At 41.4% G+C, this 115,343-nt stretch carries 104 protein-coding genes and 6 tRNA genes (2 of these 110 running past the window's edge); 43 read left to right on the forward strand and 67 right to left on the reverse strand.

Annotated elements, in window-relative coordinates:
* Positions 1-7, forward strand: the 3' portion of a protein-coding gene (locus LY624_RS12840; protein WP_341803140.1) for a TonB-dependent receptor domain-containing protein. Its footprint begins 2,960 nt before the window's first position; only the last 7 of its 2,967 coding nucleotides appear in the window; the start codon falls outside the window, past its left edge; it ends in the stop codon at positions 5-7.
* Positions 8-39: 32 nt separating this feature from the next.
* Here LY624_RS12840 and LY624_RS12845 read toward each other — a convergent pair whose 3' ends face one another.
* Positions 40-966, reverse strand: a complete 927-nt coding sequence (locus LY624_RS12845) for a hypothetical protein (protein WP_341803141.1) — start codon at positions 964-966, stop codon at positions 40-42.
* A gap of 123 nt (positions 967-1,089) precedes the next feature.
* Here LY624_RS12845 and LY624_RS12850 point away from each other — a divergent pair, with 123 nt between their 5' ends.
* The gene (locus LY624_RS12850) at positions 1,090-1,557 is read left to right on the forward strand and encodes a YcxB family protein (protein WP_341803142.1); all 468 of its coding nucleotides are present in this window, start codon (positions 1,090-1,092) and stop codon (positions 1,555-1,557) included.
* Between the two features lie 25 nt (positions 1,558-1,582).
* On the opposite strand, the gene csrA is transcribed toward LY624_RS12850, so the two are convergent.
* The 6 genes from csrA to LY624_RS12880 form a co-directional block, all read right to left on the reverse strand.
* Positions 1,583-1,774 (reverse strand): carbon storage regulator CsrA, encoded by a 192-nt coding sequence (gene csrA, locus LY624_RS12855; RefSeq protein ID WP_036970495.1) that lies wholly within the window; start codon positions 1,772-1,774, stop codon positions 1,583-1,585.
* Between the two features lie 93 nt (positions 1,775-1,867).
* Positions 1,868-3,085 (reverse strand): aspartate kinase, encoded by a 1,218-nt coding sequence (locus LY624_RS12860; protein ID WP_130150377.1) that lies wholly within the window; start codon positions 3,083-3,085, stop codon positions 1,868-1,870.
* A 6-nt stretch (positions 3,086-3,091) separates the two neighbouring features.
* Positions 3,092-5,692 carry an alanine--tRNA ligase gene (gene alaS, locus LY624_RS12865; RefSeq protein WP_130150376.1) on the reverse strand — a complete coding sequence of 867 codons (2,601 nt, stop codon included), beginning with the start codon at positions 5,690-5,692 and terminating at the stop codon, positions 3,092-3,094.
* 17 nt (positions 5,693-5,709) lie between these two features.
* The gene (locus LY624_RS12870) at positions 5,710-6,162 is read right to left on the reverse strand and encodes a regulatory protein RecX (RefSeq protein WP_062569605.1); all 453 of its coding nucleotides are present in this window, start codon (positions 6,160-6,162) and stop codon (positions 5,710-5,712) included.
* Positions 6,162-6,956: a BPSS1780 family membrane protein gene (locus LY624_RS12875; RefSeq protein ID WP_237118066.1), complete on the reverse strand. Its 795-nt coding sequence runs from the start codon at positions 6,954-6,956 to the stop codon at positions 6,162-6,164. The genes LY624_RS12870 and LY624_RS12875 overlap by 1 nt, the downstream gene beginning before the upstream one ends.
* 78 nt (positions 6,957-7,034) lie before the next feature.
* Positions 7,035-7,661 (reverse strand): GTP cyclohydrolase II, encoded by a 627-nt coding sequence (locus LY624_RS12880; protein ID WP_062569603.1) that lies wholly within the window; start codon positions 7,659-7,661, stop codon positions 7,035-7,037.
* Between the two features lie 338 nt (positions 7,662-7,999).
* Between LY624_RS12880 and LY624_RS12885 the strand changes: the two genes are divergently transcribed.
* Positions 8,000-9,073: an energy transducer TonB gene (locus LY624_RS12885; RefSeq protein ID WP_130150373.1), complete on the forward strand. Its 1,074-nt coding sequence runs from the start codon at positions 8,000-8,002 to the stop codon at positions 9,071-9,073.
* 25 nt (positions 9,074-9,098) lie between these two features.
* Here the strand turns inward: LY624_RS12885 and LY624_RS12890 are convergent, their stop codons facing one another.
* Together LY624_RS12890 and LY624_RS12895 are read right to left on the reverse strand one after the other, a co-directional pair.
* Positions 9,099-9,548, reverse strand: a complete 450-nt coding sequence (locus tag LY624_RS12890) for a low molecular weight protein-tyrosine-phosphatase (RefSeq protein WP_341803143.1) — start codon at positions 9,546-9,548, stop codon at positions 9,099-9,101.
* A 9-nt stretch (positions 9,549-9,557) separates the two neighbouring features.
* Positions 9,558-10,064 carry a DUF3087 domain-containing protein gene (locus LY624_RS12895; protein ID WP_341803144.1) on the reverse strand — a complete coding sequence of 169 codons (507 nt, stop codon included), beginning with the start codon at positions 10,062-10,064 and terminating at the stop codon, positions 9,558-9,560.
* 118 nt (positions 10,065-10,182) lie between these two features.
* Between LY624_RS12895 and LY624_RS12900 the strand changes: the two genes are divergently transcribed.
* From LY624_RS12900 to LY624_RS12915, 4 genes are all read left to right on the forward strand, one after another.
* Positions 10,183-10,830, forward strand: coding sequence for an energy transducer TonB (locus LY624_RS12900; protein ID WP_341803145.1), 648 nt, complete (start codon positions 10,183-10,185; stop codon positions 10,828-10,830).
* 6 nt (positions 10,831-10,836) lie between these two features.
* Positions 10,837-11,388, forward strand: coding sequence for an RNA polymerase sigma factor (locus LY624_RS12905; RefSeq protein ID WP_341803146.1), 552 nt, complete (start codon positions 10,837-10,839; stop codon positions 11,386-11,388).
* A complete protein-coding gene (locus tag LY624_RS12910; RefSeq protein WP_341803147.1) occupies positions 11,378-11,977 on the forward strand; it encodes a hypothetical protein in 600 nt (199 codons plus the stop codon). The genes LY624_RS12905 and LY624_RS12910 overlap by 11 nt, the downstream gene beginning before the upstream one ends.
* A 367-nt stretch (positions 11,978-12,344) precedes the next feature.
* Positions 12,345-13,481: a PQQ-dependent sugar dehydrogenase gene (locus LY624_RS12915; RefSeq protein WP_341803148.1), complete on the forward strand. Its 1,137-nt coding sequence runs from the start codon at positions 12,345-12,347 to the stop codon at positions 13,479-13,481.
* Between the two features lie 151 nt (positions 13,482-13,632).
* Here LY624_RS12915 and LY624_RS12920 read toward each other — a convergent pair whose 3' ends face one another.
* Together LY624_RS12920 and pbp4b are read right to left on the reverse strand one after the other, a co-directional pair.
* Positions 13,633-15,009, reverse strand: coding sequence for a Na+/H+ antiporter NhaC family protein (locus LY624_RS12920; protein WP_341803149.1), 1,377 nt, complete (start codon positions 15,007-15,009; stop codon positions 13,633-13,635).
* A gap of 94 nt (positions 15,010-15,103) precedes the next feature.
* Positions 15,104-17,551: a penicillin binding protein PBP4B gene (pbp4b, locus tag LY624_RS12925; protein ID WP_341803150.1), complete on the reverse strand. Its 2,448-nt coding sequence runs from the start codon at positions 17,549-17,551 to the stop codon at positions 15,104-15,106.
* A 327-nt stretch (positions 17,552-17,878) separates the two neighbouring features.
* On the opposite strand from pbp4b, the gene LY624_RS12930 reads away from it, so the two are divergent.
* A complete protein-coding gene (locus LY624_RS12930) occupies positions 17,879-18,724 on the forward strand; it encodes a MurR/RpiR family transcriptional regulator (protein ID WP_062569591.1) in 846 nt (281 codons plus the stop codon).
* A gap of 349 nt (positions 18,725-19,073) precedes the next feature.
* The gene (locus LY624_RS12935) at positions 19,074-22,127 is read left to right on the forward strand and encodes a TonB-dependent receptor (RefSeq protein WP_341803151.1); all 3,054 of its coding nucleotides are present in this window, start codon (positions 19,074-19,076) and stop codon (positions 22,125-22,127) included.
* Positions 22,128-22,436: 309 nt separating this feature from the next.
* Here LY624_RS12935 and LY624_RS12940 read toward each other — a convergent pair whose 3' ends face one another.
* The 7 genes from LY624_RS12940 to LY624_RS12970 form a co-directional block, all read right to left on the reverse strand.
* Positions 22,437-23,615, reverse strand: coding sequence for an exo-beta-N-acetylmuramidase NamZ family protein (locus LY624_RS12940; protein WP_341803152.1), 1,179 nt, complete (start codon positions 23,613-23,615; stop codon positions 22,437-22,439).
* Positions 23,615-24,550, reverse strand: a complete 936-nt coding sequence (gene murQ / locus LY624_RS12945; protein ID WP_237118055.1) for an N-acetylmuramic acid 6-phosphate etherase — start codon at positions 24,548-24,550, stop codon at positions 23,615-23,617. Before murQ ends, LY624_RS12940 begins: the two co-directional genes overlap by 1 nt.
* Positions 24,540-25,451, reverse strand: a complete 912-nt coding sequence (locus LY624_RS12950) for a BadF/BadG/BcrA/BcrD ATPase family protein (protein ID WP_341803153.1) — start codon at positions 25,449-25,451, stop codon at positions 24,540-24,542. Before LY624_RS12950 ends, murQ begins: the two co-directional genes overlap by 11 nt.
* Positions 25,452-27,020 carry a sodium:solute symporter gene (locus tag LY624_RS12955; RefSeq protein WP_341803154.1) on the reverse strand — a complete coding sequence of 523 codons (1,569 nt, stop codon included), beginning with the start codon at positions 27,018-27,020 and terminating at the stop codon, positions 25,452-25,454.
* Positions 27,021-27,100: 80 nt separating this feature from the next.
* Positions 27,101-27,850 (reverse strand): L,D-transpeptidase family protein, encoded by a 750-nt coding sequence (locus tag LY624_RS12960; RefSeq protein WP_341803155.1) that lies wholly within the window; start codon positions 27,848-27,850, stop codon positions 27,101-27,103.
* Positions 27,847-28,959 (reverse strand): mandelate racemase/muconate lactonizing enzyme family protein, encoded by a 1,113-nt coding sequence (locus LY624_RS12965; protein WP_341803156.1) that lies wholly within the window; start codon positions 28,957-28,959, stop codon positions 27,847-27,849. Before LY624_RS12965 ends, LY624_RS12960 begins: the two co-directional genes overlap by 4 nt.
* A gap of 8 nt (positions 28,960-28,967) precedes the next feature.
* A complete protein-coding gene (locus tag LY624_RS12970; protein ID WP_341803157.1) occupies positions 28,968-30,344 on the reverse strand; it encodes an SH3 domain-containing protein in 1,377 nt (458 codons plus the stop codon).
* Positions 30,345-30,609: 265 nt separating this feature from the next.
* On the opposite strand from LY624_RS12970, the gene LY624_RS12975 reads away from it, so the two are divergent.
* Positions 30,610-32,625, forward strand: a complete 2,016-nt coding sequence (locus tag LY624_RS12975; protein WP_341803158.1) for a TonB-dependent receptor — start codon at positions 30,610-30,612, stop codon at positions 32,623-32,625.
* Between the two features lie 385 nt (positions 32,626-33,010).
* Here the strand turns inward: LY624_RS12975 and LY624_RS12980 are convergent.
* The 11 genes from LY624_RS12980 to xerD all read right to left on the reverse strand — a co-directional run bounded on the left by LY624_RS12980 (position 33,011) and on the right by xerD (position 40,504).
* A tRNA-Arg gene (locus LY624_RS12980) sits at positions 33,011-33,087 on the reverse strand.
* Between the two features lie 98 nt (positions 33,088-33,185).
* A tRNA-Arg gene (locus LY624_RS12985) sits at positions 33,186-33,262 on the reverse strand.
* Positions 33,263-33,324: 62 nt separating this feature from the next.
* Positions 33,325-33,401, reverse strand: a tRNA-Arg gene (locus LY624_RS12990).
* Between the two features lie 56 nt (positions 33,402-33,457).
* Positions 33,458-33,534, reverse strand: a tRNA-Arg gene (locus tag LY624_RS12995).
* A gap of 38 nt (positions 33,535-33,572) precedes the next feature.
* A tRNA-Ser gene (locus tag LY624_RS13000) sits at positions 33,573-33,665 on the reverse strand.
* Positions 33,666-33,778: 113 nt separating this feature from the next.
* A complete protein-coding gene (locus tag LY624_RS13005; protein WP_130149627.1) occupies positions 33,779-33,976 on the reverse strand; it encodes a hypothetical protein in 198 nt (65 codons plus the stop codon).
* 250 nt (positions 33,977-34,226) lie between these two features.
* Positions 34,227-35,762 carry a lysine--tRNA ligase gene (gene lysS / locus LY624_RS13010; RefSeq protein WP_130149626.1) on the reverse strand — a complete coding sequence of 512 codons (1,536 nt, stop codon included), beginning with the start codon at positions 35,760-35,762 and terminating at the stop codon, positions 34,227-34,229.
* 26 nt (positions 35,763-35,788) lie between these two features.
* A protein-coding gene (gene prfB, locus LY624_RS13015; protein ID WP_130149625.1) for a peptide chain release factor 2 occupies positions 35,789-36,887 on the reverse strand; the annotation gives its coding sequence in 2 pieces (ribosomal slippage) (positions 35,789-36,811 and positions 36,813-36,887; 1,098 coding nt in all).
* 143 nt (positions 36,888-37,030) lie between these two features.
* Positions 37,031-38,752, reverse strand: coding sequence for a single-stranded-DNA-specific exonuclease RecJ (gene recJ, locus LY624_RS13020; RefSeq protein ID WP_341803159.1), 1,722 nt, complete (start codon positions 38,750-38,752; stop codon positions 37,031-37,033).
* 70 nt (positions 38,753-38,822) lie between these two features.
* Entirely contained in the window at positions 38,823-39,557 is a 735-nt protein-coding gene (gene dsbC / locus LY624_RS13025; RefSeq protein WP_341803160.1) for a bifunctional protein-disulfide isomerase/oxidoreductase DsbC, read from the reverse strand.
* Between the two features lie 59 nt (positions 39,558-39,616).
* Positions 39,617-40,504, reverse strand: coding sequence for a site-specific tyrosine recombinase XerD (gene xerD / locus LY624_RS13030; protein ID WP_405128730.1), 888 nt, complete (start codon positions 40,502-40,504; stop codon positions 39,617-39,619).
* Between the two features lie 128 nt (positions 40,505-40,632).
* Between xerD and fldB the strand changes: the two genes are divergently transcribed.
* The gene (gene fldB, locus LY624_RS13035) at positions 40,633-41,154 is read left to right on the forward strand and encodes a flavodoxin FldB (RefSeq protein WP_130149648.1); all 522 of its coding nucleotides are present in this window, start codon (positions 40,633-40,635) and stop codon (positions 41,152-41,154) included.
* Between the two features lie 44 nt (positions 41,155-41,198).
* On the opposite strand, the gene LY624_RS13040 is transcribed toward fldB, so the two are convergent.
* Both LY624_RS13040 and LY624_RS13045 read right to left on the reverse strand, forming a co-directional pair.
* Positions 41,199-41,627 (reverse strand): DUF2147 domain-containing protein, encoded by a 429-nt coding sequence (locus LY624_RS13040; RefSeq protein WP_130149621.1) that lies wholly within the window; start codon positions 41,625-41,627, stop codon positions 41,199-41,201.
* A gap of 70 nt (positions 41,628-41,697) precedes the next feature.
* Positions 41,698-42,396 carry a tRNA1(Val) (adenine(37)-N6)-methyltransferase gene (locus LY624_RS13045; RefSeq protein WP_130149620.1) on the reverse strand — a complete coding sequence of 233 codons (699 nt, stop codon included), beginning with the start codon at positions 42,394-42,396 and terminating at the stop codon, positions 41,698-41,700.
* 76 nt (positions 42,397-42,472) lie between these two features.
* Between LY624_RS13045 and srmB the strand changes: the two genes are divergently transcribed.
* Both srmB and LY624_RS13055 read left to right on the forward strand, forming a co-directional pair.
* On the forward strand, positions 42,473-43,705 hold the full coding sequence (srmB, locus tag LY624_RS13050; RefSeq protein ID WP_130149619.1) for an ATP-dependent RNA helicase SrmB: 1,233 nt from the start codon (positions 42,473-42,475) through the stop codon (positions 43,703-43,705).
* 220 nt (positions 43,706-43,925) lie between these two features.
* Positions 43,926-44,264, forward strand: a complete 339-nt coding sequence (locus tag LY624_RS13055) for a BON domain-containing protein (RefSeq protein ID WP_130149618.1) — start codon at positions 43,926-43,928, stop codon at positions 44,262-44,264.
* A 40-nt stretch (positions 44,265-44,304) separates the two neighbouring features.
* Here the strand turns inward: LY624_RS13055 and LY624_RS13060 are convergent, their stop codons facing one another.
* Positions 44,305-45,237 carry a hypothetical protein gene (locus LY624_RS13060; RefSeq protein ID WP_341803161.1) on the reverse strand — a complete coding sequence of 311 codons (933 nt, stop codon included), beginning with the start codon at positions 45,235-45,237 and terminating at the stop codon, positions 44,305-44,307.
* Between the two features lie 82 nt (positions 45,238-45,319).
* Positions 45,320-46,705: a DNA repair protein RadA gene (gene radA / locus LY624_RS13065; protein WP_130149616.1), complete on the reverse strand. Its 1,386-nt coding sequence runs from the start codon at positions 46,703-46,705 to the stop codon at positions 45,320-45,322.
* Positions 46,706-47,042: 337 nt separating this feature from the next.
* Here radA and LY624_RS13070 point away from each other — a divergent pair, with 337 nt between their 5' ends.
* Positions 47,043-49,520: a PilZ domain-containing protein gene (locus tag LY624_RS13070; protein ID WP_237118043.1), complete on the forward strand. Its 2,478-nt coding sequence runs from the start codon at positions 47,043-47,045 to the stop codon at positions 49,518-49,520.
* Here LY624_RS13070 and serB read toward each other — a convergent pair.
* Positions 49,503-50,522 carry a phosphoserine phosphatase SerB gene (gene serB, locus LY624_RS13075; RefSeq protein WP_341803162.1) on the reverse strand — a complete coding sequence of 340 codons (1,020 nt, stop codon included), beginning with the start codon at positions 50,520-50,522 and terminating at the stop codon, positions 49,503-49,505. The genes LY624_RS13070 and serB overlap by 18 nt on opposite strands.
* Positions 50,523-50,655: 133 nt before the next feature.
* Between serB and LY624_RS13080 the strand changes: the two genes are divergently transcribed.
* Positions 50,656-51,276 carry an AhpA/YtjB family protein gene (locus LY624_RS13080; protein WP_130149613.1) on the forward strand — a complete coding sequence of 207 codons (621 nt, stop codon included), beginning with the start codon at positions 50,656-50,658 and terminating at the stop codon, positions 51,274-51,276.
* Here LY624_RS13080 and LY624_RS13085 read toward each other — a convergent pair.
* From LY624_RS13085 to prfC, 4 genes are all read right to left on the reverse strand, one after another.
* Positions 51,243-52,016 (reverse strand): TatD family hydrolase, encoded by a 774-nt coding sequence (locus LY624_RS13085; protein WP_341803163.1) that lies wholly within the window; start codon positions 52,014-52,016, stop codon positions 51,243-51,245. The genes LY624_RS13080 and LY624_RS13085 overlap by 34 nt on opposite strands.
* A complete protein-coding gene (gene pdxH / locus LY624_RS13090; protein ID WP_062569566.1) occupies positions 52,017-52,655 on the reverse strand; it encodes a pyridoxamine 5'-phosphate oxidase in 639 nt (212 codons plus the stop codon).
* 388 nt (positions 52,656-53,043) lie between these two features.
* Positions 53,044-54,786: an arginine--tRNA ligase gene (argS, locus tag LY624_RS13095; protein ID WP_341803164.1), complete on the reverse strand. Its 1,743-nt coding sequence runs from the start codon at positions 54,784-54,786 to the stop codon at positions 53,044-53,046.
* A 61-nt stretch (positions 54,787-54,847) separates the two neighbouring features.
* Entirely contained in the window at positions 54,848-56,431 is a 1,584-nt protein-coding gene (prfC, locus tag LY624_RS13100; protein WP_341803165.1) for a peptide chain release factor 3, read from the reverse strand.
* A 247-nt stretch (positions 56,432-56,678) separates the two neighbouring features.
* Here prfC and LY624_RS13105 point away from each other — a divergent pair, with 247 nt between their 5' ends.
* Positions 56,679-59,333, forward strand: a complete 2,655-nt coding sequence (locus LY624_RS13105) for an ATP-binding protein (RefSeq protein ID WP_341803166.1) — start codon at positions 56,679-56,681, stop codon at positions 59,331-59,333.
* A 5-nt stretch (positions 59,334-59,338) separates the two neighbouring features.
* Here LY624_RS13105 and rimI read toward each other — a convergent pair whose 3' ends face one another.
* The 4 genes from rimI to LY624_RS13125 form a co-directional block, all read right to left on the reverse strand.
* Positions 59,339-59,785, reverse strand: coding sequence for a ribosomal protein S18-alanine N-acetyltransferase (rimI, locus tag LY624_RS13110; RefSeq protein ID WP_341803167.1), 447 nt, complete (start codon positions 59,783-59,785; stop codon positions 59,339-59,341).
* The gene (locus tag LY624_RS13115; RefSeq protein WP_130149607.1) at positions 59,772-60,074 is read right to left on the reverse strand and encodes a hypothetical protein; all 303 of its coding nucleotides are present in this window, start codon (positions 60,072-60,074) and stop codon (positions 59,772-59,774) included. The genes rimI and LY624_RS13115 overlap by 14 nt, the downstream gene beginning before the upstream one ends.
* 68 nt (positions 60,075-60,142) lie before the next feature.
* A tRNA-Trp gene (locus LY624_RS13120) sits at positions 60,143-60,219 on the reverse strand.
* Between the two features lie 184 nt (positions 60,220-60,403).
* Complete coding sequence (locus LY624_RS13125) at positions 60,404-61,306, reverse strand: LysR family transcriptional regulator (RefSeq protein ID WP_341803168.1); 903 nt, start codon at positions 61,304-61,306, stop codon at positions 60,404-60,406.
* Positions 61,307-61,408: 102 nt separating this feature from the next.
* Here LY624_RS13125 and LY624_RS13130 point away from each other — a divergent pair, with 102 nt between their 5' ends.
* Complete coding sequence (locus LY624_RS13130; protein WP_341803169.1) at positions 61,409-62,533, forward strand: FAD-dependent oxidoreductase; 1,125 nt, start codon at positions 61,409-61,411, stop codon at positions 62,531-62,533.
* Between the two features lie 88 nt (positions 62,534-62,621).
* Here LY624_RS13130 and guaA read toward each other — a convergent pair whose 3' ends face one another.
* Both guaA and guaB read right to left on the reverse strand, forming a co-directional pair.
* Positions 62,622-64,199, reverse strand: a complete 1,578-nt coding sequence (gene guaA, locus LY624_RS13135; protein ID WP_130149600.1) for a glutamine-hydrolyzing GMP synthase — start codon at positions 64,197-64,199, stop codon at positions 62,622-62,624.
* A gap of 101 nt (positions 64,200-64,300) precedes the next feature.
* Positions 64,301-65,770, reverse strand: a complete 1,470-nt coding sequence (gene guaB / locus LY624_RS13140) for an IMP dehydrogenase (RefSeq protein ID WP_237118035.1) — start codon at positions 65,768-65,770, stop codon at positions 64,301-64,303.
* A gap of 117 nt (positions 65,771-65,887) precedes the next feature.
* Here guaB and xseA point away from each other — a divergent pair, with 117 nt between their 5' ends.
* Complete coding sequence (xseA, locus tag LY624_RS13145) at positions 65,888-67,240, forward strand: exodeoxyribonuclease VII large subunit (protein ID WP_341803170.1); 1,353 nt, start codon at positions 65,888-65,890, stop codon at positions 67,238-67,240.
* Here the strand turns inward: xseA and LY624_RS13150 are convergent, their stop codons facing one another.
* The 3 genes from LY624_RS13150 to LY624_RS13160 all read right to left on the reverse strand — a co-directional run bounded on the left by LY624_RS13150 (position 67,241) and on the right by LY624_RS13160 (position 71,797).
* Positions 67,241-67,888 (reverse strand): hypothetical protein, encoded by a 648-nt coding sequence (locus LY624_RS13150; RefSeq protein WP_341803171.1) that lies wholly within the window; start codon positions 67,886-67,888, stop codon positions 67,241-67,243. It abuts the gene before it with no gap.
* A gap of 27 nt (positions 67,889-67,915) precedes the next feature.
* Complete coding sequence (gene cysE / locus LY624_RS13155; RefSeq protein ID WP_062569554.1) at positions 67,916-68,740, reverse strand: serine O-acetyltransferase; 825 nt, start codon at positions 68,738-68,740, stop codon at positions 67,916-67,918.
* Positions 68,741-68,911: 171 nt separating this feature from the next.
* Positions 68,912-71,797: a M16 family metallopeptidase gene (locus tag LY624_RS13160; protein ID WP_341803172.1), complete on the reverse strand. Its 2,886-nt coding sequence runs from the start codon at positions 71,795-71,797 to the stop codon at positions 68,912-68,914.
* Positions 71,798-72,042: 245 nt separating this feature from the next.
* On the opposite strand from LY624_RS13160, the gene LY624_RS13165 reads away from it, so the two are divergent.
* Positions 72,043-72,999, forward strand: a complete 957-nt coding sequence (locus LY624_RS13165) for a methylenetetrahydrofolate reductase (protein WP_341803173.1) — start codon at positions 72,043-72,045, stop codon at positions 72,997-72,999.
* On the opposite strand, the gene LY624_RS13170 is transcribed toward LY624_RS13165, so the two are convergent.
* The 3 genes from LY624_RS13170 to LY624_RS13180 form a co-directional block, all read right to left on the reverse strand.
* Positions 72,996-73,961 carry a sensor domain-containing diguanylate cyclase gene (locus tag LY624_RS13170; protein WP_341803174.1) on the reverse strand — a complete coding sequence of 322 codons (966 nt, stop codon included), beginning with the start codon at positions 73,959-73,961 and terminating at the stop codon, positions 72,996-72,998. The two genes, LY624_RS13165 and LY624_RS13170, sit on opposite strands and share 4 nt — an antisense overlap.
* Positions 73,962-74,008: 47 nt before the next feature.
* A complete protein-coding gene (locus tag LY624_RS13175; protein WP_341803175.1) occupies positions 74,009-75,244 on the reverse strand; it encodes a DEAD/DEAH box helicase in 1,236 nt (411 codons plus the stop codon).
* 93 nt (positions 75,245-75,337) lie between these two features.
* On the reverse strand, positions 75,338-76,039 hold the full coding sequence (locus LY624_RS13180; RefSeq protein WP_062569549.1) for a DUF3581 domain-containing protein: 702 nt from the start codon (positions 76,037-76,039) through the stop codon (positions 75,338-75,340).
* A gap of 519 nt (positions 76,040-76,558) precedes the next feature.
* On the opposite strand from LY624_RS13180, the gene LY624_RS13185 reads away from it, so the two are divergent.
* From LY624_RS13185 to LY624_RS13195, 3 genes are read left to right on the forward strand one after another with little or no spacing between them, the layout of a single operon-like run.
* Positions 76,559-76,960, forward strand: coding sequence for a DUF3019 domain-containing protein (locus LY624_RS13185; RefSeq protein ID WP_237118029.1), 402 nt, complete (start codon positions 76,559-76,561; stop codon positions 76,958-76,960).
* Complete coding sequence (locus LY624_RS13190; RefSeq protein ID WP_130149592.1) at positions 76,957-77,643, forward strand: response regulator transcription factor; 687 nt, start codon at positions 76,957-76,959, stop codon at positions 77,641-77,643. Before LY624_RS13185 ends, LY624_RS13190 begins: the two co-directional genes overlap by 4 nt.
* A 2-nt stretch (positions 77,644-77,645) precedes the next feature.
* Positions 77,646-78,836 carry an ATP-binding protein gene (locus LY624_RS13195; protein WP_341803176.1) on the forward strand — a complete coding sequence of 397 codons (1,191 nt, stop codon included), beginning with the start codon at positions 77,646-77,648 and terminating at the stop codon, positions 78,834-78,836.
* Here the strand turns inward: LY624_RS13195 and LY624_RS13200 are convergent.
* The 6 genes from LY624_RS13200 to proB form a co-directional block, all read right to left on the reverse strand.
* Positions 78,820-79,668 carry a MipA/OmpV family protein gene (locus tag LY624_RS13200; protein WP_341803177.1) on the reverse strand — a complete coding sequence of 283 codons (849 nt, stop codon included), beginning with the start codon at positions 79,666-79,668 and terminating at the stop codon, positions 78,820-78,822. The two genes, LY624_RS13195 and LY624_RS13200, sit on opposite strands and share 17 nt — an antisense overlap.
* Before the next feature lie 286 nt (positions 79,669-79,954).
* Positions 79,955-81,481: an arylsulfatase gene (locus LY624_RS13205; protein ID WP_341803178.1), complete on the reverse strand. Its 1,527-nt coding sequence runs from the start codon at positions 81,479-81,481 to the stop codon at positions 79,955-79,957.
* A gap of 223 nt (positions 81,482-81,704) precedes the next feature.
* Complete coding sequence (gene gltX, locus LY624_RS13210; protein ID WP_130149589.1) at positions 81,705-83,189, reverse strand: glutamate--tRNA ligase; 1,485 nt, start codon at positions 83,187-83,189, stop codon at positions 81,705-81,707.
* 80 nt (positions 83,190-83,269) lie between these two features.
* The gene (locus tag LY624_RS13215) at positions 83,270-83,629 is read right to left on the reverse strand and encodes a glutaredoxin family protein (protein WP_341803179.1); all 360 of its coding nucleotides are present in this window, start codon (positions 83,627-83,629) and stop codon (positions 83,270-83,272) included.
* A 68-nt stretch (positions 83,630-83,697) separates the two neighbouring features.
* Entirely contained in the window at positions 83,698-84,666 is a 969-nt protein-coding gene (locus tag LY624_RS13220; protein WP_130149587.1) for a GGDEF domain-containing protein, read from the reverse strand.
* Positions 84,667-84,730: 64 nt separating this feature from the next.
* Positions 84,731-85,834 carry a glutamate 5-kinase gene (gene proB, locus LY624_RS13225; protein ID WP_341803180.1) on the reverse strand — a complete coding sequence of 368 codons (1,104 nt, stop codon included), beginning with the start codon at positions 85,832-85,834 and terminating at the stop codon, positions 84,731-84,733.
* 122 nt (positions 85,835-85,956) lie between these two features.
* Here proB and LY624_RS13230 point away from each other — a divergent pair, with 122 nt between their 5' ends.
* Positions 85,957-86,904 (forward strand): DMT family transporter, encoded by a 948-nt coding sequence (locus tag LY624_RS13230; RefSeq protein WP_341803181.1) that lies wholly within the window; start codon positions 85,957-85,959, stop codon positions 86,902-86,904.
* Here the strand turns inward: LY624_RS13230 and LY624_RS13235 are convergent.
* Genes LY624_RS13235 through pdsO form a run of 3 tightly spaced genes read right to left on the reverse strand, consistent with a single transcriptional unit; the run spans position 86,811 to position 90,150 of the window.
* Positions 86,811-87,398, reverse strand: a complete 588-nt coding sequence (locus tag LY624_RS13235) for a class GN sortase (RefSeq protein WP_341803182.1) — start codon at positions 87,396-87,398, stop codon at positions 86,811-86,813. The two genes, LY624_RS13230 and LY624_RS13235, sit on opposite strands and share 94 nt — an antisense overlap.
* Positions 87,386-89,386, reverse strand: coding sequence for a marine proteobacterial sortase target protein (locus tag LY624_RS13240; RefSeq protein ID WP_341803184.1), 2,001 nt, complete (start codon positions 89,384-89,386; stop codon positions 87,386-87,388). The genes LY624_RS13235 and LY624_RS13240 overlap by 13 nt, the downstream gene beginning before the upstream one ends.
* A 26-nt stretch (positions 89,387-89,412) precedes the next feature.
* The gene (pdsO, locus tag LY624_RS13245; protein WP_062569541.1) at positions 89,413-90,150 is read right to left on the reverse strand and encodes a sortase-associated OmpA-like protein PdsO; all 738 of its coding nucleotides are present in this window, start codon (positions 90,148-90,150) and stop codon (positions 89,413-89,415) included.
* A gap of 219 nt (positions 90,151-90,369) precedes the next feature.
* Between pdsO and pdsR the strand changes: the two genes are divergently transcribed.
* The 4 genes from pdsR to LY624_RS13265 all read left to right on the forward strand — a co-directional run bounded on the left by pdsR (position 90,370) and on the right by LY624_RS13265 (position 93,722).
* Entirely contained in the window at positions 90,370-91,059 is a 690-nt protein-coding gene (gene pdsR / locus LY624_RS13250) for a proteobacterial dedicated sortase system response regulator (RefSeq protein ID WP_341803185.1), read from the forward strand.
* Positions 91,059-93,185 (forward strand): proteobacterial dedicated sortase system histidine kinase, encoded by a 2,127-nt coding sequence (gene pdsS / locus LY624_RS13255; RefSeq protein ID WP_341803186.1) that lies wholly within the window; start codon positions 91,059-91,061, stop codon positions 93,183-93,185. Before pdsR ends, pdsS begins: the two co-directional genes overlap by 1 nt.
* 115 nt (positions 93,186-93,300) lie before the next feature.
* Positions 93,301-93,462, forward strand: a complete 162-nt coding sequence (locus LY624_RS13260; RefSeq protein ID WP_157066206.1) for a hypothetical protein — start codon at positions 93,301-93,303, stop codon at positions 93,460-93,462.
* Between the two features lie 50 nt (positions 93,463-93,512).
* Positions 93,513-93,722 carry a hypothetical protein gene (locus tag LY624_RS13265; RefSeq protein WP_062569538.1) on the forward strand — a complete coding sequence of 70 codons (210 nt, stop codon included), beginning with the start codon at positions 93,513-93,515 and terminating at the stop codon, positions 93,720-93,722.
* A gap of 1 nt (position 93,723) precedes the next feature.
* Here the strand turns inward: LY624_RS13265 and LY624_RS13270 are convergent, their stop codons facing one another.
* The 4 genes from LY624_RS13270 to LY624_RS13285 are packed head-to-tail and all read right to left on the reverse strand — an operon-like array spanning position 93,724 to position 97,586.
* Positions 93,724-94,224: a DUF1543 domain-containing protein gene (locus LY624_RS13270; protein WP_341803187.1), complete on the reverse strand. Its 501-nt coding sequence runs from the start codon at positions 94,222-94,224 to the stop codon at positions 93,724-93,726.
* Positions 94,225-94,244: 20 nt separating this feature from the next.
* Positions 94,245-95,588 (reverse strand): sigma 54-interacting transcriptional regulator, encoded by a 1,344-nt coding sequence (locus LY624_RS13275; protein WP_193987730.1) that lies wholly within the window; start codon positions 95,586-95,588, stop codon positions 94,245-94,247.
* A gap of 2 nt (positions 95,589-95,590) precedes the next feature.
* A complete protein-coding gene (locus LY624_RS13280; RefSeq protein WP_130149579.1) occupies positions 95,591-96,127 on the reverse strand; it encodes a hypothetical protein in 537 nt (178 codons plus the stop codon).
* Between the two features lies 1 nt (position 96,128).
* Entirely contained in the window at positions 96,129-97,586 is a 1,458-nt protein-coding gene (locus tag LY624_RS13285) for a sensor histidine kinase (RefSeq protein ID WP_341803188.1), read from the reverse strand.
* 311 nt (positions 97,587-97,897) lie between these two features.
* On the opposite strand from LY624_RS13285, the gene LY624_RS13290 reads away from it, so the two are divergent.
* The 5 genes from LY624_RS13290 to LY624_RS13310 all read left to right on the forward strand — a co-directional run bounded on the left by LY624_RS13290 (position 97,898) and on the right by LY624_RS13310 (position 100,682).
* Complete coding sequence (locus LY624_RS13290) at positions 97,898-98,125, forward strand: EF-hand domain-containing protein (RefSeq protein ID WP_130149577.1); 228 nt, start codon at positions 97,898-97,900, stop codon at positions 98,123-98,125.
* 9 nt (positions 98,126-98,134) lie between these two features.
* On the forward strand, positions 98,135-98,362 hold the full coding sequence (locus LY624_RS13295) for a hypothetical protein (RefSeq protein WP_130149576.1): 228 nt from the start codon (positions 98,135-98,137) through the stop codon (positions 98,360-98,362).
* 100 nt (positions 98,363-98,462) lie between these two features.
* Positions 98,463-98,696: an EF-hand domain-containing protein gene (locus LY624_RS13300; RefSeq protein ID WP_130149575.1), complete on the forward strand. Its 234-nt coding sequence runs from the start codon at positions 98,463-98,465 to the stop codon at positions 98,694-98,696.
* A gap of 6 nt (positions 98,697-98,702) precedes the next feature.
* Positions 98,703-98,936, forward strand: coding sequence for an EF-hand domain-containing protein (locus LY624_RS13305; protein WP_062569530.1), 234 nt, complete (start codon positions 98,703-98,705; stop codon positions 98,934-98,936).
* A gap of 105 nt (positions 98,937-99,041) precedes the next feature.
* Positions 99,042-100,682 (forward strand): amidohydrolase, encoded by a 1,641-nt coding sequence (locus tag LY624_RS13310; protein ID WP_341803189.1) that lies wholly within the window; start codon positions 99,042-99,044, stop codon positions 100,680-100,682.
* Between the two features lie 7 nt (positions 100,683-100,689).
* Here LY624_RS13310 and LY624_RS13315 read toward each other — a convergent pair whose 3' ends face one another.
* The gene (locus tag LY624_RS13315; RefSeq protein WP_062570023.1) at positions 100,690-100,920 is read right to left on the reverse strand and encodes a YgjV family protein; all 231 of its coding nucleotides are present in this window, start codon (positions 100,918-100,920) and stop codon (positions 100,690-100,692) included.
* Between the two features lie 266 nt (positions 100,921-101,186).
* Here LY624_RS13315 and LY624_RS13320 point away from each other — a divergent pair, with 266 nt between their 5' ends.
* Positions 101,187-101,843 (forward strand): Crp/Fnr family transcriptional regulator, encoded by a 657-nt coding sequence (locus tag LY624_RS13320; protein WP_062569528.1) that lies wholly within the window; start codon positions 101,187-101,189, stop codon positions 101,841-101,843.
* A gap of 37 nt (positions 101,844-101,880) precedes the next feature.
* On the opposite strand, the gene LY624_RS13325 is transcribed toward LY624_RS13320, so the two are convergent.
* Together LY624_RS13325 and pepB are read right to left on the reverse strand one after the other, a co-directional pair.
* Positions 101,881-102,447, reverse strand: a complete 567-nt coding sequence (locus tag LY624_RS13325) for a phosphoribosyltransferase (RefSeq protein ID WP_130149573.1) — start codon at positions 102,445-102,447, stop codon at positions 101,881-101,883.
* A 196-nt stretch (positions 102,448-102,643) separates the two neighbouring features.
* Positions 102,644-103,939 (reverse strand): aminopeptidase PepB, encoded by a 1,296-nt coding sequence (gene pepB, locus LY624_RS13330; RefSeq protein WP_193987735.1) that lies wholly within the window; start codon positions 103,937-103,939, stop codon positions 102,644-102,646.
* 161 nt (positions 103,940-104,100) lie between these two features.
* Here pepB and sfsA point away from each other — a divergent pair, with 161 nt between their 5' ends.
* The gene (gene sfsA / locus LY624_RS13335) at positions 104,101-104,820 is read left to right on the forward strand and encodes a DNA/RNA nuclease SfsA (protein ID WP_341803190.1); all 720 of its coding nucleotides are present in this window, start codon (positions 104,101-104,103) and stop codon (positions 104,818-104,820) included.
* Here sfsA and LY624_RS13340 read toward each other — a convergent pair.
* The gene (locus LY624_RS13340) at positions 104,810-107,359 is read right to left on the reverse strand and encodes a penicillin acylase family protein (protein WP_130149570.1); all 2,550 of its coding nucleotides are present in this window, start codon (positions 107,357-107,359) and stop codon (positions 104,810-104,812) included. The genes sfsA and LY624_RS13340 overlap by 11 nt on opposite strands.
* Before the next feature lie 142 nt (positions 107,360-107,501).
* Between LY624_RS13340 and LY624_RS13345 the strand changes: the two genes are divergently transcribed.
* The 9 genes from LY624_RS13345 to LY624_RS13385 all read left to right on the forward strand — a co-directional run.
* Positions 107,502-108,491, forward strand: a complete 990-nt coding sequence (locus LY624_RS13345) for an AraC family transcriptional regulator (protein WP_130149569.1) — start codon at positions 107,502-107,504, stop codon at positions 108,489-108,491.
* Positions 108,492-108,705: 214 nt separating this feature from the next.
* Positions 108,706-109,149 (forward strand): RNA polymerase-binding protein DksA, encoded by a 444-nt coding sequence (gene dksA, locus LY624_RS13350; protein WP_062569522.1) that lies wholly within the window; start codon positions 108,706-108,708, stop codon positions 109,147-109,149.
* Between the two features lie 19 nt (positions 109,150-109,168).
* Positions 109,169-110,113 carry a tRNA glutamyl-Q(34) synthetase GluQRS gene (gluQRS, locus tag LY624_RS13355; protein WP_130149568.1) on the forward strand — a complete coding sequence of 315 codons (945 nt, stop codon included), beginning with the start codon at positions 109,169-109,171 and terminating at the stop codon, positions 110,111-110,113.
* Between the two features lie 293 nt (positions 110,114-110,406).
* Positions 110,407-111,696: a polynucleotide adenylyltransferase PcnB gene (gene pcnB, locus LY624_RS13360; protein WP_130149567.1), complete on the forward strand. Its 1,290-nt coding sequence runs from the start codon at positions 110,407-110,409 to the stop codon at positions 111,694-111,696.
* On the forward strand, positions 111,696-112,184 hold the full coding sequence (folK, locus tag LY624_RS13365; protein ID WP_130149644.1) for a 2-amino-4-hydroxy-6-hydroxymethyldihydropteridine diphosphokinase: 489 nt from the start codon (positions 111,696-111,698) through the stop codon (positions 112,182-112,184). Before pcnB ends, folK begins: the two co-directional genes overlap by 1 nt.
* Positions 112,185-112,213: 29 nt before the next feature.
* Positions 112,214-113,008: a 3-methyl-2-oxobutanoate hydroxymethyltransferase gene (panB, locus tag LY624_RS13370; RefSeq protein WP_130149566.1), complete on the forward strand. Its 795-nt coding sequence runs from the start codon at positions 112,214-112,216 to the stop codon at positions 113,006-113,008.
* Positions 113,009-113,860: a pantoate--beta-alanine ligase gene (gene panC, locus LY624_RS13375; protein ID WP_130149565.1), complete on the forward strand. Its 852-nt coding sequence runs from the start codon at positions 113,009-113,011 to the stop codon at positions 113,858-113,860.
* Positions 113,861-113,916: 56 nt separating this feature from the next.
* Positions 113,917-114,156, forward strand: a complete 240-nt coding sequence (locus LY624_RS13380) for a hypothetical protein (RefSeq protein WP_130149564.1) — start codon at positions 113,917-113,919, stop codon at positions 114,154-114,156.
* A 359-nt stretch (positions 114,157-114,515) separates the two neighbouring features.
* Positions 114,516-115,343, forward strand: the 5' portion of a protein-coding gene (locus LY624_RS13385; RefSeq protein WP_130149563.1) for a glucan biosynthesis protein. It continues 837 nt past the right edge of the window; only the first 828 of its 1,665 coding nucleotides appear in the window; it begins with the start codon at positions 114,516-114,518; the stop codon falls past the right edge of the window.

The raw sequence follows: 115,343 nt of genomic DNA on the forward strand, positions 1-115,343 counted from the left end.
ATTTTAACCTTCTAAGAGCGGCCTAACGGCCGCTCTATTTTATTTACATGTCGCTGTTAACGCTTTACCCGTTGCAACACTGGTTATTTGCCAATCCCCATCTTCTAGTTTCACACTTGCTATGTCACTAACCACATAATCACCAGGCACATTTAATCGCGTTAAATTTTCTGTAAGCTGTTGATAACAAAATGGCCCTGTATCTCCATGCATAATGAGCACAGGCTTTTTTGCAAATTTAGCAAATTGGGAAAAAGCATCGCGGTAGACTTTAAAAGCATCACAGTTTGAGCGCAGTGTCGCAGTGCATGCTGATTTATTCGTTGCATTGTAAATATCAGCTTGAAAGCCAATGACATACGCTTTAACGCTTTGGTTATTTAAGCCCCGCTGCAACCACTCTAAGTTTAACCTGTCGCGTTTATCTGCTGCATCCAAAGCGTCATTTTTATTACTTTTCAGTATTTGCGCGCGCCCATTATACGTGCCCGCTATATGCAGAGTCATAAACTCAATATTATTAAATTGCCAACGCGCGTTCTCGCTCATGTCGAGCTGATGAGTAAAACCTTGTAATAAGTTTGCTTTTTTATAGTAATCATCGTCATACATTAAACCTTTTACATATTCTAATCGCTCAAGCTCATCAAACTGAGGGCTTAAGCTATCACGATCGCAATCAGTCCATTCATTATCACCCAACGTATAGATAAAAGGTTTATCGGTAATTGCAGTTAAAAGCTGCTTATTGGCCTGAAGTAATTTGTTTGTGCAAGGTAAAGACCCTGATTTCATATCACCTAAATGCATCAAAAAGCTATGAGGCGTGGATGCGACCGCACGTGCGAGCTTACCATTCGGCTGAGCGAGATTAATTTCATCCATTGGTGTGTATGGCATATCACCCATAACCAAAAAGGTATTACTAGCCATTGCAAGAGAGAATGAGGCTGAACTAATAAACATGCTATTTACACCTAAAAATACAATCATAGTAAGTTCTCATAATGACAACAAAATGAAAACCAACTGCGGCAGATTTTTTCTATCAGTGCTAAACTGCAGCCAGTAAATTAAGTAGGCCCCCGAATGACATTAAGTACAACTTACACACTAGATAAACCGTATTACTACGAATGCTTTGATGAGTCACTTCCCTACTCATCACAAGCCAAACCTAAATACCCGCTGCTGGCATTATTAATAACTCTGGGCTTATTAGCTTTTTATCAATTAGATAATCATTACTTAGGCAGCTTTATGATTATGCTTGCTGTCGTTGAGTGCCTTTCGTTTTATTACAAACGTCCGTGGTGGGTCGCAAGACAAATGATGAGCCGTGCATCAGGTAGCGAGGTGACCATTTTCTTTAACGATGAAGGGATTAAGGCTGAAAACCCATATAAGAGTTACCAATTTAGCTGGCAGCAGATAAGCGAGATTATTGAGACTGAACGAGGTTATATATTAAAAGCACAGCGCGGTATGCAATACATCTCTAAACAAGCACTTAGCGATGAAATAGTTGTTGAATTAAATAAAAGAGCCACTCAATGAGTGGCTCTTAAGAATTTTTCGCTGATTAAACATTGCCCGGATTTGGGTTAGATTTCTCTGCTTGGATTCGCATATAGATTTCTTCACGATGTACTGATACATCTTTTGGTGCATTTACACCAATGCGAACTTGATTTCCTTTAACACCAAGAACAGTAACAGTTACTTCGTCACCGATCATCAGGGTCTCACCTACTCTTCGAGTTAGTATTAGCATTCTCTTGCTCCCATGTTCCAAAAAATTAAAAGATTCCGCGTCAAAAACATTTTAATGAAAACTTGACTTAAAAGTAAGTAAAAACTCTAAATCTTATTCATTTTCAGTTAAAAAAACTTTATGAAGTGCACGTACAGCCAGCTCTAAATATTTTTCGTCAATTAAAACTGAAATCTTTATTTCTGATGTCGACACAAGCACTACTTTGATGTTTTCCTCTGCAAGGGCATTAAAAAATAAACTTGCTACACCTGAGTGCGATTTCATCCCTACACCTACAGCTGACACCTTGGCAACATTGCTTACTCCTTTAACAGACTCCGCTTTTATATTACTTTGGTTTAAAGTTAGGATTTCAAGTGCTTGTTCAAAATCATTTGTGTGCACAGTAAAAGCATAGTCTATTTTTTCAAAGTTATGATTAACTTGATTAATCATATCTATTTCGATACCGAATTCTGCAAAAAGTTGCAAAATTTTTGCAAGGTTTTCTACCCCTTGCTGCACACCATTGACATAAATCAGGCTTTCATCTCGATTAAAAGCAATACCCGACACAATATTGGTTTGCACATCAGGCTCCTCAAAACTGATCAAGGTCCCTTGATCCGGGTTAAAACTCGATAATACCCTAAGCGGTATATTGTATTTTCCTGCGGCTTCAACACTGCGTATATGTAAAACTTTTGCGCCCAAGCTTGCCATTTCAAGCATTTCTTCAAACGTAACATGACTCATACGTCGCGCATTTGGTTCAATACGCGGGTCGGTGGTGTATACCCCATCAACATCAGTGTAAATTTGGCATTCGTCGGCATTGATAGCACCTGCAATCTCAACCGCAGAGGTATCTGTACCACCACGACCAAGGGTTGTGACATTACCTTCAATATCACGGCCCTGAAAGCCCGCAATAATGGCAATCCGGTTATGTTCAAGTTCATGCTTAAGGCGAGTCGCTGCAATCTCTTCAATACGCGCTTTGCCAAACATATTGTCGGTGCGAATGTTGACCTGATCGGCAAGTAAGCTTACCGCAGAATGGCCCCGTTTAATAATAGCCATTGCGAGTAAAGAGACTGACACTTGCTCACCGGTGGTTAGCAATACATCAAGCTCACGAGCACTGGGACGAGAATCGATTTGTTTAGCGAGTTCAATTAGACGGTTAGTTTCTCCCGACATAGCCGAGAGCACCACCACAACTTGATGGCCTTGTTGCTTGGTTTTTACAACAAGGTCGGCGACGGCCTCAATTCGCTCTATTGAGCCAACTGAGGTGCCACCGAATTTTTGGACGATAAGTGCCACTAGAAGTTAAGAACGCTCAGATAACCAACCAGTTACACTTTCTAAGGCAGTAGCAAGGTTCTCTGGCTGAGTACCACCTGCTTGCGCCATGTCAGGACGACCACCGCCCTTACCGCCTACTTGTGCAGCCATGTGATTTACCAGCTCACCAGCTTTCACTTTACCTGTTAGGTCTTTAGTTACACCTGCAATCAGGCTTACTTTGTCGCCATTGGCTACGCCAAGGGCAATAACACCTGAACCAATCTTCGTTTTCAGGTCATCAACCATGCCACGTAGTGCTTTAGACTCAGTACCTGCAACATCAGCAACCAGTAGCTTAATACCATTCACTTCAACAACAGAGTCAAGTAACGATGCACCTGCTGCACTTGCAAGCTTATCGTTAAGCTGTGCAATTTGCTTCTCAAGGCCTTTTGATTTCTCAAGTAATGCGGTTACTTTTTCAAGTACTGTGCTGCTATCACCTTTTACTAGCGCTGCAACATCATTTAGCTGTTGCTCTTGCTCACTCACATACGCAACAGCTTCAGCACCCGTTACCGCTTCAATACGGCGGATACCAGCAGCGATACCGCTTTCTGATACGATTTTAAATAAACCGATGTCACCTGCACGCTTAACGTGAGTACCACCACATAGCTCGATTGAGTAATCACCAATGGTTACTACGCGAACTTCGTCGTCGTATTTTTCACCGAATAATGCCATCGCACCTTTTGCTTTTGCATCTTCGATAGCCATTAGCTCAGTTTCAAGGGCAAAGTTACGACGGATTTCATCGTTTACTGCGCGCTCGATTTGGCGTAATTCGTCTTTTGTTACTGCTTCAAAGTGAGAAAAGTCAAAACGTAAACGTTCAGGGTCAACAAGTGAACCTTTTTGATTTACGTGCTCACCTAAAATTTGACGTAAAGTTTCATGCAGAATATGCGTTGCAGTGTGGTTTTTCTTGATGCTATCGCGACGTGCTGCATCAATTGTTGCCTCTGCTTTATCGTTTGTACCAATGCGGCCTTGTACACGACCATGGTGTGCAAATGCATTACCAAGTTTCGTGGTGTTAGTCACTACAAACTCACCACCAGCAACTTTTAACACACCCGTGTCACCAACTTGACCACCTGATTCAGCATAAAACGGTGTGCGATCTAAGATTGCGATACCTTCTTGACCATCTTCAAGTACAGAAACCGATTGACCTTCACTGAAAAGCTCGACCACAGTACCTGTGTAATGCTCTGCATCGTAACCTTTAAAGTCTGTGTGTTTTTCAGACTTAAGTTGTTGGTTGTAATCAGCACCAAACTTACCTGCTTGCTGTGCTTGCTTACGCTGAACAGCCATACACTCTTGGAAGCCGTGCTCATCAATCGTCATGAATCGCTCACGCGCCACGTCTGCCGTTAAGTCAGCTGGGAAACCGTAAGTGTCGTAAAGTTTGAACACTAAGTCACCTGGGATCACATCGCCTTCGATGTCAGCTAGGCTTTCTTCTAAAATAGCCAGACCACGCTCAAGTGTTTTACCAAACTGCTCTTCTTCAATACGCAGTACTTTTTCAATAATTTCTTGTTGCTTAGCAAGCTCTGGGTACGCTTGACCCATTTGCTCAATTAGCGCAGCAACTAGCTTGTAGAAGAATGCACCTTTGGCGCCTAGCTTGTTACCGTGACGAACTGCACGACGAATAATACGACGTAGTACATAACCACGGCCTTCGTTTGATGGCATAACGCCGTCAGACACTAAGAACGCACACGAACGAATGTGGTCAGCCACAACGCGTAACGATTTATCATCTAAATCTTGTGCGTTGGTTACTTTTGCTGCCGCTGCAATAAGCGCTTGGAATAAATCGATTTCGTAGTTTGAGTGAACGCCTTGTAAAATTGCAGAGATACGCTCAAGACCCATACCTGTATCAACAGATTGCTTAGGAAGCGGCTCCATTGTACCGTCGGCATGGCGGTTATACTGCATAAATACTAGGTTCCAGATCTCGATGAAACGGTCACCGTCTTCTTCAGGTGAACCTGGAGGACCACCCCAAATGTGCTCACCGTGATCGTAAAAGATTTCAGAACATGGACCACAAGGACCCGTATCACCCATTGACCAGAAGTTATCGCTGGTTGCAATGCGGATAATGCGATCTTCACTTAAGCCTACTTCTTTATGCCAAATATTGAAGGCTTCTTCATCATCGTGATAAATAGTAACAAGTAGTTTTTCTTGCGGTAGTTTTACTACTTCAGTTAAAAACTGCCACGCAAACTTAATTGCGTCTTGCTTGAAGTAATCGCCAAAGCTAAAGTTACCTAACATTTCGAAGAATGTATGGTGACGCGCTGTGTAACCTACGTTTTCAAGGTCGTTATGTTTACCACCTGCACGTACACAACGCTGTGAGCTGGTTGCACGCGAGTAAGGGCGGCTTTCCGCACCTAAAAATACATCTTTAAATTGCACCATACCGGCATTATTGAATAATAACGTGGCATCGTTACCCGGGATCAGCGAGCTTGAAGGAACAATTTGGTGTTGTTTAGAGGCAAAAAAGTCTAAGAACTGTTGCCTGATCTGTGCGGTAGTCATATGCTGCATGTGAAAATCTCACCCGTTTATTGCTGTGCTTGCATTGCAAAATCAATTTGTTCGTAATTAAAGCCTCGATACATCAAGTAGCGTACACGTTTCGCTCTTTCTTTCTGGTCGAGTTCTTTACCTGAATTTGAAAACTTCTTTAAATATGCGTCCTGTGCGAGTTCAAACCAATCGATTTCGAACTCCTCGAGCGTCTTATCTAATAGTGCTCGGTCTATCCCTTTCGCCATTGCTTCGCTCTGAATGCGTTTCGCACCATGATACTTTGCTAAATGGCGGCGTACAAACCCTTCGCAGTAGCGCTGTTCGTTAATAAAGTTGTGTGACTCACACCAATCTAACAAACGCTCTGTAAACTCGGGCGTCGCCTCTTTTTGCTGTAACTTTCGCGTTAGGTCTCGACGCGAGTAATCTTGTCGAGACAGTAACCAAAGTACGTAATTCTTTAATTTTTGTTCTTTATCATCCATTACGCGTCAAAGCGCCCTGATTGTGACTGCGCCTGTGGTGCTTTTGGTTGGTCATCACCTTTTGGTACAACCGGCATAAAAATAGCCTGAAAAGACACGAAGAAGCTAATGTAACAAATTGGCATTAAAACCAATAGAGGAATAAACGATAAAGGAATACAGATCACCATTAAAACGGCGCAAATTAGGCCATAGACACTCAGTGGTGCCATATTATGGTAAAACACCATGAATGAGGTTTTTAGAACCTGCAACATATTGCTTTGTTTTTGAAAATAAACCAATGGAATAGCATAAGCAAACGCAGTCATATACACACAGATTGCTAATAGAAATACCGCCACTTGCCCCATGGAAATTGTGGCCAGTAAATCAGCAATATGTGTTTGATTTTGTGGGTCGAACGTTTGGCTTGAAATAACCGCATAAGCATCGGCAAAAATGAAATTTGATAACAGGGCTAATAAAATACCCGCCGCCATCTGGTACACAGCAACACGCACTAAACCAATACGATTACCTTTATTACTAAAGGGTTTAAAAATATCAACTTGGCTAACCGTACCACCTTGCTGTTTTGTCAATACTGCTTGATAAAAACCAGCCATTAAAAATGGCGCAACAAATGCACCGACGACTTGTAACAGTGGTAGCACTAACGATAAAAAGCCAATAACACCTATTAACAGGTGCATTAAAATAAACGTAACGGGTTGCAGCTTGAAGATTTCCCACCCTGCTTTAAACCATTTTACGCCTGCATCGGCTTTAAAAACACGAACTTCGATCGACATAGTTTCTCATTCAATAACGGCAAAACGCACCGAGTATAACTGGGTGCGCCACGGGTTTATAGTCACCTGTTGTGAAATTTATTCAGGCTTTTTAATTTTCTTAATATCAAGCATGTGCGAGCCATGTTTGATTTTCGTTTCAAGGTAAGCACGGTTACCCACTACACCTGCTTTAATGTGTGCATGCGTACCAACTACTGAATCAACCTCAATGCCAGCGTCACGCAGTGCTTTAAGCTTATTCGGGTTATTTGTCATTAACTTAACATGCTTTTGATTAAGTGCTTCGAGCATTAATACGGCGTCTGAAAAGTCACGCAAATCATCAGCAAAACCCAAGTGGTTGTTCGCTTCGTACGTATTCATACCTTGCGACTGCAATACGTAAGCATCAATCTTGTTGTATAAGCCAATGCCACGGCCTTCTTGGCGTAAATACAGTAAAATACCACCTTGCTCGTGCATCATTTCAATGCATTCATTTAACTGCTCACCACAATCACAACGTGACGAATGAAATACATCGCCAGTCAAACACTCTGAATGCATACGAATTAAGGGTACGTCTTGCTCGGTGTCGGCTTGATTAAACACTAAAGCAACATGCTCTTGGCCATCATTTAAGCCACTAAAAGATACGATTTCTGCAGGAATATCACTGTTTTTGCCAACATTTAGCTGGACTCTTGCTCTTACTTGCGCCACGACAAATCCAAATTAAAAAATAAATGCGATACTGCAAATGTGATTACAACAGCTTGAAGGTTGTAAGAATGCAACATACGACGAGTGATAACTAATATTGAGGCAGTTACCAGCAATTCAAGTATTATACACTCAAAGCACTTAAAGATACGAGCTTTGCACTGTGTATTGCGGCTAAAATTGAAATACAGGCATGCAACTTTTAGTTTGAAAGTTTCTAAACAAGTGACAACGCTCACGCTGTTTGCTACCATCATCGAGGATAAGATTCATTCTCATTTACTCAACTTCAATCATCTTATTCACGCACCTACAGGAAAATAATAATAAGGATTATTATGAAAAAAATGTCTCTCGCATTATGTGCTACCTTGCTATTAAGCCAACCCTCTTTGGCAAGCCAAGATATAAACTCAGAATTTAATAACACTTATCGTGCTTACTTAGCCGCTATAGAGAAACATGAAGACGCCACTGAGCTTGCTAAAAAAGCCTATACGCTTGGTCAAAAGGTATATGGTGAAAATGCTGAAAATACAGCGAATTTAGCAATCAACTATGCCAATACCCTACCTGAAAACAAGCAACAGGAGCGCTTTGAGCTATTCAAATATGCTTACGATATTTTAGCAAAAAATCATGGGAAGCTGAGCAACGAGGTTTACGACTCATTATTTGGTTTAGCTCATTCAACCAAATCGCCAAGACTTGCTTTTGACTACCTTGAAGACGCGATTGAAATCGCCACAATAAAAAAAGATCACAAACTAGTTGCTGATAGCAAACTCAAAGCAGCGCGTATCCTCGCTTACAAACCAAGTGGTGGTCGTTACTTCACAGCAAAAGCTTACCTAGAGGAAGCCGACGAATATTATAGAAATAATATCCCTGAAAACTCTGTTGAGCGCATTGAAGCTGACTTTTTAGTTGCCGCGTTTGCAGAGCATAAAAAGAACTACGAGCAAGCGATAGAGCGTTTGACCCATGTCGTCACTGTTTTTGATGAAGCACTGAGTTTTGATCATAAAGCAGAGCTGGATGCTCACTCTAAACTTGTACATCTTTACGAAAAAGTGGGCAAACGAGAAGAAGCCACTAAGCATTGTGTTGCCATTGCCAAAATGGTGCCATGGAAAGACAGCCAAGAACAAGAACCCCTGTACCGTGTTAATCCTAAATACCCATTGATAAAAGCGCAGCGAGGCCAAAGCGGCAGTGTTGTCATGGAATTTGAAGTAACCCCATCAGGCTTTGTTGATAAAATAACGGTTATTGAATCTAAAGGCGGAGGCGCTTTTGAGACAGAAGCCAAAAGGGCTGTAGAACAATGGCGTTATGCCCCTAAATTTGAAAACGGCCAAGCCGTTGCAGCGATTTCTAAGGTGCAATTAGACTTTAAAATCAACAAATAAACAACAGGGTCGCAGTGCGACCCTATCATAACTTATTAAGCAAGTTATCTGCTGCGTCTTCAATTAAATCGAGTACCTTTTCAAAACCTTGATCGCCACCGTAATAGGGATCTGGGATCTCGCTCTCCCCTGCATCACCATGACTTAAAAACAACGACAGCTTATATTGCAGGTGCTCAGGGCACTGGGCTTGTAAATCAGCAAGGTTTTGCTTATCAGCCGCAAGAATTAAATCAAATTCATGAAAATCAGCGTGAGTGACAGGTCGTGAATATATGCCTTTAAAACTATAGCCACGCTTTTCGGCTGCTGCTTTTGAGCGTGAATCTGGAGGGTTGCCTTGGTGATAACCAATGGTGCCAGCAGAGTCAACTTTAACATTAACACCCAGTGCCTTTGCACGGCTACGAAGAACCGCCTCAGCAGTAGGTGAGCGGCAAATATTACCTAAACAAACAATCAACACCTTTTTCATTACGCACCCTTAAAATTGCTTTAAGATTGACTCATCATAACATTCTGCATCAAGCGAGAGATTGTATTTATCTGCCACACTATCAAGCTCAGCCTGCTTAATTGCTAACTCATCCATGGTAATGGTGTTGTCATCAAGCTGCCATAACAAACGCGACCCCGCATAGCTATAATGAATGGCTAACAAAGCATCGGCATTGCCCTCACGCCCTGCTGCTTTTAACTTTGGCATTTTGCGGGTGATTTTATTAAGGGCTTTTTTAAGCTCCCACACATAAACAATTTCAGTCATGTAATCATGGTTGCGGTACTTATTAAGCACAAAGCCCACCAGCACACTACACACAACAACACCTAATAAGTTCCAATGAAAATGGCTACCGCTTGGGTCAGGGAATAACGCAATTAGCGCTTGTGAAATGGCTAAACTGCCAACGGCTAAACCAATTACGCAGGCAATAATCACGTGGTTTAAATGTTTACGGTAACGGGCTTTATCTATTTGAATAAGTTTCATAACAACCTAAAAAGTCACACTAAAATTAGTGAAGAAATAAAAAGTGAAAAAAATTTCACCCCTTTTTTATTTGCCAGCCGTTTTAGCTATGAAAGCAATTATCCAAAGAGGAACGGCTATGCATACTTTACCACTAAACTCAGCAAGCTTGAATAACAGCAATGCTGCTTTAAAGACAACCGCAGCAATTATTGGCGGCGGTGTAATGACCTTTGCAGCATTTGCCTTCATGCAGTACTTAATTTCTGCTGAGCAAAGAGCCGATGTAGAGCTAGGTCCAGATATCACGGTTGAAATTTATGAAGTACCTGAAGACTCAAAAGTACAAGTAAAACAAACACTGCCGCCACCGCCAGTTGCTAAAATGCCGCCAAAAGCGCCACCACGCCCTGCGGCTGAAACCCCAGATACAATGGTCATTGCCGATGCAACACCAACAATGACCTTTGATGGCATTGGCGACACACTTAGTAAAACCATTAATCAACCAACGGGAGATGCAACGCCTATCGTGCGTATAAACCCTAAATATCCGCCGGTCGCAGCCCGCGATGGTATTGAAGGCTGGGTGCAAATTAGCTTTAGCATTTCACCAACGGGCGAAGTGATTGACCCTGTTATTATTGATGCTGAGCCAAAACGGGTATTTGACCGCGAAGCAATTCGCGCGATTAAACGTTGGAAATATCGCCCTAAAGTTGTTGAAGGTGTGGCACAATTACAAACAAACCAAAGCGTTCAACTTGATTTTAAAATAGATGGATAACTGCCTATGCTAATGAGCATCAAGACATGGTTATTTGACAAACCAAACACAGATTGTTTGGCTCAGTACGCCAAAACGGGCGACAACCGTTACCTTAACCAACTCGTTGCTCAATACGGGAACGATCTTTTTCACTACCTAGTCACACAAAGTGATAAAGATCTTGCCCTTGATATATGCCAGCAAACCTGGTTAAAAGTCATTGATAAACGTGACTTTTACACTGCTCAAAACAACCCAAAAGCATGGCTATTTCGGTTAGCACGTAATTTGTTAATTGATGAATTTCGTAAGCAGCAAAAGTTCGTTGAATTAGAAGACAATCAACTATTTGCTGAAGCGCAGGATGCAAGTTATCACTACGACTACGAAGCCTTTGATAAAGCACTCATGGCACTTAGCTTTGCACAGCGAGAAGCGCTGACCTTACAGCAAGAAGGCTTTAGTCTCGAAGATATTGTTGCTATCACACAAAGTAACCCAGAGACCATTAAAACTCGACTACGATATGCCCGTCAAAACCTGAAACAACAACTAGGAGGCCATTATGAAGCGTAACGACGAGCAACTCGATGCTGATTTAAAAGCACATTTTCAAAAACGTAAGGCAGAGCACACCTTAAGCAGCGACGAGCTTTCAGACATGCAAAAACCACAGTCAGCAACGCCAAGGCCACAGCGCTTTTTAGGCTTACAATTGACCGGTGTTTTTGCTGCTTTAGCGATTCTTGGTTTTGTCATGCTGCAATACAACAACCGCGAGTTAACCGATGTTTATGCAGTAGATTTATCAGATTACCAATGGCTTGAGGTACACGAACTCGACGCCAAAGGCAGCTATGTGAGTAATCTTAAACAGCAAAAACAAAACCTAGATGCGAACTACCAACAAGCATTAGCCAATCACCAAGCCCGTAGCAGCTTCACCGGCCGTCTCGTTAGTGTTGATAACGACTGGTATATCGCCGACTGCGAGCAAAATGTCATAGTACAAATAAAGCAGTCACTCCTTGAAGAGCTACAAAAACACGGCACCCTAGATACTCATATTCACCAAGGAGACCTACTCGCCCTAGACCAAAACAAACAAGGCCAAATCATCGCACTTAAACAGCTGACTCATGAGGCGAAAAATTGTACGATTTAGCGAGTTAAAAGAGTAAAATTGCGAGCTTATAGGTAGCAGCGGGTTTACCCCGCGTAGGCGTGAAATTTTTTTCACGCGATGGCCTCAATCCATACTCTTGTAGGTCGGGCTTTAGCCCGTTAATGAAAAGATAATTTGTCGCCATAAATGACGACCTACGTGACGTTGGGTAAAACGGAGTGAAACCCAACAAGTTAATTAAACCCCATCTCTACTTAATCGGGGTCAGATCAAACGGCTGACGGCTAATACCCCACTCTTTACCTCGCTTTTCCTACCAATAATCGCACATTGTTCTAATGTTAATAACAATTTAATGCTGAACCAGCTAGGCTAATAACATCGTGTTTTAAAATATGGAGTTACTATGAAAAGGTCTTTGTTTAACAGTTTAATCATTGCCTCGATTAGCTTATCGAGCTTGCAAGCCTGTGCTCAGCCGGAGCAAAAGATTCCTCTGGATGCCAGCGCGAATAACTACAAACTAGAATTAGTAAGCGAAGGAATTCAAATTCCTTGGGGTATGGCTTGGCTTAACGAGCGTGACTTACTTGTCACTGATAGGCGTGGCGAGCTTAGATTAATTCGTGATGGCAAACTCGTTGAGCAAGCAGTTAAAGGAACACCTAAAGTGCATGATGAAGGCCAAGGGGGCTTATTAGATATAGAGCTTGATCCGAACTTTGCCGACAATGGTTGGATTTACTTCTCGTACTCGGGTTATGAAGGCGATGGTGAAGGTTACAATACCTCGATTATGCGCGCCCGCTTTAAAGATATGGCACTTGTTGACCAGCAACTGCTGTTTGATGGCGAGCCAAATATTAAAACAACGAAACACTATGGTTCGCGTATTGAATTCGACAAAGACGGTTACCTGTACTTCTCTATTGGCGACCGCGGCAAAAGAGACGTTCCCCCACAAAGCCTAGACTATGATGCGGGTAAAATTCACCGTATCAATAGCGATGGCTCTATCCCTAAATCAAACCCGTTTTATAACCATAAAACGACTCATAAAAGCATTTATTCATATGGACACCGTAACCCTCAAGGTATGGCTATGCATCCTGAAACGGGGGTTATATGGAGCCATGAACATGGCCCTCGTGGCGGCGATGAAATTAACATAGTTAAAGCGGGTGCAAACTATGGTTGGCCTGAGATCACTTATGGGATCAACTACATTGGCACAACAATTACCGACGAAACCAGCCGCGCAGGAATGGAGCAGCCTGATTGGTATTGGGTGCCTTCAATTGCCCCTTCTGGTATGGAATTTATCACTAGCGATAAATACCCACAGTGGCAAGGTCACATTGCCGTGGGTTCGATGAAATTTGGCCACCTCGTTTTGGTAAAGCTTGATGGTGACAAAGTAACAGGCCACAGCAAGGTATTTGAAAGTGTAGGTCGTGTACGCAGCCTTGCCACCCATCCAAATGGTGATTTATATCTTGGTGTTGATGGTGTGGGTGTTTATAAGGTTGTACCTAAGATATAACTGTAAGATTTGAACGTGCGGGCTATCGAGTATTGTAGGCGTGAAATTTATTTCGCGCGATGGTTTTTTGCAATATACAAGCAATAAAAAACCACAGAGAAAGTCTGTGGTTTTTACGTATAGCTTACAGCGATTAACTTCGAGCTATTAATTATAAAACAATAATACTCGTTACTAGATAAGCGATGAAGGTTAACGCACCGCCGAATAAAGCATACGGCATTTGGGTTTTCACGTGAGTTAATAAATCACACCCTGATGCAATGGCCGATACCGCGCTGGTATCTGAAATTGGCGAGCAGTGATCGCCAAACACACCGCCACCTAAAATAGCCGCAATCACTAATGAAGGTGGTAAACCCAAAGCTTGAATGAGCGGTACACCAATTGGAATCAGAATCGCGAATGTGCCCCATGAAGTACCTGTGGTAAATGAAATTACCGCACCGGTTAAAAACAGCACTGGCACAACCAAGTAAATAGGTAAAAAATCACCTACTAGCCCAGCCACAAATACACCTGTACCTAAATCTTTCAAGCTTGCACCTAAAGTGAGCGATAGCAATACAATCGACACTAATGGCAGTAACTCACCCATGCCTTTAAAGCCAATATCAACAAGTTTATGGTGAGTAAATTCACGAGAACTAATCATTAAAAAGTACGCCACAACACAAGCGAAAATAGTGGCATACAACACTGATTTAGAACCACTACCACTGGCAATATCGCCATCGCCAGTCCAGAACATAAAGCCAACCATGCTACCAATTAAGGTAATAAGTGGAATAAGCATGTAACGGGCTTTAGAGCCTTTTACTTCTTCTGCAAGCTCAGTTTCTTGCTGCTCAAAATTCTCTTCTGCTTGCTTTAAAGGGCCATGTACTTTGTCGAAAGTAATCGTATAAAACACGATAAGTAACGCGATAATAGCGTAGAAGTTATAACCAATGCTGCCCCATAGTACAGATACCGCAGACTCTTCCATTTCGTAATTACTCAGCAGACCAAGCACATATGCGCCCCAGCCATTGAGTAAAATTAAGATACACACAGGTGCGCTGGTACTATCAATAATGTAGGCAAGACGCGCTCGACTCATTTTAAATTTATCGAATAAGCCACGAGACAAAATACCCGAGGTTAAAACACTTAAGTTCGATTCAATAAATACCGCAATCCCCGAGAACATGGTTAAGTAACCCACTTGGCGCTTACTTTTTGCCACGCCCTTATTCATTAATAAATTAACCGTTGCAGCCACACCACCCGATTCACGAATGTAGGCAAGTAAAGCACCAATTAAAATACTAAAAATAAGAATACGGCTATTACCTGGGGAACTGGCAACTTCAATAACCCGCTCAATGGTGTTAATAAAGGTGAAAAACAAGGTATTACCTTCACCATTCAGAGCAAGTAAAAACTCAGACGACGCAACCGCGACCAATAACGCCATGATCACTTCTTTGCGCCAAAACACAATTAAGATAGCAATCAAGGGTGGTAAAATTGAATACCAAGACATAAAAACCCTTTTAAATTAAGATCAATATTTTATTTTTATTATGCTAAAACCCGCTAAGCTTAATGGCTTTACCGCTAAACTCAACTTAAATCGACTAGTGATTTAATATACTCTCATAAATCAGTGAGATAATGGAGCCATACTTGCCTGTTTCGAAGCGCTTTCCGACAAATTCGTAATTTTCTGGTGAGCCTTCAATGGGTGTATGCCGTGCATTGGTTAAAAGTACAATTGCTAGGTCATATTCGGGATCAATCACAGTTACTGTGCCAGTCCAACCTGTATGACCAAAGGCGCGGGGGCTCGCATAAGGGCCAAAATGCCATTTACGCGCTTGGTGTCCTGCTCTTCGCCACCCTAAGCCATACGTTTCATCACTCGCTTGCGGCTGAGTGAACTGCGCAAGCACTTGTGGGGTAAATAATTGTTTATTATCGTAGCCACCGCCGTTTAGCAAAACTTGCATTAATACAGATAAATCTCCTGCGGTACTAAAAAGCCCCGCATGTCCTGCTACGCCACCTAAGGCATAAAACGCTTTTTCATCATGTACTTCACCTTGCAGTACATCGGTACGAATATTTTCAAATTCAATACGCCCACCGCGAGTGTTACCATTTATTTCAGTGGCGGCAATTTGCGAGGCTAAAAAGCCTTTTTGTAATGGGTTATAAACCGTGTGCGTTAAACCAAGTGGCTGATAAATTTGGCTTTCAACATAAGCATCTAGGGGCATACCGCTGATACGCTCAACCAGCACACCTAGCAACATATAATCGATATCAGAATATAAGTGCTTTACGTTACGACCCGCCACAAAGGGGACACCGGTTAATAGTAGGTTTTTGGTACGCAGGCTATTCTGTGAAAAAAAGCGTTCACCAAATTTATTGTCTTTACGGTGAAAATCAACCACAGCGGGGTAACCAGCGCTGTGGGTAAGTAAGTCTTTCACTAAACGCTGCTCGCGACCGCTGCCCCTAAATTCTGGTAGGTAATAAAACAGCGGTTTTTCTACGTCGAGTTTACCTTCGCTGGCAAGTTTCATCAGCGCAAAATTAGTGGCAAACATTTTTGAGTTCGAGGCAATATCAAACAAAGTATCGTTTTGCATGGCTTGTGGGGTTTTAAGCTCACTGCCATCAGCATGGTACTTTTTAGCTGCGCCATAATGGCTTAATTTAATCAGTTTGCCATCTTTAACAATTGCAAGCACAGCCCCTGGGAAGCCCTCTTTAATTTCTTGATTAATTAATTCATCAACGGCGTTAAAACGCTTTTGAGTAGCATTTTTATCGAGCGCAGGGTAAGGGAAACGTAATGTTAAGCTTGCTCCTTCAGGCAATACATTTTCTACTTTATAAGTGTTAATGCCATCATGAGTACGTTTATACAAGCTGTATTGGTAGGTTTGCTCTGCGGTAAGTGGCGAGGCAATATTAATTTTTTCACCATTAATATAAATGTCTGCGCTAATCGCATCGTGATTTTCAATAATTATTTCACCACGACCTTTATAAGCTGTAAATGTGCCTCGGTCGTTTACTAACGCGCGACTACTCGGATCAAGTGCAGGAATACGTGCTATCACTTGTGCATTAGCCAGTGTTTTTGGCTCTGGCTCAACCGTTTGCTGTTGCTGCTGATACTCTGTAAATAACCGCTCAAGTTTTTTAGGGAAGTACTTTTCTAATAATGCAAAAAGGACGGATGCAGTTCTAGCATCATTATTACCACTTACATGCCAAGGTAAAAAGTGCATTTGAAAGGCACTCAAAGCATCTAGGGTTTGAAAATCTAGCTGCCCTGTTGCAATCACCTCATAACCGTAGCTGCGCAGCGCTTTTTGCACAAGCTCTGTTGAAGGTTTTGATGCACTAAATAACTGCCAATATTTATCAACGGTGTCGCTGTCGTACCAGGCACCGATACCCGCTTTATAAAGTTGATACCAAGGAAAGCGCGGACCTGGGTCGTTCTTACGGCTTGGGGCAATATCAGAATGACCAATCACTTGAGTTGGGCCAATATCAGGGTTTCGAGCAAGAATATCTTTACTTAATTTGATAAGTAACTCAATTTGCTTGGCATCGTAATCAGGGTAGATACACAGTTTACTTGCATCATTTTGCATCGCTGGTTTACTTTGCTCAGGTGTGTGACAGGTAGGTACGTTAACGATTTCAATACCAATAGAGTGATCGTTTAAGTCTTCTCTGCCTTGCCAAAAACTACGCCCTGCGTGCCATGCTCGGTCTTTTTCATCAACGAGCTGAATAATTTCTAAATCGTCTTTTGGGTAACTTGAATCGCCCGACTCAGGTAATAAATAATGAGAGCTTAGACCTCCTTCATCGACTAACGCACGCATCGATTTTTCGTAATCAATGGCGGTGTAATGCATCACTAAAAACTTTACCCGATGACTGTAGTTGGCTGATTGCGTATAGGTATATTGCTTACTAGCACAGCTAACTAATAATGCCGCACTACAAAGATAACACAGCTGTTTAAGTAATGTTTTCAAAGGGATAAAACTCATAACCGATTCATACCTGATGATTTAAGCGTTGACGATTCTCAGCAATACAGTAGCAACACCCATGTAACATGTAAAATATTTTATTTCACATAACCGGAATAAAAAGCATATTTTATCTTTCTCATGGTAAATATTGAGTACACTCAATAATTAGTGTTGTATCTATTATGGAATAAAACTATATTATTCCATCTAAATTAAGAAAAATATTCCAAACTTAAGTCAGCTAAAACAAAAATAAGTCGTCATGTTAAACAGCCATTGTGCCGTATTCATATTTGAAGCATGCAATAAGCAAGACTAAGTTAAATAAACAAAGTGAGCCCTATGTCTACTTTTGTAAAAATTAAAGCCTTACGCCAATCTTTATCGAGCAGCGAAGCTAAGCTGGCTGATTTCACATTAAATTCGGCTAACGCTATTCGTAATTTGTCATCGGTTGAATTAGCTAAAGTGGTTGGTGTAAGTCAATCAAGCGTGGTGAAGTTTTCACAAAAATTAGGTTATAAAGGTTTTCCTGCTTTTAAACTTGCAGTGATTGATGCCCTTAATGATGAAAGTAGCGAACCCAAACTCCATGGCAAAATTACTTTAAATGATTCGCTTGAGCAAATCGCTGAAAAATTACTGAGCAGTAAGCTTGCTGTTTTAACTGAAACAAAAAACCTTAACGAAGCTGCTGCAATTGAAAAAGCTGTCGAGCTATTAAAATCAGCAAAACGCATTCTTATTTGTGGCGTGGGTGGTTCAGCACTGGTTGCAAAAGACTTTTCATATAAATTACAAAAGCTCGGTATGCCAGCAATCGCTGAGCCAGATGGACATGCACAACTTGCTTATGTGGCCACCTTTTCTAAGGGCGACTTAGTTATTGCTATTAGTGAGTCAGGTATGACCCGCGAAATTGCCGAAGTAGTTAAACAGGCCAAGAAAAACGCAAGCTCAGTGATCTCAGTAACTAAGTTTGGTAGCAGCCTAGTTGCCGACTCAGCAGATGTAAAACTCTACTCTGTCGCTGAAGGAGAATCTGTTCGCCTATCATCTATTTTAGCGCGAACAGCTCAGGACTTTGTAATTGATATTCTTTTTATCGCCCTTACACAATCGAGTCGCCAAGGTCGTAAATTGCTGGAACATTCTAACGAAGTTGTTGGCGAATTTAAGAATAACTAATTTAGTTTTTTACGCTTATTTGAATAACAAAGCAGCTTAGGCTGCTTTTTAATAATTTTTGTTTTAAATACTCTCCCCACCCCTTATAACTTCAAATCCCAAACTTACCTGTGAGAATGAATTACAGAATGCACAAACAGCATGGTGCCTTTGCACAGTCTACAAACTGCCTGTTTTTTACCCAAAACCACTTATATATTTTATTCTCAACAAACAACATTTAAATGAAAAAATATTCTTGACCAACACTAATAACACCTGTTTAATATGTGGGCAACATAATTTTAAAGTTCATGTCTCAACTGGGTAAGTAGTCCACCAAAGCATATAAATATAAGGACGGGAAACAATGAAACAACATGCATCCTCTCTCGCGCTAAGCTACATAGCAAAAGCGACTAACCATGCACTTCGCACAAAAAAAACAGCCTTAACAGGCGTTATTATGGCCGCAGCATTAACAAGCGCACCAGCCTTAGCTAATCTAACAGGCGGAATCAAAGGTAAAGTATCAACACCAGCGGCACAACAATCATTGGCAGGGATCACAGTTACAGCGAAAAGTAATGTTATGCCTAAAGCACGAACCGTTACTACACGTGAAGATGGCAGCTACGACTTACCACAGTTAAAACCTGGCACTTATGAACTAACCTTCACCGACAAAAACGGCGTTTCACAAACCATGACGGTTGATGTTTTGCTTGAGCAAACATCTAGCCTCAATATTACGTTAGGTGGCGCAGACGAAAATGTTGAAGTTATCACCGTAACCGGTAGTAAATTATATCGCCAAGGTAAGTCAGCACTAACAAACTCACTTGGTCAAGAAGGTATCAATAATGTACCTGTAGGCCAAGATTACCGTGATTTATTAAAACTTGTGCCAGGGGTAGAGCTTTCAGCAAATACAACATTAGGCCCCTCAGCAGGAGGCTCTGGTGTAGACAATTCGTATGGTTTTGATGGGGTAAATGTATCGCTGCCTATGTATGGTAACTTGGCGTCTGAACCTTCAACCCATGATGTTGCTTATGTAACCATGGACCGCGGTGGCGCGAAAGCGGTTGGTTTTAACCGCTCTGGTGGTTTTTCTGTTAATACCGTGTCTAAGTCTGGTACTGATGAATTCCACGGTAACATCGAATACAAAGCACAGCCAAAAAGCTTTGTTGCAACGCCAGTGGGAGAAGAAAGCTATGAGATGGATAAAAGCTGGCTAACAGCAAGTTTAGGCGGCCCACTTATCGAAGATACCCTCTATTTTTATACCTCATATTATCGCCCTGAAGAAACACGCTCTAATAAAGGCACGGTCTACGGTGATGTTAAAGACTATGAAAGTGTTCGTGATGAATACTTTGGTAAATTAACTTGGGCACCGACCGACGATATTTTAATTAATATTTCACAACGAACCTCGGATAAAACACTTAAAGGTCGCTCAATTGGTGCTTACGAAACAGATAGCGTCTCTGCAGGTGATAAAGCTGATCAAGATATCTTTACACTAGATGGTTCATGGATTTTAGGCTCAGCAACCACCCTATCATTCCAGTACAGTAAATTTGATTTAGAAACGGGTTCACAACCTGATAACCCGCTTAGTGTTGTTCCTTCATTAAATGGCCAACTTGATGTCAATAATCTAACGGAAATGGGTTATTTTTCAGTACCTAGCTTAATAGACTATGATCCCGCTGACGGGTTCACCGAAGAGCAAATTGCGATACACAACGCTGGAGCCTCAGCACTCATCAACACCTATGGTTATCTAGAAGATGGCGTGATGAAAGGCAGTGGCGGTGTAGGTGCATTTGCAACTTATGATAATCAAAACTTCTATCGTGACTCTTTTGAAATAAACCTAGAGCATGAATTTGATTGGGGCGATACATATCACACACTTCATTTTGGTGCGAAGTGGGAAGAAGGTGAAGAGCAACTTACACGCTTATCAAATGGTTGGGGACGTATTGCATACATTGGTGGCTTAGTTGATCCTGATGCCGATACTGAAGGCTTTGACCCTGCTGATGCGGTTTACCGTGCCCATGTACAGCAAATGAGCTTAGCAACCGATGGCGGCACAACAGTTTCGGGGATTAACTCAGAAACGCGAAGCCTCAACTTTGAAATTAACGATACCATTGAGCATGGGGATTGGACCTATAACTTAGGTTTACTTGTTAGCCAAGACACTTGGTATGGCCAAGGCTTGAAAAAGAAATCTGGCACAATCTCTGGCTACGAAGTTGCTCCTGGCCACAAATATGAAATGTATCAAACAGATTGGAAAGATATGCTGCAACCGCGATTAGGTGCAACATGGACCTACTCAGGTGAAGACTCAATATTTGCCAACTTTGCAATCTATAACCCAGAAGCAAGCTCACTTTCACGGGCAGCATCTTGGGACCGTAATACCCGCGCCGAAATCGAACTGCTTTTAGATGAATCGGGTAATATTCTTTCGGCATCTCCGCGCCGTGGTTCATCGGGTAAAGCATTTCAAGAAGATATGAAACCTCGTCGTATTAACGAGTTTACATTGGGTACAACCAAGTATATTGGCTCAGACTTAGTATTACGTGCTCACGTACGTCACCGTAAAGGTATGCACTTTTGGGAAGATATGCCAAATACAGCACGCTTAACAGACTACTCTGGCGTTGATGCTGACGGCGTACCACAGCATATTGCAGACAAAGGTTTATATATTGATAACCTAGATGCAATTCGCGATGAAATCGGTGGTTCTTCGTATGTAATCGCCGAGGTTGATGGCGGTGAAACCAAGTACTGGGAAGCAAGCATTGAAGCTGAGTACATGGGTGAAAATACCTATATCAATGCCTCTTATGTATGGAGCCACTACTACGGTAACTTTGACCAAGACAACACCACCACAACCAACGATGCCAACAACTTTATTGGCTCGTCGTACTATGGTGATGGTCGCGGCCGTTATTCATGGGATAACCGCTACGGTAAGCTCTCAGGCGATAAACCACATCTATTAAAAGTGTATGGTTATTACACATTGCCTTGGGAAGCCAACTTAGGTGCTTATTTCGTATTCCAATCTGGTAGTGCATGGGAGAACTGGGATGGTACTCGATATGGCTACTCGTCAACCTCAACATCTAGCCACGTGAGCCGCTATGCAGAACCTGCTGGTTCTCGCAGAACAGCAAGCCATTGGCAACTTGACTTGAACTACACGCAAGACTTTAAGTTCTCAGGTGATATGGAATTACAATTGCGTGCTGACTTATTCAATGTGTTTAATCGTCAAACGGGCTATAACAAAAACCCATATGTAATTGATGAAAACTACGGTGAATCACGCAGCTACTATAACCCTCGCAGCTTACAGTTATCAGTTAACTTTAAGTTCTAAACCAGTTAAATCCTGTTGGGGGTCGCATATGCGGCCCTTTTTTTATACTCAATAAACTGAGCAACATACCTACCTTGATTACGCCCTCGCTTCTCTATTTTTTAACGGATAGAATCTGCATATAAAAAATATTTTAGAAAGTAGAAGAACAGTCTTCCAAGAGTAGCTTTAAGCGACGAGTATCCTGATGCCTTTTATATAACTAAAGCCAAGGCGTTTCATAGCTGTTGTGTATCTATTTTAAGATTTAATTGAATTGTTAGGTTTAGCTAAAACTAAAAACGAGGCCTGTGCCTCGTTTTGTAATTATTACTGATAAAGTAAATAAGGTTGTCGCTGTCGTTTAAAGGTCGCTAAATCCTCCTGCCAGCTTTGCCTAATTTGTTGCTCAGTTTGGCCAGCTTCAATGGCTAAACGTAATTTATCCGTGCCTGCGAGCTTATCCATAAAGTCAGGACGTTCAAAAAAAGTCTGATTGGTATCTCGCAACGTTTGGTAGGCCGAAATAAATACACTTAAATCTAGACCATGAATATCAGCATCTCGTAAGTCTTGACCAAATACTTCGACCCCTTTGAATTTAGGGTGCATTGAAGCACCTTTAATCGCCCTTGGCGTAAAACTAAATTCGCCAAGTTTAACTGGCGAGTAACCAACAACTTGAAACGGAAAATCAGTACCACGGCCAATAGTTACAGGGGTTGCTTCAAAGAAGCACAATGATGGATAAAGCGCAATTGACTGGGCATTCGGTAAGTTAGGACTAGGCTTTATTGGTAGCTCATAAGCCATAGTACGGTCATAATTTGCAACAGGCACGACACTCAGCTCAAGCTTATCAGCGTCATTTATCCAACCTTCACCTTTGATCATTTGAGCAAGTTCAGCCACTGTCATACCGTGTAAAACAGGAATTTCGTGCATGCCAACAAACGAGCGAAATTGTGGATCAAGGATAGGCCCATCAACATAAGCAATATTCGGGTTTGGCCTATCGAGTACCACAACCTGTTTACCATTTTCAGCGGCAGCTTCCATCACGTAATGCATTGAGCTTATATAGGTATAAAAACGCACACCGACATCTTGAATATCAAAAATAATAACGTCTAAATCAGCGAGCATCTCAGGGCTTGGCTTTTTATTGCTGCCATAAATAGATACAACATCGATACCTGTTTTAGCATCTACCGTGCTTTTAACGTGAGCTCCAGCGTCATGATCGCCGCGAAAGCCATGCTCTGGGGCAAATATTTTGCTAACGACAACGCCTTTATCTAGTAATGCATCAACCAAGTGTTGACCATCAACCACTGATGTTTGGTTAACCACTAAGCCAACACGTTTTCCTTTTAATACAGGTACATAAGCTTGAAAATTGGCTGCGCCCACCTGCAAAGGCTGCAGCTTCTGAGCTGCTTGTACAGGCGTTTCTTGGCAACCTAAAAGCGCAAAACAACTAACGAGTAATACAGCTAAAAAGCGCATTATTTTTCAACCGCCTTACGTAAAAAGCCACCTGCTTTTGACAATAACTGTTTTGCTTCAGGGGCTGGTTTTCCGGTTAACACGATTAAAATAGCCAGTTTTGCACTTTGCTCAGCTTGCTTTAATGCATCCACGGCTTGCTGCTGAGAGCAATCTGTTGCTTGCATGACAATACGAATAGCACGAGCGTGTAACTTTTCGTTACTGGCATTCACATCAACCATCAGATTTTTATACACCTTGCCTGTGCGGATCATGCTGGCTGTACTTAGCATATTCAACACCAGCTTCTGTGCCGTGCCCGATTTCATACGTGTAGAGCCAGTTACAGCTTCTGCACCCACCACGGGGCAAATGCCGATTTGTGGTAAACGCATCACTGCTGAATCAGGATTACAGGTGACACCTACAGTGACACAACCAAGTGATTTAGCGTATTCAATTGCCGAGCAAACATAAGGAGTACGGCCACTGGCAGCAATACCAACCACCACATCTTTACTGGTTAAATTGGCATTTTTTAAATCTTCAATAGCAAGTGTTGTACTATCTTCAGCCCCTTCTACAGCTTTTTTAACCGCAGTGTCACCACCAGCAATAATGCCGAGCACTTGCTGATCGCTCACGCTATAAGTAGGCGCACATTCAACCGCATCCAAAATACCTAAACGACCACTGGTGCCAGCACCAATGTAAATTAATCTGCCACCTTGCTGAAATGCTTCAACGACATGATCGACAGCTTCACTAATTTGTGGGATCACTCGTTTCACGGCACCCGCTACTTTATGATCTTCATTATTGATTTTAGTGAGGATCTCAGTGGAGCTGAGCAGATCGATATCCAAAGTGTCTGGGTTTTGTCCTTCAGAGACAATACCGTTTAACTCTTCGAGTAACTCACGTTGTTGCTTAAAGACGTGCTCAGGGCTCATTGGGTTGTCCTTTTTCAATAATGTCATGGTAATGCTTTGCCGCTAAAATGGCGGCACCAGTTAATGAATCTCCCTTACAAGGAGATAATTCGTTTTGTAAAGCGAGTGGCAATAACGGTTGGCTGACTTTCGCCAAACCACCAATTAAAATCACCGGTAACGGCGAGTTACCTCGGCTTTTATTTATTAACCTAACCACCGATTGGGTGTGCTCTGTTAATACCGTTTTTGCCGCCTCACAGTCGTTTTGTAAGCTAAACACCAACGGGCTAAATGCTGCATAATCCGCGGGTTTTGCTTGTTTAAGCCAACTACTAATTGTTTGACGAGTGCATCCTAGCTGCTCACTCAAACGAATAGTTAATCGGCTTTTTGGTAAATCGTAAATATCTATATCGTTTAATAATTGCTGCACAGCCATCAGGCCGATACGCGCACCACCGCCAAAATCATCAACGGTAAAACCCCAACCGCTCACCAACTTAGTTTGCTTTTGCGCGTTTAATCGTGCCCCGACAGCACCGGTGCCAAGGGCAATAACCACACATGGCTCACCAAGATTAGCACCATATAATGACGTAATGGCATCGCTGGTAATTTGCAAACTGGCAAATTCTATTTCGTAAATCAGCTTGAGCATCACTGTTAATTGCTCAGCAAGGCTCTGCGATGAGCCACCAGCAACACCCATAACGGTGACAATTTCACTAGGCTCAGCGCCACTTTGCTGGCAAACATCACGGGTCACTTTAACAATGTTTTCTAACGCTAAATCAAGATCATTCGAGATTGATGCTGAACCTGCTTGGGCATAAAAAGTAGCGCCACTTGCCTGCTCTTTTAGCTCAGCTAACACTTTGGTACCGCCACCATCAATGGCTAAAACATAGCGTACGGCCATTTATGCACTCTTCTCGTGCGTCGCTTTACCTAAGCAACACACCAATGTCGCAAGCAAAGTGCCAATGCACAGCTGCCAAGTAAAGCCTAAGTAAAAACGCATTGACTCAGGTAGTAGCCAGTCAATCATGTACGGCTGCATTAGTAAGGTCACCATAAAGCCCGCTATTAGCGCTGCTAACACTGAGCCTTCACTGCCTCGTTTGGTGAACAAGGTGGTAAAATACACACCTAACAAACCGCTGTACGAGAACACCATTACACTTAGCGCAAATTTTAATAATGGCATATCACTGTATTGCTGCCAGAAATAACAAAGAATAGCCATCAGCGCTAAGGCAAGGCTAACCATTGCCATCCCTACACGACCTGCTCTCACAAAGTGATGATCGCTTACTTGCTTGTTATGCTTTTCTAAATACGGGCGATAGATATCTTGTACAATGACTGAAGACATCGAACTAAGCCCAGAGTTCAAAGTAGAAATAGCCGCAGCAATAATACCCACGCTGACTAAACCTTTAACCCCGGCTGGTACTTCGTTTAATACGTAGTACATAAAGATAGTGATTTTTTCGCCATTAAATTCTTGTACGACCGTTTGCCCAGCTTCGTTATTCATTAGTGCAGGTTGCTGATAAACAATATAAAGCAGCAAACCAATAAAGATAAAAATAGCCATAACCGGGATCACCATCACCACCGATAGTAATAACGCTTTACTGCCTTCTTTTGGACTTTTACAGGTTAATAAACGCTGCGTCATATCTTGGTCTAAACCAAATGCGGCGATGTTTAATAGCACAAACCCCGTTAACACAGAGGCCATGTTGAATACCCCTGACGGGCCAAAGTCTAAATCAAATTTAAACAGCGCAAGTTTTGAATCTGCACCAGGACTTGGCTCATTCAGCGTTGCAATAATGGTTGAAAAATCAGCCGGAATAACATTCAACAAGCACCAAATAACCGCAATAGCCGCACTGACATAAACGATACTTTGCAGTACATCAGAATAAATAACGCTACGAATACCCCCTAAAAAGGTATAAAGCAGACCCGCCAGCGCCAGCACTAAAGTCGCGATAACCACACTATCGGCATCGATATTGCCATATAGAATCATCGCCACAGCAATAGCGGCCATGTATAAACGAGCACCACTGGCAAACACACGGCCAAATAAATACATCATGCCGCTACGGCGCTTGGCCTTTGGCCCGATACGTTTTTCAAGCAGTTCATACACAGTGAACACTTTTTGCTGGTAGAACTTTGGAATTAAAAACGCCGACACCACAAATGCCGCAATAAACGCACCGATATTAGTCGCAAGGTAAGAAAAGTCACCTTGATAGCCTTGATCTGGCCCGCCAATAAACGTTGCCGCTGATTGCGAAGTCGCTAAAACAGAAATAGCCACCATCCACGTTGGCATGCTATTTCCGCCTAGAAAAAAATCTTGGCTTGAGTTAGCGCGTTTGCGATTAAACCACCAGCCACTTAGCAATAAAATTGCACCATAACTTGCGAATACTAGCCAATCGAGAAAAGCGTAATTTGCACTCATTTATTATCCTAACCCAAACCCTAATGGAATATATTATTCCACCATTATGACAAAATTAAAATAGTTTTATTTTATTATTTTTATTCAACTAAGCTAGGTAATTGCCACTGACTTTGCTTCTGTTGGTATTGCGCTTTAGTCAAGCTGACTAATAGCGGCTTTTTACGTTCATCTAACCAAGCAAGTAACGCATCCATATTGCTTTCTGTCATTGCTGTGCAACCTGCTGTAGGTTTACTTGGCGCGCGCCATAAATGCATAAAGATACAACTGCCCGCACCATTGATATTGCTTGGATTATGCTTAACAACAATGCCTTTTTTGTAAAGGTTATCTTGGCTGTAAATATCACGACGCATCCATTCTGAAGAGTCTTTTACGGCATCTTCACCTACTTGTGCTTTATCAACCAATTGGTTGTAAAACGGTGAGCCTTTCACATCAATACAATAATCATTGGCGGTCATTGCTTGATAACTGAGGTTTGTTTGCAATGAATCTAAATAACCAAAAGCAGTACCAAGCTCAAAAATACCTGCTGGCGCTTTACCATCACCTTCTTGTTTTCGTTGACCAGGCTGTGCAGGATGCAGCCCCACTCCCCACGCAAGGCCAGTACGACCTAGTACCACCGCGTGTTGCTGGCCTTGTTGTTGCCAGCTACCAGCAGTTTTTTCAAAGCGATACAGGGTGGCATCAATGGCATCACTGTCATTGGCCACCACCACGACGAGCTGTTGATGGCTGTTATCAATAACAGGTTTTGGTGATTCTTTGCTGGCACAAGCCGATAAACTCATAACTGCAATAAGACTGACTAGTTTTTTCATGCTGGCCATACTCCGTTTGTAATTAGTTCAAGCCCCGTTATTGATTCAATGCCAAGACCTGGGGCATCCGATAAGCGTATTTGTGGGCCGCTAAATTCAACGCCCCCTTGCACAGGGTCATATTGACCAAGGGCTGGGCCATCTAAATCGATTTTACTGATTTGCTGTGCTTTGGCAGAGGCTAAATGTGCAGCACCAGCTACGGCAATACTGCCCTCTAGCATACAACCTATCATACACTCTGCTTGATATTGGGCTGTGATATTAGCAATCTCAATTGCTCGGCTTAAACCGCCCGTTTTCATTAATTTAATATTGATAATATCAACTGCACCAAGTTCTAAAAGTTGGATCACTTGCTTCGGTGAAAAGGCGCTTTCATCGGCCATAATCGGGGTATTCACTCGCTCAGTAATATATTTGAGACCTTGAATATCACTGCTTTTTACTGGCTGCTCAACCAACTCTAATACCACGCCTGCTTGCTCTAGTTGCTGCAGTGCAAACACAGTTTGTTTGGCATCCCAGCCTTGGTTTACATCTAAACGTAACTGCGCCTTAGCGGCAAAGCCTGCATGAATTGCTTTTACGCGTTCAATATCTTGATTAAGGTTATTGCCGATTTTTATTTTTAATACATCAAAGCCTTGCTCAACCGCTCGCTGACAGTCACTGAGCATTTTATCTATGTTATCGACACTAATGGTGATATCGGTTTTCAGCGCTGACTTACCACCGCCAAGTAACTTATATAAAGGCGCTTGATAGAGCTTGCCCCACAAGTCGTAAACCGCCAACTCTAAGGCCGCTTTTGCACTACTGTTACCAACCACGGTTGATTGAATAATGTGGGTTAGCTGGTTAATATTTTCGATTTCTTGCCCGACTAGTTTAGGGGCAATAAACTGCTGAATGACCGCTATCATTCCTTGATGGCTATCGCCTGTAATAACCGGTGTTGAGGCCGCAGAGCCATAGCCAACTTGGCCACATTCGGTGTCGATTAAAACCACTAAGTCCTCAATAAAACTTACTTCTCTCAGTGCTGTTTTAAATGGAGTAACTAATGGCACTTTGAGCTTTGCAAAGCGAACAGCTTTAATTTTCATAATGGCCTCTAGCGAATACGCTTAATGTTATAAACACGATCTAAGTAGCTGGTTTCTTGAGATAATCTAAGTGGCAATAATGGCGTGACCGACACCCCATTCAAGGCACTACTATAAAAACTGCCATCGCCTTTGTTATAACCTAAGCCTTTAACGTCATGAATAACATAAGGCTCACCATGATGCTCCCCTAAGTACATCATTACATGACCCGGAATATAAATTAGATCGCCAATCGCCATGTTTTTAACCGTTGACAACTTATCATCTGCCGCAGTATTTTTATCAAAACGACTATTTTTCCCGTATTCACTACTGCCTTGCTGCCCTGAATTACGCGGCATTAGGAGGCCAAAACTCTTATAAATTTCACCAACAAACCCTGTGCAGTCGCGGCCATTGTAATCATGACCCCAACCATAACGCTCGCCTAAAAACTTAAAGCCTTGTTTAATCAGATTCTGCTCGTTGTAGTCTAGGTAGCCTAAATTTACATCGGCAGTTTTGCTGATCATCGCAGCTTTAATAACCAGTTTGCCTTGCTCATCGCGGGTAGGTAACTGTACAACATGGCTAGCATAGCTGTTTTGGCCGTTGAGCAAATACGGTACTTGCTCATTATCAACTAAAGGTAAGCGTACTCCCATATCGAGCTGTACTTCTGAAAGGCTTTCATCGCTTGGCACATAAGCGGTATTTACTTTTGCACCAGTTACCACCAAGAAGTTATCTTGTTCGCGATAAGCTTTTATTTTATCCGCATCTGCAAAGGCAAGATCTTCGGCAGGCGTCCACGCTAAGTAGTTGTAAGCACGTACTAACAGCCATTTTTTATCTGCGCTTTGATGCAATACAGCAACCGCTTCGCCCGGGAACATACCGCTTTCTTGAAAGCGATCTAAGTCTTGATCAAGGCCGCTATTTAAAACTCTATCCCAGGTTGGAAAAGTACGTAATGCAGTGCGCTTAACGACCACAGCAAAGCGTACCTCATTGCTATCTGCGACCTTATTAAGGTTTAAGTTAGCCTGATATTTTGCAAAATCTTTCGCGGTGAGTTGTCGGCCATCGGTAAAAAAGCGCGGGCTTTTTGGAATTGAGCTTGCCGAATGAATGGCGCTTGTTAGCTCGTCTTTAGTGAGCGATTTTTGAAATGACAGTGGATCAACAATGTATTTATTATCTTTAATTAATTTCTCGTTGAAGGCTGCAATTTGCGCCTCTGTCATGATCATTTTTGCTGATCCACCTTTCGCTAACCAGTAACTTGGTGAAAGCTGTGACTGCGTAACCCCGATAACATCTGATTGCCAACCCTCAGCATGCATAGGTGCACTAAAAGCAACACCTAAAGTAATTGATAAAGCAATAATTGAACGATGCATAGCTGTTCCTTAATTCTTTGTAAATGCGTGAATCTAATAATTTAGCAAATGCGTGCAGCCCCTTACTTGCAGTGTCGATAAGCTCCTTCGCATACACAAAACAAAATTCACAATTATTATTTTTTTTGGAATATTTTATTAAATTTACCACAAATTTATTATGAAGCAAGGTAACTTAATTTTCATACTTATTAACTTATTTGCATCCAAAGTGTTAGCAACTACGTTTATAGTGTAAACCTCCCTTGAAAAGGAATTTATAAAAATGAACAAGTTATACCTATTGCTGGGCTGTATTAGCTGCTCAGGAGACGCGTTAGCAAATATTGAAAAAATCACTGTGTATGGGCATCGCACAGGATTAATAGGTGAATCAATTAGTGCCTCAAGCGGTGTTATTGGTCAAGGTGAAATTGAAAACCGCCCCATGCTAAGAAGTACTGAAATGCTTGAACTCATTCCAGGTATGGCGGTAACGCAACATAGTGGCTCAGGTAAAGCAAACCAATATTTTATTCGTGGCTTTAACCTAGATCACGGGACTGATTTTGCGACCAATATTGATGGTATGCCGATTAATATGCGTAGCCATGGCCATGGTCAAGGTTATACGGATTTAAACTTCATCATTCCTGAAACCATTGCCACCGTTAGCTACCAAAAAGGAAGTTATGATGCTCGACAGGGTGACTTTTCTACAGCAGGCAGTGCCTATTTTCACCTTACAGATAATCCAAAACACCAGCAACTCGACTTTACTGTTGGTGAAGATAGCTACTTAAGAGCAGTAGCCTTAGGCCATATAAAAGTTGGTAACGGAAAATTAATAGCTGCAACAGAGTGGCAAGGTTATGATGGCCCTTGGCAAGACATTGATGAAGACGTAAATAAAAAGAACGCCCTACTTCGCTATGTGAACGAATCAAAAAGTGGCAACTTATCAATTACAGCTATGGCTTACGACAACAGCTGGAACTCTGCAGATCAAATCCCTCAAAGAGCCATTGATCAAGGTATTATCTCTGAACTAGGGTCGCTGGACACCACGCTAGGCGGTGAATCGAGTCGTTATAGTTTATCGACGAACTGGCAAAACGAACACTTTACAGCTAACGCTTATATTATTGATTATGAGCTAAATTTATTTTCTAACTTCTCTTATTTGCTAAATGACCCTATTAATGGTGACCAATTCAACCAACAAGATAAGCGCACAATTTCAGGCGGAGCTCTGAGCTATCAATTTTCCGATAAACTATACGCTATACCTGTAAGCCATAGTGTTGGTATAGAGCTTCGTAATGACAATATCGATAATGTGGGGCTTTATAATACGAAGGCCCGTAAGTTTTTATCTACTGTTCGTGAAGACAGTGTAGATGAAACAAGTTATGCCGCATTTTGGCAAACTCAATTAACATTAAGCGAGCAACTTGAGGCGACTATCGGTGTTCGTTATGACTATTTAGATACCAGTGTAGATAGCAACAATACGGCTAACTCAGGAGAAGCTGATGACGACTTGCTTGGTTTTAAAGCGAGTCTAACCTACTTATTCAGCGATAACTTGGCAGGTTATGCAAACTGGGGGCAATCCTTCCACTCAAATGATGCTCGTGGCGCGACAATTAGCCTAGACCCCGTCACGCTTGAAGCTGCTGACACTGTGGACTTGCTTGTTAAAAGTAATGGTGCAGAAGTGGGTATGCGCTACTTTGATGAAAAGCAATTCAACTTTTCTGCCGCGCTTTGGTGGCTAGAGCTTGATTCCGAATTACTGTTTGTTGGCGATGCTGGTAATACAGAAGCCAGTGATGCGTCAAAACGTTACGGCTTAGAGCTTAGTGCATACTATTGGCTAGCCGATACACTAAGCCTAGATGCTGAAGCATCATTCACTCACTCTCGTTTAGATATTGATAGTAACAATGACCGTATTGAAGGAGCGGTTCCTATCGTTGCAAGCGCCGGTATAAACTGGCAAATAACTGAAAAATGGCAAACCTCATTACGCTTACGTCATATTGGTAAACGTATGTTAAGTGATGATGGCGACAAGCGCTCAGAGCCGCTTACAGTCGTAAATGGTCTTGTTAGCTACCAACAAACTCATTGGAAAGTAGGCTTAGAGCTACTCAATCTTTTCGATAGTAACGACCATGATATCGATTATTACTATGCTTCACGCTTAGCGGGAGAGCCCGCAGAAGGCATAGAGGATAACCACTTTCACCCTATTGAACCTCGTACAGTGAGACTTAATCTAAGTTTATTGTTTTAATAATCTTAATACAGGCTCTATACATTTTATAACTACGTATAGAGCCCTACCGTGTGAGGTTGTCATTTATGGCGAAACTATTTTAATACGCGTGAAACAAGTTTCACGCCTACGGGGTGCATTTTTATATTTCGAGTTGGGGGGGAATTCGAGGTGTGAAAGCATGATGTTCGCCACTGAAGTCGCTCCTACCCTGTAAGTCGTTATTTATGGCGAAACTATTTTAATGCGCGCGAAACAAGTTTCACGCCTACGGGGGTACATTTTTTGTATTTTGAGTTGGGAATTTAATTTGTGGTGTGGAAAGTGTGTGGTTCGCGAATTGCGGGCACAAAAAAACCGACTTTCGTCGGTTTATTCACTTTAACTCTACTTGAGAGAAAAGTGGCGGACGCGGGAGGATTCGAACCTCCGACCGCCTGGTTCGTAGCCAGGTACTCTATCCAGCTGAGCTACGCGTCCGCAGTGTAGTGATGCATGTTTAAGTCTTGCATTGACTGTGCCTTAAAGACACAAAAAAACCGACTGCTTGTCGGCTTATGTCACTTTCTAAGAGAAAGTGGCGGACGCGGGAGGATTCGAACCTCCGACCGCCTGGTTCGTAGCCAGGTACTCTATCCAGCTGAGCTACGCGTCCGCAAGTTGCATTTTATAATCTTGCAATGATTTCATCTTTATACTCGATGTGAGTTTCAAATATGGCGGACGCGGGAGGATTCGAACCTCCGACCGCCTGGTTCGTAGCCAGGTACTCTATCCAGCTGAGCTACGCGTCCACACGCACATTTGAACATTGCTAATTTATTCTCTTAGCAAGAGTTAAAGTAAAAAGTGGCGGACGCGGGAGGATTCGAACCTCCGACCGCCTGGTTCGTAGCCAGGTACTCTATCCAGCTGAGCTACGCGTCCACACATATTACTTTCAAGACATGCCATTTTAGGAAAAATGGTGGAGAAGGAGGGATTCGAACCCTCGATAGAGCTACAAACCCTATACTCCCTTAGCAGGGGAGCGCCTTCGGCCACTCGGCCACCTCTCCATCTTGTGGGGCGTATAATAAAGATTTCAGGCAATATGTCAAACACTTTTCAAGGAAAATAGTGTAGATGGTCACAGAATGGTCATAACAACAAAAAACAGACAATTTTTTGCTCAGTCTTTCGCTGGTTTTTCCTTATTAGTCAATATATCCAAGCCTGTTAAAGGAATTAGCTCATCAGTCATTTCTGCGAGATATTGATCTTGATAACCCAATTGTTGAAATTCAGCAATACACGCACGATAAAACGCATCACGCTGGTGATCGCTTTTATTCGCTTCAGTAGGCAACTGCGAAGGCTTCTTTTTCATTATTATAAAGTCCATTTACGCATTGGATGATAATCGCGCAATTTTCTCATAACCAGGTTAAAAATAACACTATTACAATTACACTTTAGAATAAAAAGTTAAAACTAAGTTACTATGAAAAAATAGCAATTCAGTAACTCTTTTTAGATCAGCTAATTAAAAAAAGAATGTAAGGGGATAAGTGGAAAATTTCAGAATTTTCTGATAACAAAACGCCGCTTAAAAGCGGCGTTTTAAAGACATTAGCTGATTAATCAGCTTGAGGACGCATGTGTGGGAATAGGATCACGTCTTTAATTGTTGGTGAGTCAGTAAATAACATCACTAGACGATCGATACCAATGCCCTCACCCGCTGTTGGCGGTAAGCCGTACTCTAACGCACGAATGTAATCTTCGTCGTAGTGCATTGCTTCATCATCACCGGCGTCTTTCTCTTCAACTTGACGCGAGAAACGCTCAGCTTGGTCTTGTGCATCGTTAAGCTCAGAGAAACCATTGGCTAATTCACGGCCGCCAACGAAGAATTCGAAACGGTCAGTTACAAATGGGTTTTCATCGTTACGACGTGCAAGTGGTGACACTTCCCACGGGTAAGCTGTGATGAAAGTTGGTTGAATTAACTTGTGCTCAGCTGTCTCTTCGAAAATTTCACATAAGAACTTACCTGGGCCCCATACGCAGTTTTCTGGCACTTTAACGTGTACTTGCTTCGCGTACGCTTTAAGTTCTTCAAAATGGTTTTCAGGGTCATTAAATACAGCCGCATCAAAGTCGGGATTGTACTTAAGAATAGCTTCGCTCATTGTTAGGCGTGCAAAAGGCTTCCCAAAATCATACTCTACTGAGTCTACCACTTCACCGTTTTCATCTTTCGTTGTGTTTACAACAATAGGTGAGCCAAGTACGTCTGTCGCAACAGTGCGTAGCATGTCTTCTGTGATGTTCATCAGATCAATGTAATCAGCGTATGCTTGGTAGAATTCGATCATTGTGAATTCTGGGTTATGACGCGTTGATAAACCTTCGTTACGGAAGTTACGGTTAATTTCGAATACACGTTCAAAGCCACCCACAACTAAACGTTTTAAGTAAAGCTCTGGTGCAATACGTAAGTACATGTCGATATCAAGTGCATTGTGATGTGTTACGAATGGACGTGCAGACGCACCACCTGGGATCACTTGTAGCATCGGTGTTTCAACTTCCATGAAGTCACGCTCAGCTAAGAAACGACGGATACCTTCAACAACTTTTGAGCGAATACGGAATGTTTCACGCGTCGCATCGTTAGTGATTAAGTCAACATAACGTTGACGGTATTTAGTTTCTTGGTCAGATAAACCATGGAATTTCTCTGGTAATGGACGTAATGACTTAGTAAGTAACTCGTACTCTGTCATTTCTACGTATAGATCGCCTTTACCTGACTTATTAAGTGCGCCTTTAACACCGATGATGTCACCGATATCAAGTTGACCGTATTTTGCTTTTAACTCTTTTTGTACGTCTTTTGACGCGTACGCTTGAATTTGACCTTTCATGTCTTGTAACGCAAGGAAAGGACCACGTTTCGCAAGAATACGACCCGCTACTGATACAACGTGCTGCTCAGCAACTAATTCTTCTTTCGATTTATCACCAAACTCAGCTTGCAAATCAGCCGTGTAATGTTCACGACGGAATTGGTTTGGATGACCGTTGGCTGGGCAATTTTCGCGGATTGCGTCTAATTTGCCACGACGCTCAGCGATTAACTTATTTTCGTCTTGGATTTGATCAGTCATTTTTTAGCTCTTTTTTAGCTTGGTGGTTATAGGCCAGATTTAAGGCTGGCTTCAATAAATTTATCTAAGTCGCCGTCAAGAACCGCTTGAGTATTACGATTTTCAACGCCTGTACGTAAGTCTTTAATGCGCGAGTCATCAAGCACGTATGAACGAATTTGACTACCCCAGCCAATGTCTGACTTTGCATCTTCTTGGCTTTGTTTCTCTGCATTTTGCTTTTGTAGCTCAAGTTCAAACAATTTCGCTTTTAGCTGTTTCATTGCTTGGTCTTTATTCTTGTGCTGTGAACGCTCATTTTGGCACTGAACAACCGTATTGGTTGGCACGTGAGTAATACGCACCGCAGATTCAGTGGTATTTACGTGCTGACCACCGGCACCAGATGCACGATAAACGTCAATACGTAGGTCAGCCGGATTAATATCAATTTCGATATTATCGTCGATTTCTGGGTAAACGAATGCCGATGCAAACGAGGTATGACGACGACCACTTGAGTCGAACGGGCTCTTACGCACTAAACGGTGAACACCTGTTTCTGTACGTAACCAACCGTATGCATATTCGCCAACGAAGCGCACTGTTGCGCCCTTGATACCAGCCACATCACCATCAGTTGCTTCAACAAGTTCAACTTTAAAGCCTTTTGCCTCACCCCAACGTAAATACATACGCAGTAACATGTTACACCAGTCTTGTGCTTCAGTACCGCCTGAGCCTGATTGTAAATCAAGGTAAGCATCGTTTTGATCTTGCTCGCCAGAGAACATACGACGAAACTCAAGCTTTTCAAGTTGTGCATTTAAATCTTCAAGTTCAGCTTCAGCTTCTTGGAAAGTTTCTTCGTCTTCAGCTTCCACTGCAAGTTCAACTAAACCTTCAACATCGTCTGTGCCCGTAACGAGATTATCAATGGTCTCAACGATAGCTTCTAGTGATGACTTCTCACGGCCTAACGCTTGCGCACGCTCTGGCTCATTCCATACTGCTGAATCTTCAAGTTCTGCGTTAACTTCTTCTAACCGCTCTTTCTTAAGAGGGTAGTCAAAGGTACCCCCGAAGCAGTTCAGTACGTTCGCGAATTTCCTTGATTTGGTTAATCACAGGATTCACTTCAAACATGTACATTACTCCAAAATGGCTGATTTACCGCGCACAGCTTACGACAATAATTACGGTAAATTATCTACAAATATTAAAAACGCCCGATTTTAACAAAAAACCGAGCGTTTTATTAGCCTTTTATGCCGATAAAGACGATATTTTTATGTCACTTTTTGTAGCTCTCGAATAATCAGTTGTAACGAAAATTTGCCACGGAATTCATTTATATCGAGCTGATAAGCAGCTTTGACGTATCTCACTTCAGTGTCTGGCCATGCTCGTACGTCAACACCAAATGCAATACCGTCAACTAAGCGCCCTGATTGATGCTTTAAAACCAGTTTTAAGTGCTTTTCACCGACAATACGCTGCTGTATTACTTCGAAAACATGTTCAAACACAGGTTCTGGAAATTGCTGCCCCCAAGGTCCTGCATTTTTTAGCTGATTGGCGAACTCCATCGAAAAGCAGTCATTGGGCAGTTCACCGTCGGTTAGCAAAATGCTTTGTTTATGCTCATCAGTCAGTGTGTCTGTCACCATTTGCTCAAACACGGTTTTAAATTCAGTAAAACACTGCTCATTGATACTCAGTCCGGCCGCCATAGCATGACCACCAAATTTACTTATCAAATGCGGATAGAGTGTATTTACTCGCTCTAATAAGTCACGCATATGCAGCCCTTCAATAGAGCGGCAAGAGCCTTTTATTTCGCCGTTATCGCCAGCGGCAAAAATAACCGTAGGACGGTGATACTTCTCTTTTAAGCGCCCAGCCAATATGCCTATCACACCTTGGTGCCAATCGGCTTGGTATAAACAAATGGCATCAGGTACTGACTCAGTTTTAAATGCTAAACGGTCAAGCACAGCTTGTGCCTCCGTTTGCATGCCTTGCTCTATTTCACGGCGCTCATGATTGAGGCTGTCGAGCTCACCAGCAATTCGGCGTGCTTGGTTTATATCATTAGATAACAAGCAGGCTATACCTAAACTCATATCATCTAAACGCCCTGCTGCATTTAAACGTGGCGCCAATGAAAAGCCAAAGTCGCTGGCACTTAAACGGGCTGCATTGCGATTTGCCACTTCGATAAGGGCACTAATACCAGGTCGTGTTTTACCACTACGAATACGTGCTAAACCTTGATGCACTAAGGTGCGGTTATTGGCATCAAGCGCAACTACATCAGCTACAGTGCCAAGAGCAACAATATCAAGTAATTCGGCCAAATTAGGCATTGGATTATGCTGAAAATACCCTTGTTCACGTAAATGGCTGCGCAGTGCAATTAATAAATAGAACGCCACGCCAACCCCAGCAATGGATTTTGATGGGAAAGAGCAGTCATGGCGATTAGGGTTCACTATCGCATCGGCATTTGGTAATGCCTCACCTTGCAAGTGATGATCAGTGACCAGCACTTTAATACCTGCTTGCTTTACAATCGCAATGCCATCAATACAGGAGATACCATTATCGACGGTAATCACCAGCTCAGGCTGCATTGTCACGATTTGCTCAGCAAGTGCAGGGCTCAAACCATAACCAAGGCTAAACCTGTCCGGCACTAAATAGTCAAGGTTCTGTAAACCAAACATAGCCAAACCTTGCATCAAGGTTGCGGTGCTCGTTGCACCGTCGGCATCAAAGTCACCCACTATTAGCACACGGCTTTGTGATGCCAGCGCGTCTTGTAATAACAACACAGCTTTGTCTATGTCTTTAAACAGCTTAAAGTCATGTAATGTTGCTGCACTATTATCTAATTCTTTGGCATCTTGAACCTGACGAGAGGCATAAATTTGCTTGATAACAGGATGTAAGTGATGTGGAAGATATGAGTCATCAACACGAGGGCGAACTTGGATTATTTTTTCCATGTTGGACGTATTACTTTCTTAGCTTAAAGCGGATTAAAGGCCTACCTAAATAGGCCTTTTTATAAAAAGATTATGAAGATGTTTTTGGCAATGCATCAAGTGCTTGGCTGATTTGCGCAGCTGATTGATAACCGGGGATCATCGTACCATCTTCTAAAATAATAGCCGGCGTACCTGACATACCAAAGCTTTGACCTAATTGGTAATGCTCTGCTATTGGCGCACTGCACCCTTCAACAGCGGCAACATCTGCACCCGCTTTGGCTTCTGTAAGCGCTTCAGCAGGGTCTTTTGCACACCATACATTCATTAAATCTTGGTAACCTTTTCCACGTAAACCACCACGTGGGAAAGCAAGGTATTTAACTGTGATACCTGCATCTAAAAAGTCATCTAATTCACGGTGTAATTTACGACAGTAACCACAGGTGATATCAGTAAATACGGTAATTGAGTGTTTCTCATTCTTTGCTTTGTAAACAATCATTGAATCTTCATATTCAGCAATACCGGCTTTACGTACATCGCTTAATGCATGTTCTGTTAGGTTTACGCGATTTTCTAGATCGATTAATGTACCTTGCATTAAAAATTGACCATCAGGGCTTGCGTAAAGTACCCCTTTATCTGTAATCAGTTCTTTAAGACCAGCGACAGGGCTTGGATTTACTTGCTTTACGGTTACACCTAATTCGGCAAATTTAGCGATGATAGGCGCATCTGCAACGTCGGTGGTCGATACACCATTGGCAATCACATTAAGACTTGTGCCAAGCAATGCCGTGGCTAAAACTAACTTTTTCATAACTATCCTATATCCTGATCATTTCTAGTATAGACCGGTACATCTTTAAAAATCTTGCACTACGCACGTGGGTGATGTTGCTCGTGTACCGACTTCAATCTCTCATTGGCTACATGGGTATAAATTTGGGTTGTTGATAAGTCACTATGACCTAACATCATTTGTACCACCCTCAAATCAGCTCCATGATTAAGCAAATGCGTTGCAAACGCATGACGCAGCGTATGTGGTGATAATGGCGATTCAACTGATGCCAAAATAGCATAGTGTTTAATACGATGCCAAAAGGTTTGTCGTGTCATGCCGATTCCACGTTTAGATGGAAACACAAAATCAGTGGCATGCTTAATCATATGTGAACGGCCCACTTTTAAAAACTGTTCAAGCCAATACATGGCTTCTTCACCTAGGGGAACTAAACGTTCTTTATTACCTTTACCTTTTACAAACACCACAGCTTGACGCAAGTTAATCTGCTCCATTCGAAGCCCCACTAGCTCTGTAACACGAAGTCCTGTAGCATATAAAAGCTCAAGCATAGCTTTATCGCGAAGCCCCATTGGATCTTCGATATCAGGAGCACCAAGGAGTGCTTCAACCTCGGCTTCAGACAGCGTTTTAGGTAATGACTGCCCTGCTTTTGGCTGAGCAATATTGACCATCGGCGAATCAGCTATCGCTTTTTCGCGAACAAAATACTGATAAAAACGTTTAAGTGCGCTAATACTACGCGCGGTACTGCGTGATTTTAGCCCTAAATCAACGCGATATGCTAAATACGCTTCAATATCTTCATTACTCACAGCTAGAAGATCTTTATCTTTTAAAAATTGACAAAACTTTTCAAGGTCGCTGCGATAAGCCGCGAGTGTATTTTCGCTGACTCCCTGCTCAAGATACAGCGTATCTAAAAATAACTCTAAATGTTCGGCGTTATTTGCTGTTATTACACCTTTTTGGGCTTGTGAATTATTATCAGCCACGCGTACTCTCATCCTTATCAAGGTATCAATTGATTATACCTTACGGTAAACTTGCGCCTATCATATCAGGCAAATACACAGTGATAAATACGATGCAGATTGGTTTATTTTATGGTTCTACAACCTGCTACACAGAAATAGCAGCTGAAAAAATTCGCGATATTATCGGCCAAGACATAGTGAGTCTTCACAATATCAAAGATGAGCCATTAAAAAATGCTGAGCAATTCGATTTTGTTATTTTCGGCATTTCAACGTGGGACTTCGGTGAATTACAGGAAGATTGGGAATCAATCTGGGACGACATTAAAGATGTTAACCTAAATGGTAAAACCGTGGCTCTGTTTGGTATGGGCGATCAACAAGGTTACGGCCAGTGGTTTCAAGATGCGCTCGGTATGTTACACGATGAAATTTGTGACCAAGCGATCACTTTATTAGGTAAGTGGCCAAATGATGACAGTTATGAATTCGAAGCTTCAAAAGCACTCACTGAAGATGGTAAACAGTTTGTTGGCTTAGCACTTGATGAAGACAGTCAATATGAACTGAGCGATGAACGCATTGCCTCGTGGGTTGAGCAAGTCATGACTGAGTACAGCGAAAGCTTGTAAAACTCACGCATATTAAGCCAAGCATTGCTTGGCTTTTCTCTTATTTACTCTACACGCTGCCAATACTGGTTACGGTAGAAAAAAGCAATATAACCGCGAACTTCAAGTACTTGACCTTGCTCTTGTGGCGTTAGTTTTAAGGTATAGGTCTTACCGCTATTCGGGTCAAGAATCTCACCATCTTGCCAGCTTCCATCTCCCGCATCGGTTGCACCTTCAATTATTGTCATGCCAAGAATTGGTTGGTTTTTTTTATCACCATCGCATTCTTCACAAATAGCATCCTGCTTTGCTGGATTGAGAATTTTTTCTACTTTCCCTGTTAATACGCCATTTTGTTCGCTAATGCGTACCAGTGATTTTGCTTCGTTTGTCTCTTCATTTATTGTTTTCCAAAGTCCCACAGGACTCAACGCAGCAAAAGTATATTGAGAGAAAAGTAATGCACTTAAAGTTATAGATAAACGTAACATAAACAGCTCTTATAATTTTAAAACGCCACCACTATAGCAAGGCTTGAGTAAACACTCTATTTTTAGATGGTTACATTTTTAAATAGAAATCCTTACACAAAGAAACATACTCATCACTATAGCCGCCTTCTGCAGCATGAATAGTCAAAGAACTTGTCTGACAAACCTCAGGCTGTAAAGAAAATAACATTAAACTTCGGCTAGGTGATTTTTTTAATGTGGTTCGTACATTACACATACGCGCCAAGTTCCACCCTTTACACTTAGCTTGTTCAATAAAAGAAGATGCCTCTTTGCAGGGTAAAATTACATTGAGTAAGGTGTTGGCGTGACTTAACTTAGTACAACACTCAATTAACTCAGAAAAACCAAGACCATCTGTATGACGCGCCGTATTACGTGCTTCATTGTCCCCTTTTAGACTCGCATTAAAATACGGAGGGTTAGTAATAATTACATCAAAGGGCTGTGTTGATTGAAAAGACTGTATGGCACCATGATGTAAACAAATCTCAGGCCAAGGACTATTTGCAAAGTTAAACTTAGCGTCAATGCACGCCTCAGCATCTACTTCGATTGCCACCACTTTCGCCTTTGGAGCACGCTGTTTTGCCATCAAAGCAAGCAACCCCGTTCCTGTACCTATATCGAGAAGGGATTTTGCATTTGCCAATTCAGCCCAAGCACCTAATAAAATACCATCTGTCGAAACCTTCATCGCAGAACGAGTTTGCTCAACTGTAAATTGTTTAAACACAAAGCCTGACATTTTTTCACCTTTTCATTCACCACAGTGCTGATAGCTAGTATAATCAAGTCTAATTGTCCTCTATTTATGTCACTCTATGCAATTTTCTGAATTTGATATCGATAACAAGCTGTTAAATGCCATCAATAAAATGGGTTTTGATACGCCAACAAGTATTCAACAACAAGCGATCCCTGAAGCACTACAAGGTCGTGATATTTTGGCATCTGCCCCTACTGGTACGGGTAAAACAGCCGCGTTTTTGATTCCTGCAATTCAATACTTGCTTGACTTCCCACGTCGCGATCCAGGTTTTGCACGGGTGCTGATCATGACACCCACTCGTGAACTTGCTTATCAAATTCATGAACAATGTGAACTGCTAGCTGCACAAACGCACTTAAAAATTGGTGTTGTAACGGGCGGTATTAACTACGGGACACATAAAGAGATTTTTGAAAGCAATAACGACATTCTTATTGCGACACCAGGTCGCTTAATGGAATACCTCGAAACTGAGAACTTCCACGCTGAAAACGTCGAAATGCTCATTCTCGATGAAGCGGATCGCATGCTTGATATGGGCTTTCGCAAAGAAATGCTACGTATCTGTGATGAAGCACGTAATCGTCGTCAGTGCTTCTTATTCTCTGCCACATTAGAAGGCGACAGCGTTGAGTTATTTGCCGAGCGCATTTTGAATGATCCTGCACTACTCGAAGCAGAATCGTCACGCAAAGAAAAAGGCAAAATTCATCAATGGGTGCACTTAGCAGATGATTATAATCATAAATTAAAGATGCTCATTGATACGCTTAACAGTGACGATCTGCAAAAAGCCATTGTCTTTGTAAAAACACGTGAGCGCCTTGAAACTCTGATTGGCGCTCTAAATAACGAAGGGCTTCGTGTTGCTTGGCTACGTGGTGAAATGCCACAAGATAAACGCATGAAAGCAATGGAAAACTTCCATTCTGGTCGCAATAAAATTTTAGTTGCAACTGACGTAGCGGCGCGTGGTATTGATGTAGCTGATATTAGCCATGTAATTAACTTTGATATGCCCCGTACAGCAGATGTGTATGTGCACCGAATTGGCCGTACCGGTCGTGCAGGTAAAAAAGGCACAGCAATTTCATTTGTAGAAGCACATGACGTTGCTATTTTGGGCAAGGTTGAACGCTATATTGAACAAAAGTTAAAGCGTCGTGTTATTAAAGGATTAGAGCCACAACACAAAGAAGCAAAGATCCCGTCGAAAAAGAAAAAGGATCCTATAAAGATGAAGGCTAAAAAGAAAGCAAAGGTAAAAGCGAAAAAGAAAAAATAACCTTCGTAGATGCTGTAATAACTAAAAAATGCCGTGCTTGTCACGGCATTTTTGTGTGTACTTTTTGCTGCCATTTTTACTAACTAGTGTGTAATTAATTCATAGCTTTTTTACTGAAAAAACTATAAAAAATATATTACTTTTTAAAATCAATGCATTACATCTTGGAACAAAAATTGTAACTGGTTCAGCATATGCTCATCATTCACGAGGGAATCGTATGAACCGTTTCAAACTAACAGTAGTACTTACATCATTTTGTTGTATTTTTTTACTTGCATGCGCAACACAAGTTAGCGCTAATACCAGTGTATTAACTACTAGCACATCGGCTCAGCCTCGACTTCAGCAATTAGCTCTTCAAAAGCTGATGAGTAATCCTAATTTTTCTATCGAGAACCTACAAGTTATTGTTAACGGCGATACGATTGAATTATATGGCTCCACGGAAACGGGCTTTAAACGCGCATTAGCACAAAAGTTTTTAGAGCACAGTCAAGGAGTTAATCGTGTGAAAAACAACCTTAAAGTTAGCCAGTCTAATACAGCTAACCTTTAAGGCCATTTTCTAGAAGAATAAGTAACTTAACGTTAGTTACTTATTCTCCTTTAGCGTCTAAATTAATAAATTTAGCAAGTTCTTCTGGTTGACCAGCTAGGCTCATAATTTGTTGGTTAATTTCTAGCATCGTTTTGCCCTCAGGTAAACTTGCAGACAAAGATAATGAAGATAAACCATTGGCAAAATTAGTAATCGCTGTCGCTAAATCTGCGCTAACAGGGGCCTGTTGCAGCTGCATTGTGACCATTTGCTGAAATTGCTCATGTGTCATACCTTGCGCTTCTAAAAAGCTTTCTACTACCGCTTTTAATTCCCCTTCGTTTTCAATCGCAAACTCAACGCTACGCGGCTCTAACTCTGACATAGCAGCCATCATTTTTGACTGCTGCTGAAGCTGCTGCTCAAGGGTTGGTTGTGCACCGCCAGAGGCTTTTTGTTGTTGGCTAATAGCAAGGGATGCTTCCATCAAAGGGGTAGACTTGGCTAATCCTAAATTAAACGTAACATCAGCTACATCTGCTGCGGTTACTTTCAGTGCAAAGTCACTATCACCTGAGTCTTTATTGTAATCAAGCGATGAGTTTACGTTGTAGCTCGTAGAGGCTAGTTTACTATTGGCACTTTGTGGCAGTTGCGTTAAGAAAGAATCGCTAAAGCGAAAGTTAGTCATTACAAACCCAGTGTGTGGAGGAATGGCATCTTCCTCATAGCCTGTCACTTCAATGGTATCAATACTGGCAACTTGCTCATCCCCTTCAACACTTTGCACTTTGATGCCAGATAGCTGCACACTGTTATTAAATACACTTGCTGAAATATCGTCATACATCACCTCAACACCACTTTGAGCTGAAAGTGCAGCGATTTGCTGATCAACCACTTTTTTCACTTCCTGTGTTGCTGTGTAGTTCGCATAATATGCGCCACCTGCAACAGCTGCGACAGCAACTGCAATTACTAACTTCTTCATTTTATTTCCTTTAAGTTGGTGCTAATTTCTTGAGAGTGTTGAGCTTAAAGGTTCAACACTGCCCTAGCTTATCAAATTGTCACTAATTAATTAATGACAAGAGCTCATGCACCGTTTTCACTGGTGTAATTTTTGCTCCTAAACCTTCCATTGATTTATGGTAGTTTCGATATGGAATAAATATCTCTGTAAAACCATGCTGTGCAGCCTCTTTTACTCGCGGCACACCACTATCTATTGGTCTGACATCACCGTTTAAGCTCAGTTCCCCCATGATGCAAGTTGTCCTAGGCACAACAAATTCATTGAGGCTGCTTAACAGTGCCGTGACTAAGGCAAGGTCAATACAAGTCTCTGACTCATCTATCTTTAAACCGCCAACAATATTGAAAAAAGTATCATGGAAAATTTTCGTTTTTGTATGTTTGCGTAAAATACCTGTCAGCATTTTAATTCGATTCATATTCAATCCAACGCAAACACGTTGCGGAAACTCGGCTTCAGTTTCTGTTGTTAAACATTGAATTTCTAGAAGGAGGTTACGGTTCCCCTTGCGAATACAGGTGATTGCTGAACCTGGCGACTCAGTGCTTGAACCCGATAAAAATATCTCACTTGGATTATCAACACTGAGCATACCGCGCTCACACATTCTGAAAATACCCACCGTATCAATATCACCAAAACGGTTTTTGTTGGCACGTAAGGTACGTATTTGTCCGTCGTTAGTGTCTATATGCAGCAGTGCATCAACAATATGCACTAACGTTTGCGGACCCGCTATTTCATTATTTTTATTAACATGAGCAATGATAAACATAGTCACGTCATGTTGCTTACAGTATTGTGTTAACGCTTGTGCTGCGCTTTTTACTTGCGATGGTGAACCTGGGCTGCCGTTTGCTGTTTCAGTTACCACAGCTTGAATTGAGTCAATAACAGCAAACTTAATTTTATTTTTATCAAGCTCTTCGATAATCGCTTCAACACTGGTTTCAGAGAGTAAGTAAAGCTCATCTTGGTTATAATCCAAACGCAAGCGATTAACTCGATTTTTAAACTGCGATAATGATTCTTCAGCAGTACAGTACAAAGAAGGCATTAATTTTGACATACGCGCAATTAAATCGGACAACAAAGTCGTTTTACCTGCCCCTGGATCACCAGAAATAATATTCACCGAACCTGTCGTTACACCGCCACTAAGCACGCGATCAAGTTCGCCTATTTCAGTCAGACGTTTTTCAGCTTCCGCTGTTTCTACCTCATTAATTTTTTTGGAACCGCCACCAGCGCCTCCCGCATAGCCTGCCACCGCAGCGCGACTTGCAGCCTGTTTAGATTGCCCTGCTGAAGGTTTAAATTCTGCCAGCGTATTCCAAGCACCGCATTTACATTGCCCCTGCCAACGCTGATAGTTCATGCCGCACTCAGTGCAGACAAATTCGATTTTTGCTGATTTTGCCATTGAGCTTTACCTATTTTGGTCGCTGATTTGTGATGTATTTAAATGTACAATAGATAACAGAACTAACGATTTAAGATGTCGGCATCTCTAGTGACGACACACAACGGACGTACCTCAAATCAATTCCCTTAAGGCTTTATTCGCTTAACTGCGTAATAACGCTATATTTTAGGGCATAGTTTTTGCTTACAAATAAAGTTTTACAGTGCTTGCCATTTATTTGGCGAATACCTATAACAATAACTAATGAAATAAAAAGTGGTTCGCAAGGCGTTTTAACACTGTGGTTGCCTGCTAGTATACCTACTTTTTTCGATTGACGGTGATGGTTTTATAAATGGCTGAAGACATACTGCTTAAATATGAAGACCTTGTTGAAGAACTCAAGGCACATTTAGGCACTCCCCAGTTCGACAAACTATTTAAATCAAAGACAGCTAGCTTAACAAAGCCAGAGCAGTTTTTGATCAAAATGGAAATGTCACGTTTATCTCAGCCTGTGGCTCGTTTTATTGATTTACGAGGTCAAGTTACCGGTCAAGTAAGGCCTTACGAACACGAAGGCAAACAGCATTTTATGGACGACATGGCCATTGAGGTGTTCGAAGACGCAATCAAACGCCACGGTGGTTACACGCTTGCTGTATACGAAGCGGTTATGAACACCGAAAATAACCACAGAGTAATGCAAAAAAAAGCAAACGAAAATACCTCTTCAATCGAAGATAACGGCGACTTACCTGCCAAAGTAATCAAATTTGCCTCTTATGAAAGTCGTCGTGAAGAGCGCATGAACTACTCAATAAAAATTACTGTTGAGCTAGATAAGAGCGGCAAAATATCGGCTTCAACTTCAGACATCTCCCTAAGCGGCGCAAAAATCAAGCTCTCACCTAAATACAAAGTCACCAAGGGACAATTAATTGGTTTACGCTTAGTTGGGCTTGAACAAGACTTTGAGTTAGGTTTAAAAAACGGCATTCAATACGAAGTTGTTGCTGTAGAGCAAGTGTCGCGTGAGTACAATCATGTTCGCTTAAAACGCACCTTTATTGAGAATAATGAACAATTCGATAGCTTTCTAAAAAGCTTTATTCACGGCAATAAGCGCCGCTACAAGATTAACCTCGATAACACCTTGGATGCAGTTGTTTCGAAAGGCTATGAACAATACTATATCCCGCGTGTTACCTCGCTTTACACTTTTTTAAGCTTACAAGGTAATAAGTTATACCCCACTTTAGCATTAACAACCGAAAATAATGCGTTTATACATCGTTATTTTTGTGATGAACGTAAGCTGTCATGCTTATATAGCATTATAAACCAACAGCGCATAGGTCATCTGTTAAGCACTACCGATGCGGTAAAAGAGGAGTACCTGTATACCTTTACACATGTGGTCGCTGGAAAGATTTACTATTACTCAGCCACACGAACGGAACTTGATAGCCAACCTGAAATTCGCAATTTATTTTTTGGTTTTGGTAGTCAAAAAGAAAGCTGGCAATGCTTTAAGTTACAATTAATGCCAAGCCACCCTGAAGATTCATATATTCCGCTATCTTTACCGAGTAGTGCAGGTAAAGATATCGAAAAGCTAAATAAGCCACCAAGCCCTAGAGTTCAGGGGCTTATTAAAGATGTTAAGTACTTATTGATTCTAACCGCTGTTGGTTCGAAGTATGAGCAACACACTTACCAGCAACGTACATTCGACAAGCGCTTAGTGAATCAATTAAAGCAGTTTGGTCATACTAAACATAAAACACCGCCACCACTTACACCTGTCGCACTTGAGTACGTCAATTTACGCGCTCATAAACGCTATTTATATAAAACAGCGGTCTCTGTTGCTCATAATGACAAATTAATTTCAGGCTATACTCGTGATCTATCGGTCATGGGCCTACAAATTGAGTGTGATAACCCTGTTGAGTTTAAAAAAGGCGATATAATTAAGTTAGGCCTTCCCGATTTACAAAAAATAACTAAAAAACATGACTTATCAAGCCTTGCTTATGAAGTGATGGCGATAAGCAAATCACTAACAACAGTTAACTTAAAAGTACACCGTCTTACTGACTTACCCCATATGGGCATTCAATTTTTTACGGCTCTAATTGAAAACAATAAAGATAAGTTGCACGCCTGTGAAGAGTCCCCAAAAATTCCAGGGCTTTCTACAGCACTAAGAAACATGGTGACTAAAAGTGTTTGCCAGCTTCCGTTGTACTTCCATAAAGAAGCCGCTCATTTTAAGGCAGGCGCGATCGGGCTTGGCTTGTATCCGACGCCATTACATATACTTTTACAAAACTTTGCCCTGCTAAATGAGCAAACTCAGATCGATGGCTTTTTATCTACCGATCAGATCACAGAGGTGATCACACCACTGATTAAAGATCGTAGTCGCCAAGATCCGCCTTTACCATTTACTTTATTTGTACGTTTTGATCCACGTAAAGCAACAATCAACGAAGCAATAACCAGCCGCTGTATTAGTGAAGATGACTATCAGCCACAAACCTTGTTTATAAAAAAAGCACTCAAAAATGATTTAGTGTTTATCTTTCGTTTATATGTGTCTCGCACCGGCCGCCCAGATATAGACTATTTATCAAATGAGCTTAAATATGTAAGCCAGTATGCGCTACATAAAGCAAAAGACCTTGAAGAAGCACTCTGGGCTGTTGCTGGGGTTGGTGATGTAATTGACATTACGGATGAAGCGCTTACTCATTTTGATATTGATGAGGTACTCAAAACTGAAATGAATAAGCGTAAAAAAATATGGTTAAAGCGTGTAATCTAATGGGATTGCTAGTAGGTATGCAACTTGTAACAGAGAACCTTCATTGATAGCTGTATCTGCCTGTTCAACTACTTTAGGTTTACCATGAACAGCAACACCAAGCCCTGCTTTAGCCATCATTTTTAAATCATTAGCGCCATCACCCATGGCAACGGTTTGACGGTTATCAAGCCCGAGTCTTTGTTGAATTTGCTCGAGAACGCGTGCTTTTTGCTCGGCGTCAACAATCGTTCCAGTTACATTACCTGTCAGGCGGTTATCTTTAAATTCGAGTGTATTTGCGTGTACTTCATCAAGACCAATAAGTGATTGAACGTGTTCTGCAAATGGTACAAAACCGCCAGAAGCAATAGCAAGGTGCCAATTGTGCGCTTTTAGATACTGGCACAATTCGGTAATGCCAGGCATCAGAGGTAGATTTAGTTTTAGCTCATTGATTAACGCTACATCGATACCTGCAAGCTTTGCTACTCGTTGATTTAAGCTTTGTGTAAAGTCAAGTTGACCAGCCATCGCTTGCGCAGTTACAGCTGCAACATCATCGTACACATCAGCTAAACGTGCTATTTCATCAATGCACTCAATCGTAATCGCTGTAGAGTCCATATCCATTAATAAAAGCCCTGCTTCATTCACGTTAGCAGGGTTTGTAAGTTGCACTAACTGATAACCTTGCTCAGCAGAAAACGCTTGCAATAACAAAGGACTCAATGGCTTTTGTGAATCACTGTATAGGCACCATGCTGGTAACAATGTTTCTGTAGGCTGGTAGCAACAAATAGATAGATTACTAAAACCATGTTGCGACAAAAACTCTACAAGATTAAGCAACTTAGCCGCTGAGAAGTCACAACCAAATGCAACACTTGCTACGCCATGATTTGCTTTAGGTAGTAAATTGGTTTGAATAAGATGATTATTTTTAATTTCATACCAGCAATTTAGTATTATTTCTTCGGCTAAATTTGCTGAACTGGTTGCAGCTAAGCTAAGCTGTGACATAGTGGCTCCAATTAGACTTATGTCTGTGATTAAACGCGTATTTGCTACTCGTAATCAATTAACTAATAAGGTTATTATACAGACTTAGTTGTATCATCAATCATAAAAGCTGTCAGCAGCGCATTCGGTGACTATGAAAAATAACCATCTTAAGCCTCCTTTTTCCGCCAGCTATCGCCAACGACTTGTGCGATTAAGCTTAGCGGCCGCATGTTTTGTGCTTTTAAGTTGGGTTGCGGTTAATAGTAGTTTTCAGTCTCATCAACTACTTTATGACAGTTCAAATAGCACCGCTATCAGCCTAACTAAATTTATGGCTCTCAATGCTCAGACCCCTCTACAGGAGAAGAATAAGCCTGCGCTAAATATGCTGTGTAATAACATAGCTGAAGATGAGTTTGTTTTAGCAGCAACGATTTATGATCAACAAGGGATACAAATAGCCGCAAGTGATAACTGGCAAAGCCATCACACCTTTGGCCTACTGCCAGATTCAACACCTGGCATTAGCCGCTTAAAAACCCCTTTCGTAGAACCTGTGATAAGTGATGACGAGCGCCCTATTGGCTTTGTTGCTATTACTTATTTAACACAAGCTTCAATAGCGACAAGCCACAGCAGCTTTCATGATTTAGGCCGCCAAGTGCTTCTTATGCTTGTAATTACTTGTATTTTTACTTGGCAACTTGGCCGAGGATTAAAACGCTGGCAAGTTAATCGTTATATGCGAAAAAGTGCGGAGCAAGACTCATAAAGTGCTTGAGCAAACTCTTCTTGGGCATCGCCCGTTATACCTTTAAGTTCGCATAAATACCTGAATACATCACGCACTTTAAGTGGTGTATTTACCAGCCCTTGAAAACCAGCTAGCGGCATTGAGGGTGAATCGGTTTCAAGCACTAAATGCTGTGACTCAATTGCGCTTATAACTTTACGAGTTTTACCCGCTCGCGGGTAACTTATCACGCCACCGACCCCCAACTTAAACCCTTGTTTTATATAACTCTGGGCTTGTTGTTCAGAGCCTGAAAAGGCATGAATAACACCACCGTATTTGGGTTTACAGCGCTTAAATGAGCGAGCTATTAAATCATGACTTTGTCTGTGATGCACAATGAGTGGTAAAGCAAGTTGGTTGGCAAGCTCTATTTGTCCTTCAAAAAGCTGCGTTTGTTTATTAAGGTCATCAATACTACGATCTAGGCCACACTCACCGATGGCGATAAATTGCCCTAAATGGGCTTTTGCTAGCTGCTCTAATTCAGCAAGGTGATGAGTTTGGTGATCAGATAAAAAATAAGGATGTAAGCCTAAAGCAACTGAGATACTTGGCTCTGATTGAGCAAAAAAGAATAGTTTTGTAGATTGTGCCAAGCTCACACCCGGCACAATAAAATGCTCGATCCCCACTTGCTTACATGCTTTGATAAGCTCTGTGCGAGTCTCATCAAATTCGCTAAAATCAAGGTGGCAGTGGGAATCAATAAAACGCATTTAAGGATTTAAACGACCAAACTGCCAACTGCCATCGGCTTGGCGTTGATACATAAAGCGGTCGTGTAAGCGATGTGCACCGCCTTGCCAAAATTCGATTTTAGTCGGCTCAACACAATAGCCCCCCCAAAAATCGGGGAGTGGAATTTCACCCTCTGAGAACTTTTGCTTCATTTTCGCGAATGTTTCCATCAACACCTTGCGTGATGAAACAGGACGACTTTGCTCTGATGCCCATGCAGCTAACTGGCTTTCTTTTGGACGCGATAAAAAGTACTTCGCCACAGCCGTTGTTGGTAAGGGTTTAGCCTCACCGTAAACAATGACTTGTCGCTCCATATGGTGCCACGGAAAGTGCAGAGAAATTTTGTTATTACCTTTTAGCTCCTGCGCTTTGCGCGAGCCGGTATTGGTAAAAAATACAAAGCCATTTTCATCAAGATGCTTTAACAGCACGATACGCTGCGAAGGCTGACCATGCTCATCAACGGTTGCTACCACCATCGCCGTAGGATCAGGCAAATTAGTTGCAACAGCTTGCTCAAGCCATTTTTCAAACTGCTTGATTGGAGATGCATCAAGCATCTCTTCAGATAAACCATCCTGTAAATATTCACGGCGAATATCTTCAAGTTTCATACAATTCCCTCTATCGCTATCAGCTAAAGATTAATCAAGGTTATTGAGCTGTCAATTTTGTTGGGGTTCGCTTAGCTCTACCCAACCTACAAAGCTATGAGTTCTTAAACGTTCTGCAGGTGTAGGAGTGCTTTCAAAGCGAACTATACGAAGCAGAATTCACCTAAGTAGTTTAGCCTAAGACAAGGCGGAAAACCGACTTATCGTTGAGTACTTAAGCCTCCTGCAAGTGTTCTGTCAAAGCGAACTACACGAAGCAGAATTCACCTAAGTAATTTAGCCTAAGACAAGACGGAAAACCGACTTATCCCTATGAGCATACGTGGCTTGTATGTGATTAGGGTCAGTCGGTTTGACAACGCAGTATTAGGTTAAAATACGACGGTGATTACATTTGCTCCATGACTTCGATACCTAAAAGATCCAACCCTGAGTGCAGTGTCTTCGCAACCAAATTACACAGTACTAAACGGCTGTCACGAATACTTGGCTCTACGCCTTCTTTTAGAACTGGGCATGCTTCGTAGAACGTCATGTATAGGCTTGCTAGTTCATATAGGTATCCACATAATACGTGCGGTGTTGCTTCGCTGATCATTAGATCAAGTACTTCTTCTAACTGAAGAAGTTTAAGTGCCAGCGCTTTTTCTTGTGGCTCGTTGATTGCAACATCAGCTGTTAATGACGCCGCATCAATACCTGATTTACGGAAGATACTGCGAACACGCGTATATGCATATTGTAAGTAAGGCGCTGTCGCACCTTCAAAGCTCAGCATAGTGTCCCAGTTAAAGATATAGTCGCTAGTACGGTGCTTAGACAGATCCGCATATTTCACTGCGCCAATACCTACTTTACGAGCAATTTCGCTACGCTCTTCGACACTTAAATCAGACTCACGCTCAGCAAGTTTAGCCGCTGCACGGGTAATTGACTCTTCAAGTAAATCAGCAAGTTTAACTGTACCGCCCGTACGTGTTTTGAATGGCTTGCCATCTTCACCCATCATGGTACCGAATGGGCAGAATTCATAACTTGTTTCATCACGTAATAAACCCGCTTTACGTGCTGTTAGCTCAACTTGATTAAAGTGTAAGCTTTGACGCGCATCGACAAAGATTAAGATACGATCAGCACCCAGTTTATTCGAACGGTAATCACAAGCAGCTAAGTCAGTTGTTGCATATAAGAAACCACCACCTGATTTCTGTACGATAAACACTGAAGGCTCGCCGTCTTTGTTAGCCAGCTCATCTAAAAACACCACTTGTGCGCCTTCAGACTCAACGGCAATATTTTTGTCTTTTAATAGCGCGATAATGTTGGCAAGTTCGCTGTTGTAGGCACTTTCTGCCATGATGTCATCTTGCGTAAGTGTTACGTTTAGACGCTTGTAAACTTCTTCAGAGTGCTTTACAGACGTGGCAATGAATAACTTCCACAGTTTTTCACAGTGTGCATCGCCACCTTGTAATTTAACAACGTAATCACGGGCTTTATCAGCAAAGCCTTCTTCATCATCAAAGCGCTTTTTCGCATCACGGTAGAAGGTTTCTAAATCAGCTAACGCCACTGATTCTAAATCAACACCTTGCTTGATTTGATCTTCTAAGTGCGCGATTAACATACCAAACTGTGTACCCCAGTCACCCATGTGGTTTTGACGAACAACGTCATCGCCACGGAACTCAAGGGCACGAACAACTGCATCACCAATGATGGTTGAACGTAAGTGACCTACGTGCATTTCTTTGGCAAGGTTAGGAGATGAGTAATCAACCACTACTTTTTGCGCCGTTGCATGTGGTGCAACAGCCAGCTTTTCGTCTTCGTTTGCCGCTTTTAAGCTTGCTGATAAAAACTCAGGCTTTAAGTGAATATTGATAAAACCAGGGCCTGCGATTTCAGTTTTTTCTGAGATATCAGTAAGGTCTAGATTATCGATAATTTTTTGTGCAAGTTCACGCGGGTTTGATTTTAATTTTTTAGCCGCGCCCATTGCACCATTGATTTGGTAATCACCAAACTGTGGGCGTGTGCTTTGCGTTACCGCTGGGTTAGTGTCTTCAGGTAACCCTGCTGCAACCATAGCAGCAATTGCTTTGTCGATTAAAAGAGTACGAATATTCATTGTAATTTTTACCTTTATGGCCCGCTGTACGGGCACTTAAATTTGAAGCAGACTTAGCGTATTAGTTTTCGCGCGTATGGTTAAACTTGATGTCAGGATAGCGCTCCATCGACAAGTTTAGGTTTACACGGCTTGGCGCGATATAAGTAAGGTTATCGCCACCATCAAGCGCTAAGTTGCTTTCGCACTTACGCTTAAACTCTTCAAGCTTTTTAACATCGTCCGAGCTTACCCAACGTGCAGTGTTAACACTCACACCTTCGTAAATCGCATCTACGTTGTATTCTGCTTTTAAGCGCGCAACAACCACATCAAACTGTAGTACACCGACCGCACCAACGATAAGGTCGTTATTGATAAGCGGTCTGAATACTTGCACAGCACCTTCTTCAGAGAGCTGAACTAAGCCTTTCAACAATTGCTTTTGTTTTAATGGATCTTTTAAGCGAATACGACGGAATAATTCTGGTGCGAAGTTAGGAATACCGCCAAACTTCATTTTTTCGCCTTGCGTGAAAGTATCACCAATTTGAATCGTACCATGGTTATGTAAACCAATGATGTCACCTGCGTAAGCATCTTGCGCTCGTTCACGATCACCGGCCATAAAGGTTACCGCATCAGAAATACTCACTTGTTTACCAATACGCACATGGTTCATTTTCATACCTTGGCTATATTTGCCAGATACAATACGCATAAAGGCAATACGGTCACGGTGTTTAGGGTCCATGTTCGCTTGGATTTTAAATACGAAGCCAGAGAAGTTATCTTCAGTTGCTGAAACTTGGCGGTCTTCTGTTTCGCGAGGTAATGGCGCAGGTGCCCACTCAGTTAAGCCATCAAGAACATGGTCAACACCAAAGTTACCAAGTGCCGTACCAAAATACACAGGTGATAGCTCGCCTGCTAAGAACAGATCTAAATCAAACTCGTGAGATGCGCCAATAACAAGCTCGAGCTCTTCACGTAGTTGCTCAGCAAGTTCACTACCAATTGCATTATCAAGTTCAGGGTTGTCTAACCCTTTGATAACGCGCACTTCTTGAATTGTGTGGCCTTGGCCTGTGCTGTATAAAATCGTTTCTTCACGGTGAATGTGATACACACCCTTGAATTCTTTACCACAACCAATTGGCCAAGTAACAGGTGCACAAGCGATGTTTAGCTCAGTTTCGACTTCGTCTAATAACTCCATTGGGTCACGAATATCACGGTCACACTTATTCATAAAGGTTACAATAGGTGTAGTACGTAAGCGTGTTACTTCCATTAATTTACGAGTACGATCCTCAACACCTTTCGCCGCGTCGATTACCATTAAACATGAATCAACCGCAGTCAATGTACGGTAAGTATCTTCAGAGAAGTCTTCGTGTCCTGGAGTATCAAGTAAATTAACTAGACGCTCATTGTAAGGAAATTGCATAACAGACGTAGTTACCGAGATACCACGTTCTTTTTCCATTTCCATCCAGTCTGATTTTGCGTGCTGGTTTGAGCCACGGCCTTTTACGGTACCGGCTTTTTGAATCGCTTGTCCGAATAACAGAACTTTTTCTGTAATAGTGGTTTTACCCGCATCTGGGTGCGAGATGATCGCAAAGGTGCGTCGTTTATTAATTTCGGTAGTTAAATTAGACATGTAAGCCGCTTTTAGTCAGAACAAAGTGCCACTGATACTCACTCCATAAAAAGTAAGCAGTGCACACTGTAAAAATAAAATAGAATTGCGGGCATTATACCCTGTTTGTCTTAGCCAAAAAAGCAGCGATTGTAAGTAATTATTCAACCTTTTTGTTGTTTTAGTTGTTCATCTTTTTCTAAGCTTGTGTAATCAAGTTGTAACGCATACTATTGGTAAATTACACGGAGGGAAATAAAGTTAGGTCATGAAAACCAGTAAACTCAGCATTCGATTATTATGGTATATCACGCCGCTTGTGATCTTACCTTTGTTATTTTTAGGCGGGTTTACGCTGACCAATGTAACTAACTCCACAAAAAAACAAGCTGAACTTATTGTCAGCCGCTTTGTTGAGCAACAACAACAAAAAATATTTAACTATATTGACTCCTTCCACTCGATCACCCGACTTTTATCAACATCCCCTGTGCTTGCTGATTTTTTAGCTCGCGATACAGACTCAAAAACCCAATATATTGAACATTTGGGTGAGTTAATGAATGTATTTGCAAGCTATTCGGAGGCCTATCCTGATATTGTAAGTATTAACTACTTAGCGCCAGATGGGACAAGTGATGCCTTCTATTCGAGTCAATTAACACCCGCTCCAAAAGAGTATCCATTTTTTAAACAAGTACAGCAGTCAAACTTACGACAACAACAGTTTATGATCCCGAAAGAGGATGGCTCCACCAGCCTGTATTTTGTGCATCCAATTTACAACATAGACTATTATTTGAAGCGCCCGCAGCAACTAGGCTTTATTGTTGTACATGTTGAGCCCTCGATTTTAAACACTAGCATTCTAGAAGCGCCTTTTAATAACACCTTAAATTTGTTTTTAACCACTAAAGGGCAAATTCTTTTTAGCTCTGACTATGATTTACGGGGTAGTTATTTAAGTGAATATGAGCTAGAGCAAATTAAGAGTCTTGCTGACTATGGCAAACTTGCCAGTATTGAACTTTCTAGCATTGATAAAGAAGAACGTATTATTTACGCAGTACAAATGACTGATGGTGATTACTTTGTATCAACCACACCTAAAAACCTTCTCTACCAGTCTGGCAAAGCGATTAGCCTGATCACAGCTTTAATTGTCATTATTTCAGTGATCGCTTTACCCATTCTTATTTATATTGTTGTTCGCAACTTACTCCTCACCCCTGTTGAGTTACTTGGTGAAGCGAGCCACCGTGTTGGGGATGGCGATTTATCCGTGTATTTGCCAGCCCATACAAACGATGAAGTCGGCGTGCTTTTCAACGACTTTAACCACATGGTGAATCAAATTCGTCATTATCAAGACGAGCTTGAAGAATACAAACATCACTTAGAAGAAAAGGTAGAAAGCCGTACAAAAGCCCTTGAAGCAATGAACAGCAAGCTTGAGGTGGCCATTGCGCAAGCCGAACAAGCAAACCAATTAAAAAGCCGCTTTTTAGCTAATATGAGTCATGAAATTCGTACACCACTCACCGCAATTATGGGTTTTACAGAGCAACTCTTACATAATAAAAATGCAGTCAATGATGAGCAGCACTTAAGCACCATTTTACGTAATTCAAAACACCTACTTGAACTGATTAATAATATTCTCGACTTGTCTAAAATTGAAGCCGAAAAACTGGCCGTAGAGTGTAGTCCTTGTCACGTTGTGCAGCTTGTACATGACATAGACTCAATTATTCGCCCTCTAGCGAATGAAAAACAACTGCAATTTGATATCGATTACAGTTTACCTATCCCCAAAATCATCAACAGCGACACCACTCGTTTAAAACAAATTTTGATCAATATTGCTAGTAATGCAGTGAAATTTACCGAACACGGCTCTATCTCTATTAGTATTTGCTATAACAGCAGCAAACAATTCTTAGAGTTTGCAATTAAAGATACCGGTATTGGCATGTCTGAGCGTGAAGTTGAAAGGGTATTTAAGCCATTCGAACAAGCCGATGCCACCACAACTCGTCGCTTTGGTGGTACAGGACTTGGGTTATGTATTTCAAAGAATTTAGCGCAATTATTAGGAGGTGATGTCCATCTTGTTAGTGAACCTGGCAATGGAAGTTGCTTCACAATTCAAGTAGCTTGCCACCTAAACGCTAAGCAATTACAGGATGACGCCTTTATTTATGATAATAAACAGCTGTCGCCCGGAAAAGATTTACTCTTATCATTTGCTGAAAATAACTTTGATGCCAGTATTTTGGTTGCTGAAGATAATCCCGATAACCAGTTACTGATCAAGCTATTATTACAGACATGGGGGCTTGAGCCTGATATAGCCAAAAATGGCGCAGAAGCTGTAGAAATGGCATTAGTTAATGACTACCAACTAATTATAATGGATATGCAAATGCCTGTGATGGGTGGCTTAGAAGCGACCCAAATGCTTCGACACGCAGCCTATGATGGCCCTATCATCGCGTTAACAGCCAATGTAATGAAAACCGATGTTGACAGGTATATCAAAGCTGGCTGCAACGAAGCTTTGGCAAAACCCATTGACAAAAGTGCCCTAGAACAAGTTTTAGTAAGTTATTTAAATATAGAAAAGGACAGCCAGAATAAGTGGGAAAACTTACTAAAAAGTGAGAAATTCCAACAGATTAACGAAAACTATCGTTCAAAATTACCAGACTATTTGAGTCAAGTCATTCAGCTTTATCGTGCTAAGGAATGGGAAGAACTGCGCTCATTAGCACACAGCTTAAAAGGCAGTGCGGGATGTTTTGGCTTTGAAGCTATTCATAAAACCGCAGGGCAACTTGAAAGCGCGCTACGTAGTAATGATACTGAGCAGGTTGATGCAAGCTATGAATCACTTATTAGTGCACTTGAAAACGCCGCTTAATGGGCTTAAAAACTCAGCGTTAACCCCATTAAAATAGCGTCTTCATTGCCTGTTGCTGTTGGGTAGTAATTTTTTCGCACTGACATATGTGAGAAGCCCGCACGTTCATATAAAGCAATTGCACGATTGTTAGATTCGCGTACTTCCAAAAATAGGTTCTCAGCGTCATGCTGTTCACCATATTCAATAAACGCCGTTAGTAATTGCCTTGCTATCCCCTGCCCTTGGTATTTAGGCGCAACACAAATATCCATCAAGGTATAATCAGGGCCTGCCTTCTCACCAATATAGAAACCCAGCATGTCATCGCCTTGAAAAGCAGCAAGATTAAAATAACGACCCGCTAAACACGATAACATGGTTTTTTCTGTCCACGGATGACTATGACAGGCATTTTCAATGACCATTAGCTGTGCAATATCGTTTGCATCAACAGATTTAAAGTTTATCAAGTTGTTCACCAATTAAAGACCAAAGTTGCTTTTTCTGCTCACTAGTCAGCTTATCGCTTGGCAAGCTTAAACAGCCCTCTTGCCAACTTATACTGGTGGCCTTAACAATTTGCGTTATTACTAAAGGAGACAGCGCTTTTTCAAGATCTTGATGAAGCTGTAACGGCAGCGTTATAGGCGTTTGTTGAGGCGTAGGTATGTGTTCAAGCGAAGCGTCAGACACAGTTTGAAAGTGTTGATTTAATTCTAAAGGTTGTACAGAAAATATCGCAGCGTAACTTGGGTTCATAACAACTCAATCATGATTAAGAGCAAGTAATATAAGAAGATTTGCGATTAAAGTAAAGTAGGAAGAAATGGCAGGGGCGGAGAGATTCGAACTCCCAACCGTCGGTTTTGGAGACCGCTGTTCTACCAATTGGAACTACGCCCCTGCAATGACGATGAATTATATAGAGCTTTTTATAAAGGTAAAGTAAAAAAACACGGTTTGCAGTTCAATTGCTTTCAAAATAAACAAAACGGCGAATTAGCAAGCTAACAAAGCTTTTTTAAACATACCCAAGCTATCTGCAAAAACTAAAAGAACCAAACACAGTTATAATCATTTAAAGCGCTTCATTCGCTTGAAAGATAATGTTGCTGAATAACAAGTTGAAGGTACTCAAGAAATGCTTTTACTTTTTTGAACGGATATCTACGCCCAGAATAAAAAGCATACAAAACCAAATCTTCAGGCTCATCTGCTAAGGAATCTATTTTAGTTAACAGCCCTTCTTCTAACTCTTGTCTGCACGCATCATAAGGAAGTATCGCAAAACCTAACCCTTTAAGTGCAGCAGACTTTGCCATATGCCCACTATTTACTTTGTAACGGGATGCAACATTAACTGTGCCTGCTTGTTTGAATTTCCATGGCATTCCTTGTAAGACTGATAAGCTTGTAATACAAGGAAGCTTACCAAGTTCAATCGTTGAATTTGGTTTAGGGTGTTTATCTAGTAAATGAGGAGAAGCTACGACACAACTTGGCCAACGCACTAGCTCTTTTGCAACCCATCCAGAGTCCTCCACAGGGCCTCGTCCAAAACGTATCACTATATCAAACCCTTCTAATAGCCCCTCTTCGGGATTAAGCTGAGTATCACAACTTAACTGAATGTTAGGGTGTTTATAACAAAACTCAGCCATAGCCTCTGCCAAAAACGGTAAATCAGGTGTAATGACTTTTAAATGCCCTGAAACTAAATCACTATTTTGATAGGTTTCTTGTAAAACATCCCCCATAGCAACAAGCAGCGGAGTTAAGTTTTGGTAAAGAAGTTCTCCCGCTTCTGTCGCAACCATTTTTCGTGTTGTACGTTCCAATAACCGTACATTCAACGCTTGTTCTAAAAGTGCAACATGACGGCTCACATTCGATTTGGGAATTTGGCACAGCTCTGCGGCCCGCTTAAAACTTAATTGTTCAAATACTTTCTGGAAGCTAAGAAGCCACTGTAATTCAATATTGTTTAGCAAAACTATCTCAAAAAATGGGATTTACAAACCAAAATTACCATATTTATCCTATCTATTGGACCAGTGATAATCATTTTTTTCTTAAAAACTGGGAAGATTTAAATGAGTTCAATTAAACACATAGCCATTATAGGTGCAGGTATTGCTGGCCTTGCGTTAGCGATATTTGCAAGAAAACAAGGTATCAAGGTTACCTTATTCGAAAAAAACAACAGCTTTTCGACAATCGGTGCAGGTGTTACGTTATGGCCTAATGCGACCTTTGTGCTTGAGCAGCTAGGTTTAATAGATGATTTCAGCCAGCATGGTGGTCAACCAGTTGCTATGCGACATTACGACAAACAAGCTATTCAGCAAAGTGAGTTTAATATTCAAACACTAAACTCTCTGTGTGGCTTTTCAACTATTAGCATATTACGTCGTGACTTAATAAAGATACTTGCTGAGCGACTAAAGAAACTGGGTGCCACTATTCACTTCAACCAAGCCGTCAATACTCAAGACATTGCGCAATTAAAAGATAAGTTTGATCTTGTGGTAGGATGTGATGGACGAATGCAATCGAAAGCTCGAGAGTATCTATATAAAGTGCCTATGCCAACTAAATACCAAGGCTTCATTAATGTAATAGGCACCAGTGAAATTGAGCTGACTCCTTTTGAGCAGACAATTCATGACTTTAGAGATAATAATGAACGCTTTGGTATAGTACCTGTAGCAAACCAACATTGTTACTGGGCTGCTGCATGGCCTAGTAACCTTGATAAAACGAAACCAATGGAGCAGTGGTTTGAAGAAATGCATGAGCGTTTTCAAGATTGGCCTAAAAAAGTTCAACAGGTACTTAATAGTTATAATCCACGCAGCTTAAAGCGCATATTTGTACATGATATTGACCCACTACCCTATTGGCACAAGGAGAATCTCATTATTATCGGCGATGCTGCACATGCTTCCTTACCCACATCGGGGCAAGGTGCTAGCCAAGCACTTGAAGATGCTTGGCACCTAGCTCAATTATTTAAGACCGAATTTAGCCTCAATATTATTTTGAAGAAGTTTTATGAAACTCGTATTCATAAAACCTCCAGCGCCCAAAACATGGGTAGACTAATAGCTCAGCATATCTTTCAACAATCATCTAATTCGGCCACAGATGCACCAAGTATATCCGCAGAAGAGCTCAGTCAACTCTATATGCAAGGACTAGAGTGTTATACCAAATGATAACGACTAAATAACAAAAAACCCGCTTATATAAGCGGGCTTTTGTGTCTTTATAAATATTCAGTACAAGTGACTAGCTTAAAGTGAATTATTCCCACTCGATTGTTGCCGGTGGCTTACCTGAAATATCGTAAACAACACGTGAAATACCATCGATTTCGTTGATGATACGGTTAGAAACCACACCTAAGAACTCATAAGGTAGATGTGACCAACGTGCCGTCATAAAGTCGATTGTTTCTACACAACGTAGTGATACAACCCAGTCGTATTTACGCGCATCACCCATTACACCTACCGATTTAACTGGTAAGAATACAGTGAAGGCTTGACTTACTTTGTGGTAAAGCTCTGCTTTGTGTAGCTCTTCAATGAAGATAGCATCTGCGCGACGTAGTAAGTCACAGTACTCTTTCTTGATTTCACCAAGTACACGAACACCTAAACCAGGTCCTGGGAATGGGTGGCGGTAAAGCATGTCGTAAGGTAGGCCAAGCTCAAGACCAATTTTACGCACTTCATCTTTGAATAGCTCACGTAACGGCTCTACAAGACCCATTTCCATGTCGTCTGGTAAACCACCTACGTTGTGGTGAGACTTGATTACGTGTGCTTTACCTGTTGCTGATGCAGCAGATTCGATTACGTCTGGGTAGATAGTACCTTGACCTAACCATTTAGCGCTTTTCAGCTTTTTAGCTTGCTCGTCAAATACTTTAATGAAGGTATGACCAATCGCTTTACGCTTATCTTCTGGGTCTGACTTACCTGCTAAGTCTGCTAAGAATTGATCTTCAGCATCTACTTTAACAATGTTTAGGCCAAACTTGTTACCGAACATGTCCATAACTTGCTGACCTTCGTTTAAACGAAGAAGACCGTTATCAACGAATACACACGTCAGCTTGTCGCCAATTGCACGGTGAATAAGCATGGCTACAACAGATGAATCAACACCACCTGATAAACCTAAGATAACTTCATCATCACCTACAGTTTCCTTAATACGCTCAATCGCATCGTCGATGATTTTAGCTGGTGTCCATAGCTTTTCACAGCCACAGATATCAATTGCAAAACGCTCAAGTAAACGTTGACCTTGATGCGTATGAGTTACTTCAGGGTGGAACTGTACGCCGTAGAAACGCTTTTCTTCCCAAGACATTGCAGCATGTGGGCATGTTGACGTTTTAGCCGTTGTTTTGAAAGTCTCTGGTACTTCCATCACTTTATCGCCGTGGCTCATCCAAACGTCAAGTACGCCTGCACCGCCGTCAGTAATGTGGTCTTCGATAGCGTCAAATAACGCACAATCACCTACTTTTTCAACCTGCGCATAACCAAACTCTTTCTTATCAGAGCTGTGTACACTACCACCCAGTTGCGTTGCCATTGTTTGCATGCCGTAACAAATACCAAGTACTGGAACGCCTGCGTTAAATACATACTCAGGAGCACGTGGGCTGTTTTCAAGTGTTGTAGACTCAGGGCCACCCGACAAAATAATACCTTGTGGATTAAATTCGCGGATTTGCTCTTCAGTTACATCCCATGCCCATAGCTCACAGTAAACACCAATCTCACGTATACGACGTGCGATTAACTGTGTGTATTGCGAACCAAAATCTAAAATGAGAATTCGTGAATCGTGAATGTCTTTGCTCATGGAGTATCTCGTTAGTCAGGAACTGCTCTCCCAAAGGGAGATGATAAATAAATTAGGGCTAGCAAAAGCTAGCCCATTGTAATTTCAATACCTTAAGGTTATTAACCTAAGCGGTAGTTTGGCGCTTCTTTAGTGATTTGCACATCGTGAACATGTGATTCACCCATACCAGCTGAAGTAACACGAACAAATTGAGGTTTAGTATTTAACTCTTCAATTGTTGCACAGCCAGTTAAGCCCATTGCACTGCGAAGACCGCCCACTTGTTGATGGATGATTGTCGCGATAGGGCCTTTATAAGCAACACGGCCTTCGATACCTTCAGGAACAAGCTTGTCTGCTTCGTTCGATTTTTGGAAGTAACGGTCTGATGAACCTTCTTTTTGGTTCATAGCGCCAAGGCTACCCATACCACGGTAAGACTTGTAGTAACGACCTTGGTATAGCTCAACTTCACCTGGTGCTTCTTCAGTACCCGCTAACATTGAACCCACCATTACACATGATGCACCGGCAACAAGTGCTTTTACGATGTCACCTGAGAAACGAATACCACCGTCAGCGATAACAGGAATATCGCGGCCTTTTAAGCCTTCAACTGCGTCAGAAATCGCTGTAATTTGTGGTACACCACAACCTGTTACGATACGAGTAGTACAGATAGAACCTGGGCCAATACCTACTTTAACAGCGTCAACACCCGCATCAGCAAGGGCAATCGCACCTTCAGCTGTTGCAACGTTACCTGCTACGATTTGTAGATCTGGGTATGCTTGACGTGTTTGAGCAACACGGTCGATTACACCTTGTGAGTGACCATGTGATGTATCGATAAGTAATACGTCAACACCTGCTTCAACAAGAGCTGCGATACGCTCGTCAGTACCTGCGCCAACACCAACAGCGGCACCTACACGAAGACGACCTTGCTCATCTTTACATGCGTGTGGCTTGTCTTGTGCTTTTTGATAATCTTTTACAGTGATCATGCCTTTTAGTTTAAATGCATCATCAACAACAAGAATTTTTTCGATACGGTGCTCGTGCATTAAACCTAAGATCTCATCACGGTCTGCACCTTCTTTAACAGTTACTAACGAATCTTTTTTCGTCATCACTGTAGAAACAGGCTGCTCAAGTTTCGTTTCAAAACGCATATCACGGCTTGTAACAATACCTACAAGGTTATTGTCAGCGTCGGTTACAGGGAAACCTGAAAAACCTTTATCTTCTGCTAATGCCATGGCATCAGCAATTGTTAGATCCGCAGTCACAGTAACAGGGAAAGAAACAATGCCTGCTTCGTACGTTTTAACTTTACGTACGTTTTTAGCTTGCTCTTCAATTGTCATGTTTTTGTGGATGAAACCTAAACCGCCCTCTTGCGCTAGCGCAATCGCTAAACGAGCTTCTGTTACAGTATCCATAGATGCTGAAACTAGTGGCAAGTTAAGATTGATACCACGCGTTAAGCGAGTTGAAATATTTGCCGTGTGTGGCAAAACAGTAGAATGACCTGGTACTAGTAGTACGTCGTCAAAGGTAAGAGCTTCTTTAGCAATTCTAAGCATATTGGCAACTTCTCACATGTGGATCTGAGTATAAGGAATTGCGGCCAAATTTTATCAGCGTTCTAAACCCGAGTAAATAAAATTGTGCAATTATTTATGATAAAGTAGCCTTAGTTTATGGCAAAGAGATTAAATTTAGCTGCAATGGGTAATTCACAAGACATTTATACCGTATCACGCCTTAATAAAGAGATCCGAAGTGTGCTAGAACGCGGCTTTTCTTCTTTAGTGTTAAGTGGTGAAATTTCAAACTTTATTGCGCCTGCTTCAGGGCATTGGTATTTCACATTAAAAGACGATCGCGCACAAGTAAAAGCAGCTATGTGGCGCGGTAATAATCGTGGCCAAACATTTCGCCCAGTAAATGGCGCACAAGTCACTGTGCGTGCCCGTGTATCTTTGTATGAACCACGTGGTGATTATCAACTGATTGTTGAGCATATGGCACCTGCTGGTGAAGGCTTATTAAAACAAGAGTTCGATGCGCTTAAAATGCGCCTTGCCGCCGAAGGCCTGTTTAGCTCGGCTTATAAAAAGCCATTGCCAACAAATATCAATCGCGTTGGCGTGATTACCTCAGCCACAGGTGCGGCCATCCGCGATATTTTAACCGTTTTGAAACGCCGTGCTCCCCAACTTGAAGTGGTGATTTATCCGGCCATGGTGCAAGGCGCTGATGCTCACAGCCAACTAATAGAAAAAATAAACATCGCTAATCAACGTAATGAAGTAGATGTACTGATATTGGGTCGTGGTGGAGGTTCATTAGAAGATTTATGGTGTTTTAACCATGAGTTACTGGCACGCGCCATTTATGCCAGCAACCTGCCTATTGTCAGTGCTGTGGGTCATGAAGTAGATACCACTATCAGTGACTATGTTGCAGATATACGCGCTGCCACACCTTCTGCAGCAGCCGAGTTGGTCAGTCCAAATAGTGAAGAGTTACATAGCAGAGTAAATCAGCTTGTTAGGCATTTAAATCATGCCTTTAAACATGCTTTGGCAGTTAAACGTACTACAGCGACGCAATTTGAGCATCGCTTACAACTTTGTCACCCTCGAAATCAACTCAATCAGCAGGCACAAAAGCTGGATGAATTAAGCCTTGCTTTACATCGTGCTATGCAAAGTAAAATTCAGCGCCATGAACGAGTACTTGGCAACCTTACTCCTCGTTTAATGCAAAGCTCACCAGAAAAACAACTTACTCGCTATGAGCACTTGCTTACACAGCTTCAAGGTCGTTTAACACAAGCTATAAAGCACCAACTTACAACATCCCGTAATCATCTATCACTGCAGGCGAGCCGCTTAGATTCAGTCAGTCCACTAAGTGTATTAGCACGTGGTTATAGCATTACTAAAAACAAACAAGGTCAGGTGGTGAAATCAGTGTCACAGGTTAATAGCGGAGAATTGCTCACCACTGAATTGGCAGATGGCCAGTTGCAATCAAAAGTGGTTTGATTAGTCTGTACTTACAACGATGACTAGCTCATCGTCACTCGATGTGGTGGAAGTATATTTAAACTGTTTCCACCAGCTTTGCAGCATTAAATCATCTGTTATATTTCGCCAATAATGCTCAGGAAGTACTGCAACGTCATCTGGGCGTTGTAACTTAAACTGACAAACAGAACTTTTACACTTAGAGATGCTAACATTTGGCTGTATAGGTAAGTCAGCCATAATTAAAAAGTCACTCATAGCTGTTTCAACTTGATAGGCCCATGCTTCATTGCGTTCTTGCTGTGCTAAAAGCGTGTAAAGCTTATCAAGGTGGGAGTCTATTTCATCGGATGTAAGTGCGTTAGTGCGATAACTTGCAATCACAGCCTGCTGGCTCTCGACTTGTAATTCAAGTTCGACAATTTGCTGCTTAAGCGCTTCTTGAGTTAATTCTTCAGGTGAAGTTTGATGCCCAACCTTAGAAACTCCACTCACACTAATAGGTGCAACTGGTGCTGCTTGCTCAGAAATAGCCGGCTCTATAACACTTATTTGCGTCCGCTCTGAAGTTGGTAAAACGGTGTTATCAGTTTGAAGCATAAACATGATGATAGCGCCACAAATAAATGACGCTACAATCGACAAACCAAACGCTAATTTAGACAAGGTTCTTTTGCTCTTTATTGTAAAGAACTACAGCATTGCACTGGTATGAGATGCATTGCTTGCGCTTGTGGTGCTGTCATCAAGAAAGTTTTGATTCATACTTTCCGCTGGACAAGGGCAGCTCGGTTTACCCACCACTTTAGCAGGTACCCCAACAACGGTTGTATGTGCTGGAACAGGACTTAATACCACAGAGTTTGCACCTATGCGTGCGCCCTCTCCTACTTCAATGTTACCCAACACTTTCGCACCGGCACCAATCAACACACCCGCGCGAATTTTAGGATGGCGATCACCTTGTTCGTTGCCCGTACCACCTAAAGTAACTGATTGAAGAATCGATACATTATCTTCAATAACCGCTGTTTCACCGATTACAATCCCTGTTGCATGGTCAAACATAATACCATGACCCACTTTACAAGCAGGGTGAATATCAACACCAAACACTTCAGAAGTTCTACTTTGAATAAAGCGAGCAAGTTCTTTTCGGTTCTGTAACCAAAGACAGTTTGCAAGTCGGTGTGCTTGTATTGCATGAAAGCCTTTTAAGTTAAGTATCACCGTTAAGTAGCTATCTGCGGCAGGGTCACGATCTTTTACTGCTTTTATATCATGAGCGACATGGGTCAACATCAAATCACACTTAACAAAGGCCTGGTCAAACAATTCACGAATTGTGAATGCTGAAACCACTGCATCCGCCAACTTATTAGCAACAATAAAACTTAGCGCCGAGCCCAAACACTCATGATTTAACACACACGAATAAACGTGACTTGCTAAAAGAGGTTCACGAGTAACGACTTCGTTTGCTTCTTCGCGAAGCTTTTGCCAAATTTCATGACGCATAATTTTGCCTTTCTGGTTGTACCTAACTGCTATTACTTAAGTTTAACGGATTTGTAGCAAGATGTACTAACCCGTTGTTTATTTGTTCTGGTTATATCTAATAACCAGAGTGTCATCGTTATTTGCTATTAAACATAAAAAATGCCCCTAGACAGGGGCATTGATTAGTTATTATTGAAATACTTTTTCGACATCAAGTACTTTAATATTTTTCGCCGGTATCGCAAGTTTATAGTCTGCAATCACTTTATCTTCAGCTACAAGCTCTGCTGGTTTTTCAGCGTTGTACACCATAGGCGATGTTTGCTCTGATGCTAAGCGTTTTTGCATGTCTTTGCCGTCACCAGTAATAAACACATAGTGGATATTCTCTGTTTGCAAGTTATCGCGAATAACACGGTTAACATCATCAAGGGTTAGCTTTTCAAGCTTGCCGCGCACATAGTCAACAAAGCTCTCTGTGTTATAGAACTCACTATCAAGCGCATAGCCTAATTGGCGATCTTGGCTTGCAACCATTTGTGGCACAAAGTTAATTAAGAAGTTACGCGTCGCTTCAAAGTCTTCTTTACTAATACCCTCTTTAATTAGCTTATCAAGCTCAAACAGCGCCGTACGTGTTGCAAAGTGCGCGTCGTTATTTGAACGAAGCGGACGTAACCACACTTGGAAAATTTGTTCTGAACGACCTAAGTTAGCATCAGGTTTAGTTTGGAACATACCACGCGGGAAGTACTCAATATATGCATAGTCACCATAGTTCATACCACGGGTTTGACGAATACGCTGATACAAGAAGCTGTTTGAGCTGCGATGTTCACCAAAGTAAGAGCGTACTAACCAAAGTGCGGTCCAATCATCACTGCTACGAATAGTATCGATTGGGAAACCAAATGACACAGCGGTAGATTGCGCTGATTTTTCAACAATCGTTGCATGATGCCCTTTTAGCACTGGCGCATCAGGGATCGTTAAGCGGCTTTCTTTACCATGTGGAAGCGATGTTAAGTCTTTCAGCATAGTTGATTTAACATCACTCGGAATCGCACCAATTAAACCCACAGTTAACTTAGATTGGGTAAACTGATTAGCATAAAACGCTTTTACATCGTCAAGCGTCAACGCTTCAAGATCTGATAAATCACCATAGTTATAGCTTTCGTATGGATGGCCTTTATAAAGCTGATGATAAAGCACTTCTTTACCTAACTCTTCGTCATTTGACGCTTTCAGACCCGCTTTAATGCTATCAATAAGCTCTTTTTTCAGACGCTTGAAATCATCTTCTCTAAAGCCAGGATTTAACAATTGATCGCTAACAAGTGCATACCACTTGGCAGCATTGTCTTTATGCACACGACCACGTAGTGAAATCATCTCTTTATCGATTTGATAGCCAAAGCTTCCCGCCAGTGGGTATAACGCTTTTTGAATATCTTTGTAGCTCATAGTTTCAGAGCCACCTTGCGCTAGCATTGCAGCAGTGAGTACCGCTAAGCCTTTTTTGCCTTGTGGATCAGCCGCTGCACCGGTATTGAATAACCAGTTAACATCAACCAGTGGCGAGCTATTTGTTTTATCAAGTACTTTAAAATGACGCTCTGTTGGGGCTTGCTCAATATTCGCCACTGCCTCGTTTAAGTCAACCTCGTGATCAAAGCCTGCCACTTTATCAAGCGCCGACATTGTCACTGTGGTGCGGCTTGAATCAACAAAATATTTGTTTGCTACCGCTTTGATATCTTCTGGAGTGATGCTATCAGCAGTTGCATACAGTTGGTTTATCACTTCAGGGTCGCGCTCAAAGTGCATGTAGCTTGCAAGCGTTGAGGCAATTGACTGCGATGAATCAAGACCATTAATAAAACTGTATTTTAAGTTAGATTTTAAATCAGCTAACTTTTGCGCATCAACAAGCTCCGTGCGCGCTTGTGCATAAGTACGGTTAATCGCATCACGCGCTTTTGCAAGGTCCGCTTCGTTTTCGACTTTTACAAAAACATGTAATAACCCAGGATCTTTAGTATCAGGGTTATAGGTAAACATTTGGCTGGCAATTTGTTTATCAACAACAAGCTCTTGATAAAGTGCCGAGTTGTTTGAGAAATAAAGCTGTGAGATCAAACCAAGGGCTGCGCGGTCTTTTTGAGTTGGATCCCATGCTGTGCCTTTGTAAGACACAAGCAACCAGTGACCTGGTAAACCATCATTTTTTTCATGCACATATTTTGCTGCTTGTTGTTTTGGTTCAACAGGAATATCAGCTTGGTAATCACCTTTTTCCCAGTTGCCCCAGTGCTTTTTCACCATTGCCATGGTTTCTTGTGGATCAACATCACCAACAATAACTAAAGATACATATTCAGGTTTATAAAACTTAGCGAAGAACTCTTTACCATACGCCATTTGATCAGGCATAGCTTCAATGTCTTCAAAAAAGCCCATAGTGGTATGCTTATACGTATGCTTTTCGAATGCTTCATTACGAACAGCAGAAAGTAATTTACGAATTGGGCTGGCATTATTCTTTAGATATTCCCCTTTTACAGTCAGCGCTTCAGTGCGGAACTGCTCTTCGCTGTACGTCAGATTTTGAAAAATATCCGCTTCGATTTCGAGTACTTTATCTAAGTGTTCTTTTGAGAAGTTTAAGTGGTAGTTAGTGTAATCATTGGTTGTGTATGCGCGATTATCAACACCTGAGTTTTTTAGAATATCTGAATACACATCTTGCGGGAATTTTTCAGAGCCTTTAAACATCATATGCTCAAAGAAGTGTGCAAAACCGGTTTTACCTGCTTCAACCTCATTACGTGAACCAACCGATACTGGAATTTGCAGTGATACAACATCTGGGTAATCTGTTTTTACCACCATTACACGAAGACCGTTTTCAAGCTCTTCTAATAGGTAATCTTGGCTAAATACACGATTATCATCTTGGCTTACTGACTGCTCAACCTCGACTTCTTTAACCATCGTTGACTGTGAATTGCTTGCGCATCCGCCGAGCGCTAGCGTGACAGCAACGGCTGTTGCTAATAATCTAAATTTCATTATGTTCCCTTGTTAGTTATTTTTCTCATAGTTATTAACCGTTGATTATGCACCAAAGTACCAGAAAATATGAGGGTTGAAGGCAGAATTAATGTAAACAGGTGTGTCAGTTTTTACGAACAACGGCCTTTTAAGTTGAGCAAAATTCATAGTCATTGAAAAACTTTCACGAAAAAAATCTATCTAGACGTCTAAATGGCTGCTATATTATCCTCATAGACGCAACTACAGCTGGAATGAGGATTATGGCTTTATCATTACAAGAGAAAATTGAAGACACCAATCAAGGTGTTTACCTTATTGGTACCACACCGCCTAAATCTGGCACTGATAAAGCTCAGCTTGAAACCATTGCGCAAAAGCTATTAGGTCGTTTACACGAAATTGAATACGATGGTGTGATTATCTATGACATTCAAGATGAAAGTAGTCGTACGGCAAAACCACGCCCATTTCCATTCAAAGAAACCGTCGATCCACGTGAGTACTCTCATTTATTACGTAACTTGTCTCAACAAGATGTTATTACGTACAAAAGCGTTGCTCAACGCGGTGAAGCTGAGTTTAACGAATGGCTAGCAGAAACTCGTAATGATTTTGATTTAAAAAACTTAGTGTTAGTTGGTAGCCCATCATCTCATGGCGATATCAAATTGAGCCTGCCTGATGCTTATAAAACACTTCAAAAACAAGATAATGATATATTTTTAGGTGGCGTTACCATAGCTGAGCGTCATGCTAGCAAACGCAATGAGCATGAGCGATTGCTTGAAAAAACTGAGCAAGGTTGTCAGTTTTTTATCTCCCAAGCTGTGTATAACGCACAGGCTACAATCGACTTAATCACCAGTTATGCGCGTAGCTGTAAAGCACTTGGCATTTCACCGAAACGAATCATTCTTACTTTCACCCCCTGTGGTGGTGAGAAAACACTTGAGTTTATGCAGTGGTTGGGTATATCTGTACCAGAGGCAACAAAATGGCGCATGCTTGATTCCGCGAACCCACTAAGCGAGTCTGTACGTATTTGCCGTGAAAACCTCGACCTAATATTGCAAAGTTGCGCTCATTTAAATGTACCGCTTGGCTTAAATATTGAGAGTTTAACTAACCGTAAAGAAGAAATTGATGCATCTATCAATCTTTACCGTTTACTTAAAGCAACGATGGAATTAAACCTAGCAGAGAAGCAAATAGCCTAATCACGTTTATAGGCTTGCTTTTTCTCATACATATCTTCGTCTGCACGTTTTAGAAGATCAGCAAATGTTTCATTATGTTGAGTAAGCATCGCATAGCCGATACTGAGGCTAAGTTCTGGCAAGCCCTGACTTTGCAGGTTTGCCTTAAACTTGGTCTCAAGCTTTTTCATAATCGTATCGATACAATCACCACTCGTTGCTTGAAGAAGGGCAACAAACTCATCACCACCTAGTCGACCGATAATATCAGCCTCTCGTAAGGTGCCTTTCATTGAGTCAGCAAGGCTAATTAGAGCTTGGTCTCCCACCTCATGACCAAAATTATCATTAAGCGGTTTAAAGTTATTAACATCAATAAATAAGCAGCATACTTCAAAGCCTAGACGAGCTGCTAGATTTAATTTATGTTGCGAGAGTAAGTCCAAGGCGCGACGGTTATAAATATTCGTTAATGGGTCTAGCATGGCAATTTCACGCATTTGTGCGAAGCTATCTAACAATGCTAAATCATCTTCAACCATGTCTCTGAGTTGCTTTATGAGTTCTATTAGGCTTGGTTGATAATCAGTTTGTTCAAAATCCATCACACAAAATGTGCCAAATGGTTCTCCATTAGGCCAACAAATTGGCACACCTAAATATGATTCAATGCCATCTTTACTATAAGGACTGTCATGCCATTGACTGTCCTCACTCACATGAGGAACATAAAGCGGTGCTAAGTCGCGCAAAACTTGCTTGCAAAAGATATTATCGTCAGCATTTGATTCTGCCCCCACATCATAGGGGTTTTCTTGTTGTTTGCTTGACACAATGATGCGATACGCACCATTGTTTTTTTGCACGATAAAACCAGCTGGTGCGGAAAATAGCTCAGTCATTAAATCAATTGTTTTTTGCCACTTTTGTAGCGAAAACTGGTTGTCCGGTTGACGAAATGCACATTTATTGGCTTCAAACATACTACACACTCAAATTAACCAGTGGATAGTTTAAATATACGCCAAATTTAACGACGTCTCGGACTTTTTTTTCCTAAAATACGTTTTTTATCTCGTGAACGACGTGCTTTATTGGTGTTTTTTCTGATTTGTTTCGGCTCTTTGCTTAAATCAGGTTCATAACCTGGTAACCATTGAGGTGTAAGGCGTGTATCGAGCAAAATATCAATCTCATCAAGCAGGTATTGTTCGTCAATACTCACCAGCGACATTGCAAAACCTTTCTCACCCGCTCGCCCTGTGCGGCCAATTCGGTGCACATAATCCTCTGCAACATAAGGCAGCTCATAGTTTATCACGTACCTTAAAGAGGCAATATCAAGACCACGTGCAGCAACGTCTGTTGCCACAAGCACACGCGTTGCGCCAGATTTAAAGTTTTGTAGTGCCTTGTCACGTGCGCCTTGGCTTTTATCACCGTGAATGGATTCTGTTTTTAAGCCGTCTTTGCACATTTCTTTAGCAAGTAAATCAGCGGTTTGTTTGGTGCGGGTAAATATCAGCACTTGTTGCCAGTTTTTCATACCAATCATATGTGACACCAGCTCGCGCTTACGGTCTTCATCAACCGCATAAACAACTTGCTCTACTTCTGTCGCAGCGGAATTACGTTTATTCACCTCAACCAGCTTAGGGTCATTTAAGAGCTGTTTGCTAAGGTTAAAAATGCTGTCGTCAAATGTGGCTGAAAAAAGTAAGGTTTGACGCGCTTTTGGCACATGTCGCAAGATACGTTTTATCTCGTCGATGAACCCCATATCAAGCATGCGATCAGCCTCATCAAACACCAAGGCATTAATGTTTGAAAGCTTAATACTGCCTTTAATCACATGATCAAGTAAGCGCCCAGGTGTTGCTACCACAAGCTGTGCGCCTTTTATGGCTTTGATCTGTGGCCCAATACTGGCACCGCCATAAGCAAGAGCTGCTTTTATATCAGTATGCGCAGCATAGCGCTCTACACTTGCAAATACTTGCTGAGCAAGCTCGCGAGTAGGCGTTAAAATAAGTATTTTAACCGTGTCAGGAAGTGTCTCTTCAGATAACAAATTATGCAGCAGAGGTAACACAAACGCTGCTGTTTTACCTGTTCCTGTTTGTGCACTGCCCATCACATCAGCGCCCGATAAAATAAGCGGGATTGTCTGCGCTTGAATTGCAGTTGGGGTTTGATAATTTTCCGCTTGCAGAGCTTCTAAAAGTTCGGGGGCAAGGTTTAATTCTGAAAAAGTCGCTACTGACATGATATGAAGTACATTGGCTATAAAGCGAGTATTGTACGCACATGGCCACAAACAAAAAAGGCGCTAATGCGCCTTTTATCTAAAACAGTACTATTAAGCGTGGTTTAATGTACTTTTACGTTGATTATAAAAACTAATTAATTCATCAACCGTTGCTTGGCAATACTCGCGAATGCCAGAAACAACCATGTGTTTTTCACCTGAACCGACTTTCTCACCATTTTCTAGTAAATTAAATCGTAAGATAATTTTTCCGCGCTTGCCTGTGTAAGTAAAATCAGGTTCAACAAACTCAAGCTCTGGCTCTTCGATATCAAGACGCTCTAGATTAATTAGCATTGATTCATAAATAACCATAGGTCTTGCAGGGTTAATCATTACATCTTGTTTCGCCATTAATGGGATAATAACATGCGGAAATGCGGCACCTGAAAACTCAACATAGTTCTTAATCAAACTATTTGTAAGTTTAGCGCATTGGCTTACAGCCCCTTCACGCTTCACTTTAAGCATGATTTTATCACCATCAGTAATGGCAAATTCATCAGCCCCAGCAGGAAAAGTTAATTGCGATGTTTCATCCACCATGCCTGCAAAAGTAAATTCCATTTTCTCACTGATGCCGTATTGGTTTAATACAAGTGAAAAAAGAAGATCACCGGGTACACAAAACTTTTTTGCATCGATGTCGTGAAGAGGATTGAAATCATCCGCTACAGACTTAGCAAAACGACTTCCCTGCTCACGAGAGATAGAAACGTAATCAGCGTGCTGCTGATAATAAGGACTTAACATAATTGTTCACTGCTTAAACTACTCATAACCTGACTATACTACCAGAAAAAACATGTTGAGAGGTCGAATCTGTTCACAATTCAACTTTTGAGAGCAAAATGTATATGAATGATTACGAAGAATGCTTGAAAAACAACCAGGGGTATTTTGTATCTTTTTGTACACAACTGTTAACAAGTAAAGACTGATGAACAATTTTCACACAAAGTAATTTAATGATAAATTACTAGCAAAGAATAAATTGATATTCATTTTTCTATAAAAAACAATCCCCTATTTTTTACAGCAACATCTCCCTTAAGTGAGGCCATATATAACAAGCGTCAATTTGTTGCAAAAGTTTAAAATAAGGTATGATAAACATGCTTTTTTATTATGTATTCACCACACTCTCCCTGCTACAAATTAAAATAACAACATAAGTAATTGGGCTCATACATTGAGTTTGGCTGAAAAAACAGTATTTAATGGTTTATATCACTTTGCACAAACACATCAAAAAGAGAAAGGTTTGATTAAATGATCAACCAATTAAGTTGGATATCACTGCTTTTATGTTTATCAGTAATATCAACAAACTCTCAGGCACAAAAAATCGATGCTCCTTTTTTTAAGGTATCACCGGTTTTGTGTATTACTGATGTAAAACAAAAAATGTGTGAATTTAAAGTACAAATACACTTTAGAATTGCACCATACCGTGAGCTTTGCTTAGAAATAACACAACGTCCACAGCACACTCAGTGTTACACACAAACAAGTTTGATCATTGAAAAGCTGAATATCAAAACAGAGCACCCACTAACAATAAAGTTAATCAACCCATTAAATAATAAAATTGTTCAACAACAACTTCTATCGATAGCAAGTTATGAAGCTAAAGATTTCCGTATAAAACGACGCTTTGGCTGGAGTTTATGATGCAGCATATTTTTTTAATTGAAGATGATATTAAGCTAGCCAGCTTAATCCAAAAATTTTTATTAAAGCACGGCTATACAATTGATGTTTTCAATACCGCTCAAGCTTACCACAATGGTGAGATCACGTTTCTACCCTCTCTAATTATCTGCGATATCATGCTACCTGATGGGAATGGCTTTGAGTTAATTACTCAATTAAAAGAAAAGTATAGTTGTCCTGTGATTTTTTTAACCGCTTTAGACTCAGTACAATCTCAGATAAAAGGCCTTGATCTCGGCGCTTATGATTACCTGATTAAGCCAATAAAACCGGAGCTTTTATTAGCAAAGATTAAAACAATTATTGCCCACACAGTAGGTCAAAGTGATAACTCTGACACACATGGTCCTTTGCGGATTGATAATCTTAAGAAGGACATTTATTTCCAATGTACGGCACTTAACCTTAATGAAAGCGAGTTTGAAATTATCGCCTATCTTGCAAAAAACAGCCCGTTACCCGTCTCCAGAGAAATCCTTTTTAAGCATGTTATAGGCCGAGAATATGATGGTTTAGACCGTGCTATAGACTTAAAAATTAGTCGCTTACGAAAAAAACTAAAAGACACTATCAACCAACACAGTAACTCTCTTGATATTAAGTCTGTTCGCGGCAAAGGGTATAGCTTGGATATAACATAAAAATGAAACAGCAATTTTTTAAGCTCTATCTGATCATTACCGTTAGTCTAATCGCTTTGGTGCTTGCATTTGGCCAATTATACAATGAGTTTTTTTCAGAGCATTCACCGAGTATACAAATCAGCGTAGATGAACTGGCTCAAATTGCACAAGATAAAGACGTGCGCATTCAATCGTTTAATGCGAGTGAATTAATACTCCCAGAGAGTTTGCAAATTTCTTTTAATAAAGATGGCATTATTAGTGTTACAGAAAACGGCCAACAGTTTATTTATTTAAAGAGCAACAATGGGAGTATTCAACGTATAGGTCCTGTCGAGCTAATGACGCAAAGCTCAACTGATTGGTTGGCTTTTTTTGCTTTTTACAGCTTATTAGCTGCAATGATCCTAGTCTTTATACGCCCTGTGTTTAGGGACTTAAGCCTATTACAACAGGCAGCCTATCGCTTTAGTAAAAAACCACACCCCATTACTTTAGATATCAAGCCTAGCTCCTCAATAGCGCCACTGGCTAATACGTTTACTCATATGTCAGAGCGAATAAACCGGTTTGTACAACTGCATAATGATTTATCACGCATTATTTCACATGAAATTCGTACGCCACTGTCTCGTATGCGCTTTGCACTTTCAATCACCGACATAGAGTTAGAACAAAGTAGTCAAATTGAACGAGACATTGATGAAATTGAGCTGCGTCTAGAGCAATATCTTTCATTTGCACGACTAGAGCATCAACAAAGCTTCTTTACTCAAGAAAAAACCAATCTTCATGAATTAATAAGTTATGAAGTGAGTAAATTCGACCTCTATAAAGAGTTCACATTCGATCTCCAACTGCACGAAACGAGTGCATATTGCGAAAGCAGCTTTATGGCAATTGCAGTACAAAACCTGCTTATAAATGCAACAAAATATGCAAGACAAACGATTACTATCCAAAGCAAAAGTGAGCAAGGCAATTATGTTATCCGTGTAATAGATGACGGCCCAGGCTTACCTGTTAACGCTGATGCACTCATAGAGCCTTTTAAGCAAGGCGAAGGTGATAAGTTAGCCAGTGGTTATGGTCTTGGATTATATATAGTTTATCGTATCGTCAGTTGGCACGGAGGAAAGGTTTCTTTAAATAATAACAGCCCAACTGGCGGAGCTGCTATCTCTATTACTTGGCCTAAAAGTGGTAAGTAACTCCTGCAAAACCTGAGAAATATCCCCCTTTGTCTACCATCTGTGAGTGGGCAAGGTTACTATCAAGCCAAGTATGCTTAAGTTTTAAATCAATGCTTACACTCTCGTTTATTGGGTAACTATAACTTGCTTTAACATGGTAATTAATGGCACTGGTTAAATTATAATGAGGCAGACGTGTCTTACTTTCCCCAGCTGCCACAGTATAATAATACTCAATTAACTCGCTATTTTTATAAACAGCACCTATTTCAAGGCTGGCCAGTCCAAAAAGCATCTCGAAATTACAATACACATTAACAAAGAACTCATGGCCATTGTGTACATCAGTTACATCTTGCACGAATGCCGTGTTCAGCCACACATCGTCATACAACTGAACAGCAGAAGATAATCCCACCATATAAGACAAATCACGCTCTATCGCCGTCAGGTTTATTGGTGTTGCTGAAGGGATACTCGGCCTACCGCCTGATTTACTAGAGACTGCACTTACCGCAAATAATTTGTCGATGCCATCCAACTCAAAGAAAAAACCATCGTCATTAAAACGACCAAAGAGATCAAGGTAGTAACTAGGCGTTTCTAATAGACTGTAGCCAACTGAAAAATCATCAAAATACCAATGTTCTCCATAGTAAGCCAAGCTTGGTAAAACAGGTGAGGTAATATTGTCAGCATTGATAACTGGGTTTTCTATGCCACCATAGCCAAGCGTTATACTGGCATTCAAGGTAGATTTTTCGATGTAGTGAGGTTGCTCTAAATCTGTCTGCGCATATGTGATTAATGAGGTTAAACAACATGCTATGCCAAGTAAGTTTTTTATCAACTTTATTCACCCTGTTGGTATCAAAATGTATTTATATGGCAACAATTAATGCGACTAAAAAGCGCCTCTACCCTTGCGATCATAACGTTTGAATACACCTTTGTATATTTCTTTAGCTCAAGGTGAGCGACTTATTCACACACCCGTTAATGAAATTATCACACTAAAGAAAATATGAAATACCTTGTACATTTTGCTACATAGCCATTTCAACATTTTATATTACCTAAAATACAAAAAGGGCCCGTAGGCCCTTCTTAGCTGTAAACGACACTTTAAACTATTACTAACGATTAAGTGCTTGTTTTGAAATCATTTCAGCGACACTTCCAACCTGTACCGACATACTTTCTTGGCTTGGTGGGAAAGCTTTAAAGGTTTTCACAAACTCTGCAATTTGATTGCCCGCAGGGCCTAAAATCCAGCTACGGTTTTCAGCCCATTCATCATAACCCCGAGCATCAATAAAACGCTCAAATGGATCCATTTTTAAGTTAATAATGTAAGGAGAAGTAAGTGCATTTTGTGTTGATCTAAACCAGTGGTTTTGCTCAGTGAAAATAAGCTTCCAATCCCCATAACGCATGCCATGGAAAGTAGTTTCGGTGAAATAATAAAACTCTTTACGCTTTGTTTTACCGTTATTTAGTAAGATATCACTTTGATCAAAACCGTCTAAATGCACTTTATACTTTTGACCATTAATTTTGGTGCCTTTCAATAAATTAGCTTTGAGATCTTTATCACCCACCCATGACATAATTGTAGGCATCCAATCTTCCATTGTCATGAACTCACCGGTGCTTACACCTTTTGGAATATGACCAGGCCACTTCACAACTAAAGGCACTCTGAAGCCCCCTTCCCAGCCACCAACACCTTTTTCACCGTGAAATGGTTGGTTACCACCATCAGGCCAAGAGTTTGATGCCGCGCCATTATCAGTCGAAAACATCACGATCGTGTTATCTGCGACTTTTAACTCATCAAGCAAGTTAAGTAATTCACCCACATCGTCATCCATTTCGGCCATACCATCAGCGTATAAACCATAGCCAGTCTTACCATCATACGCTTTATTTAAGTTAGTTTGATAATGCATACGTGTGGTGTTATGCCAAACAAAGAAAGGCTTATCTTGTTTGACTGCATCACGAATAAAACGCTTTGATTCGACAAGTACTTCTTGGTCTAAGTTGCGCTGACGCTCTTTACCAAACTGTCCTAGATCTTTAATTTCTTGCTTACCGTTAGCAAGCGCTTTTGAGTGGATCACACCACGCATTTTTAAACCAAATTTCTCTTGTGTTTTAGCGTTTTGCGGATAATCTTGCTGCTCAACATATTCACCAGCATTGAGGTGATACAAAATACCAAAGAACTCATCAAAGCCATGATTAGTTGGTAAGTGCTCATCAAGGTCACCTAAATGGTTTTTACCAAATTGACCTGTTACATACCCTTTGGATTTAAGCATAGTTGCAAGTGTTGGATCTTTCTTTTGCAAGCCTTGCGGTGCACCAGGAAGGCCTACAGTACTAAGTCCTGTACGCATCGGGTACTGACCTGTGATAAATGCTGCACGCCCTGCGGTGCAAGAGGCTTGTGCGTAGTGATCCATAAATATCATGCCATCATTGGCAATGCTATCTATGTTAGGGGTACTGCCTCCCATCATACCGCGATGATAGGCACTGATATTCCACATACCGACATCATCCCCCCAAATAACGAGTACATTGGGCTTATCGGCGGCGTAGCTGGGTAGACTAAAAGCCAGTATGGTCATACAGACCACAAGATACTTAAACATCACTTTCTCCTTGAAAATAAACTGATTTTAATAACCAGTAATTATTTAAATCCTCGCTTGCAGCCACCTTATACTGCTACTTAAAGTTGTTTCTACAAGTGATAATTGTACATATTTAATACTAAACAAGTAGTATTATATTTCAATGAAGAAGAGAAAAAAGTTTGATTTAGCTACAAAAAAGCCGAGCGATGCTCGGCTTAAAATAGATTACCTAGTAAAACTATGCTTGCGGATAATCCCGATAAGCACGCTCAATATTTTTCGCTTGCTTTTTCGACACACCAATATGCGCCAGTGCAACACGTAAGCGAGCACGAGATAGGTCAGAGCCTAAAATTTCCATCGCATCAAGTACTGATGTTGATGAAGTCTTCCCTGTGATAGCCACAAAGATTGGCTCAAGAAAGTCTTTAATCTTCAATTCATGGAAAGTTGCAACCGCTTTTGCAATCGCAAAAATCTCTGACTTCTCCCAGCTACGTAAGCCTTCTAGTTGCCAGATAAAGAACTGTAATGCTTGACGAGTTGCATCTTCACCCGCTTTACCCGCTGTTAATAGCGCAGGGTCGTAGCTTGGAATACCACCCACAAAGTGACCCGCAAGGTCAACCATGTCAGAAAGCGTATTAATACGCGTTTTTGCTTCTGGTAATACTTTAGCGAATAGCTCAGTATTAAACTTCCAATCAACAAAACGTTGCATTAATTCTGCATCAGATAAGTTTTCACGGATCCACATACCGTTTAACCAGCTAAGCTTATCGATGTCGAAAATTGGGCCGCCCAGCGACACACGTTTCATATCAAAGTGTTCAATCATCTCTGCTAAGGTGAACTTTTCACGCTCATCTGGCATTGACCAACCCATACGGCCTAGATAGTTTAATAGCGCCTCTGGTAGGTAACCCATTTCTTTATAGTAATTGATTGACGTTGGGTTTTTACGTTTCGATAATTTTGACTTATCTGGGTTACGAAGTAACGGTAAGTGGCCAAGTACTGGCGCTTCCCAACCGAAATCTTCGTATAATTTTAATAGCTTAGGCGCTGAGTTGATCCACTCTTCACCACGGAAGATGTGGCTAATTTGCATGTGGTGATCATCAACAACGTTGGCAAGGAAGTAAGTCGGGAAGCCATCTGCTTTAAGTAGCACTTGCATGTCTACATTTTCCCATGGGATCTCAATTTCACCACGTAGGTAGTCGTTAAACTTAAACGTGCCTTCGCTTGGGATCTTCATACGGATTACGTAAGGCTTACCCGCTTCAAGATTTGCTTTAATTTCATCTTCAGAAAGATTTAAACCACGACCATCGTATTTAGGGCGCAGGCCTTCGGCCATTTGCTCTTCACGCATTTGGTCTAGTTCTTCGCTCGTAGCAAAGCAATAAAACGCTTTACCTTGTTCAACAAGTTGATGCGCAAATTTCTTATATAAATCGCTACGTTCAGATTGACGGTATGGACCAAACTCACCGCCCACATCTGGACCATGATCCCAGTTTAAGCCTAACCATTGTAAGCTATCCATAATAGCTTGCTCTGATTCTGGTGTACTACGAACTTGGTCTGTATCTTCAATACGTAACACAAACTCACCGCCTTGCTGCTTAGCAAAACAGTAGTTAAATAATGCGATGTATGCAGTACCTAGGTGCGGGTCACCTGTTGGTGACGGAGCAACACGGGTGCGAATTGTCATGGTTATATCTCTCAAAAGACAATTAAAAATTTGCCCAAATGCTAGCACAGCACGGGCTATAATCGAAGTGAAAAGCCGCTTTACGCAGCGACTTTATCTAAATAAGCAATGATATCGTTTGATTCGTACAACCAAGTTACTTGGCCGTTTTCTTCAATACGTAAACAAGGCACTTTAATTTTTCCACCCTGCTCGTGTAACTCTTGACGAAATTGCTGGTTACCTTTCGCATCACGGGTTTCAATGGCTAAGCCTTGACGCTTAATAGCACGGCGTACTTTTACGCAAAAAGGACATGCTTTGAATTGGTATAATTTAAATTGCGATGTCACTGAATCAAGTGCAGCTTGCTCTGCTGCTGGACGCTTCTTACTACGTGGTGTGAATACAAAATCAAAAAACAAAATGATGCGACCGAGTAACCAACGAACAAACTTCATGTAAAATCTCATACTGATTAAAATTGATGGTGGGCAATTTTAACACAGCAATAATCGCGACAACAGATTCAAAAAAGCTCTATTGAGTCATCAGAGCGTTTGCTATCTTGAATCCCAAGCTCAGCGTACGATGTCACCTGATTACGACCATTATTTTTAGAATGATATAGTGCGACATCTGCTTTTTGAACAAGGCTTGCGACCATTTCAAACTCACAAATAGGTAAAAAACCGCAACTGACGGTTAGATTTCCAACTTGAGGAAAAGGATACTCTGCCACACAAGCACGAAAACGATTAAGTGCATTGCGCGCATCTGTTTCATCAGACGCTTGAAACAAAACAGTAAATTCCTCACCACCGTAACGAAAAACATAGTCTTCAATGCGAAAATTATTTTTAAGCAATTGGGCTACCAGTAAAATAACTTCATCACCAATAACATGACCAAAATTATCATTAACACGCTTAAAATGATCAATGTCCACCATCGCCAGATACCAGTGAGGATGATATTGATGATCTTTTGGCTCAAGTGTCGCTTCTGCTGCGATATCAATCACCTTTTTATCAAAGGTTTGTCTATTTAATAACTCAGTAAGGGGATCTAATTTAGACTTGTGTAGCAATGACAATTGGTTAGCATAGATATTTAGCATATAAATGGCTAACATACTTGAGCGCTCTGAAAGCTCTTTTTCAGACTCTATCACCAGCACCCCCATCACATTTCCTATATGGTAAATAGGCACATAGGTAGAAATAACCCCATAATTACGGCTAATGCGAATTTTGTTGCGACTGACTTTCTCTATTAACTCACTGACTTCATGCTCATTTAACTCTTCAATAACTGAGTCTTTGTTAAGTAAACGAGCTGGTAGCCCTGGTTTGAATAACTTGTTCACATAAATAGCGAACCGTGAAAACTCTTCGAGCTCCGTCACCGCATTGATAAGCGCCTGATCAAGTTCAGGCTCTTCTTCTTGTTGCGTAATTGAGATTATCCAGTCATGTCCGCAAGCGTTTGCTGGCATTTAGAAAGCCCTCTAAACTAACTATAACTTTAGTCTAGTTAACTTTATAAAAATTACTAAAAAACTACAGTAAAATCATATCATCTCTGTGAATGACTTCGCTGCTAGGTGCAAATGCAAGTAACTGGGTAATTTGTGATGAATGGCAGCCTTTAATTTGATCAATTTCTTGGTGATTAAAATTAACAAGACCTTTAGCAATACACTGTCCTTGATTAGACACTACTTCAATCACATCGCCGCGCTCAAACTGTCCTCGCACAGTCTTTACACCTTTTGCTAGTAAGCTCGCGCCACGCTCTTTAAGCGCAAGGCTTGCACCATCATCAATCACTAATTGCCCCGTACTTTTAGGCCCTGCAAGTAACCATTTTTTGCGGCCATCTTTTGGTGCAGTGAGCTTTAAAAAACGTGTACCAGGAAGCTTGTCGGCCATGCAATTTAAAATCACATTTTTACCAGCACCTTTGGCAATGATCACCTCAACACCCGCGCGACGTGCAATATCGGCAGCTTGCAGCTTGGTTGCCATACCACCGGTTCCAAGTGTTGTACCACTACCACCAGCAAGCTCTCTGAGCTCATCATTAATATGCTCAACTTCATTGATAAGTGTTGCATTGGCATCAGAGCGAGGATCGCCTGTAAATAAGCCTTCTTGATCAGTTAACAATAACAGCTTTTCTGCATTCGCTAAAATCGCCACTAAAGCAGATAAGTTATCGTTATCACCGACTTTAATTTCGGCGGTGGCCACGGCGTCATTCTCATTAATAATAGGCACCACATCATGCGCAAGTAGCGCATTTAAGGTATCGCGGGCATTTAAGTAACGTTCACGGTCTTCTACATCGGCGCGAGTCAGTAGCATTTGCCCAACATTCACGCCATACAAAGCAAACAAGCTTTGCCAAATATGAATAAGCTGCCCTTGACCAATTGCGGCCAGCATTTGTTTTTCAATCAAAGAATGGCCACAGGGGGTAACTAATTGCTCGCGCCCAGCAGCAACCGCGCCACTTGATACTAAAACAACCTGATAACCCTGTTTTTTTAATTCGCAACATTGGCGAACAAGTTCAACCATGTGTGCTTTATCTAATTTGTCTGTACCGCCAGTCAATACACTCGTACCTAGCTTAACAACAACGACGTGTGGCCTTTGCATGTGCGTTTTAAAGTCTGTAATAAATAATAGGGAATTTATATATACCAGTTAACAGTTTTTGAACAAGTAAAAAAAATTCATGCTAGGATCACGCTCTCGTTTTTTACTCAATATCGACACCTATGCCAGCCAGTATATGCTTAATTATCGCGACCTTTTTATGGGGTAGCTCTTACATTGCGTTAAAGCACGCAATCAATATTTACGACCCTGTGTTAGTGATTTTTTTAAGAATGCTAACCACATTACTGATTTGCTTATGTTTATGGCGATATGTGATCCGCTTTGAGTTTAAACAAGGTGACTGGAAGTATTTAATTGGGATGTCACTGGCTGAGCCTTGCTTTTATTATTTATTTGAGGGGCATGCCCTAGAGTACACGTCAGCATCGCAAGCTGGGGTTATTGTCTCTTGTTTACCAATTATCGTTGCTATTTTGGCGTTCTTAATATTAAAAGAGTACATCAGTAAAGCCATTGTCGTTGGTTTTACCTTATGTATTGGTGGCAGTATTTTATTAACGCTATTATCACCAAGCACTGAGCAAGCCCCTAACCCTTTGCTTGGTAACTTTTTAGAATTGATGGCGATGGTGTGCGCGGCATTTTATACCGTGAGTGTAAAACACTTAGTCGCTCGTTACTCGCCGCTTACCTTAATTGCAATTCAAGGGTTTAGTGGTAGTTTGTTCTTTGCGCCTTTTTTATTTTTCATCGAACTACCGAGCGAAAATCAGCACGATTTAAGTGCCCTAATGAGCATTTTATATTTAGGCTCATGTGTCACGTTAGGTGGCTATGGCATGTACAATTACGCCATCAGTAAAGTGTCGGTGTTAACCGCTGCCGCCTACTCTAATCTTATTCCAATTTTTGCGTTAATTTTGTCAGCCATTCTACTAGGCGAGGTGCTGACTGTTTGGCAATGGGTGAGTATTGCAGTGGTATTTGCAGGTGTTATTGTTAGCCAACGTCATCAAGAGCTCAAAGTTGAAGTAGACGACGATAATTTATCAGCCGATACCAATAGCCTAAACTCAGTGCCTGACGCTAACGAGTCAAAAGGGTAACAGGTTAATAAATAAAGGCCTGATTGCGCTAAAAAGCCCTGTTCGCTTTGATGAATAACATCAATGCTGCGAACTTGATAGTGTTCAATCTGGCCATTTTGCAACTGCATAGAGAATTGCTCACCTACTGCGACATGTTTTAAAAATGCAAAGTGGGTGTCGTTATGGCCCGCAATCAACACCCCTTTTGTACTGCCAAGCTCTCCACTTGGTAAAAAGTGCCCGGGGGCAAACGCAAGGTTTCGCCCCGATGCACCAGCAAGTACTGTTAACTCTTGCTGCTGGCTTGGCCAATTTATGTGTGCGGTGACATAACCATCGGCGTAAAACCATGGCCTCACTTGCTCATTAGGACTTTGCAAAGCTTGCTGCCAAGCTGACTCAATTAGCGCCTGTGCCAGCCAAGCTTTCGCCTGCATATAGCCACCATTAACAAACAATGCGATGCCAAGTAAGGCGCTGCAAACTGGCAGCGCTTTTTTTAGCGTCGCCATTGCCATAACCATGAGAATGTAAGCAGCAACAACCCAAGTAGCATAAACACTCGGCTTTGTCCGTCGGTTTGCGGTAGCGCCATGCCGTTAGGGAGTTTGTTTCGTACTTGCATTGAACGCTCTGCAATCTCATTACCCGCGTAGTTATCAACTGCAATAAAGGCTGTAAATGGGCTAAGTAAATTGTGCTGAAGTGCCAATGCTTCGACTTCTGCTCGTACCGTTTGTTTTTCGTTATAAAGCAACAGCGATTTAATTTTTTGTCTTGCCCAGAGCCTAGCGATACCTTCGCCGTTTGCGGCATTGGCCGTTGCTAAGTTAATGGTCATGGGTCCTGAGTTTGTTTGCCCTTTTAACGTTAAGTGCTGACTGCCATCAAGCTTTATGGCAACCAAAACCGGCTCTGAAAAATACAAGTCAGGTAATGGCGATGGCCAGTATTCAAGTGCTGCTTTATCGCCTTCAAGAGCAAGCTCTGTAACAGCAGGATGTGCCAGCTTATCAAAAAGCAGCTGCATTTTTGGCTGTACTTGGCTGGTGCTACTAATAAAAGTGAAAGTACCACGGCCAATATCAGCCGCTCTTGTCATAAAAAAGCTATTAGGCGCACTGCCAATACCCACAGTAAAAAGCCTGCTGTCACCTAAGTCAGATTGAATTTGCTTAAATAACTGCGTTTCGTTACCCACACTGCCATCGGTTAAAAATACCACTTGGCGTACAAAGCCATCATGCTGTTTACCATCAAGTACCTGCGTCAGTGCTTTTGCGATTTCGGTGCCACCATCGGCTTGTAAACCATAAATAAAGCGCTCAGCGCGGCGAATATTAAAATCATTAGCAATCATCGGCGTGTCACTTAATAGCGAGACTTCGTTATCAAAACCTATGATATTAAAGCTGTCGTTTTCATCCAGTAACGATAAGGCATAAAACAAGGCCTGCCTTGCCTGCTCCATAGATTGACCATGCATTGAACCTGAAGTATCAACAACAAACACCATTTCGCGAGGCAGCCGTGCTTGCGAGGTAAAGTGATCGCTTGGCGGCACTAGCATTAATAAGCCATACTTTTGCCCTGCGACTGTTTCGGTAAAAAATGCAGCCTGTGAGTGAGCTTTATCATGGGGCTTAAATGTTAGCTCAAAGTCTCTATCCATCGGAATGTCACGATTAAGCGATAATTGATAACGGCCAAAACTTGGGTTATCGACTTGCATACCATCTAAGTTGGCGTTGATGTAACTAAGCTCTAGGCCAATATCCATCGAAATAGCAAGGTTTAGGCTCGCATCAGACTCTTGGCTTTTAGCATGGTGAAAAACAGGTTTTAGCCACGCTGATGCCACTTGCGCTTTATTAGCCGCTGGTTCACTCTGTTGTTCTGTGTCTTTTTTTTCTAGATACGTTTTTTGCTGTAATTCTGCCGTTAAAGGTTCGTAGCGCGGCGTAATAGTGGTCGGAAAACGCAACGAAAACACACCATCACGAAAGCCGATGATCTCTTGGTATTGCAAAGTAATTTCAATTTCTTCACCAGCTCCAAGATTTGCCACATCAGTAGAGAAAATATTAGCACGTTGCTGACGCACTAAAGCGGCGCGTTTACCCTGCTTTTGAGCTTGCTCAAATTGCTGTTCAGCCTGCTGCTTAAGGGCAATATTGCCTGTGATAATGCGCTCACCTATTTGCATTTGCATGGCATGCACAGCACTTTCATCAGGTAACGGAAACACATAGCGAGCATTGACCGCAAATGGATGCGGGTTTTGATAACGCTGTTTAACAACAACATGATTAATCAGCCCCGTGAGTGTCATAGTGACATCGTTTTTCATTAGTAACCCCGACGACACTTGGCTATTTGAGTCATCATAAAAACGCAGTTCGGCACTGGCATTAGCAGCGAACACAGGGTTAACAGCATAACCTAACAGCAGGATAAAAAGGCTCATATACATGAGCCTTTTGGTGCGTTTACTCAACATAATTAGTCACTCCATCGACCGATGAATTAGTGGTTACTTTGCGCTGTACGCAAACTACTTTGTGTCACAGGGCGCGTCGTCAATGTTACGCGGCGGTCAAAGATGTTGTCTTCGTAGTTATTTGAATCAGCAACACTTTGCTGCTCACCAAAGGCGGTTGCGGTTAAGCGGGTATGCGGCACGCCTTGTTTAATTAAGTAGCTTTGCACGGCATTTACACGCTGCTTTGAAAGCATTAAATTAGCCAACTCATCACCGCGCTGATCTGCAAAGCCATTTAAGTCGATAGCCAGATTTGGCTGGGCAATCAGTAACTGAGCTACTTTGTCGAGTTGATTAGCAAAGTGCGGGGCAATTTCACTAGAGCCAGTTTTAAACTGCACCGTCATGGCTAGTAAAGTATTAAGCTGGGCTTGCAATAACTGCTCTTTTTCATCCGCTAATAATTCAAGCTGCTCACTTAGGGCGGCGTTATCAGCAATCACTTGTTGGTAATCAGCGGTTTGCTCTTTCATTACGACTAATGCGTGAGCTTGTTCATCAATGGTGTTTTCTGCCGCTTCTTTTTCACCAATTAAGCCGCCTGCAAATGCCCCCACAAACGCGCCAATTGGACCACCTACTAAGCCGCCAACAACGGCACCAGCACTAAGGCCTATCGCTGTTTCTTTTGGTGTATCTTGCTTTGTTTGATTTGCAGCAACCGCATACTGTGTTGTTGATAAAGCAGTGGTAATGACAGCGGCAATAATTAATTTTTTCATGGTTTAATCCTTTTTGTACTTAATTGCTTGGCAACATTGGTTGGTGTTGCGAACTTGGTATGGAGCTATTAAAACAAATCGAAATGGCAATAAAGGGGATCAAAAAAGGCAAACTGCTGAGCAATTGTGGCAGAAAAATGGCAATCGCATTTTTGCCAGTACGCAAGGCAAAAAATTAGGTATAGTTCGCTGTAGAAAGAATTTAAGTAAGTATTAACAATGAAGAAAATAGCAATCGTTGAAGATGAAACAGCAATCCGCGAAAACTACACAGAAATGCTCAGCACTCAGGGCTATCAGGTTGTAGGCTTTGCTGACAGAGCCAGTGCTGAACTGGCATTTAATCAATCTTTACCAGATTTAGCCATTGTTGATATTGGCCTTGGCCATGAAGTAGATGGTGGTTTTTTACTTTGCCAAACTCTACGCAGCCTTTCTAAAACCTTACCGATTATATTTTTAACCGCCCGCGATAGCGAAATTGATACCGTGTGTGGCCTGCGCATGGGAGCAGACGACTACTTAACCAAAGACATCAGTATGGCGCATCTTGCTGCTCGCATTGGCGCATTGTTTAGACGCCTTGATGCCTTCGATCAACCCGCCGATCAAACCGCTCTTTTACATCGCGGCCCGTTAAAGTTAGATACCCAGCGCATGCAGGTTTTTTGGCAAGAGCAACTGGTTGATTTAACTGTGACAGAATTTTGGATGGTGCATTCACTTGCGCAGCGTCCAGGCCATGTAAAAAGCCGCAACGAATTAATGAGTGATGCAAAAATTTATGTTGATGACAGCACCATTACTTCGCACGTAAAACGCATTCGTAAAAAGTTTATTGCTTTAGATGATGCATTTGATTGCATTGATACCGTTTACGGTATGGGTTATCGCTGGGAGCAAGCTTAATGCTGCGTTTGGGGCTTAGAACAAAGTTTATTTTCTTATCCTGCTTTTTATTTTTATTGCCTTGGCTTGGCTATGAGTATGTATGGGAAATGGAAAAGTTCTTAAGACAAGGGCAAGAAAAAACCTTAGTGGGCACAACCCGCGCACTCGCTACCGCATTACATGAGCGCCCCGCTTTGTTTGACTCACAAACCAACTTTTTAGATCAAGTGGTAAAAGGCCGAGATTTATATGCTTACAACCTAAATAATCCGATTCAACTTGATGGCAAACTGTCGGAGTGGCAGCCTTATCAAAGCTTATTTTGGCATTACGACAAGCGCTACTTACAGGGGTTAAATAATGATCATCAAGATAGTGATCTAAGTTTTGATCACATGGTAGGCAAATACGAAAACTACCTTTATGCGGCATTTAAAGTCACTGACAGCTCACTGGTGTATCGCGCTAAAAATGTGCTCAGCTTTACCCGTAATGATCACTTACAGATCATGTTAAAAACACCCGAAGGTGAATTTAAACGTTATGTGGTGGCTGCCCGCCAAGATGGTTGGGTTAATGCCTTTGATGCTTCGACACAAGAGCCGGTCACTAAAATTCAAGGCTATTTTAAAAGCACCAACGCGGGTTACAACATAGAGCTGCGTTTTCCGCTTTCGATGTTAGGTAATAAGCTCGGTTTTGCGATTGAAGATTGGGATGAAGGCAAAGCTGAGCCTCAGCTTATGTCGACCTCAAACCTACAAAACCCCAATGATATCGGCTCAGTTTTAGTGCCGTCACCAGAAATTAACCGTATTTTGAAAGGCATGGGTCACAGTGGTAGTCGAATATGGGTCGTAGATAACCATCATCGTGTACTTGCGCAATCAGGCTCAATTCATCATGCTGATGGCGTTTGGGCAGATGGCCTTAAAGATGCGCCTGCAACAACGTGGTGGCAACGCTTTGAGCAAGATTATTTGCATCCTCTTTACTATAAAATATTAACTCGCCCAGAAAATGAATTTATTGATACCTTACATGATGTCGCCGCGATGCAAGGCACTCACATAGCCAGTGCTTTAAATGGTAAACCCGCATCATCATGGCGTTTAACCCCAGATAACAAAGCCGTTATTTTATCTGCCGCCTACCCTATTTGGATCCAAGATAAAGTGATTGGTGCAGTAATCGCAGAAGAAACCACCAATGGCGTGCGCACTCTGCGTAATAAGTCACTAGAGAAGCTATTTAATGTCATTTTAGCGGTAATGCTTGTTGGCACCGTGACACTGTTCTTTTTTGCGTCACGAATTTCCAGCCGTATTCGCCGCCTGCGTGATAATGCCGAACAAGCCATTGATGCCCAAGGGCGGATCACCGGCAAAATAACCTATGCCGATTCGAATGATGAAATTGGTGACCTTTCTCGTAGCTTTGCCAACATTGTTAGTCGTTTAAGTGGTTATACTGATTACTTAGAAAATATGTCATCACGACTTTCCCATGAACTACGCACGCCTGTGGCTGTTGTTCGCTCATCACTTGAAAACTTACAAATGCAGCCACAATCTGAACTAAGTCAAAAATATCTCGACCGTGCCAGTGAAGGGGTTGAGCGGTTGGGTAAAATTATTACCACCATGAGCGAAGCAACGCGTCTTGAACAAAGTATTCAAAGCGCCGAAGCTGAAGAATTTGATCTGACCAAGGTGATCACCGGCTGCATGCAAGGCTATCAAATAACCTACGGTGAAAGTCTATTTACCTTGTCGCTTTGTAAAGAGCCGTTAAATGTCAGTGGCGCACCAGAGTTTATTGCCCAATTGCTTGATAAGCTCATCAACAATGCACTTGAGTTTAAAACTCCACAAAGCACAATTTCCGTTAGCTTAATCAAGCAAGAGCAACATGCATTATTAAAAATTAGCAACCAAGGACCTCTGCTACCTGACGGTTTAGTTGAACACATTTTCGACTCAATGGTCTCGGTGAGAAGTCAGCAACATCAACAGCAGCCTCACTTAGGCTTAGGTCTTTATATTGTAAGGCTTATTTGCGATTACCATCATGGTAAAGTAGCCGCTGAAAATTTAGATGATGGTACGGGTGTTGTGTTTACTGTGGAGCTGCCTATTAAATAAGCAAATTTGTGTTACATATGATTACAGTTTAATGACGCATTATTCACCGATAATTCAGCTTCAACTGCTTAGTATTTGTCGTATAAATGGCAAATTCGACATTAAGGGGGGTATCATGCAGTCTGGATTACAACGCGAGGAAATAGAATTTATTATGGGACTGTATAATTGCAATGATACAGCCGACAAACCAGTAAAACCTAAAAAGCCAGTAAAAAAAGCGGCCAATAAAAAAATTGATGCAGCGCAATATAAGTCACCAAGTTATTTGACCTAATCAATCTTAGCTCATTACAATAGCGCACCTTTGCAATGTGACGCTTTGTTATGAAAAAACACTCTCCAAAAAAAGAACTGATCTTACTACCTGTTTTATTCGTCGCTATTCTGCTTTGTGTCGTAGGACACTTCTTACTTCAGCCAAATTATCAAGACAATCATACAGTAGAGTATTTACTTGCGGCATTGCCTTTTGCTTTATTTGGCCTAGTGATTATCGCCTTTAAAATTGCTAGTAAAAGCGATAATCAAGATTAGTTTATAAAACGTGATAACCAAACCAATCCGGTTTCATTGCTTGTGATTGTCCGCTTGGGGTTAATTTGATTGATAAGTTACTATCGAGCAAGTCAATCGCGAAACAATCATCGACATCGTGTAAATCATCCTTATGGAGATGGCTTAACCCTGCAAGTAAAGACTCTTTTGCACGTTGTTTAGCTTCTTCACTGCTGCGTGCAACATAAAGTGCAAAATCATGCTGCTCTGCCAACCTATCAGCACGATAGGCACCTAGATTCACAAAGTATAATTTTTCAGGTTGTGAATGCGCTTCTTCAACAACCTCGACCTTGTATCCATCAATGTGCTGGATTTGCATGTAACTATCCATGTGCACATTGTTTTTATCACCGACCCACTGTGCTTTTAATTTTGAGTATGTTTGTTCAATCGTACTTCCCACAACAAATCGCACATCATGCATTTCTATGTGGCAACCTTGAATACGTCCACCAAGGTAGACTAAAAAAAGCGACATGAATTTTCCTTATGCTAGCTCTACATTAAGTTTTCGACATTAATGTTGTGTTTTTTTATTAACTTATAAAAATCTGAACGGTTCCGTTTTGCAAGCTTAGCGGCCTCTGCGACATTGCCGGCTGCCATCTTTAAGGTATTGATTAGATAATCTCGTTCAAACTCTTTTTTCGCATCATTCAGCGAAAGTGGTTCCGCAATACTTACATTACTATTGAGTGCAGACTCCACCAGTTGAGCAGAAATAACTCCGCCTGGTGTCAAGGCAACAACTTGTTCAATCACGTTTTGTAGTTGGCGAATATTACCTGGCCAATCATACCTCACTAGCGCATGCATCGCATCGCTTGCAAAGCGTTTTTCGTCTTGATTCATGCGCTTTGCTATCTGCCCTGCAAAATGCTGTGCCAACAAACTTATATCTTCACGGCGTTCACAAAGAGGTGGTAGCTTTAAATTAACAACGTTCAATCGATAATAAAGATCTTCCCTAAATTGTTGGTTATTTATCGCTTCGGGAAGGTTTTTATGGGTGGCAGATACAACTCTGACATCAATTGGAATTTCTTCTTGGAAGCCAACAGGGCGAATCGTTTTCTCTTGTAATACGCGTAATAACTTCACTTGTAAGTTCAGTGGCATATCACCAATTTCATCTAAAAACAGTGTGCCGCCTTGTGCTTGCTGAAATAAACCTTGATGATCTTTCACAGCCCCTGTAAACGCGCCTTTTTTATGCCCGAATAATTCCGACTCTAGTAGCTCACCGGGTACTGCACCGCAGTTAATCGCCACGAATGGACCGTCACTAACGTGACTATGCTGATGGATTGCTTGCGCAAGTAGTTCTTTACCTGTGCCACTGGCACCAGATATGAGTACGTTAACCTGTGTCGGCCCCAGTAGCTTAACCTGTTCAAGTAAATGCAGCATCGCCCCGCTTCGCGTCACGATATTGGTTTGAGTTGGCGCTTCCTCCCCATGCACTCCATGGATCTCTATTGCTTTTGCTAAGCTGTCAAATAACTCATCTTTATCAACAGGCTTTGTGATAAATGCAAAAATTCCCTGCTTTGTCGCCTCGACTGCATCTGGAATCGAACCATGCGCTGTCATCATGATGACAGGCATAGATGGGTAGCGGCTTTGCAACTGACGATGCAGCGCCATTCCGTCCATTTCGTCCATTCTTAAATCGGTAATTACCGCGTCGTAGGTTTTATTTTTAAGTTCTTGAAGAGCCACAATGCCACTTTCAGCAGTACTCACTTGATAGCCTTTAGACTCGATTCTTATTGCTAACAGCTTTAATAAACTCGCGTCATCATCCACTAGTAACACGCGAGGTTTACTTACTTCATTCATACTTACTGCTCCTTAGTCTCTTCGCGAAGAAGAAGTTGCTGCTCAATCGTAGCCAGTGACGACAATGTTTTTTCCATTTTTTCGGTTAATGCTTGCTTTGCTTGTTTCGCTTTTAAATGCTGCTTAACACTTTGCTTTTGAAGCCAAAGGTACTGCTTTATATCATCTGGCCAATAGTAAGCTTGATCTGTTTTGTCTAGTAAAGCCAACGTTTTTTCTGGACTTGCTTCGCTCTCTAGACACAGTGATTTAAACAACGCTTTGATTTCTTTTTCACCTACATAACTTACTTTTTTATGTGTGCTCTTATAGCCTCCACATTGCTGGGCATGCCAAGCAATAACAATATTTGCAGGTGGATACATCGGCTCACTTTTCGGACGCGGCTTGGGATTAGGCTCTCCCTCTTCGGGTGTTACATGTTTTTTATTAACTACTTGCTGCGCTTGTTCTGTTACGGGCTTAGTTTCTAGCAACGAACAGCCCGAGAGCATTAGTGCAGCAATCATCATAAAACTGGCTTTATTAGCTAAGCCCATATCAGTTAACTCCCTGGGTTAATTGAATTGGTAATATTACGGTAAAACAGCAGCCATGGGGGTCATTGTCTTCGAGCTTTAGCTCACCGTTTAGTTGTTCAACTGTTTCTTTCACAATAGTAAGTCCTAAGCCACTGCCCATCTCAGCTTGGCTTTTGGCATTTTTACCTTGATAAAATGCACCAAAAATAGACATTTTTTCGGATTCATCAACACCAATGCCAAGATCGCTCACCGACACCATAAGCTTACTGTGTTTAAATGTCACCTTAATGGTAACTGCTTCTTTTTCTGGTGAAAATTTTAATGCGTTGGAAATAAGCTGCACTAAAATCATTTCTAATAATTCCGTTGAAATATAAAGAGAGCGGCTAGGTAATTCATTTAACCAAAGCAACGATTGATCTCGCGCTATTAGGCGATGTTCAAAATGTCGCTCTATTTTGCCCATCATCACCGAAAAGTCTAATTCGGTGATGCTCTCCTTACTGGTGCGAATTGCATTATAATTTAAAAGGCTTTCAATCATAATGCGTAACCGCGCCATACTTTGTGTAATAAGCTCTAATACAGCTTGCTGCTCTGCATTGATAGGCCCCACAATTTCATCAGCGAGGAGATCTGTTCCTTCAACCATAGAAGCCAATGGGGTTTTTAATTCATGTGTAACATGGCGTAAGAATGTATCTTTTTGCTGCTCAAGCATATGAAGTTGTGCTTGTACCCATTGTAACTTATTGCCTAACTCAATAAGCTCAGAAGAACCTTTAACAGAAATATTTTGTTGCCAATGACCTTGTCCCAGTTTATCGATAACAGATGTCAATTCGCGTAAACGCCCACTGATCCGCCATAAAAACCCGCCACTCACCAGCAAAGTAATAGGGATCAATGCCAATAGCCAATTTATAAATGACGCTTGTAAGGTTTTTAAGTGTTGTTGGTTTTTCGTGATGCGTAATTCATTCTGATCACGTAGCCACACTGTTTGCTCTGCAATCAGTTTACTGGCTGGTGCAAACAGCTCACCATCTTGTTTTTGTTCATGTACCAAGTGTTGCTGAGCAAAGCTCAACACATCGGCTAGCTGCTGCCATTGGTTAACGTAATCAGGTGAGGGACTCAAAAAAATTAGCTCATCAATGCTTTGCAAAGATGACTGCCATTTATTTGCAATTAAGGTGTCAAGTGATTCACTTTTCAACACCCAGTTTTGCCTTGTTGCTCTCTCAAGGCTATTTAGGTCCTGCTTAAGACTATTAAATGTTTTGGTTACTAAGTAGTTATCGCTCACTATTTTTTGTGTGACAGCAAGCTGCTTGTTGAGCGCATTTAAAAATAGGATCACAACCAAAGATAAAGGCAATAATGATAAAAGAGTACTAAACACAAATTGCCCGATTAAATTGGGACGCCAATCGAGTAGATGTTTGAACTTACTGCTAGCTTGCCTTTGCATAGGTTTCCTTCAAGGTGTGACAGGTATAAATTATCTATGAGTTAAGTTATACACTGGCTGAATTTTATCTGAAATTCAGCACTATTTTCACTAAAAAATCAATATCGTTGCAATTTGGAGACAAACTAAACAACTGATTTTAAAAGGTTAAATTTAAAAATTTATTTTCCCGTTGCAAAAAAGACACAAAACCATGTAAGAATTTCTACCGACACACGCTAAAAAACACATAACAACATGATAATCAACAACTTTTAACTTTGGCATTGTTTTTGTATTAGAGTAAATAATTAATTTTCTTAGGAATTAAAATGAAGAAATTGGCCATTACTATGCTGACGCTTGTGTGTTGTATTTCAACAACCACGTATGCCCTTAACTTAAATGATTCTTTTAAAGAACTGGACAAAGACAGTAACGGCACTTTAAGTGAATCAGAGGCATCGGAAGACGCGTTGTTACACGACAACTTTTCACAAATTGATACGAATCAAGATGGCCAAATTTCTTTTTCAGAATTTCAATTGTTTGTTCAATAGGAGATTGTAATGAAACAACTTATTGCCGCTTTCTCGCTGATGTTTTTAGTGATCAGCGCAACCGTTTTAGCATCACAAATGGATGTACGTTTCGCTAAATTTGATACGAATGCCGATGGTGAAATTTCGCTTACAGAAGCCACACAACATGATGACTTACTGAAGCAATTTGCTGATCTAGATAAAAATGACGATCAGGTTTTATCAGAGCAAGAGTTTGAGAAATTCAAACTTTAACGACTTAAAGTGTTTGCCATAATCCCTGAGGGAGTGTGTAAACGGATTTAATTTTGGGAATTAAATTATGGCAAGCACTTTCACTAACAAGGAGCGCAGTATGAAAATAGTCTCAGTTATTTCACTAATCCTTATGACTTTTAGCTTTAATAGCTTTGCATTAGATGTAAAACAACGTTTTAATCATCTCGACAAGAATAAAGATGGCTATTTAAGCCCTGACGAACTTACGCCTCAGCCTCATCTTAAAAAGCGTATAAGTCAGTGGGATACAGATAATGACAAGCGCATATCACTCCTTGAGTTTAAAAATTATTTAACAAGTAAGAGCTAACAAACAATGACAAGATTAACCATCACCAGCTTAGTTTCATGTTTTCTTTTTAGTACTATGAGCTTAGCCTCTGGCAGTATTGGTGAGAAGTTTAAACAACTTGATCGCAATGATGACGGCTACTTAAGTCGCTCTGAATCAGCACGAGACCCAGCACTTTGGTCTCGTTTTCAAAGTTACGATAAAGACAAAGATAACAAGTTATCACTTGCAGAGTTTGAAGTTTACGCTAGCAAATAAATTAAGGGTGTGCCAAGCACCCTTCCCCTGTCATTTTTGTTCAAGTAGTTGCAGTTTATGACAACTCTGATACTGTTTTTATAAATCAATAAAAACAAGACAATTATGAAATTCATCATCGGCTTACTCGCATCAGCATCACTATCCTGTTTTGCAAACACAACGGTTATCTATAACGTCAATGGCTACACACCGACCTATAAAGGGGATACCAAACAGTTTTCAACATTGGTCATCAAAGATGGCAAGGTGGTCAAAACAGGTAATGACTCCTTAAAAGCCAGTTATCCTGATGCAACAGCCTTTGATGGTGAGCAGGCGACTTTGCTACCCGGCCTTATTGATGCCCATGGCCATGTTATTGGCCTTGGTAACAACCTATCGCAACTGGATGTTAGAAATACCCGATCAGTTGATGAGGTCGGAAAGAAGCTCGCAGAATTTGCGAAAGATAAACAAGGCTGGATCATTGGTCGTGGCTGGAACCAAGAGCAATGGCCAGGCGCACAATTTCCTACGGCAGCAGACTTAGACCGCTATGTAAAAGATAAGCCTGTGGTACTGTCTCGAGTTGATGGCCATGCAGTGTGGGTTAATTCGAAAGCCATGGCACTTGCTGGTATCGAAAAAGACACTCGCTCTCCTGCCGGTGGTGAAATATTAAAACTGGATTCAGGACTAGCTTCAGGTGTCTTCATTGATAAAGCCGAAACACTAATAACTCAGCATGTACCAAAAGCAAGCCACGCTAGCATTAATACTGCTTTAGATAATGCAGGTAAACATTTGCTTAGCTTAGGCATTACATCAACCCACGATGCGGGTATTGATTATGATACGTGGCAAGTTTACAAAGAACGTGCAGAGCAAGGCACTCTACCGCTGAGAATTGTTGCTATGTTAAGCGCAAGCGACCCGAAACTAGACACCATGTTAAAAGCGGGTCGCTATAAAGATATGCATGACTACATGTCAATTAGAAGCGTAAAAGTATACGCCGATGGTGCGCTAGGGAGCCGTGGTGCTGCATTAATTGATGAATATGCTGATCGTAAAAATTATCATGGCTTAATGCTTGAAACACAACAAAAACTCGAACAGCTTTTCACCTTAAGTTTTGAAAGTGGTTTTAGTGCGAACACCCATGCTATTGGTGATAAAGCGAACCATATCGTATTAGATGCCTACGAAAAAGTGTTTAAAAAATCTGGTGGAATTTTATTACGTAACCGTATTGAGCATGCGCAGATTGTTACGCCCGACGATATTGTTCGCTTCAAATCACTAAAAATCATTCCCTCAATGCAACCTGTGCATGCCACGTCTGATATGCATATGGCTGAACAACGCTTGACCGATAAACAGCTTGCCGGTGCGTATGCTTGGAAAACATTTTTAGATCAAGGCTCAATTGTGGCTGCGGGCTCTGACTTTCCTGTAGAACTAGCTGACCCATTCGATGGTTTATATTCAGCCATTACTCGCATGGATCACAACCAGTTACCAAAAGGTGGTTGGCGACCAAAAGAACTATTATCGAGAGATGAAGCTTTACGAGCGTTCACTTTAGGCGGCGCTTATGCTGCTCATCAAGAGTTTAAATTAGGCAGTTTAGAACAAGGTAAATGGGCTGACTTTATTTTAATAAACAAAGACTACTTTACTGTTCCGGTATCACAGATTCATGACATCAAGGTTAAGCAAACATGGATTGGTGGCGAACTAAAATATCAACAAGAAAACTAAATGGTCACTATTTAGCGTCAGTCGATGACTGACGCTTTAATTTAATAATATGGTAGATATTTACAAACGTCAGAAGTCCATTTGTGAATGCAACAGGAATGGCATCAATCGCTATACCGTAACAAGTAAATGCAATACATCCAGCCAAATTAAACCAACGCAGCTTAACCACATCACTCATTGTTAAAGAAGCGACCAACAAGGCAGACGCTAAATAGCCTAAATATTCCCAACTCAATTGTTCTCTCCTAGGCTTTAGGTTAGCATTAGAGCTTGTCATTTTTTTTGACTTACTCATTGCTACTTTAACAATGAAAATAAAAAAGCTAACTTACTAAAAACCTTATAAAGCACAGTAAATACTTTGCTTAAAATCATTAACACGGGAAATGAAGGTACAAGCAAGGCATGGCCTCGCTAGCAAGTTAGCGTGAATTCTTAGAATCTTAATGCTAGCGTCATTAAGGTGTAATAAATAGGACAATTGTCCGAAGAGCGGCGTTAATGTTTCAATATCATTTTTCAAGTTATCTAGTTGAGCAATTACTTACTTTTGCAGGAAGTCGATACCAACAAGCAAAAAAAGAAGTGCTGATCCATCAAGATCAACCACTGTCTAAACTCGTGTTAGTCAGAAGTGGAACGGTGTCGCTCAGTTATGACGTGGGTAATGGGCGTAGACTATTACTCGGCCAGCTTGATTGTAATAACACCTTAATTGGCGAGATCGAGGCACTAAATAACTTACCTTGTATTTACACCGTGACCTGCTTTAGCGATGTAAGTTATAACTTAATCGAGCTAAAACATTGGCGCTCACTGTTACTAGAAAAGCCAGAACTCAGCTTGTACACAGCACAAACTATCGCCGCTAAGTTTCAAGAGAATCAGAAAATTAATCTCGATAAACTCCTATTGCCACTGAGCTACAACATAGCAAAAGACTGTTTATTAAGGGCTGAGAATAATAATCCAACACTGCTACGTGCCTACCCAACGGTTAATGCAGAGGCTGAACGTTTCGCAACCACTGAACGCGCTTATCGCCGCGTAGTGACAGAGCTGGTAGAAAAAGGATTGATAGTAAGAAGCAACCAAGGACTTAAGGTTGTTGATATAGAAAAGCTAAGCAACTATGTTGATAGCTTTTCACAATTGTGAGTATGTGCCTACATACTCACTTTATTTAAGTAGCAATTTACTTATTTAATAATAAGTCTTGGATATTTGCTAAGTCTGACTTGCCTTCAATAATTTCATCTGGCGTTAAACCTGATAGCTCATGAGGGAAAACTAACCACTCATCAGACTCATGAATATAATACTCAGGCACCATATCTACTTTTGAGTTTTTAGGCTTGTAATATGGGCAAGCAACACGAATATCGCGTGGCAGATTCAAGCGCATTAATTCAGAAAGTTTTTCTTTTAAAGCGAAAATACTACGTCCAGAGTCAAATACATCATCAACAATCAACAACGAATCATCTGCGTTGGCATTTTCGATGATGTAATGCAAACCATGTACTTTAATTTCTTTTGACTGCTGATTAATACCGTAATAAGACGATGTACGCACAGCAATATGATCTGTCTCTATGCCTTTGTAATCATAGTACTCTTGTACTGCGATACCGATAGGAGCACCACCACGCCAAATACCAATGATGAAATCAGGACGAAAACCATCTTCATAAACTTTTGCAGCAACGCGAAACGAATCTTCAAGTAACTGCTGCGCAGTGATATAGCACTTATCTGACATAAATAGAGACCCCAGTGTGAATTGATCATTCAAGTGTAGTTAATGAAATTTAAACTAACCACCTGATGAGAAAATGTGGGGCGAGATTTTATACTAAATGATGCCAAAAATCTTGTATCAGTTTGTAAATCACATTAAAAAACAAAAAAGCGCTTAATAAAGGCGCTTTTGGTAATGTACTATGCGTAGTACTCAATTAAGCTTTTTCAAGCAACGTTCTAGCAACCGTACGCATACCTTGCGTTGTAGCACCCGCGGCCCACTCACTCGTGCTGCCCATATTAAATGCTGCAGCAAGGTCAATGTGCACCCACCCTTTACCATCGTTAGGAACAAAGCGCGATAAGAAACCAGCAGCATTTGACGCACCGCCGTAACCGCCGCCTTTTTGTGGGCGACTATTTGCTGTATCAGCATAAGGCGATGGGCAGTTTTGTTGGTGCCACTTTTCAAGAGGAAGTGGCCATGCAGCTTCCATTTCTTGCTCTGCAAAATCTTGTACTTCACGCACAAAGTCTTTATCAAGGCCAAATAACGCATTGTACTCTTGACCAACAGCCACAAGTGCAGCCCCTGTTAACGTTGCCGCATCAATGATTAATGGTGCGCCAGTTTCACCCGCAGCCATTAAGCCATCAGCGAGTACTAAACGCCCCTCAGCATCTGTATTAACAATTTCAACTGTTGTGCCATTTTTATAAGTAAGAATATCACCTAATTTATAAGCATGACCTGAAATTAAGTTTTCAGCACAACATAAAAACAGCTTAATGCGTTTATTCACACCACGACTAATAGCAAGCGCTAAACCAGCAGTAACCGTCGCCGCACCGCCCATATCGCACTTCATACCAAGCATGCCTTCGCTTGCTTTAATTGAATAACCACCCGAATCGAATGTGATCCCTTTACCCACAAGAGCAGCATCAACAGGGGCATTGTCGTCGCCCGTTGGGTTGTAATCTAGCTCTAATAATACAGGTGGACGCTCACTACCACGACCTACAGCGTGAATACCTATCCATTGATGTTCTAAAAGTGCATCACCTTTAATGATTTGATAACTAACGTGCTCAGGCGCTAATGACTGAATAAACTCAGCCGCTTTACCTGCCAAGCTTTCAGGAAAAATATCATCGGCAGTACCGTTGATCATTTGGCGAGCCCATGTCGCTGATTTAGTTAATGCAGCCAGTTCATTGCTATCTGTTTTTGCGTTTTCGGCAAACTCAACTGCATCTAAATTTTTTGGCGATACAAAGCCTTGATAAAAAGCCCATTGTGTTTCAGTGCACCAAACATCACCCGTTAGAGCAACATTCTTTAAGCCTTGATTCGCTAACGTACGCGCTGCTTTTTGTACGTTTTTAAGTGTATCTTGCTCAGTTAAATGAACGGTTGCGCCTTGTTCAGTAAAAGAAAGAGAGGCTTTTTCACCCCAATGCGCGGCAGCACCCTGCTCGCTAAGTTGAACTAAAAATTTTTCCGACATGTTAGAATACTCTTTGCGCTGAAAATTGTTTATCGAGTTTACTACAGCGAACGCGACATCCCAACCGCTTGCGATAAATAACCTTTACTAAACAGACTAAGGGTGCATTCTATGTCGCTATTCATTTACAATGAACGAACGCGTTTAATCAAAACAAAATTATGCATTTTTTACCACCTTTACAATCTGCTAAATTGCTCAAACGCTATAAACGTTTTTTAGCGGATCTTGAGCTAGAAACTGGCGAGCAATTTACCGCCCACTGTGCCAATACAGGAAAGATGACTGGTTGTGCTGAGCCTGGATTTAGCGCTTATTACTCAACCAGTGATAACAAAAAACGAAAGTACCCACACTCTTTACAGCTTACTAAAAATCATTTCGAACAGTTAATTTGCGTTAATACCGCAATAGCCAATCAAGTGGTGCATGAAGCATTAACACATAATGTAATAAAAGAGCTTTGCGACTACAGCACAATTCAAACTGAAGTAAAATATGGGCAAGAGAACAGTCGTATCGATTTTTTACTCACCGCTAATGACAAAGCAAATTGCTACGTTGAAGTAAAATCGGTGACATTACTAAGTGAAGATAACCCCCAATCAGGACAAGGCTATTTTCCCGATGCGCAAACAGTTCGTGGCCAAAAACATATCAGAGAACTTATCGAAATGGTGCAACAAGGGCACCGCGCCGTATTACTTTTTGCTGTGCTACACGAAGGAATTAGCCAAGTCAGTGGTGCCAAGCATATTGATGAAACGTATTGTTCGTTATTAACACAAGCCATTGATTGCGGTGTTGAGGTGTATGCTTATAAAGCTGATATCTCGGCCAGTGCTATTACACTGACCGAGCAAGTTCCATTTATTGCTTAGTCATTGAAATATCTATTTCATCAATTAAGTTAAGTGCAATATCAGCCTCTTTGTAAAATAGAGGCCTCAACTTGGCCGTTTGCGAATAATAACGACTTTGATCATCAAAATGCTCTGAACGTGAGTCAGAACTTTGCGACATAGTCAGTAATCCTTTTGCAACCGGCCCATCTTCAGTAAAGTTCATCACAAACATCCAACTTGAACCATAGTTCACTGGGTAACCTTGTGATGATAAATTAGAAGCCAAAGGCTTACCCGTTATTGCATCAGGTAATGTTTGATAGTCTGCATAAGGAATTAATGTAGAACGAGTTAGATTACTTCTATCAAACCGAAAGACATTGAACCCTCCTTCAACATGCATCGGCCCAGCCCATGGCAATTGTTCACCCGAAGCATGACCACCAGCCAATGATTTTTCGACAAACTGCAAATCCGCTAAAGTATCTGTTAATGAGATACCATTTGACTGTAAATTAAGCATCGCGTGCGCCAATACTTTTAATGCAACTTTGTCTTGGCGTAAAGTATGGGGAGTATTTGCAGGGTCTGTAACATCAAAATTAGTGTATAAATGAGCAGACGGATTAAACAAGTGAGCAAATTCACGAATTAATGCTGCCCCCTGAGTCTCTAAATTCATAGCCCCATTCCAGTTCGATAAAATATCGCAAGCAGGGCTTACATCAACCGCAACATCGCTTGTAATCTGTACAGGTACATCACCTTGTGCCTGACACTGCATAGCAAGATCTGCAAATACAAGTTCGCCTAAATAAATACGGTTGCCTATCAGTGCTTGCTCTAATTCATCAAGAGTGAACTTAGCATCTTCGCCACCTCCATCTTGCAATAGTTTTAGACCCATCCGCGTACGTAATGAGAGTGGTTTATGAACGTCACCATACTGAGCCGCAAAGCCAACAAGTGGCTCGTTTAGGTTTGTAACCCAATAACTATCATTTGAATTTTGCACATAGTCGGTGCGGGTAAGCTGAGGAGCTTCGGTAAATGGCACCTTACCCTGACTTTCAAATAGCTTCATATTTCCAGGCACTAAATCAAATCCAGTTGATTCTCTTAAGGCCACAAGTTCAGGTTGCAGACGGATCGCTAAATTGGCTGTGTCATCTAATTTGAGAACGGTACTGTCATCCACATAAAATACATTCCCAGCTTTATCTGCCGCCATGGTGTTGTTGAATGACACTCCGTCAAACTTAGCGAACGACTCTTTCATATCATCAAGACTCACCGCCTGATTAAGCGCAGACCACTGAGCAACCACATCCATGTTAAATTCATTCGCATCTTTAATCGTAAATGCTTGGCTATCATTCCAGCCTAAACCATTAGCGGCGGGTGTTTCCAACATCAAACCATGGTGGCTATAATAAAATGGTTTTTGAAGCTCAATGGTCGTGTTGGGGCCAATGGCAACCTCAACTGAAATTGTTTTACTGGTTATCGTATGCTGCTCATCTTCAACACGGTAACTCATACGATCATCTTCATTTAATGCCAGTTGATAAATTAAAAAGTGACGTGCTGTTGAGAAGGTATGTGTCCATGCAACATGTTCATTAAAACCGATATTAATCACCCCCGGCATACCCTGCAAACTCCCTCCCATCACATTCATTGCACCGGGTACAGTTAAATGTGACTGCCAAAAACGTAGATTTCCTTCATGGGGAAAGTGAGGGTTTGCTAATAATCCACCTTTGCCATTGGCCATCATCTCTTTACCCAAACCCCAACCATTAGAACCTAAATGCTTAAATTTTTTGTCTAATTTAAATTGCTTTGCTTGTTGATTGACATTTTTAACCAAACTGGAAACAGCATTTGGCGCATTGCTACTTGGCACAGGTAAATACTCATCACCGTCACCAGGATTTGCAAAAAATGCGAGCTCTAAAAAGTTTGCTGAACTTGCCAACTGCACAGTTGCCATTGAATATGCCAGCATATCTTGTGCGGTTAAGCTTATCACCCAAGGTGCTGACGCACATTCAGGCGCTAGATTCGCAGCCCCTGTGTCATTGACATATTTATTAAAGCCTTGCACAAATCCCTCAAAGTGAGCACGGCTGGTTTCATCCAGCTCACCATAATGCTGTAATGCGTATTCATTAACCCCTAATGCTTTGTAACCAAAATCAGAAATTAAGTGTTTAGAGTCGCCGCTACCTGCGACTTGGTCAGGGCCATAATATTTGGCACGTTCGCCGCGAGTTTTAATGATTTGATCCATCAATAAACAAGCATGATCTTTGGCATATGCATAGCCACTACCAAATGCCAAGCTCTCAAGATTTGTTGCCGTAATATGCGGCACACCGTAACTTGTCCAACGGATATTGGCCTCAAGTACACTATTTTCGGCAAAGTTCGGAATAGCAACCTTTACGACCTCTTCAGGTTCTGGGGTTGTCGTGACAGGTGGTTCTGTAACATCATTATTGCTATCAGAATTGCAGCCTACAGTGAGTAATGCTGCGGCAATACTGAATACTAAAGGGTGGAGTTTCATTGTGCATCCTTATTATGGTTATTGTATCCATTGACCAGCTTGCCTTAATTAATTCACTAAATCTTGACTCTCTACGCAATATATTGACTTTGCGCGCCAACTCATGCAGCTTAATATTTCTAATAATAAAAAATGAAACCCTATGTTTTATGTCAGTAGTCAAATAATTCGCTCGTTGTTCTATTTTCTTCAGCGTCAAGGACTTGAATCAGAAAAGCTAAACTCATTACTGGCAGAGCGAGCTCATTATTTAGATGATACTTGCTATCGGTTCCCTGTTTCTGACTATGAATCGTTAATGTGCTTTGCAGATACTCAGCTTAGTAAAGAGCATATTGGCCTGTTATTTGGCCAATCTCTGAAGGCACAAAATTGGGGATTACTTGGTCATGTTGCACTTGTCAGTCAAAACCTTGAAAAAGCACTACAGCACGCGCAAAAGCTAAATTCTTTAGTGAGAAATATAGGTCATATTGAATTAGTACATGAAAACCAACAATGTCGACTTAGCTGGCATGCAAAAGAGACAATAAACCACTACATGGTTGATGAGTTATTCAGTAGCTGGTTATCCTTTGCTAAGCATTGCTGCCAGCAAAACGCAGAGCTTGCACTCGAAAAGGTACAGCTTACCAGAAAGCCTCCTTCACCTTTGTGTATGCAAACTTATCAACATACTTTTAATTGCCCTATCGAGTTTAATGCTGCCATAAACTGCCTGATTTTTGATGAGAAACTTCTTAGCAGCCCTTTACTGTCTCCTAACCCAGAACTTGAGCAGATTTTACTCTCTCAAGCAGGTGACGTTACCCCGCATACTGATTACATTAACGAATTAAATGCATTTATCGCCAGCCAATTTCCCTATATTCCAACAGTTGAACAAGCAGCACATCAACTTGGCTTTAAAAAGCGCACCTTACAACGTTACTTAACTCACCAACAATTAAGCTTTTCAAAGATAATTGACATACAAAGGAAGCAGCACGCAAAACAAATGCTATTACAAGGTTTTTCAGTGCTTGAAGTCAGCAATAAGTTAGGCTTTTCAGAACAAAGCGCGCTACAAAGAGCATTTAAGCGCTGGTATCAAACAACACCAAAGAAGTTTTTAAACGAACATAGTTTTTAAGTTGTATTATTTTTTTTTGCCCATATTACTAGGCAAGTTTATAAAAAATTGACTAGCAGCAAGCGTTAATCAAACCAAGTAATTACTTTTTCATTCACTTCTTGGTTTAGGCACACAGGATTAATTAAAAATAAATTTGCCTCAACCTGTCGTTTCTGCTATTTATAGCCGCCGGCTAACGCTGGGCAATATATTAAGGATTTAGGAGAAAGTTATGCCAGACCAAAAAAGACTAGGGTTATTGGCTCAGGCCGGGTTAGAGCCGTATCAGGAACAGCCAGGTGAAGAGTATATGAATGATGCACAACGTGCTCATTTCAAAAAAATTTTAGAAGCTTGGCGTAACGATTTACGTAACGAAGTAGACCGTACTAAATCGCACATGCAAGATGAAGCTGCTAACTTTCCAGATCCAGTTGATCGCGCTGCACAAGAAGAAGAATTTTCATTAGAGCTTCGTACTCGTGACCGTGAGCGTAAACTGATCAAGAAAATTGAAAAAACAATTCAATTAATCAAAGAAGATGACTTTGGTTTCTGTGAATCATGTGGTATCGAGATTGGCATTCGTCGTTTAGAAGCACGTCCAACTGCTGATCTATGTGTTGACTGCAAAACACTTGCAGAAATAAAAGAAAAACAATCAGGCCGCGGTTAATTATTTTTTAAATTAACCCATGTCTACCACAGCCGTTAATACGCAATCGCGTATATATCGTGGCCGTTTTGCGCCATCCCCGTCTGGGCCCTTACACTTTGGCTCATTAATAGCGGCTGTGGGAAGTTTTCTTGATGCGAAAGTTAATCAGGGTAAATGGTTAGTTCGTATTGAAGATATTGACACAACACGTGTTGTCCCTGGCGCTAGTGATGATATTTTACGTACATTAGAAGCTTATGGTCTGCATTGGGATGAACGTGTCATCTACCAAACTAACCGCCTACAAGAATATCAATCCGTCTTGGAGCAACTTATTGCTCAAGGTTTAGTTTATGCTTGCCATTGTACCCGCAAACAAGTTAAAGCAATGGGTGGTATATACCAAGGCCAGTGTAAGTTAAAAGGTCATTCCTTCGTAAATTCGGCACTTCGATTATCCCAGCAATTTGCCACTAGCCACTACAGCGATCTCATTCAGGGAAAGGTAGAAGTTGACCAAGCTTTAGCCAAAGAAGATTACCTTATCAAGCGTAGTGACGGTTTATTTGCTTATCAACTAGTTGTTGTGGTCGATGATATTGCTCAAAATATTAGTCATGTTGTGCGTGGTGCCGACTTATTAGAACCCACGGCACGACAACTTAGTTTATTTAAACAACTTAACCAAACAGCACCACAATACGCTCACCTACCCTTAGCAGTGGCAAAGCCGGGCTTTAAATTATCAAAACAAAATTATGCCCCTGCCATTTCAAAAACAGCACCTAAGCCTGCGCTTTTTGATGCCTTTCGCTTTTTAGGCTTAAACCCCGAAGCTGCTCTTTTGTCTGCAACGGTCGAAGAAATGCTAAAATGGGCTGTTGCGGCCTACCATCTTGAATGTGTTCCCAAAGTAAAAGAGATTCAAGTAAGTGAGGATCCACATTCATCTTTTAGTAAATTTCAATCCATCACAAAATAAATTGCCAATTTAAAAGGTCGAGTAACTTAATTTTTATGCCACGCTGGTATATGATAGCGACCCAAAGTGTGCGATTCATCAGCACCTTAATTTAGCGCCATTTTAAACACACTGATTACACGTCAATCTCACACCGACGAAGTGAAAAAACAAACGCTATACTTGATGAGTTGCAAAGACCATGTCGTAGGAGACAGATTATTATTTCCAAGCTTTTTCAATTTTGTCGGCAAATTATTGGCCCAAATGCCACTGACACACACAATGCCGTACAAGCCAGCGAATTGCCTTTGGTGATCGAACGTAGTGAACATGGGATTTCACGTAAACAATTTAGCCCAAATGCAATCAAAGTATTGTACCGCTTAAAAGAAGGTGGCTTTGATGCTTACCTTGTAGGTGGTTGTATTCGAGATATATTGTTAGGTCAACAACCAAAAGATTTTGACGTAGTAACCAACGCAACACCTGAGCAAATCAAAAAACTGTTTCGAAATTGCAGACTGATTGGCCGACGCTTCCGTTTGGCGCATATAGTATTTGGTCGTGAGATTATCGAAGTCGCAACCATGCGTGGACACCACGAAGCCGACGAAGTTAAAAATCAAATTAGTCAATCAAGCGAACATGGCCAACTGCTGCGTGATAATGTGTACGGGAGCATTGAAGAAGACGCCGAGCGCCGCGACTTTTCTATCAATGCCCTCTACTACTCAATTAATGATTTTTGTATTTATGATTACGCCAATGGTATTAGCGCAATTAAAGCGAAGCAAATTGAGTTAATTGGCGACCCAGAAACACGCTACAGAGAAGACCCTGTACGTATGCTGCGCGCTGTTCGCTTCGCCACTAAATTAGGGATGAGTATTGCGCCTGCAACCGAAAAACCTATTGCAGGACTGGCTAATTTATTAGACCACATTCCACCAGCGCGTTTATTTGAAGAGTCACTCAAGCTATTCTTAAATGGCAAAGCTGAAGAAAACTTCATTATGCTACGCCAATATGGTTTATTTAAAGCACTGTTTCCAGCACTTGATAAAATCTTAGATGCCAATCCTAATGGCCTTGAACATGCGTTTATCCTGCAAATGTTTAAAAACACCGATAAACGTATTAATGCAGATAAAAAAGTCACGCCGGCCTTTATTTTTGCTGCCTTGCTGTGGTTCCCATTACTGAGCATTGCTAAAAAATTACAACAGCGCGATCAACTGTCAGAGTATGATGCATTTGCACAAGCGATGAACAAAGTACTGAGTGAAAACGCCCAGCATGTAGCTGTACCAAAACGCTTCACGCTCGGTGCACGCGATATTTGGCATATTCAACAACGCCTTGATAAACGGGGTGGACAACGTGCTTACCGACTAACTCAACAACCACGTTTTAAAGCTGCATATGACTTTTTACTATTACGTGTTCAAGCAGGTGAAACTGAACTTCAAGAGCTTGCTAACTGGTGGACAAACTATTTAGGACAAGACATTAATGGCCAAAAAGAAATGGTCAAAGCGCTTGGTCATCAAGGTGGTCCAAAACGTCGCCGCCGTCCACGTAAGAAAAAAACAGAGCAATGATGAATCAAGTTTACTTAGGTTTAGGTGCTAACTTAAATGCACCACGAGAACAAATACACCGCGCTATCACTGAGTTAAAAGCACACTCAGATATCGAGTTTATAAGTGCCTCTCATGATTACGCGAGTAAACCTATGGGTCCACAAGACCAGCCTGATTATGTTAATGCTGTAGTATGCATAAAAACAAAGCTAGCCCCAGAACAACTACTCGATTTAACACAAAGTATAGAACTTAAGCACGGTCGTGTTCGAAAAGAGCAACGCTGGGGCCCGCGAACTCTTGATATTGATATTCTTTTATTTGGCGACCAAGTAATTGATACACCTCGTTTGACTGTGCCGCATTATGGCTTAACAGAGCGAGAATTTGTTGTGTATCCACTATTAGAAATAGCGCCAACATTGCTATTACCAAATAGCCAACCACTTGCTGATATAAAAAACACGTTGCCCTTAAACGATTTACAACAACTCCCTCAGCAGTAATTAACCAAGGCAAAGCCTCAGAGGAAATTATGTCTAAAATTACCGTTTCTACACTTAATAAAATGAAACAAGAACAACAAAAAATCACGGCATTGACAGCCTACGACGCCAGTTTTGCTAAATTGTTTCATGATAATGGCGTCGAGGTGATTTTAGTGGGTGATTCACTGGGTATGGTATTACAAGGCAACGACGACACCCTTGCCGTCACCAATACTGATATTGCCTACCATACCCGTTGTGTGCGTGCAGGCAGCCGCGAATTATTCGTTATTGCTGATTTACCGTTTATGACATATGCCAACCCGACAGACGCTTGTAACAACGCAGCTGAGCTAATGCGTGCGGGTGCAAATATGATTAAGCTTGAAGGCGGTGAATGGTTGCATGACAGTATTCGCGCCATGACTCAGCAAGGCATTCCTGTATGTGGTCACTTAGGCTTAACACCGCAATCAGTGCATGTGTTTGGCGGCTTTAAAATTCAAGGTCGTGAGCAATCTCAAGCAGATAAAATGGTTAGTGATGCAAAAGCGCTTGAAGCTGCGGGGGCGCAATTGCTCGTTTTAGAGTGTATTCCGAGTGAGCTGGCTAAGCGTATTACTGATGAACTAAACATTCCAACCATCGGCATAGGTGCAGGCAATAAAACTGACGGGCAAATCTTAGTAATGCACGACTTAGTAGGCATTTCAGCCGGTTACATTCCTAAGTTTTCAAAAAACTTCTTATTAGAGACGGGCAATATGCCTGCAGCTGTTCAAAAGTATTGTGAAGATGTAAAAAGTGGTGCTTTCCCAAGTACCGAACATGAGTTTAAATAAATGCAGTCAATCACCGAAATTAAATCGTTACGTAGTCAGATCAAAGCTTGGCGTCAAGCAGGCCTGAGCATTGCGCTTGTGCCAACTATGGGCAACTTGCACCAAGGCCACTTTTCGCTAGTTGAAAAAGCAAAAACATTAGCTGATAAGGTTGTGGTCAGTATTTTTGTTAACCCAATGCAGTTTGGCGCTAACGAAGATCTTGATAACTACCCAAGAACACTAAGTGCGGATAAGCAGGGGTTAGCCGATTTAAATACTGATATCGTTTTCACCCCATCTGTGGAAACCATTTATCCTAATGGCTTAGGTGAACAAAGCTTTGTCGATGTGCCAGGCGTATCTATGGGCTATTGTGGTGGCTCTCGCCCAGGACACTTTAAAGGTGTTGCAACGGTTGTCACTAAATTATTTAACCTTGTTCAACCTGATTTTGCCTGCTTTGGTGAAAAAGACTTTCAACAACTGCAAGTCATAAAAACCATGACGCGTGATTTATCTATACCCGTTGAAATTATTGGCGTTCCTACATGCCGTGAAATTTCAGGCCTTGCCATGAGCTCTCGTAATGGTTATTTATCTGATGAGCAAAAAGACACTGCAAAAGTGCTGTTTGCCACGTTAAATAATACAGCAACGGCACTCAAACAAGGCAGCGTAGACATCGCAACACTTGAGGTAGAAGCAAAAGCACAGCTTGAAGCAGCAGGGTTAAAACCTGACTACTATGCAATTGCCGAGCGCTCAACGCTAAAAGCTGCAACAAGCGAGGATAAACAACTCGTTATTTTAGCAGCAGCCTATTTAGGTACGGTGCGTTTAATTGATAATTTGCAAGTTGAGCTGGATTAAATACGCTTAATCTGGGTAAGATGGATTTAAAAGAACACAATATACTAGGGATCAGCATGAAAAAACTACCTGCAATTACAGCATCATTGTTCGCTTTGACGCTATTATCAGCTTGCTCAAATAAAATCGAAAACCCAGAAATGCAACAATGCGCACAACAGAACTATCAATGTGAAAGCAGTTGTGAACAACAAAGTACCGCAGATGGACTAGTCCATAAAGTATGTAGTAATAAATGTATTGAAGCTTACAATCAGTGTAAAGCGAATGCAGAAAAGCTTGGTGATGTACAATAGCTCACCTTTTTAGACACTGATTACCTTTACAATCAGTGTCTTACTCTCAAAAACTTCCTCGGTTACAATTTTTTAACCCAAATTAAGCGTCTGCTAATTTTGTTCATATTTTTGCTCATCCTTTAAGCTATTCATATTAGAGCAAGCTTTCGTTCATTAAACTTATCCATATTAGTGACGAACTGGTTAGCTAACAGTGTAATTATTTCCCACTAATCCCAAAATTACTTCTTACATTAGCAGTACCAACAAAAAAATCATTGATAAACAAGTGTTTATTTTAGGTCCGCTTTTTGCTGAGAACATTAACGCAATTACAACAGCTCGACGTGATTATTTTAAGGCTAAAGGAAAACAGAATGAAACCAGAAACCCAGATTAAGCTCTTCAGTGCATTTAAAAAGAAGACCTACTTGGGCGTATTATTAGCCACCTGTGCAGGCAATGCATACGCTACTGAAGAACAAACTCAACCACAAGCAACCAAAGCAGAGGAAGCGGTTGTTGAGCAAAAGCCTGCGATGATTACTATCCCACAAGAAAAGCTATTTGAAGTTATCACTGCACGTGCGAAAAAATTAGCTTCAGAGCCTTATGTTGCACCTAAAGATTTAGAACTTGAAGCTTTAACAAGTATTGGTTATCAAGATTATCGCGCAATTCGTTTTCGTACTGAACAAGCTATTTGGAAAGATGAAAGCCTTTATGAAATCCAATTATTTCACCCTGGCTTTTTATATAAATCACCTGTTGCGATCAATACCCTAGAGAAAAATGCCGAAGTTAAAAGCTTGCCATTTAAAACGGATTATTACCGCTACGACGCAACGGCAGCCCCTTTAGAGCAAGAAATCAGTAAAGCCACAGAAAATGCGCAGTTAGGTCATGCCGGTTTTCGCTTACACTTTCCTTTGAATAACAATGAGTACAAAGATGAAGTCGCTGTTTTTCAAGGCGCATCTTACTTTCGTCTAGTTGGCCCACATCAGGTATACGGTATTTCAGCGCGAGGCTTAGCGATTGATACGGCCTTAAGTTCAGGCGAAGAGTTTCCTGTTTTTAAAGAGTTCTGGCTAGTTAAACCCGCGCCAGAGGACACGACTATAGTGCTTTATGCGCTTTTGGATAGCCCTTCGGTTGCAGGAGCGTATCGCTTTGAGCTTACTCCTTCAACCAATACTGAAGTA

Origin of the sequence: Pseudoalteromonas sp. N1230-9 (genome assembly GCF_032716425.1) — a bacterium.
Lineage (GTDB): Bacteria > Pseudomonadota > Gammaproteobacteria > Enterobacterales > Alteromonadaceae > Pseudoalteromonas.

What these genes read in the sequence shown, in the direction of transcription:
- LY624_RS12845 (WP_341803141.1), bottom strand. Translation starts at nt 966, where the DNA reads ATGTTTATTAGTTCAGCCTCATTCTCTCTTGCAATGGCTAGTAATACC.
- LY624_RS12850 (WP_341803142.1), top strand. Translation starts at nt 1,090, where the DNA reads ATGACATTAAGTACAACTTACACACTAGATAAACCGTATTACTACGAA.
- csrA (WP_036970495.1), bottom strand. Translation starts at nt 1,774, where the DNA reads ATGCTAATACTAACTCGAAGAGTAGGTGAGACCCTGATGATCGGTGAC.
- alaS (WP_130150376.1), bottom strand. Translation starts at nt 5,692, where the DNA reads ATGCAGCATATGACTACCGCACAGATCAGGCAACAGTTCTTAGACTTT.
- LY624_RS12870 (WP_062569605.1), bottom strand. Translation starts at nt 6,162, where the DNA reads ATGGATGATAAAGAACAAAAATTAAAGAATTACGTACTTTGGTTACTG.
- LY624_RS12875 (WP_237118066.1), bottom strand. Translation starts at nt 6,956, where the DNA reads ATGTCGATCGAAGTTCGTGTTTTTAAAGCCGATGCAGGCGTAAAATGG.
- LY624_RS12885 (WP_130150373.1), top strand. Translation starts at nt 8,000, where the DNA reads ATGAAAAAAATGTCTCTCGCATTATGTGCTACCTTGCTATTAAGCCAA.
- LY624_RS12890 (WP_341803143.1), bottom strand. Translation starts at nt 9,548, where the DNA reads ATGAAAAAGGTGTTGATTGTTTGTTTAGGTAATATTTGCCGCTCACCT.
- LY624_RS12895 (WP_341803144.1), bottom strand. Translation starts at nt 10,064, where the DNA reads ATGAAACTTATTCAAATAGATAAAGCCCGTTACCGTAAACATTTAAAC.
- LY624_RS12900 (WP_341803145.1), top strand. Translation starts at nt 10,183, where the DNA reads ATGCATACTTTACCACTAAACTCAGCAAGCTTGAATAACAGCAATGCT.
- LY624_RS12905 (WP_341803146.1), top strand. Translation starts at nt 10,837, where the DNA reads ATGCTAATGAGCATCAAGACATGGTTATTTGACAAACCAAACACAGAT.
- LY624_RS12910 (WP_341803147.1), top strand. Translation starts at nt 11,378, where the DNA reads ATGAAGCGTAACGACGAGCAACTCGATGCTGATTTAAAAGCACATTTT.
- LY624_RS12915 (WP_341803148.1), top strand. Translation starts at nt 12,345, where the DNA reads ATGAAAAGGTCTTTGTTTAACAGTTTAATCATTGCCTCGATTAGCTTA.
- LY624_RS12920 (WP_341803149.1), bottom strand. Translation starts at nt 15,009, where the DNA reads ATGTCTTGGTATTCAATTTTACCACCCTTGATTGCTATCTTAATTGTG.
- pbp4b (WP_341803150.1), bottom strand. Translation starts at nt 17,551, where the DNA reads ATGAGTTTTATCCCTTTGAAAACATTACTTAAACAGCTGTGTTATCTT.
- LY624_RS12930 (WP_062569591.1), top strand. Translation starts at nt 17,879, where the DNA reads ATGTCTACTTTTGTAAAAATTAAAGCCTTACGCCAATCTTTATCGAGC.
- LY624_RS12935 (WP_341803151.1), top strand. Translation starts at nt 19,074, where the DNA reads ATGAAACAACATGCATCCTCTCTCGCGCTAAGCTACATAGCAAAAGCG.
- LY624_RS12940 (WP_341803152.1), bottom strand. Translation starts at nt 23,615, where the DNA reads ATGCGCTTTTTAGCTGTATTACTCGTTAGTTGTTTTGCGCTTTTAGGT.
- murQ (WP_237118055.1), bottom strand. Translation starts at nt 24,550, where the DNA reads ATGAGCCCTGAGCACGTCTTTAAGCAACAACGTGAGTTACTCGAAGAG.
- LY624_RS12950 (WP_341803153.1), bottom strand. Translation starts at nt 25,451, where the DNA reads ATGGCCGTACGCTATGTTTTAGCCATTGATGGTGGCGGTACCAAAGTG.
- LY624_RS12955 (WP_341803154.1), bottom strand. Translation starts at nt 27,020, where the DNA reads ATGAGTGCAAATTACGCTTTTCTCGATTGGCTAGTATTCGCAAGTTAT.
- LY624_RS12960 (WP_341803155.1), bottom strand. Translation starts at nt 27,850, where the DNA reads ATGAAAAAACTAGTCAGTCTTATTGCAGTTATGAGTTTATCGGCTTGT.
- LY624_RS12965 (WP_341803156.1), bottom strand. Translation starts at nt 28,959, where the DNA reads ATGAAAATTAAAGCTGTTCGCTTTGCAAAGCTCAAAGTGCCATTAGTT.
- LY624_RS12970 (WP_341803157.1), bottom strand. Translation starts at nt 30,344, where the DNA reads ATGCATCGTTCAATTATTGCTTTATCAATTACTTTAGGTGTTGCTTTT.
- LY624_RS12975 (WP_341803158.1), top strand. Translation starts at nt 30,610, where the DNA reads ATGAACAAGTTATACCTATTGCTGGGCTGTATTAGCTGCTCAGGAGAC.
- LY624_RS13005 (WP_130149627.1), bottom strand. Translation starts at nt 33,976, where the DNA reads ATGAAAAAGAAGCCTTCGCAGTTGCCTACTGAAGCGAATAAAAGCGAT.
- lysS (WP_130149626.1), bottom strand. Translation starts at nt 35,762, where the DNA reads ATGACTGATCAAATCCAAGACGAAAATAAGTTAATCGCTGAGCGTCGT.
- recJ (WP_341803159.1), bottom strand. Translation starts at nt 38,752, where the DNA reads ATGGAAAAAATAATCCAAGTTCGCCCTCGTGTTGATGACTCATATCTT.
- dsbC (WP_341803160.1), bottom strand. Translation starts at nt 39,557, where the DNA reads ATGAAAAAGTTAGTTTTAGCCACGGCATTGCTTGGCACAAGTCTTAAT.
- fldB (WP_130149648.1), top strand. Translation starts at nt 40,633, where the DNA reads ATGCAGATTGGTTTATTTTATGGTTCTACAACCTGCTACACAGAAATA.
- LY624_RS13040 (WP_130149621.1), bottom strand. Translation starts at nt 41,627, where the DNA reads ATGTTACGTTTATCTATAACTTTAAGTGCATTACTTTTCTCTCAATAT.
- LY624_RS13045 (WP_130149620.1), bottom strand. Translation starts at nt 42,396, where the DNA reads ATGTCAGGCTTTGTGTTTAAACAATTTACAGTTGAGCAAACTCGTTCT.
- srmB (WP_130149619.1), top strand. Translation starts at nt 42,473, where the DNA reads ATGCAATTTTCTGAATTTGATATCGATAACAAGCTGTTAAATGCCATC.
- LY624_RS13055 (WP_130149618.1), top strand. Translation starts at nt 43,926, where the DNA reads ATGAACCGTTTCAAACTAACAGTAGTACTTACATCATTTTGTTGTATT.
- LY624_RS13060 (WP_341803161.1), bottom strand. Translation starts at nt 45,237, where the DNA reads ATGAAGAAGTTAGTAATTGCAGTTGCTGTCGCAGCTGTTGCAGGTGGC.
- radA (WP_130149616.1), bottom strand. Translation starts at nt 46,705, where the DNA reads ATGGCAAAATCAGCAAAAATCGAATTTGTCTGCACTGAGTGCGGCATG.
- LY624_RS13070 (WP_237118043.1), top strand. Translation starts at nt 47,043, where the DNA reads ATGGCTGAAGACATACTGCTTAAATATGAAGACCTTGTTGAAGAACTC.
- serB (WP_341803162.1), bottom strand. Translation starts at nt 50,522, where the DNA reads ATGTCACAGCTTAGCTTAGCTGCAACCAGTTCAGCAAATTTAGCCGAA.
- LY624_RS13080 (WP_130149613.1), top strand. Translation starts at nt 50,656, where the DNA reads ATGAAAAATAACCATCTTAAGCCTCCTTTTTCCGCCAGCTATCGCCAA.
- LY624_RS13085 (WP_341803163.1), bottom strand. Translation starts at nt 52,016, where the DNA reads ATGCGTTTTATTGATTCCCACTGCCACCTTGATTTTAGCGAATTTGAT.
- pdxH (WP_062569566.1), bottom strand. Translation starts at nt 52,655, where the DNA reads ATGAAACTTGAAGATATTCGCCGTGAATATTTACAGGATGGTTTATCT.
- argS (WP_341803164.1), bottom strand. Translation starts at nt 54,786, where the DNA reads ATGAATATTCGTACTCTTTTAATCGACAAAGCAATTGCTGCTATGGTT.
- prfC (WP_341803165.1), bottom strand. Translation starts at nt 56,431, where the DNA reads ATGTCTAATTTAACTACCGAAATTAATAAACGACGCACCTTTGCGATC.
- LY624_RS13105 (WP_341803166.1), top strand. Translation starts at nt 56,679, where the DNA reads ATGAAAACCAGTAAACTCAGCATTCGATTATTATGGTATATCACGCCG.
- LY624_RS13115 (WP_130149607.1), bottom strand. Translation starts at nt 60,074, where the DNA reads ATGAACCCAAGTTACGCTGCGATATTTTCTGTACAACCTTTAGAATTA.
- LY624_RS13130 (WP_341803169.1), top strand. Translation starts at nt 61,409, where the DNA reads ATGAGTTCAATTAAACACATAGCCATTATAGGTGCAGGTATTGCTGGC.
- guaA (WP_130149600.1), bottom strand. Translation starts at nt 64,199, where the DNA reads ATGAGCAAAGACATTCACGATTCACGAATTCTCATTTTAGATTTTGGT.
- guaB (WP_237118035.1), bottom strand. Translation starts at nt 65,770, where the DNA reads ATGCTTAGAATTGCTAAAGAAGCTCTTACCTTTGACGACGTACTACTA.
- xseA (WP_341803170.1), top strand. Translation starts at nt 65,888, where the DNA reads ATGGCAAAGAGATTAAATTTAGCTGCAATGGGTAATTCACAAGACATT.
- cysE (WP_062569554.1), bottom strand. Translation starts at nt 68,740, where the DNA reads ATGCGTCATGAAATTTGGCAAAAGCTTCGCGAAGAAGCAAACGAAGTC.
- LY624_RS13160 (WP_341803172.1), bottom strand. Translation starts at nt 71,797, where the DNA reads ATGAAATTTAGATTATTAGCAACAGCCGTTGCTGTCACGCTAGCGCTC.
- LY624_RS13165 (WP_341803173.1), top strand. Translation starts at nt 72,043, where the DNA reads ATGGCTTTATCATTACAAGAGAAAATTGAAGACACCAATCAAGGTGTT.
- LY624_RS13170 (WP_341803174.1), bottom strand. Translation starts at nt 73,961, where the DNA reads ATGTTTGAAGCCAATAAATGTGCATTTCGTCAACCGGACAACCAGTTT.
- LY624_RS13175 (WP_341803175.1), bottom strand. Translation starts at nt 75,244, where the DNA reads ATGTCAGTAGCGACTTTTTCAGAATTAAACCTTGCCCCCGAACTTTTA.
- LY624_RS13180 (WP_062569549.1), bottom strand. Translation starts at nt 76,039, where the DNA reads ATGTTAAGTCCTTATTATCAGCAGCACGCTGATTACGTTTCTATCTCT.
- LY624_RS13185 (WP_237118029.1), top strand. Translation starts at nt 76,559, where the DNA reads ATGATCAACCAATTAAGTTGGATATCACTGCTTTTATGTTTATCAGTA.
- LY624_RS13190 (WP_130149592.1), top strand. Translation starts at nt 76,957, where the DNA reads ATGATGCAGCATATTTTTTTAATTGAAGATGATATTAAGCTAGCCAGC.
- LY624_RS13195 (WP_341803176.1), top strand. Translation starts at nt 77,646, where the DNA reads ATGAAACAGCAATTTTTTAAGCTCTATCTGATCATTACCGTTAGTCTA.
- LY624_RS13205 (WP_341803178.1), bottom strand. Translation starts at nt 81,481, where the DNA reads ATGTTTAAGTATCTTGTGGTCTGTATGACCATACTGGCTTTTAGTCTA.
- gltX (WP_130149589.1), bottom strand. Translation starts at nt 83,189, where the DNA reads ATGACAATTCGCACCCGTGTTGCTCCGTCACCAACAGGTGACCCGCAC.
- LY624_RS13215 (WP_341803179.1), bottom strand. Translation starts at nt 83,629, where the DNA reads ATGAAGTTTGTTCGTTGGTTACTCGGTCGCATCATTTTGTTTTTTGAT.
- LY624_RS13220 (WP_130149587.1), bottom strand. Translation starts at nt 84,666, where the DNA reads ATGCCAGCAAACGCTTGCGGACATGACTGGATAATCTCAATTACGCAA.
- proB (WP_341803180.1), bottom strand. Translation starts at nt 85,834, where the DNA reads ATGCAAAGGCCACACGTCGTTGTTGTTAAGCTAGGTACGAGTGTATTG.
- LY624_RS13230 (WP_341803181.1), top strand. Translation starts at nt 85,957, where the DNA reads ATGCCAGCCAGTATATGCTTAATTATCGCGACCTTTTTATGGGGTAGC.
- LY624_RS13235 (WP_341803182.1), bottom strand. Translation starts at nt 87,398, where the DNA reads ATGGCGACGCTAAAAAAAGCGCTGCCAGTTTGCAGCGCCTTACTTGGC.
- LY624_RS13240 (WP_341803184.1), bottom strand. Translation starts at nt 89,386, where the DNA reads ATGTTGAGTAAACGCACCAAAAGGCTCATGTATATGAGCCTTTTTATC.
- pdsO (WP_062569541.1), bottom strand. Translation starts at nt 90,150, where the DNA reads ATGAAAAAATTAATTATTGCCGCTGTCATTACCACTGCTTTATCAACA.
- pdsR (WP_341803185.1), top strand. Translation starts at nt 90,370, where the DNA reads ATGAAGAAAATAGCAATCGTTGAAGATGAAACAGCAATCCGCGAAAAC.
- pdsS (WP_341803186.1), top strand. Translation starts at nt 91,059, where the DNA reads ATGCTGCGTTTGGGGCTTAGAACAAAGTTTATTTTCTTATCCTGCTTT.
- LY624_RS13260 (WP_157066206.1), top strand. Translation starts at nt 93,301, where the DNA reads ATGCAGTCTGGATTACAACGCGAGGAAATAGAATTTATTATGGGACTG.
- LY624_RS13265 (WP_062569538.1), top strand. Translation starts at nt 93,513, where the DNA reads ATGAAAAAACACTCTCCAAAAAAAGAACTGATCTTACTACCTGTTTTA.
- LY624_RS13270 (WP_341803187.1), bottom strand. Translation starts at nt 94,224, where the DNA reads ATGTCGCTTTTTTTAGTCTACCTTGGTGGACGTATTCAAGGTTGCCAC.
- LY624_RS13275 (WP_193987730.1), bottom strand. Translation starts at nt 95,588, where the DNA reads ATGAATGAAGTAAGTAAACCTCGCGTGTTACTAGTGGATGATGACGCG.
- LY624_RS13280 (WP_130149579.1), bottom strand. Translation starts at nt 96,127, where the DNA reads ATGGGCTTAGCTAATAAAGCCAGTTTTATGATGATTGCTGCACTAATG.
- LY624_RS13285 (WP_341803188.1), bottom strand. Translation starts at nt 97,586, where the DNA reads ATGCAAAGGCAAGCTAGCAGTAAGTTCAAACATCTACTCGATTGGCGT.
- LY624_RS13290 (WP_130149577.1), top strand. Translation starts at nt 97,898, where the DNA reads ATGAAGAAATTGGCCATTACTATGCTGACGCTTGTGTGTTGTATTTCA.
- LY624_RS13295 (WP_130149576.1), top strand. Translation starts at nt 98,135, where the DNA reads ATGAAACAACTTATTGCCGCTTTCTCGCTGATGTTTTTAGTGATCAGC.
- LY624_RS13300 (WP_130149575.1), top strand. Translation starts at nt 98,463, where the DNA reads ATGAAAATAGTCTCAGTTATTTCACTAATCCTTATGACTTTTAGCTTT.
- LY624_RS13305 (WP_062569530.1), top strand. Translation starts at nt 98,703, where the DNA reads ATGACAAGATTAACCATCACCAGCTTAGTTTCATGTTTTCTTTTTAGT.
- LY624_RS13310 (WP_341803189.1), top strand. Translation starts at nt 99,042, where the DNA reads ATGAAATTCATCATCGGCTTACTCGCATCAGCATCACTATCCTGTTTT.
- LY624_RS13320 (WP_062569528.1), top strand. Translation starts at nt 101,187, where the DNA reads ATGTTTCAATATCATTTTTCAAGTTATCTAGTTGAGCAATTACTTACT.
- LY624_RS13325 (WP_130149573.1), bottom strand. Translation starts at nt 102,447, where the DNA reads ATGTCAGATAAGTGCTATATCACTGCGCAGCAGTTACTTGAAGATTCG.
- pepB (WP_193987735.1), bottom strand. Translation starts at nt 103,939, where the DNA reads ATGTCGGAAAAATTTTTAGTTCAACTTAGCGAGCAGGGTGCTGCCGCG.
- sfsA (WP_341803190.1), top strand. Translation starts at nt 104,101, where the DNA reads ATGCATTTTTTACCACCTTTACAATCTGCTAAATTGCTCAAACGCTAT.
- LY624_RS13340 (WP_130149570.1), bottom strand. Translation starts at nt 107,359, where the DNA reads ATGAAACTCCACCCTTTAGTATTCAGTATTGCCGCAGCATTACTCACT.
- LY624_RS13345 (WP_130149569.1), top strand. Translation starts at nt 107,502, where the DNA reads ATGTTTTATGTCAGTAGTCAAATAATTCGCTCGTTGTTCTATTTTCTT.
- dksA (WP_062569522.1), top strand. Translation starts at nt 108,706, where the DNA reads ATGCCAGACCAAAAAAGACTAGGGTTATTGGCTCAGGCCGGGTTAGAG.
- gluQRS (WP_130149568.1), top strand. Translation starts at nt 109,169, where the DNA reads ATGTCTACCACAGCCGTTAATACGCAATCGCGTATATATCGTGGCCGT.
- folK (WP_130149644.1), top strand. Translation starts at nt 111,696, where the DNA reads ATGAATCAAGTTTACTTAGGTTTAGGTGCTAACTTAAATGCACCACGA.
- panB (WP_130149566.1), top strand. Translation starts at nt 112,214, where the DNA reads ATGTCTAAAATTACCGTTTCTACACTTAATAAAATGAAACAAGAACAA.
- panC (WP_130149565.1), top strand. Translation starts at nt 113,009, where the DNA reads ATGCAGTCAATCACCGAAATTAAATCGTTACGTAGTCAGATCAAAGCT.
- LY624_RS13380 (WP_130149564.1), top strand. Translation starts at nt 113,917, where the DNA reads ATGAAAAAACTACCTGCAATTACAGCATCATTGTTCGCTTTGACGCTA.